This is a genomic window from Paraburkholderia sp. WC7.3g (assembly GCF_050436345.1).
In the GTDB taxonomy this organism is placed as follows: domain Bacteria; phylum Pseudomonadota; class Gammaproteobacteria; order Burkholderiales; family Burkholderiaceae; genus Paraburkholderia; species Paraburkholderia podalyriae.
Genome location: NZ_JBNDMA010000001.1, coordinates 55,903 through 171,245 on the forward strand (window position 1 = coordinate 55,903; position 115,343 = coordinate 171,245).

Here is a 115,343-nt window from a genome sequence, read left to right on the forward strand (position 1 = left end):
ATACACCTTGCCGGCCGTTTCAGCCGGATCGGCCGTTGCATCCGCAGCCCATTCGTGCGAGCACTCGGGGCAGATGTAGACGTTCCCGTCCTGGTAGACGAACTCGGAATTGCATTTCGGGCAGGGAGGTAATGCGCTCATGTGTCATTCCTGGTGCCAGGCATTGGCGTTTGCCGCCTGGTCAATCACGGATGCCGGCAGGCATCGCGCGAGATGAGTAAATCAACGCGTGGTCGAAGCTGGCAGCACGCGCTGCCGACCGGCGCGGCCTGTCTCGATAATTCCAGGCACGGAGAGAGGGAATCCAGATCTTATGCGACGGCAAAGGCCAACCGTCCGGTGAAGTCATAAGAACGGATATGTGTCACGCCACATATCCGTTCTGCGGGAACGTCTTCATGTTTCGCGGCAAATCCCGATTTGCAAATGGTAGTTGCAAAACTCCGCCACTACCTGCCTTAGCCCCATCCCCGTTCTTCCGGATGGCGACTCAGAATGCGACGCCAGAATTTTACACAGAAACTCAGAAAGCGCTGATGTGGAATCATCCAGAGGGAAGGAGCAGTCTGCGCCGACGGGTGGCACCTGGTTCCCCGTCGTGCAGGTTTCGTCATTAACAGTTCAGGCTGTTCACCGTCAGTTTGAAGTCGCGCGCGCGATGTGCCGGCTCGAATTTGGAGTGGCGTTGCACGCTCACGTCGCTACTGGCTGCATCTCGGTTGCGTCGGCAAACGCTGTCCGACCCGCACCGAGCGATTTCGCCCGGTACATTGCGCTATCAGCAGCGCGTATCAATGTTCGGGCATCAAGACCAACGCCTTCGGCGCCTTCCGCCAGCATGCACACTCCAATGCTGGCGGAGACGGCAACCGGATGTCCACCAACGGTCCGCACGCCGCTCAGGATGGCATGAATACCGTCGGCAATTTTTCGCGCGCCTTCCCTACCATTTACGTGGTGGGCAAGGACCACAAACTCATCTCCGCCCAATCGAGCAGGCATGTCACCGCGGCGCATCCGGCTTACCAGAGCCGTGGCAAAACTCCGTAGCAATTCGTCCCCTACTGCATGCCCGTGGGAGTCGTTCACTTCCTTGAAACCGTCCAGGTCGATGAGAAACAAAGCAGTCTGACCGGCTGCGGCGCCTCGAGCGACCCGCGTCCGGGCAATCGCCTGCTCGAGCCGGATGCGATTGCTCAGCCCCGTCAGCGGGTCGGTCGCACCTTGTTTTTCCAGTCGATATACGAGCACCGCCAGGTACAGCGACGTCGCCGCGACGCTGAACGTCACGCCGAGGCCGGCCGTGATGTTTGTCCGCCACCACGGTTGCCAATGCATCAGGCCGACGAGGCCGGCAAGCGCCACCGCACACGACAGTCCGAGCATTCGTCGGCCGTAACGGCAGCCGGCACCAACCAGGAACCAGAAAACGACCCAGAGCAACGGAAGCGCGGCCTGACCACCAACCGCCAGGGCCGTCGTCACCGTTGCCTGATCGATCAGCGTGGTGACGGCTAATCTAAGGTGTGAGCGCGCTGGCACCAGCGTCGCGGTGACGTACGTCATGGCTCCGAACATCACATAAAAAACGACCGTCGCCAGCGTCGCGTAGACACTCTTCGAGTGATAAAAGTAGGTGGCAGCCACGTACGCGAGAAGAACTACAGTTCCAAGTGATATGCGCAGTATCGCCTGTTCCTTCTCGGGGTTCTTCGGAAACGCGCCAAACACCGCCTGGCCGGGCCAAAATTGAGAATCCACCTCGCCCATGCCAACTACCCTCGCTAGAATTCAGGTTTTGCCGTTATTCACATTTGTTCGCTCTGCGCCAATCGCAACGCCGAAACCGCTACGAGCTTGGCCCACGCGATTCAAAGGCTATCGGCATTGCCGCCCTCATTCTTGAACCGCGGCAAGCAGGCCAACTGCTTCCAGTCCCAAACCAATCCGGTGCATGGAATGCAGGCGAGGAGACCAGCCCATATCAGCAATGGCGCAAGCTAAGACGATAGGCTCGTCGCCAACGGACGCGCCGATTGCTCGCGGGTAGATTCGCAAGTTCAGGGATGCCTTTCAAAGTCCCAAGCTTCGTCATCGCCAATTCAAACGCGTTGATTCGCGGCATGAAATTGTCGACGATCTTCGGCCCGTTGTCGACTGGCTGAAAACGGCACGGAAACGGCCCCGTCATAGTCCGACTGACCCGAGATACGTGTTGTCGACCAGCATGCGATCGCCTGCGTCGGGGCAGCAGCGAGGGCTGAGGTAGCAGCCAGCAGAGCCGCCAGCATTGAGAGCGCTTTCGTGTCCAACCTTGACGACAAAACCTATCGGGGCGCCATGACGCGCAGCACCGGATCAACGGAAAGCTTCAAAGGTCATGTGCTCGCCGCTCGGCAGTTTCGCCGCCACACGTGCATCAAAGCGCATTCTTCCCTCGGCGTAGGTTTTCTCGAGGGAACTAGTTTGGATCGACTCGGACAGACCTGAAATCCCCGCTATTCGTTTTCGTCGAAGTATTGAAGAGGCCTTGGCGGGCGGGCCTCCGGCGACCGACCTACGCCAAACCCTACGCCGGATCAAACCGTAAAACTTTGCAAATTAATGTCGCGTTTCGGCAACAGAGCAAAGAAAGGGGGACTCGCCGCTGCAGGACCGGACAAACAATCACTGCGTAAGCGCGTTCGGTCCCACTCCAACACCCACTCGATCGTCAATCGGTGACGGGGACCCTTGTGTATACGGCTTCTCCGGCCGGTCGGGAGTGACGATACCGTCAGCCATACCGAAAAATCCAGTCGGCAGTTTTCAGCTCTGGACAGACCGCAACAGAGAATCCACGCGCACTTTCGTTCAAACATCGCGAACACGGGGCATCCGAATGCCGACTTCTTCAGGAATACCGTCTTCGATACCGTCAGGCACTTTCCAGCGCGATCCTGGCAAAGCTTGAAGAAGCCATGATTCCAACTGCGGCCATGTTACCGGCCGGAAACGATGCAAACCGTGCTGCAACCCCGGCGAGCGCAGCGCAGCGGCCGCTCGACCGGAAGATGCTGCGCAACCACGACTGGCAAGTGTCTCAATCTTCAGCAGGCGCGATCAAACTCATGTCAAGGGCAATTGTGCGTATCGCGAAACCCCGCATCGGGGAGCCCGCGCGATTCTCAGAGCCGATCAGGACACGCTAGCACGCGTCGGGCTGAGTCGGAGTTCGCCTCCATGGCGGGCCGTCGTCCCGGCGCGCTCCACGTCGGCTTTCAAGGTACAACGACCATTCGTCTACTCGCACAGGGAGACTGGAGTTCTTGAGGTTTGTTCGTTCTTGAGGTTTGTTCCATCGGCCTGAGCCGTCATTCGAGCATCGGTGCCGGTCAGACGGGTATGGGGCGCTTTCCTGTCATTCACAGGTCGGTGGTCGCGAATGACTCGTCCCGCGGAAAGCGAATGAGTACTTGCGACCCGTTGCAGACAGTCGCGCGGTCTGCCATCCGAGGGCGGCTAACGGAGTGGTTCGGTCATCCGCCCCGACGATAGTTCGAGCAGCGGCGACATTCAAATTCGGGATTTGACAAGGCGACTAACACTGGGCGACTACGCAGCATCCATCCCGCTATCCGTCTTGGCCTGCGCTGCCGCCGGTGACGTTATGAACTCAAGAAAGGCTTCGACCGCTGCTCGTTTTCGCGACGCCGTGCATAAAGCCGCAGAGAAAGTCGTGACAAATTGGATTTCGTCCGGCAGTGACCCGATCAGTGTCACACCCTCAAGCCCCGAAAGTTCACTGAGCTGCTGGAAACCAATATCGACTTCGCCGCTTGCGATCAGCGATCCGACCGGCACCCCGGGCGACGCTTGCACGAGGCGCGGCTCGTCCTCGCTCGCTGAAACGTCGGCAGAAATGCCCCATCGTTCCAGGACTTTGAGGACGTGCGTGCCGCTAGGTCCGGTCGAATAACCGACCGCGCGTACCTTCAGTACCGAGTCGCGCAACGCCGACTCACTTCCGATATCCGGCGGACTAACGCCCGTCTTCACTGCAATCCCAATTGATGAACGGACGACGTCGACGAGGCTGCCTTTATCGATGCGGCCCTCTTGCGCGAGGCGTTCCATCGCGTCGGACGCGAGCAAGACGATATCGAACGCTTCTCCGTCAACCACACGCTTAGCAGCCGCCACGCCGCCGACCGATTCGAACTTGACGTGTCGGCCCGTTTCATATTCATATTGAGCAACTAGCCGTGCGAGCAACGGCCGCGTCGCCATTGACGATATGCCTTTGAGATCATCCGACATAACGTAAGCCCGCCTTTTCCAGCGGCTCGCGCATCTTGTACATGTCGAGTCCGAGTACGCCACTCGCAAGCTTCGCGCGCTTTTCCTCTTCGAGCGCTTCGCGTGCGGCGGCCTTGTCGAGCACTTGCTGTGCCGATGCGGACGGAACGACTACGACACCATCGTCATCCGCGACGATCACATCGCCCGGCGTGACAATCGCGCCAGCGCACACCACGGGAATGTTCACGGACCCCAGCGTCGCCTTCACCGTGCCTTTCGACGAGATGGCGCGACTCCATACGGGAAAGTTCATCTCTGTCAGCACGCGCACGTCGCGCACGCCGCCGTCGATGATGAGCGCACGCGCGCCGCGCGCCTTGAAGCTTGTCGCGAGCAGATCGCCGAAGAAGCCATCGGTGCTGTCGGTCGTGCATGCCGCCACGACGATATCACCCGGGCGAATCTGCTCGGCCGCTACGTGCAGCATCCAGTTGTCGCCCGGTTGCAGCAGCACGGTCACCACCGTGCCGCTCACTTGCGCGCCGGTGTAGATCGGCCGCATGTACGTCTTCATCAGGCCCACGCGCCCCATTGCTTCATGCACCGTTGCCGAGCCGAGCGCGCCGAGCTTCTGCGCCGCTTCCGCATTCGCGCGTTCGATGTTGCGATACACCACTCCGAGTTCGTACATATCAGCGTCCTTTCGCTTTGAGCGCCGCATCCAGTCGCGGATACACGCGGCGCGCGTTGCCTTCGTAAATCTTATAGCGCGCTTCAGGCTCGATGCTCGCCGCCTCGACATAGCGCTTCGTGTCGTCGAAATATTGACCCGTTTCTGGATCGATGCCACGCACCGCGCCGATCATCTCACTCGCGAAGAGGATGTTGTCGACGGGGATCACGCGCGTCAGCAGATCGATGCCCGGCTGATGATAGACGCAGGTATCGAAGAAGATGTTGTTCAGCAAATGATCCTTCAGCAAGGGTTTTTTCAGCTCTTGCGCGAGTCCGCGGAAACGTCCCCAGTGATACGGCACCGCGCCGCCGCCGTGCGGAATCACGAACTTGAGCGTCGGGAAATCGCGGAAGAGATCGGACGTGAGGCACTGCATGAACGCGGTCGTGTCCGCGTTCAGATAGTGCGCGCCCGTCGTATGAAAACACGCGTTGCAGCTCGTGCTCACGTGGATCATCGCGGGGATGTCGTACTCGACCATCTTTTCGTAGATCGGATACCAGTAACGGTCCGACAGCGGCGGGCTCGTCCAGTGCCCGCCTGACGGATCCGGATTCAGGTTGATCGCGACATTGCCGTATTGCTCCACGCACTTCACGAGTTCAGGAATGCACGTCGAGACATCCACGCCCGGGCTTTGCGGCAGCATAGCCGCGGGCACAAAGCTATCTGGGAACAACTGGCTCACGCGATAGCAGAGTTCGTTGCAGATCGCGGCCCAGGTACTCGACACTTCGAAGTTGCCGATGTGATGCGCCATGAAGCTCGCCCGCGGACTGAACACTGTGAGATCGAGGCCACGCTCGTGCATCAGGCGTAACTGATTGACTTCGATCGATTCGCGCAGTTCGTCGTCGTCAATGTGCAACTCCGATGCCTCCGGCATCTCCGAAGGATTCTTGATGCCGGCGATTTGCCGATTGCGCCACGCTTCGAGCGCCTTTGGCGCGGTCGTGTAGTGGCCGTGTATGTCGATGATCATTGCATGGTTCTCACAGTTGTTCACGCGAAAAATGCCGGCCACTCGGGCCGAAGTCCGAGCGGCCACGCGGCACGAGATTACGGATTGGTACAGGTGAAACTGCTGGCTTGGGACGGATCTCCCGAGCCGTTGTAGCGGGGATAACCCGGGTAGAGGCAAAGCGGCCAGCTTTCGGTGGCGGTGTTCGCAGCCGCGCTGATGTTAGTCAGATTTCCAGGGGCGACACCTTTTTCGACCCAGTTCTCGAATGCAGACATCAGATCCGCGCCTCTGGGGGTGCCGGCGTTCGTCAGACCGACATGAGTCGTTCCCGGGAAGGTATAGAGGCGTACGAAATCATTCACCGTTGCCTGACCCATTGTTTGTACTACACGGAGGTAGTAGGCCTGCGTCTCCGCCGGGGGCACTTCTGATGCACCGCCAGCGTAGATCAGAATCTTTCCACCCTTTTTATGGAACGCGCTCAGATCAGTGACGGAAGAATCAAGAATGCCAGAGACCTGCTGCATTCGAGCTGCGTTCGATTGATCATTCCAGTTCCACGTTCTCGGATCAAGCGACGCATTCTGAGTGAAGATATACCTAGCCGCTTCGTTCCCAAGCGTGTAAACACCAGAGTCAGTGCCTCCGACGTTAGGTTCGGGTGCGGACGGAACTGGTCGACTGCCAAGGAAAGTCGACTCGTAGTACGAGCCATTTCCGATCAACTCAGTTCCCCACGGTTTGCCCTGAATCGACTGAAGACCGTTCGAAAGTGTATAAGGCAGAGTTAGCCCGGCTCTACTGTTGTTCACCGCCGCGATCTGGGCATCAGACAGGCAAGTGTCGCCGGTGTCGGTACCGCCGGGACAACGCAAAGGCGTGATATCGGGCTTACAGGCCGCTTGGTTGGCAATGATGCCGTCCTTGAGGCCGTCTAGTTCGTCGCATGCAGACATGACGAAGTTCCCCAACAACAACACCTTGTTGTTGTCGATCCAGCCGGCGCCATTGTTGGCAAAAAAGCCCTTTGCGTTATTGAGGTGCGAAAGCCATTGGAGCGATAGGTTCTGAACCGGATCGCCTGCAACAACGCCATCGTAGTCGTCGGGATAGCGCTGCGCGACCTCCAGCGCTTCTCGCCCACCTTCCGAGAACCCAATTAAATACGTCTTTGTGGGTTGAGCAGCGTACCGCGCGACGATGATCTGCGTGGCGGCGTCCTTAACCTTCTTCAACGCTGCGTAGCCGAAATCTTGAAGCGCTTCCGATTTCAAGGCAAAGCTCGCGTCGAAAACAGCCCCCTGATGGCCAGAATCGCTTGAATAGGTGGCGTACCCTTTAAACGGGAACGCAGCCGCAGCCGCTGGCGTTGCCCAGTGCGGGCCTGTTACCGGCGTGATCGAACCGTTATAACCTCCGCCGCCGCCTTGAATTGCTTTGCCGTTCCACGAAGTCGGCAAGGTAACGTTGAAGTTGATGTTGTAGCCGTCGGCGGTTGGAGCGATTGAAGCTGCCACGGCGCAGGTCTCGGGCGCCGTGCTTGTCGCAGCGACCACCTTGGCCGAAGAAATCGTTACGCCCGATAACTTGAGTGAGGCAATCTGATCACAAGACATGGGCTGCTGTGCAGCTTGTGGTTTCGTATTGCCTGAGTTGAGGGATCCGCCGCAACCACCGATAGCGAGTGTCCCTAAAACCGTTGCTATTCCGAAAGCCAATGTTGAGCGTCGCATTCCATGTCTCCAGTACGATTTTTTAACATTCAAACGCGGTGGCGAGGACAATTCGCATTTGCAAATCGAGAATCAACTTGTCCTGCTGTTCGACCTTCCAATAATGATTCATAGCGGTCCTCACCCGTCCTGAACCCGTACGATTTAAAATGACTCGTTTTCTAAGGCAGCGTTACCGCCCCGTCCGAAAACGCGACTGTCCGCACAGCCGTGATAACAGTGTCATTGTCTGACGACGAATAACTCTCGACGCATAGGAAATCTTATGTTCTTCCTGTAACCAGCCGTGCCAATTTGCCTTCGGTCTATTTCACGCCGACTCGTTTTCCGACGCGCTCAGCAGCCAGTCTCGCAATGCAGCGTTGACCGCAGCGGGTTGCTCCATGGTTACCATGTGCCCGGCCTCCTCAACGACGCACATCACCGAATTTTCGATCGCCTTATGCATCACCTCATGCCGGGCGACAGGGCTCCATCGATCTTCTCGGCCGCAAAGCAACAGGGTGGGACAGCGAATTTCGGACAGAACCGGTGTCGCGTCAGGCCTCGTCAGTAAAGCGTGAATCTGCGCTTCGAACAGATCAGGGCTACTTCTTTCGATCATGTCCAAAATCGCTTGATACACCGGCGTGTCGAGTGTTTCAGTTCGCACCATTCCCAGCGTCCACTCAATACCCGCGGCTCGCATGCCCTCGCGGGAAGCAATGTCTAGGAGGCGTAATCGCGACGTCTTTTCCTCCTCGCCGGCAGGACCGTTCTGGCGAGCCTGGTATCCCGTGTCGAGTAGCGCCAATCGGGTCACTCGGCTCGGCGCAAGGCGGACCACTTCGAACGCGACGCGCCCTCCCATGGAATGTCCTGCGACCGCGAATCGACCCGGAACGCTGTCAAGGACAAATTGCGCCATGTCGCTTATCGTCCTCAGACTTCCGTAGTTGGGAACAATGCAGTTCGCAATATCCGAAAGCTCATCACACTGGCTGGCCCATACTGCTCGATCGCACAACAACCCCGGCAGAAGCACTAACGGGAAAGACACAAGACGCCTCCTTTTAAACACGGGAATCTATCCCGATGTCGCAAGGCTTAGCTGACCGGCGTGTCAGCTAAGCGACTTCGTAGAAATCAGAACTTCACGTGCAACCCCACGCGACCCAGCCACTGCGTGGCGCTGCTTGAGGCCGCCGTGGGACCGGTGAAGCCCATGATGAGTGCATGAGCACCTTCGTTGGCTCGCTGATAAACGGTCATTGCATAAACGCTCGTCCGTTTCGACAGGAAGTACTCGGCCGTAAATGCGCCTTGGTGGGCGTGATTGTTGTCTACGACGTCGTTTCCCTTCATATATGCGTAGCTGGCGCTTAGCAGGTTGCGGAAATACCTCGCACGGAAGTCATCGCGAAGGATGGTAAAAGCGTTGATCTAGTAAGTTCACCCACTGGCCAGGAGATCATGCGCGGCGCCGACACGTTCACCGAGAGTCTGTTTTCCGTGCGTAAGCTCAACGATTTCGTTCCGAGCTCACATCCGCTGCGCTCGATTCGCGTCATGGCGAACGAGGCGCTGGCGAAGATGGATCGGTTGTTTGCCGGGATGTACGAGGCCGACATCAAGGGAGGCCGGCCGAGCATCGCGCCGGAGAAACTGCTGCGGGCCATGCTGCTTCAGGTGCTGTACAGCATCCGGTCTGAACGCCAGCTCATGGAGCAAACTCAATACAACCTGCTGTTTCGATGGTTTATCGGTCTGTCGATGGACGATTCAGTGTGGGTGCCGACGGTGTTCACGAAGAACCGCGAGCGTTTAATCCGGCACGATGCGGTGGTCGAATTCTTCAACGAAGTGCTGTCCATCGCGCAGAAGCAGAACTGGTTGTCGAACGAGCACTTCAGCGTGGACGGCACGCTGATCCAGGCGTGGGCGGGCCACAAGAGCTTCGTGCGCAAGGATGGCGAGGATGGGGATAACGACGGTGGCAGCGGCGAGAGTGACTTCAAGGGTAGCAAGCGAAGCAACGAAACGCACGAGTCGAAGACCGATCCCGATGCACGGCTTTACCGTAAGGGCAAGACGGCCAGTGAATTGCGTTATATGGGCCACACGCTGACTGACAACCGCCATGGGCTGGTGGTCAACGCCCGTGTGAGCCGGGCTGACGGACATGCAGAACGTGAAGCGGCCAAGGTCATGATCAACGACGCGCGGCAAGTTGCGGACGATGCCGCTGCGCAAATCACGCTGGGGGCGGACAAGGGTTACGACGCACAGGAATTCATCGAAGCTTGCCAGCAGATGAAGGTCACGCCGCACGTGGCGCAGAACACCTCGGGTCGGCGTTCGGCGGTGCCCGATGCGATTGCGCGCAGCGTGGGCTACGCGATATCGCAGCAAAAGCGCAAGCTGATCGAACAAGGTTTTGGGTGGGCGAAGACGGTAGGCCGCATGCGCCAGGTGATGGTGCGCGGGTTGAAGAGAGTCGACCAGATGTTCGTGTTGAACATGGCGGCCTACAACCTCGTGCGCATGCGCTCTCTGGGACAGGTCCGCCCGCAGTAGCCAAAATCGCGGTAATGGGGCGAAAAATGCGCCTCAAGCCGTCGAAAAAGAGCGGAACCGGCGTTGAAATTTCGCAATGCATAAAATCTGTGGCTGTAACCGCTCAGCAAGAGGGACGTTGCTTCTGCTGGGGTGTATTTCCGCAGCCTGTTAGAGCGACGTCTGGTCGTACAAACCATTGCGCACCAGCGGAGCCTTGGTAGACAGAGGCGCGGTTCTCCATATTCTTGACCGTAACGAAGAGGCCGCTGACACGCACGGGACCAAATTGGTAGCGTGCGCCGGCGCCCCAGTTACGAACCCCTACCTGTGGACCAATTGTGCCCGCGGTAACGGGATACTTGACGTAGGTATAGGCTGCGTCTGCTCCAAACGGACCATTGGCGTAGGAGAGCGAGAAGCTCATCGCGTCTCCTGTCCCCATCGAACCGGCCACGTTCCCGAAGCCATACATCGCACCCGCACTCAGCCCGGCGAAGACAGGGCTGTTGTACTTGACCGAGTTAGCGATGCGCCCTGCAGCGCGATACCAATCGAAGTTGCCTGTGGGATTGGACGGCAACGCCAATTTCTGGAATGGGCCTGCACCCTGACCATAGAGGTGTCCCGTGTACACGGCGGGGTCATCGCCTGAGCTGTAGAGAGAATCGCTCATGAAGTCGTATTGATTCCCCAGCGTCAGCGTGCCGAACTGCGGGTTGGTTAGACCGACGTAGGAGTTACGGGAAAAGATACTTTGTCCCGGCAGGAATGAACCGTTGTTTAGCCCGAACTGGTTAAGGAGATAGAAGATCGCCTTCGTTCCCCCACCGAGGTCCTCCTTGCCAGAGAATCCCCATATGTTTGGGCCGTTGATGCCGTCATCCGTCTGCCACGCGCTGTGCCCGCCGTGGTTGCTAACGTATGTGATGCCGGAATCAATCATGCCAAACAACGTGACGCTGCTTTGGGCGTGTGCGTTCACCGCCATGCAACCGGTCACAGATGCCAATGCGGCAACAACGCTCTTCTTAACCATGCCAATGTCTCCAATCTACTTTGTTGTTGTACAGCAACCGTTCTAAGCCGCCTTAGCCACCAGCCCATGCGGATCCAGAACAAACTTCTTAGGCACGCCAGCGTCGAACTCCGAGTAGCCGGCTGGCGCGTCGTCCAGCGAGATCACCTGAACGTTGACGACCTTCGCGATATCAATCCGATCCCACAGGATTGCTTGCATCAGATTGCGGTTGTACTTCATCACCGGCGTCTGGCCAGTGAAGAAGCTATGAGACTTTGCCCACCCAAGCCCGAGCCTGACTGACAGGCTGCCTTTCTGTGCAGCGGCGTCAACAGCGCCCGGATCGTCGGTCACATAAAGGCCAGGGATTCCGATGCCACCGGCGACTTTGGTAACTTCCATTAGCGAATTGAGAACTGTCGCTGGAGCCTCATGCTGCGAGCCATCATGGCCATGACCCCGTGCTTCAAATCCGACGCAATCGATGGCGCAATCGACTTCGGGTTCGCCAAGGAGAGATGCGATTTGTTCGGCAAGCGTTGCATCGAGAGACAAATCAACGGTCTCAAATCCAACGGCGCGAGCATGAGCCAGCCGGACCGGATTGACATCTCCGACGATCGTTACTGCCGCCCCAAGCAACCGAGCAGACGCGGCAGCCGCCATCCCGACCGGGCCGGCGCCAGCGATGTAGACAGTCGAACCAGGGCGTACTCCGGCAGTAACAGCACCGTGATAACCGGTGGGCAAGATGTCCGAGAGGCAGGTCAGATCCCTTATCTTTTCCATCGCCCGATCGCGATCAGGAAACTTGAGCAGATTGAAATCAGCAAACGGAACGAAGACGTATTCCGCCTGACCTCCAATCCATCCGCCCATGTCGACATAACCGTATGCCCCCCCTGGTCGTCCGGGGTTGACAGTCAAACAAACACCCGTGTTTTGTGCCTTGCACATCGGGCAACGGCCACACGCGACGTTGAAGGGAACCGAAACAAGGTCTCCTTTACGCAGCGTTACCACATCCGAGCCAAGCTCAATTACTTCGCCAGTAATTTCATGTCCCAACACGAGTCCCGGAGGCGCAGTGGTGCGCCCGCGAACCATATGCTGATCTGAACCGCAGATGTTCGTCGAGACAACACGCAAAATGACGCCGTGATTCGCTCGTCTTCCCGCAGGGTCGATCATTTCCGGATATGCGATTGACTGCACCTCGACTTTTCCGGGACCGATGTAGACCACACCTCTGTTTCCGCTCACGGCTATCTCCTGTTTGGTCATGAAATCTCTAAGAACCCGAGACGGCTGTCGTCGATGCAAAATCGCTGCCGGCGACACCGGCTACGGTCCCACACCGCGACGAACCCCGCGGCGATCAGCAACAGCTAAAAATGGTTTGATACGATCAATCTTTCCAACTAGAGGTCAATGACAAGCCTGGCCGTTTTGGAACGCGAGCAGCATGGGGTGAACTGGTCGTTCCGCATGTGCTCCCACTCCGTCAGGAAGACATCTCGGTGATCCGGCAACCCGTCGAGAACGCGAGTAACACATGTTCCGCAGACGCCTCGTTCGCATGACGTGGGGACGAGAACGCCATGCTCTATCAGCGCTTCTATCGCTGTCTGATTGGTCCGCACCCGGATCACTTCGCCAGAGCTGGCAAGTTCGATCTCAAATGGCTTGTTCGCTTTCCTATCGTCTTGCACCAGAGATGCTACGGAATCCGTCTCGGACGCGTAGATTTCTACGACGTCGCCTTCGTTCAAGCTGTGAAGGGCTAACGCGCTGCCGATGGAGTTGCCATCACGCAGAACGCCAAGCAGGTCGCGACGCGCTCCGGAACCATTCGTGCCTAGTGAATACATCCGAACGCATTCGCCAAGCACGCGCACATCGATGCTCACGCCCAGGCTGAAAGACGGCAATGTCTCCGAATTCTCCGATTCCAGTTCCAGAACGAAGATCTCAGGCGCCGTCTGGCGCTTCGCGTTTACTCGAACCCTGAACATGTCGACGGCTCCGCAAGTTCACGCATTACCCTTTGCTGATGCTGACGGTTGCAGCAACTGGGCGGGAAGCTTCCGTGAGGCAAACGTCAAGGCTAGAAAGGCCGCACCAGCAACGAAACATGGAGCCGAAGCAACTTTCAGCAGAACCGGCACGCTCATACCCGTAGCCAGAAGCATGGCTCCGCTCATGGTGCCGAAGACGGACCCAAGGCGGCCCCATCCCGCCGTCCAGCCAATACCGGTTGCGCGGACTGCAGTCGGGTACATGAAGCTTGCAAGGATGCTTGATCCGGTTACACAGGCGCCGCAGGATGCGCCTACTGCCGCGATCACAACGCCGGCAAGCACGAGATCGTTCACGACGTTGCCAATAACGATCAGGCATGTCGCAGCAATCACAGCACTAACCACCATGCAGACATACCGGTTGTAGCGGTCCATCAGATAACCCACGATCAAGCTTCCGACAGGTGACCCGATCAGGAAAAGACTGAGCAGCAACGACGTTTCACCCAACGAGTGTTTTGCGCTATGCAGGAGAATTGGCAGCCAGTTGGTCAGAAAATACACGACCATCAGCGTGCCGAAAGACGCCACCCACAGCAGTAAGGTAGAGCCCGCGAGTCCATCCTTGAAAAGGTCGGAAACCACAGCGCGGCTTTCAGCTTCGTTGCGCGCCACGAAGGTCGCCGACGTGAAATTCATTTCGGGAGCAATCTTCCACATGATTCGCCGCACCTTCGCCTGTCCCGTGTGGCGAACGAGAAGAAAGCGAACTGAGTCGGGCACCCTGATCGCAATGACGACGAGCAACAGCAAAGGAAGTACGCCGCCAACAATGAACATGGATGACCATCCATGAACCGGAATCAGTCTGGTGGCGACGAAGCCCGCGATGCCACCGCCCAGCGGGATACCGCAACCAAGCCATGCGAGTTGCGTCGATCGTCTGTCGCGTGGGCACATTTCGGCGATCAGGGCCATAGCGCTCGGTCCAGCGCCGCCAAGACCCAGACCGGCCAGGAAGCGGAGTCCGACAAGTGCGTTGAGTTCATGTACAAGGGCCGACACGAGAGTGAACCCGCCAAAGACGGCAACCGAGGCGATAAGAACCCGCTTGCGGCCAAGTTTGTCAGCCAGCGGTCCGCAGAGGAACGCGCCAACAGTCAGCCCGGCGAGGCCGGCTGTAAATAGAGGCCCTAGTTCCTTGGGAGCGAGGTGTAACATGCCGGCGAGCGATGGGGCGACGTACGCAATCATCACGGCGTCGAAGCCGTCGAGAACGAGAACTGCGACACAGATTGCGATGACACTGAGTTGATAGAAGGACATCTTTCGTCCATCAATAATCGTCTGGACGTCGACGCTCTGCCCGGTCATCTGTTGGTTCAAACTGCCATTCATGATTGTCTCCTATTCGTCCGCAGGGCTCTAACAGGCTGCGGAAATACACCCCAGCAGAAGCAACGTCCCTCTTGCTGAGCGGTTACAGCCACAGATTTTATGCATTGCGAAATTTCAACGCCGGTTCCGCTCTTTTTCGACGGCTTGAGGCGCATTTTTCGCCCCATTACCGCGATTTTGGCTACTGCGGGCGGACCTGTCCCAGAGAGCGCATGCGCACGAGGTTGTAGGCCGCCATGTTCAACACGAACATCTGGTCGACTCTCTTCAACCCGCGCACCATCACCTGGCGCATGCGGCCTACCGTCTTCGCCCACCCAAAACCTTGTTCGATCAGCTTGCGCTTTTGCTGCGATATCGCGTAGCCCACGCTGCGCGCAATCGCATCGGGCACCGCCGAACGCCGACCCGAGGTGTTCTGCGCCACGTGCGGCGTGACCTTCATCTGCTGGCAAGCTTCGATGAATTCCTGTGCGTCGTAACCCTTGTCCGCCCCCAGCGTGATTTGCGCAGCGGCATCGTCCGCAACTTGCCGCGCGTCGTTGATCATGACCTTGGCCGCTTCACGTTCTGCATGTCCGTCAGCCCGGCTCACACGGGCGTTGACCACCAGCCCATGGCGGTTGTCAGTCAGCGTGTGGCCCATATAACGCAATTCACTGGCCGTCTTGCCCTTACGGTAAAGCCGTGCATCGGGATCGGTCTTCGACTCGTGCGTTTCGTTGCTTCGCTTGCTACCCTTGAAGTCACTCTCGCCGCTGCCACCGTCGTTATCCCCATCCTCGCCATCCTTGCGCACGAAGCTCTTGTGGCCCGCCCACGCCTGGATCAGCGTGCCGTCCACGCTGAAGTGCTCGTTCGACAACCAGTTCTGCTTCTGCGCGATGGACAGCACTTCGTTGAAGAATTCGACCACCGCATCGTGCCGGATTAAACGCTCGCGGTTCTTCGTGAACACCGTCGGCACCCACACTGAATCGTCCATCGACAGACCGATAAACCATCGAAACAGCAGGTTGTATTGAGTTTGCTCCATGAGCTGGCGTTCAGACCGGATGCTGTACAGCACCTGAAGCAGCATGGCCCGCAGCAGTTTCTCCGGCGCGATGCTCGGCCGGCCTCCCTTGATGTCGGCCTCGTACATCCCGGCAAACAACCGATCCATCTTCGCCAGCGCCTCGTTCGCCATGACGCGAATCGAGCGCAGCGGATGTGAGCTCGGAACGAAATCGTTGAGCTTACGCACGGAAAACAGACTCTCGGTGAACGTGTCGGCGCCGCGCATGATCTCCTGGCCAGTGGGTGAACTTACTAGATCAACGCTTTTACCATCCTTCGCGATGACTTCCGTGCGAGGTATTTCCGCAACCTGCTAAGTCTAAGAAGTCCTCTAATTTGCGCGGGATCGATTTACTTAAATGAACTTCGTTCTTACGCCGAGGCCGGTACCTTACGGGTCTGAAGGAATTCCTCGAGGGATTCGCCGCGCATCGACGCATAGACCTGCAGATTGCTCACTTTGGTCACGCGGGCGAATTTCTCCAAAACGAAGAAAGTGACGCCGTATCGCACGAGTCCAAGCCAGTCTCGGGCTTTGACCAAGTTCTTCTCTTCCTCGGTCAGCTTCGACTGTGCGAAAGCGCCTTCGATATCTCGCGTCACCAGCTCGCGGAACGTGGGGTCGCGATGCATCCAGAAGAAGCGGTTCAGGCGCAAGGTTTTAACGCTTCGCGACACGTCGAAGACATAGGTGCCTTGCAAATCTTCAATGCCTCTGAGTTGCGGGTTCATTGCACTTCCTTTGCTTTTTCCAGCGTGGTCTGATTCGACGCGTTCGTCTCAGGTTCGTAGACGGTGACAGCCATTGCCGTCGTCGTCGGAAGGTAATAGTTTTGATGTAGGCAACGCACTGAATCGCCAAGCGCTGCCCGCATGGCGAGCCACATAATGACTTCGACGCTTTCGGCGCCGCCTAGGCGAATGAAGTCTGCATGACGCATCGACGCCAGTTTCTTCGGGTCTTCAGCTATGAGACGGAGAAACTCGTGGTCCCATTCCGTGTTGTTGAAGCCGGTGCGTTCGCCGTGGATCTGATGTGAAAGACCACCCGTACCAACGACGACGACCTTCAAATCCTCGGGGTAAGATTCCACTGCTCGCCGCACGGCTTCTCCGAGCTTGAAACAGCGGGTCGGCGTTGGCAGCGGATATTGAAGAACATTCACCTCGATTGGAACAATTGCACCGGGCCAGTCGGGGTCATGCGGCCACATAAGGGACAGGGGCGAATTGCAGCCATGGTCCAACGCCCGATCCTGGAACGTGGCAATATCAAATTCGTCGTTGACGAGACTATCTGCCATGTGTGCCGCCAGTGCGGCGTGACCCTTGATGTTCGGCAGTGGGCGACGACCTGCACCTTCGTCGGCCATCTCGAATTCCGGCGATACACCGAGCGCGAAAGTGGGATAGCAGTCGAAGAAGAAGCTGTTGGCATGGTCGTTGTAGAACATCACCATGACGTCGGGCTTCACTTGCTGCAGCCAATCGGCCACCGGAAGATAGCCCTCAAAAAGGGGACTCCACGCAGGGTCGCTCTGACGCTTCGCGTCGTACGCCGCTCCAATAGTGGGAACATGCGATGTTCCGATACCGCCTACGATTCTTGCCATTACGGTTTCCTTAAGCTTTGTACGCTTGCGCCACTGGTCGCGGACTACGGCGCATGATTTCGTCGGTCACTGAGCAGGCGGTCGCGCATCCTCGGCGCGTCCACCGCATTCGCGCGTACTTGATGGATTCGACGAAGCACGTTGTCTCTCGGTCGCTGCCATGCGCAGAAGAATTTGACGCATCAGCAGGCCTGGCTTGTCCGGCGCGAAGTTCGAGTCGAACTGGGGTTCGACGTCGGAGGTCACGGCTTCAAGGATCCACTCGAGGGCGTCGACGTCTTCCTTGTATGCCTTGTCAGATGCCTCATACAGGAAGGCGTCGGCCTCTTTGTCTTCGAGATTGAAGTTCCGGCTGTTGAACCACCAGTAATGGATGCTTCCGTTCGACTCCGGCGTGAACGCATGCGTGATGTTGAAGCGATACGTGCGCGGTGCGCCGCTAGGGTCATTGTTGTCGACGATGCGCGCGTACGCCGTGTGCAATCCAGGCGATACGAAACGCGCCTCGGAGAAGCGATCTACCGGCCGCCCCATGAGACCCGTCGGCACGCCATATACGCCCGGCGGCGGCGAGTTCAGTAATGCGCGGTCGATTATGACGACATCCCCTTCCACGCGGACTTTAAGTTTGGAGCGTGCGTACTCTGGCGTCCCAATCGCACCCGGATGCAAGAAAGGAAAGTGTGTCTGATCGAGCAGGTTTTCGTGCATCGACACGTAATCCGATCGAAGGTGGAACGTATCGCCAACGCTCTTCCAATCCGGACCGGACAGCCAATGGGTATCGGGAACGAGGCTCTCGTCGGCGCGGTCCGGGTCGCCCATCCAGATCCAGACGAACGGCTTGCGCTCCACGGTTGGGAAGCTCCGGACATGCGCATTGGTTGGGACGATCGGCATGGCCGGCATGTTCACGCAGCGGCCGGACGGGTCGAACTGCATGCCGTGATAACCACACACAAGGACATCGCCTTCAAGTCGGCCTTTAGCAAGAGGAAACGAGCGATGCGGGCAGCGATTGCGTACCGCTACTGTCTCGCCGGCAAGCGTGCGATATAACGCGACGTCCACGCCTAGCAGCCGGCGGCTGAGGATCTCGCGCGAAACCTCATCGCTCGTGGCGGCCACATACCAGCAGTCGCGAACGAGCGGTGTGGTTTGGTCAGCGAAGCCACCAGGCGTGAAGCCGGGAACATCGAACTCGGACGATGCATCAGCGATGCGAATAACGTCATTCTGGGCCATGAAAATCTCCTTCAATTGGTATCAGGCGTCGAGAACGATCTCGCTTCCGGCAGTACGCGATACGCAGATGCACATCTGGTCGCCGGCTGCCTTTTCTTCGTCGCTCAGGTAAAAATCTCGGTGTTGGAGCGGACCATCGCTCGACACGACCCTCAGCGGACACAGACCGCATTCGCCCCTTCGGCAATCCCACAACACCGGCACGTTCGCAGCATTCAGCGCATCGAGGATGCTTGCATCAGCACTTACATGAACGGTCTTGCCGCTGCGTGCCAGACGGACGTCGAATGCGTGCGCATCCCTGTCTCGCGCCACGCCGAACATTTCGCTACGTACGCGCGAAGCGTCCCATCCGATGTCTTTCGCCGTAGCGTGGGTCGCCTGCACCATCGGGCCGGGACCGCAGACATAGACCTGAGTGTCTTCGGGTTGACGCTTGAGCAGCGCAGCAAGGTCGGGATGACCGGCGACATCGCTGTAATGGAAGACTGCCGCTTCGCCGGCGAGAGTCGCGAGTTCGTCGTGGAACGCCATCTGGTCCCGATCACGCCCCGCATAGACGACCTCAAAGGGACGGTTGCGACGTACAAGGCTGCGCGCCATCGAGAAGATGGGGGTAATGCCGATACCCCCCGCGATCAACAGCACATTCTCTGCTCGGCGGTCGAGCGGAAAATTGTTGACCGGCGGCCCGATCTCAAGCCGCGTGCCCGGTTGAAACGTATCGTGAATATGCGCCGAACCGCGCGCATCGCTATCGCGCTGAACGGCAATGCGATACATGTCGCGTGCGTCGTCGTCCTGATGGTCACCGCCAATCAGCGAGTAATGTCGTACGATAAGTCCACGCGTTGGCGATACGGTGTGAACGGCGATATGTGCGCCAGGTGCATACTCAGGCAACGGCTGCCCGTCGACGGACCTGAGCAGATACTCCCGGACGCGATCCGTGAGAGACCGTACGCGCGCGACCTCAACGCTAAAATTCTGTCTTGCCATTTTGCTTACCTCATGCCTGTCCGATGTTTCGGTCCATGCTGGCGCTGTCGCGTCCGGAAAGACGCGTGGTCAAACTCGCCAAAGCACGGCGCACCAGCATTCGAACGAAGAGACCCAACTCTGTAGCCGAAGCTGAGAACAACCTACCGTTTGCATAGTGCCCGCTGGCTTAACGAGGCCACGCTGGGCTCTGGAGCGAACCCGCCCAGACTTCGGCAAATGCCATCATCGAAAAGAGCCGGAGACATCGGCCGTAGAAGCGAAGATGAACAAGCAATCACCTACCCGATCGGCGGCGAAGAGTTGCACCTGTCTCCATATTTTTTCGTGCGATGGCACCTTAGAAGTGATGCTTGACTGTTATTCTATTGATGCTTGTCATGATTGATTGACGCAATTTTGTGGTATCTGTGAACGAATTTCTGCATCAATCGGCGCTCTGGACATGGCTTGAGAGAGAACCGAACGCCGCGACGGGAGACAGACAGTGGACGTGATAACGCACGTACGGACCTTTGCTGCTGTAGTGCAGCATGGAAGTTTTGCGGAAGCGGCGCGGGAGTTGGACATCGCGCCGTCGGTTGTGGCACGGCGCATCGGGCAGTTGGAAACGGAACTGAACGCGCGCCTGTTTGATCGCACCACGCGGAGCGTGGTACTCACCGAGGCTGGCGAGCGATTTCACGTTCGCGCAGCGAGTCTTGTTGGAGAGTTTGACGAACTAATTGCTTCCGTCGAGCGTGACGCAGGAAGTCTTCAAGGGCAATTACGCGTGATGTCACCGACGACCCTGACAATGCGCGAGCTCGCGCCGATTTATTGCGCGTTTCTTCAAGAGCATCCCCACATTACGCTGGAAATCGCACTCGTAGATCATTCCGCGAATCCCGCGGAGAGCGGATTTGACCTGTGCATTAGCGGACGCCTCGCCAGCTACGACGGTGTGGTGGACATCCCGTTAAAGCCGGTCCAGCCGCTGTTATGCGCTTCACCGGACTATCTGGCATCCCACCCTGCGCCCGTACATCCGAGGGATCTATCCAGCCATGACTGCCTTGTCTTTTCCGGTACCGGAACATCTTGGCAATTCCAGTCACAGCGGGGAACAGTTTCCGTAGATGTGCAACCTCGACTGCAAGCGGATGACAATCTCACGCTCCTGTGTGCAGTCCGTAACGGCCTCGGCCTCGCGCTGTTACCTTACTATGTGGTCCGCGAGGTTCTAGCGAGCAAGGAGCTCGTAGAAGTGATGCCCGAATACAAGCCTCAAGAGAACTTCTTCAAAGCCTACGTACCCCGACGTCGGATGAACGTCGCACGAGTAAAAGCATTCATTGACTGGATTACCGTGAAGTGGGCGACCGCCGAGGATTCTCCGGTGAAGATCGCCTAGTTGTTGCCAAGGCGCAGCCGCATGTCATTTGAGCAACACACAAACTGGATCAAACTTTTCGCAAACGGGCGACATGCCCGATTATTTACTGAGCCGGACTCACTATGAACACGACAGAGGCATCACTGAGCCAGATTAACAGATACCTTGTGGAGAACGAATGTCGACAGCTTATCGTTGCTGCTGCCTTTCTGATCGACGGGGGAAAGTACGCTGACTTGAACACGATATTCGCTCCAGCCGCGCAGTTGATGCGACCGAACGGCAGCGCGCTTGAAGGATGCGACGCCATCATCGCGTCATATGCGTCGCGACCGGTTGATCGCCTCACACGTCATCTCATTCTGGGAACGTGGTTCACCTCGATAGCAGAACAAGCTGCTACTTCAACTACGCAGGTTCTGCTCTGGACGGCCAGCACAGCCGACAATCCGGGATCCTTTGGCAGACCAACAACGGGCCCACAGATTGTCGGGCGAATTGAAGATGAATTTTGTCTCACGTCTAACGGCTGGAAGATTTCGAAGCGTAGCGCGTATTTCGAGCTGAATTCAGGCAACGCTTGACGAGGGATGGTCGGGCCGCGGAGACTCGGTGTCGAGCGGGGCTTTCTCGACCTAGCGACTGTTTGAAAAAACACGAAGACAAATGACCGCTGCCGGAGGGGAAGCGGTCCTCTGAACGGCGGCGGCAAGAATGTTGGCAACGTCGGCTAATGGCCGAGAGTACCAGTTCCGTCAACGTTCTACAGAGCTGACGTTGGAGTCGTCAATGGCAGCTTTCCGGCGAGGTGGGTGAACGCGTACTGCCGGCCATGAGCAATGGGATGGACTCCTCCTCACCCGACTAGCTCACGGCGCATGGTTAACGACGTGTTCGACGGGTCAACGAGGAGGAACCCGAGATGGACATTATTCGCGTTGGGATTGATCTCGCAAAAAACGTTTTCGTGCGACCAGCAAGTCGCGTGAGTTTCTGTTTCACATGAGCAGGTATGACTTGATGAAACCGGTTGTTCCATCAACCGTTCCCTACCCGGACATGCGGAGCCGGTAACAGCTTGGTGTGAAGCTCCGGGGACAACGTAGCCGCCGGGTATCCGGTACGCCGAGCCGTGACGCAAGGCGGAATCTGCCAGCACGAAGGCGGAGAGGAGCAAGGGATGAGCGGGTACGACCAACATATGTGAACTTCCGTTTAACGTCGTGATCGTTAACAAGCCAAACGTGCTGACAGGCTTGAACCAAAACGGTACGCGGTGAGGAATGGTCCCTGAATACTGGACCATCATGGACAGAACCACCGCCGGCGAAGCAGAAGGGTCCGCCCCGCTCGGAAATTCATGCGGAACTGGGTAAGCCCATAGTGCTGCCGGCAACGGCAGGCGAACCGCAAGGAACCCTGTCGGCGCTGTGGGTAAAGGAATGCGGAGAAAGCGAACGCCCGGCTGTAATGGACGGGATACGGGCTGAAACATTGCCCGACGCGAAAGCGGGCAGACTTCCGCGCGGTCATTCATGGCGAGAGAACCTTGACCAATCGTTATACGAGGGAAAGCAGATGACGGCGATCGGCGCGAAAGCGACCGGGGCCGGTGCGTCCTCGCGCGCTGCGCAGATGTGGGATCAGGCGAACTGGCCGCACATGGTGGCAGAGGTGAAACGACTTCAGGTGCGTATCGCCAAGGCAACTCGGGAAGGCAGATGGGGCAAGGTGCAAGCATTGCAACGTCTGCTGACCCGCTCGCATAGCGGCAAGATGTTGGCCGTGAAGCGGGTGACGGAGAATCGCGGTAAGAGAACGCCAGGGGTGGACGGCAAGATATGGTCATCCCCGGCGGCCAGGTGGAAAGGAATGTTGTCGCTTCGACATCACGGCTATCGTGCGATGCCGTTGCGGCGTGTCTACATTCCCAAGAGTAACGGCAAGAAGCGTCCGCTGGGAATTCCCTGTATGCGGTGCCGGGCGATGCAGGCGTTATGGAAGCTCGCTCTGGAACCGGTGGCGGAGACACTGGCGGACCCGAATTCCTATGGATTCCGGCCCGAACGCTCGACCGCCGATGCTATCGAACAGTGCTTCAATGTTCTGGCGAAGCGAGCTTCGCCAGAGTGGATTCTGGAAGGTGACATCCGGGGATGTTTCGACAACTTCAGTCCGGACATTTTCAAGGTAGTTGTCGCCTCAAGTTTTAGATTTCAGGCGGCCTTTCGCTCCCGGTTATCGCGCTGTGGAGTGCCTGCCAGGTTGTCGGTTCGATCCGGGTTCAGATGTACAGCACTTACGCGCTGCCAGTTGCGCGTGCGGACTTTCCATCGGAGCGGATTGCGTTGCCTGGCAGTCTCGTAGAGCGCCGCGCGTCGATCCAGAATGTCCTGGTCGAGGTTGGCATGACGCTGCGCCGGCGTCACGAACCGTATCGCGCTGTGACGGTGTTCATGGTTGTACCAGCGCACCAGTGCACCCACCCAGGCGCGCGCGGCGAACAGGGTATCGAACGGCTTGAGTGGGTAAGCAGGCCGGTACTTCAGGGTCTTGAACAGCGACTCGGAATAAGGATTGTCGTTGCTCACGCCCGGGCGACTCAACGACGGCATGACGCCTAACGCCTGAAGCGTGGCGAGCATCGTCGCGCCTTTCATCGGGCCACCGTTATCCGAATGCAGAATCACCTGATCGGGCTGTATCGCTTCGCGTGCGCAAAGGTCCCGGAGGACTTCGCTGGCCAGCGCGCTGCTTTCCTCGGCATAGACCTGCCAGCCGACAATCTTGCGACTGAATACATCCAGAAACAGGTATAGATAAAAATACTGTCCACGGATCGTCGTCGGCAAATATGTGATGTCCCAGGAATACAGCTGGTTCGGCGCATCGGCGCAAACCGAACGGGGTTTGCTGCGAGCGTGGGCTGGCCGTTCGCTGCGCCGGTGGGCGAGTTGCTTCTCGGCCTTCAGTACCCGGTAGAACGTCGATTCGGAGGCGATATAGCGTTGCTGGTCTGCCAGTCGCGGCACGATCTGGCTTGGCGGCAGATGACCGAATTCGGGCGAGTTGGCGACCGCCAGCAACTCGGCGCGTTCGTCGGCAGAAAGCTTGTGGCGCGGTTCATGATGCCGCAACGAGCGCCCGTCCGCCGCGTCAGGTTCGCCGCGTTGCCAGCGCTGAACCGTCCGGGCACTGAGCCCCAGAATGTTGCACGCGCGTGCCTGGCGAGCCCCGGCCAGGGTCGCCTCGCTGATCAGGCCGATCAATGCCTTGCGCTCTTCAGGGGCCGTCATTCGGCCTCGCCCTCGAACAGCGCGCGATAGTTTTTTTGCAGCACCAGTAGCGCCGCAGCTTCAGCCAGCGCCTTCTCCTTGCGGTTCAACTCGCGCTGCAGCTGGACATTGGCCTGCTTCAGATCCCGCACCTCCTGGGCGCTCTCGCGCCGGCTACCACCGAGTCCACCAGCGGCGCAGAAGTCCGCTCGCCACTGTGCGAGATGATGCGCAAACAAGCCGCGCTCGCGACACCAGCCGTTCAACGCTTCGTCGACCAATCCGTGGCTCTCCTGCAAGGCCATCAGCCGTTCTTCCAGCGACCAGTCTTCCGGACGCTTTGCATGTCCGGAGCTCGAGCTCCGGTTCGCGGCGGCTGCACCTCTCATCCATTTCCTCAATGTCAAAACGTTCACGTTCAATTCGTCGGCTACGGCTCCAACCGTTCGGTTGCCGCGCTGTAGCACCTTCGACAGCGCCTGCTCCCTGAACTCGACAGAATACGTTTGTTTCGCCTTCAACTTGCACCTCTGACTTTTCTTGATAAAGAAATTCAGAGGCGACAACTACTATGCCGCCGGGGGAGTCACCCCTGGCTTCTGGAGCACGTACCGATGGATAAGGATGTCCTGCGCAGATGGCTTCAAGCTGGATATATCGATGAGGGAACCCTGTTCGAGACGCAGGCGGGTAGCCCGCAAGGGGGAATCATCTCGCCGGTGATCGCGAACATGGCGTTGGATGGACTTGAGGCAGCAGTTTATGCGAGCGTCGAAGCTCGCGCGTAGCAAGGCCCAACTCAACGTCGTCCGCTATGCCGATGACTTTATTGTGACCGGCGTGTCGAAAGAAGTGCTCGAATTCAAGGTGCTTCCGGCGGTCAGGCAGTTTATGGCCGCTCGAGGTCTGGAGCTCTCGGAAGAGAAGACCCGGATCACGAACATTGCGGACGGTTTCGATTTCCTTGGCCAGAACGTGCGCAAGTACGACGGCAAGCTGCTGATCAAGCCGGCAAAGAAGAGCGTCAAATCACTTCTCGACAAGGTCAGGGAAATCATCAAAGGCAGCGCGAGCGTCACACAGGAGGCGTTGATCCAGAAACTCAACCCGGTTATCCGGGGATGGGCCATGTATCACCGTCACGTCGTGGCGAAAGCGAGCTTCTCATCGATAGACTCGCACATCTGGCAACTGCTCTGGAAGTGGGCAAGACGTCGACATCCCATGAAAGGAGCACGGTGGGTACGGACGAGATACTTCCGGGTCGACGGACACCGGTCCTGGGACTTTGCTACGAAGGGTCTGGCTGATGGGAGCATCAGTGGGTTTCGGCTCTTCCGCGCAATGACGATCCCGATTACGAGACACGTCAAGGTCCGGGGACTGGCTAATCCATTTGATCCGTTGTGGCTCAATTACTTCGCCCGCCGTCACGCTGCAAAACGTTTCGTCAAGTTGTTCGGTGCCACGCCATGGTGCTGAAGAATGGCTTGAGCCGGATGCGGGGTGACTCGCCCGTCCGGTTCTTAGGGGGCGGCGGTGCAGTAATGCACTGCTGCTACCCGACCAGGTGCACGGCGTCGATCGAAGCGAGAAGCCGGTGTGGCGCCGCAAGCTTACCCGTAGGGAATGGCTGGACGTCTTGCAGCGAACCGTTCCTTTGCGCGCCGTGATAGGGATGGAAGCCTGCAGCGGTGCACACCATTGGGCGCGGCGTCTTCAGGTGATCGGATACACGGTCAAGCTGATCGCCCCGCAGTTTGTGAAGCCGTACGTCAAGAGTAACAAAAACGACGCAAACGACGCCGAAGCTATCTGTGAAGCGATGAGTCGGCCAGGCATGCGTTTCGTCGCCGTCAAGACCATCGGGCAGCAGGACGTGCAGGCAGTTCACCGCGTTCGCGCCGGATTGATGGAGCAACGTAACGCAAAGGCAAATCAGATCCGCGGCCTGACCTCCGAGTACGGCATCGTGGCGCCCAGAGAGATTCTCCAGTTGCGACGCGCTGTTCCTGTTTGGCTGGAAGACGTGAACAGCGGTCTGAGCGACCGTTTCCGGCGCCTGCTCACGGGGCTGTGGGAAGATCTGCGTTCCCTGGACGACCGGATCCGCGAACTCGACCGCGAAATTGCCGCAATTGCTACATCCGATCCAGTAGCTAGACGTCTGCAGCAACTACGTGGTGTCGGGCCGATGGTAGCAACCGCGCTAATCGCAACCGTGGGCGATGCCAGACAGTTCGCCAATGGCCGACAGATGGCCGCGTCGCTCGGACTAACGCCCAGGCAAAACAGTTCCGGAGGAAATGAACGGCTGCTAGGAATTAGTAAGAGAGGCGACGCCTACGTGCGCTGCCTGTTAATTCACGGTGCGCGCGCGATGATCCAGATGGCCAGACGACGGACTGATGCACTAAGTCTGTGGGTTATGCGCATAGCGGGAGACCGGCACCCGAATATTGCAGCCGTGGCGCTGGCAAACAAGACGGCTCGAATTGCCTGGGCGATGATCACAAGGGAAACCGACTATCAGCCGGAGCTTGCTGCGCACTGAAACCGAGAGCAACCAGCTGTACCTTCATCCACGATTGCAAAACAAGCCGCACGATGGCCAACAGGTCGAACCGGCGCTGATCAAACCCGCGAAGGACCGAGGCCTCGAGCCCGTAGGAGCGATTGGGAGTCAGCGCGCGAATAGCCCATCAGGGTCCGTTGCCTCGCAGAGGCACATTTGTACGAGACCCCCCGGCGTCACACTAGATGTCGCCTCTGAATTTTCTTAATTTCAAGAGATCAGAGGTGCAAGTTGAAGGTGAAACAAACGTATTCTGTCGAGTTCAGAGAACAGGCGCTGTTGAAGGTCTTACACCGCGGAAGTCGCACCATTGGATCCGTGGCAGATGAATTGAACATGAATGTGATGACCTTGAAGAACTGGATGAAAGGTGCCGCGGCATCAGCTCGGAGTGAGGGCTCCGGGCACGCAAGACGACCGGAGGACTGGTCACTGGAAGAGCGTCTGCTGGCCTTGCAGCAGAGCCATGGGCTACTCGACGAAGCACTGAACGCGTGGTGTCGTGAACGGGGTCTGTTTGCTCATCATCTCGCGCAGCGGCGCGTGGACTTCTGCGCCGTTGGCGCGACCGGGGGCCGGCGTGAGAACGCCAAGGAAGTACGTGAGCTCAAGCACGCGAACACGCAGCTTCAGCGCGAACTGAACCGTAAGGAGAAGGCACTGGCGGAGGCGGCCGCGTTGCTGGTGCTGCAAAAAAAGTATCGTGCGCTGTTCGGGGACGAGGTCGAATGACGCCCCTCGAAGAGCGCAAGGCATTGATCGGTCTGATCAGCGAGGCGAGCACGGGTGGTGCTCGCCAGGCGCGCGCGTGTGAGGTGCTCGGGCTGAGTGCCCGTACCCTTCAGCGCTGGCAGGGCGGCGAGCCTGACGCGGTGGATGGGCGCTCTTTACGGTGCCATGAGCCGCCTCACAAGCTGAGCGCTGCCGAACGTGCCGAGCTGCTGGCGGTCGCAAACTCGGCCGAGTTTGGTCACTTGCCGCCCAGCCAGATCGTTCCACGTCTTGCTGACCAGCAGCGCTACATTGCCTCGGAATCGACGTTCTACCGGGTGCTGCGCGAGGAAAAGCAGCTCGCACACCGGCGCAGCGAGCGGCCGGCCAACACGCGCAGCAAGCCCCGCGCGGTCTGTGCCTACGCGCCGAACCAGCTGTACAGCTGGGACATCACTTACCTGCCAGCGACGATTCGTGGCCAGTATTTCTATCTGTATCTGTTTATGGACGTGTTCAGCCGAAAAATTGTCGGCTGGCAGGTCTATGCCGAAGAGAGCAGCGCCCTCGCCAGCGAGGTCCTCAAGGATCTCTGCGCGCGTGAAGCGATACAGCCCGATCAGGTGATTCTACATTCCGATAACGGCGGGCCGATGAAGGGCGCCACGATGCTGGCCACCTTGCAGGCCCTAGGCGTCATGCCGTCATTGAGTCGCCCAGCCGTGAGCAACGACAATCCGTTCTCGGAGTCGCTGTTCAAAACGCTCAAGTACCGGCCCGCCTACCCGCTGCACGCGTTCGACACCCTGTTCGCCGCGCGTACCTGGGTCGCAGAACTGGTGCGCTGGTACAACCACGAACATCGTCACAGTGCGATCCGTTTCGTGACGCCTGCGCAGCGCCATGTGAACCTTGATCAGGACATCCTGGATCGACGCGCAGTGCTTTATGAAAGCGCACGCCAGCGCAATCCGCTGCGCTGGAAAGGCCCTACGCGCAACTGGGAGCGCATCCGTGCGGTGCATCTGAATCCCGATCGTGCCGACGATCAGGGTGTCATTCCAGAACACCATAACCAGGAGCGAAAAGCAGCCTGAAATTTAATCGTCGAGGCGACATCTACATTGACAACGGCCGGACTTGAACCGGTGGAACACATCATGACCAACCGCATCCGCATGGCCGTGCTCACCATCAATGCCGAAGGCTCGCCCGACCTCTCCCTGACTTTCGTTGAACCCACCGATCTGCAATACAACGAAGGCAAGCACTACGACATGGCCCTCGCCCGCGCCAAAGATGAAGGCTACCGGGCACCGATGATCGCCTTCGAACAAAACGACGCGGCTGCAGACGTGCTCCGCCACGCCGCTGAATTCATGGAGGGTGACACCGACGAGGTATAACCCATGCTGGCAGACGGCGAGCCGTCTGCCCGTATCCAATGGACGCCAGCCCACCATCCGGCCAGCCCGCCTGCGCCCGCGGCCAGCAGCATCACAATCAGTCCGCCGACGACCAGCCCATAGCACGCCCGCACGAGCCGCCGTAGGGCGACGCGCTCGAATGACGTGAGCGTCGTATCGATCCGTTTCTGTTGGTCACGTACGGCGACAGCCGTCGCCCCCACGAGCCGGTTACCGGCAACGCGGGCAATGTGATTCGCCGCCCGCTGCGTGAGTGTAGCCAGCGCCTCATCGTTCAGCGCCGCAAGCGCGGCCCGGTAGCGCGCCTCATGTTCATCGATCATCTGCCCGGCCAGTTCAATCGTGGCCTTGCAGCGCGCGAGCGCGTCACGATGCTGCGTCATCAACGCATCCGTCGCTGCCCGCGCCTCCGTCCGCACGACATCCAGACTGCCCGCGCCTGCCTGCCGGATGCGCTCCGGCATGGCCTCGTAGAGTCGCCCGTAGTGCTCGAGCATGACCAGCACAGACCACAGCGCATCGTTGTCGCGGAGGTTGAGCGCACTCGATACCCGACGCATTCGCAGCACACTGGCATCGTCGGGCAATTCGCCCGCGACGTCGAGAAACAGACAGGCGAGCTCGTCCACCGGCCTGCCCTGCCTGCTATCCATCGACCGTTACCTTGGCGAACATGGCATCGCACAACGAACGCCAACGCAATAGCTCGACCCGTTCACCGATATGCATCGTCTCCGCTGCCTTGCGAATCGACATGCGCTGACTGCGAAGCTCGTCCGCGACCCGATCCGCAAGATCAGGAAAATCCAGTGAGTGACCGCGCGATTCGATGGAACGGCGAAGCTGCGACCCCTGATACAGCGTGAACTTGTCCGCCGGACCGAAGGAGCCATTGCGTACGACGTTCATCACCGCGTCCGGGAACGTCTCGTTGAAAGCGCTCAACAATTCAAGGCTGTCGCGTTGCCGGTTGATCACCCACAGGACAACAAGCCGGCGCCGAAGCTCGCCAAGCGCGCCGGCCAGTGTCGCCCCGAACTGCTCAACACCCGTCTGGCTCCGCGCCGCCGTGTTGACAACGATCGCTGCGTCTCGTTGCTCGTCGCAGAAATTGACAAGGCCGATCCAGCCGTCTGCATCGTCCAGGTTATAGGCAATGCAGCGCATATCATCCTGGACTGCTTTCATCACGTCTGGGTTGGAGGTATCCGTTTCCACAAGCGCCGCATGAATATCCCGCCGTAGCAGATAATCGGCCAGCGCGAGCGCAACAAAACTCTTGCCTACGCCGCCCTTGCTGCCACCAACGAGATAGATGGGGTAAGTCGTCATGTCCATTTGAATCCTCTAAAGGTTCTCGGTGTCAGGCCTGATCTCGAATGAGAACGCGTCACGCATCACCATGCTTCCCGGCCTACTGACAATCTCTCCCGCATGCTGCTTTGGATTTTCTCTGACAGCCTCCGCGCGCGGTACATCGTCCTTGCTTACCTTCTTCGTACGAGGCGATGGCGCGGCATTGTCTCGTGCCGATTCCTTTGCAGACTGTCGAGCTGGTTTGTCTTTCTTCGATGGGTATAACGCGTACTTGACAGAGCCAACGCTAAAATCAACGCCCTTCTTCCGTGCATGTTCAACGATTTCTTCCAGCGTATATCCCTTCTTCCTCACCGCACCGATTACCAGACGCATCTCTTTCATCGCATCGGTAATAGAGACGCGCTGCTCGGCCTCTGGCTTGACCGGCAGTGATTCCAGAGCGCGGACAAGCTCATCCCATTGCGCCCGGGTATAGCTTTTCGCAACTGGCATGGCTCGCTCCGTCGTGCTCTCTTTATCCCATCTTGTTCACTCGGGAAGACCTCGTCAACACCTGTTTTTGGCCGGATTTTTGCTATCGGAACATCATGGAATCAGATGGATCGCGTTGGAATAAAAGAAATATTTTGGACACGTCTGGCACGAGCAACGGACCGGGCCGATGTCCGGAAAGACATAGCGAAGGGATTCCGGGCAAACTTCACGACGGCGCAGGCGCAGAACGATCACAGGCAACGGGCTGAATCGTTCTGGCCATCAGGATTCACACAATGGAACTGCGAGCCGATAGAGACACGATAGTCTCGCAGACTATATCCCTTACTCTACGAACTCCCGATAGCCCTGCCTGCATATCTTTGGGAAAGACCGGCGAGATTTTAGGAGATCAACAGCCGCCCGAAGCTGAATCGACGTTGCCGATTCAGCGCGTGCGATCACCGACTCCAGCCGCGGCCCTCGCAGACATCTGACATTCGGGTAGCGGCAGTGGACCGGATCACTACGCCGAAATCCGCCTGCCCAGTATGCAGACTCGTTCAATCGACATCCCGCACCATGAGATACGGTGTGCGGTCGAGCAAAGGAAGAACAGCGAATTCAGGGGGTGCATCCCGCGGACGCATCTGGCCACCTTACGGAAATTCCCGGCCAACCTCGCTGAAAGCGCTTAGCCGGGAGATAAAAACGGACATTGAAACGAGGTATGGCAGGATAGGCTTGCGCCGGTTTTTGGCGCCATGCGCATTGCCACATCCGTCCACTAACGCCGATGGAATCGGGAGAGACAGTCGAGTTCGTCGCCGGATGCAAACGCGAGTCGATCTCGGCGACGAGCACGTCAACGTATCTTTGCACTGCCAATATGGCGCAGCGTCTCGAGCGAGCCATCCATACGCTAGCTCTGCCCGAACGCACCCACCGCGCACGTTTCTCGCGAAGCCTCACCGATGACGACGGCTATCTGGTATCGCGGAGATAGATCGAACGGAATTAAGCCACTTGCTACCGATCGATCGTCTCAGGCAGTGACCTACCGAGAGCAGTCGCTTGCCTTCCCTCCCGGTTCTTGCCCATGTCCTCGAATATATTGGAAATATGGAAGAGAACGAAGTTATCCGCGTTCTATTCAAAGCTGTTCGCCGCCGAGCCGACCCGAGTGGAAAGCGACTACGCGAACTGGATGCTGGACGATCCGCGCATCAACTTCGCCATTTCCACACGCGGCAGTGCCGCCGGGGTGGACCACCTGGGTTTCCAGGTGGATGACGCCGCTGGACTGGCCGAGCTTAAAGCGCGCGCAGAGGCTGCAGACATGGCATTGCTGGACGATGGCGAGACCACCTGCTGCTACGCTCGTAGCGACAAACACTGGATCACCGATCCGCAAGGCATTGCATGGAAACACTTCCATTCGCTGGGAAACATCCCGGTGTTCAGCGAGGGCAAGCAGAAAGACGTGCCCACCGAAGGCTCCGCGTGCTGCGCGCCGCAAGCGCCGCGTGGAAAGCCGGTCGGCATCGCGGTGAAATCTGGTTCGTCCTGCTGCTGGAGCGTTGCCATGGCCGGCAAGACCACTAACGTCCTGATCCTCTGCACCCACAACTCTGCACGCAGCGTGCTGAGTGAAGGCACGCTCAACCATTGGGCACAACTGCTCGGCAAAGACGTACGCGCTTACAGCGCCGGCAGCGCACCGAGCGGCCACCTCAATCCGTTCGTGCTGGAGGCCCTTGCCAAAGCTGGCATCGACACTGCGGGATATCGCAGCAAGAGCTGGGATGAGTTCGTCGCGCAAGGCGCGCCGCAGATGCGTATCGTCATTACCGTGTGCGACAGCGCAGCGGCGGAGCAGTGTCCTTACTGGCCCGGCAGTCCAGTAAAGGTGCATTGGGGCTACACCGACCCGTCCAACGCGCCGGGCGGCGACGAGAGCAAACGTCAGACCTTCGAACTGACGCGCCAGGCGATCGGCTACCGCATGCTGCACCTTTTGGCGTTGCCCCTCGATACGCTCACCAATACCGAGCTTCAGGCCGAGCTCGAACGCCTTTCGCAGGACTAAGCCATGACCGATCTGCGCAGCCGGCTTACCGCCGAAGCACTGGGAACGGCGTTGCTGCCGGCTATCGTCATCGGCGCGGGCATGATGGCCGAACGTCTGGCGGGAGGAAACGTCGCGGTGGCGCTGCTTGCCAATACGGCGGCCACGGTGGGCGGGCTGTACGTCCTGATCGAGACCCTGGGGCCTGTCAGCGGCGCGCATTTCAATCCCGTGGTCAGCGCCGTGATGACAGTTCGTGGTGAACTGCCTGGTGCCGCGCTGGTCCCGTACATCGTCGCTCAGTTCCGAGGTGGCGGCAAGGCTGGCGCTGGCATTAGCACACGTGGCGCGTGGGGCGCGGTTCCGCGCAAAACAACAGATGTTCGTTAATTATGCTAGCGCCAGCAAATTGAAAGAAAGGTGAAGGGAAAACGTCGCATACCTCAGCATCGACACCCCGCAATCATGACAGGTCAGCAGATCGCAGCGGATAGCGGTGCATACGTCGATCGTCGCCGAATCACGCTTGATATCCTTACAAGATTGCGGCGCACTTGCGCGCGCCCAGAATGCGCCTGGATCTGATCAGCAGACTGCGCCATCGGACTAAAGTCTCATTGTCCTGTCGGAACGTTCGCACCATCATTAGAAGGGGTACAGCGCGCTCAGCGCACCCAACCGAATGCAAGTTGAAGGCCTGGTGCGCCGGACGGACGATGTGACAGGAGACCCTTCCTGACCTGCGCCTTGCGCAGGCGACGGCATCGAAACCGGCCCGGTCGGACATCGAGGCTATTGCGAAGCGCTCGCCCTCCAGACGCGAACCCTCCTGGGGGCCGTCTCGTCATGCAAATTTCACACATGGCGCTCTCTAATAGAAGCCGCGGTAGGTCTTTCGCGTTTCCGAAACGGTTAAAGACCAAGGATCCATCATGGTCTGGCTAGCCGATACCCTGCGACACTATCCTGAGATTGCCCTATTCCTTGCGCTCGGAATCGGCTACTGGGTGGGCGGGAAGAGCTTCAAGGGCTTTAGTCTGGGTGCCGTGACAGCGACCCTGCTGGTGGCGATCGCCATCGGGCAGCTTCACATCACGATTTCGCCCAACGTTAAATCTGTATTCTTTCTGATGTTCCTGTTCGCCGTAGGCTATGGGGTCGGGCCGCAGTTTGTGCGCGGCATTGCCAAGGACGGCGCACCTCAGGCACTGTTTTCCGTCGTTCAATGTGTGCTGTGCCTCGCCGCACCAATCGTTGCCGCGAAACTCGCGGGTTACGACGTCGGATCCGCGGCCGGGCTGCTCGCCGGATCGCAAACCACTTCGGCATCCATGGGTCTGGCCACAGATGCCATCAACCGGCTTGGCCTACCGGCAGACCAGACAAAGGCGCTGCTCGATGCGATGCCGACTGCGTACGCGGTGTCGTATATCTTCGGCACCGTTGGCTCTGCGTTGATCCTCGCCACTCTTGGCCCAAAGCTGCTGGGCATAGATCTGATCGCGTCATGCAAGGAGTATGAGGCGAGCTTGGGCGGCACGCAGGACCTGGGCGGCCCGGGCCAGGCATGGCACCGCTACGAATTGCGCGCCTACCGGCTTCCCGCCGACACCCGGGCTGCCGGCAAGACGGTGAGCCAGGTGGAAGCACTCGAGCCCGAAGGGATGCGCCTGTTCATCGAGCGGGTCCGGCGTGGGACCGTGATTGAAGAGGCGACGCTCGATTTCGTTCTTCAGCCAAATGACGTGGTAGCGGTAGCGGGTCGCCGGCGAGCAACTCATCGCGTTGCTCGGAACGAAGGACAAGGACGTGGGCAGCAGCGGCGACCAGCCTGTTGCAGTTCAGGCAAGAGTCCAGGAAGTGGACGACCCTGAACTGCTCGCCGTACCAGCAGAAGGCGTGGACGTCTATGTGACCAGCAAGGCGGTGGACGGAAAGACGCTGGCCGAGCTTGCCACGTTACGCGCAGCGCGTGGCGTCTACCTGAGAAAGATCAAGCGCGGACCCACCGAAACGCCGATCCCTGTTCTGCCGAACACAAAGTTGTACCGCGGAGACACAGTGACGATTGCCGGGCGCACACAGGACACGACTGCCGCCGCGAAGGCGCTCGGCGTGCTGGACAGGCCAACCAGTGTGACTGACGTGGCCTTCATGAGTCTCGCGATCACGATTGGCGCGCTGGTCGGCACGATTGTTATCAAGGTCGGTGCTGTTACGATCACCTGGTCCACCGCCGGTGGCTCGTTGATAGCTGGCATTGTGTTCGGCTGGCTGCGCGCGATTCATCCCACGTTCGGCCGCATACCGGAACCGACTGTCTGGTTCATGCGCACAGTCGGATTGAATGTGTTCATCGCGGTAGTTGGCATTACGGCGGGCCCCGGATTCGTCACCGGTCTTCAGCACCTGGGTGTCAGCCTGTTCCTGTGGGGCATTTTCGCCACGTCCGTTCCGCTGATTCTCGGCATGTTCATCGCCAAGTATGTGTTCCGCTTCCATCCCGCCATCCTGCTGGGTGTGTGCGCCGGCGCGAGAACCACGACGGCGGCGCTCGGCATGGTCTGTGACGCGGCGAAGAGTCAGATCCCCGGCCTCGGATACACGGTGACCTACGCAGTCAGCAACACGTTCCTGACCATCTGGGGCATGGTGCTCGTGATGATCATGGCCTGACGCGGCCCACAGGGCCGCCGCAACCCCAACTTCGTGGCGACGGGCTGGCGTCCCGGCACGGTCGCGACAACGTGCGGGATCGCCCGCTGGAGGAGTCGCCGAAGGACGTGAAGCGGGAACTGCATACCCGTTACGAGTCGATCAGAACTGAGCCGGACAAGCTGAAGTTTGTCTTCCCGGTCAGAACACCGGTAGCGCTGTCCGACCGCCTCGATCAATTCCCTTCGTGTTGCCATGCTGAGCCGCCTCGTCATAAGTCGCCCCCGCCAGCATTCTGACAGGTAGCAAATTACATGAGGCAACGACCCCGACTCGGTAGCAAATAATTTGAGTCAATGCGCCGGCCGTGCTGCTTGACGTTGTCTACTCGGCTTCATCACGGTCCTGCATACGTGGGGGCAGAATTTGCTACGCCACCTGACCCGAGCGATGTGCACTGACCGGGATCAGCACCATCCACGCGCACGTTGGTCTTCCCCCATGCGGCCAACGCGAACCCGTTCGTGCTTTAGCGTCGTCGCACCATCACAATGCCGCGAAACTCTGGATTCCCTGCCCATTGACGTCCGCATTCCCGCTGCGTTCGCACAACGGGCCCGGACAACCGCCGGGTCCCGGCGTGCGCCAACCGTGCGCCGAGCATCGCAAATCACCGCGACTATCATCCTATGCCCATAGACGCCAGCGCGTGTGGAGCGGTTTAGCATAAACATTTTTTTGATTACCGATCGCGGACTGACCCCGACCTGCCGGTTCACGCGTCAGTTGCCGCGATCGCCAACGGCAATCGCAACCGTACGGCCGCTTTCGGAGCATGCGCGATGCGCCTGCAATCGGTCATCTACGGACATCCGCACTCTCACATGGACGTTCGAATGGCGGCTCTGCCCGGCAAGCAAGCCATTCAATTCGCGAGGACGAACGATGCTTCATCGGCCCTATGGAAAGCTTCGCATAAGGCCGAAGTCGAGTCGTTCGCGGGTTTTCCTCGAAGGGCAGCAACGGATCGCTTTGCGTCGGACGACGCATGGCGCCGATGGCGTCCAACAAGCCACATTCGAGTTTGTCCTGGGGAATCATGAAGCAGCTGCCGTGCTGAGCCAAAGACCGCTGCGTGGATTCGCTTTGTCCACTCCCGCCTTGGCCTCAGACATAGGCCTTAGCGCGGTGAACATCTTCCCGTGCCACGTCACAATCCAGCGGGCTTTATTACCACGAGACCCGGTGACCGCAGACATTTACCCGTTCAACATCCTGCCGCCATCCGCGACGATTTCTGCACCCTCAGTCCAGGGTACCTGGCGCTTTGGCGATAACGAGGTGGCGGTTGCCGGCCGCTTTCGCCTCAAGTCAGCGGACGCCGTTCGCGACGCGCTGCTCTATGGTGTCGGCGTCGGGTATGGCTCGCCGTGGCTTTTCGGGGTCGCGCTGCGAAGCGGGGCTGTGCGGCCGCTTCCCGCGGACCACACGCCGTCGCGCGTTGTTAGCCGCTGACGTTGCGCTTTCGCGACTGGCCAGTGACCACGAGGAAGGCTGCGTACGCGCCAAAGCCGAACAGGCCGGTGCACACGACAATCAGGCTGATTATGTGAAATACGAAGCTCTACGGTAGGGTGCCACGAGCTTCGGCGCCATCAGCTTCACGGTGTGGCCATATTGCTGGAACAGGCGGGCCCAGTGATGGGCGCCGGAACAGGCTTCCATGCCGATGAGGCAAGGCCGCAGCTGGGCGATGAGCAAGATGAGTTGGTCCCGCATGACGCGCGGCCTAACCAGCACAACCTTGCCGGACTCGTCCACTCCGTGAATCGCAAACACGTTCTTGGCCAGATCGATTCCCACGGTGACAACAGGCATGGACTTCCCCTCTTGTTGGTGTCGATGAAGGTTCGAGACTCCATCATGGCACTGTGATACCAATTCGCGGCTTCCACCGCAGCCTTGGGACGGAGGAAGTCCCTTTCATTCGCTGAGTAAGTCCACCGATTGTGCGCCTCAAGCGTTATAGAGCGCACAGGAAACGACAAACGCAAAACACGATGAAGCAACAAACGCTCGCGATGGCCGCAGATCAAGGTGCAGGATTCGAGACCCGACGCAAACGCACGCGTCGCGACGAGTTTCTCGACACGATGAATTCGATCATGCCGTGGGCGGAACTGGGCGCGGTGGTCGAGCCGTTTTACCCGAAACGGGGCAACGGCCGCCCGCCCATTGGCCTGGAGCGCATGCTGCGGATTCACTTTATCCAGCACTGGTTCAATCTGGCCGACTTCGCCTGCGAAGAGGCGCTTTACGACAGCACCAGCCTGCGTCGCTTCGTGGGAATTGATCTGGGCTGCGAAGCCGTGCCCGACGCAACAACGTTGCTCAAATTCCGGCGACTGCTTGAGACGAACAAACTGGGTGAACGACTCTTTGCCGAGGTGGGGCGCGTGCTGCAAGCCAGCGGGATGAAGCTCAGCAGCGGCACCATCGTGGATGCAACGCTCATCTCTGCGCCGAGCTCGACGAAGAATGAGCAGAAGGCGCGCGATCCGGAGATGCATCAGACGCGCAAAGGCCAGCAGTGGTATTTCGGCGCGAAGCTGCATATCGGCGTCGATAGCCAAAGCGGCCTGGCCCATAGTGCGGTGGTCACTGCCGCCAACGTGCACGACAAGGTGCGACACGTGTCGCCGTCTGCCGCGCGTTAAGCGGCATGTAGTAGGCGGAAAAGCTCATTCTTGTCTTGTCACGCGGGGCGTTCGGGAAAAGATCGCCGTGCCGTGACCTGCTGTACGACCAGCAGTTGCCTATCCAGACATGCGTAACCGGTAACGGTTGGGTATGAAGCTCTGGAGACAACGCGTCTCTCGACTGACGGTTCACCCCGGCGACGGGGAAGGAATCGACACTGCCAGCCGCCGTGCGGTGTGGGATGCCAGGCAAGTTCCGCATGCGCAACATAAGTGAACTGTTGATAAACCTCGTTAGCACGAAGGGGCCAAAGCGGCTGTTAGGCCCTGACCAAAAGGTGTGCAGCCGGTTGCTTCCGTCTTGTCAGGGAGTACGTCGTCACAAGGGCTGCCGGGGAAGAGACAGGCGCTAAACGGACAGGCCCGGCGGAATGTTCGGGTCGGCAAGGATGGGAACGTGGTAAGCCCAATTGTCCGCCCACGCCAGCTTTTTGGCGAAGGCAGGTGACTCGCGAGGGAAGCTGTTGGACAAGTGGGTATGAGAACGTGGAAAAAGCGAAGGGTGGTTGGTAATAGGCCACATAGGGGTTCAAAATTTGCCCCGATCTGAAAGGATGCAGACTTCCGCGTGGTGCAGTTGTCGTAGGCCTACATTTGAGATTCCGCGAAGGGCAGCTTGTGAGTAGCCGGACATGTTCCAGGTTCAGCGCCCTTGGCCTCGGTAACGAGGTGGATTCAACGATGTGACGCGTACGAAGGTCGTATGCAGTGCCGGTGCGACCGGCGTCAGTACGACGCTTAATGCTGTGCTCGAGCCGTATGCGGGGAAAGCCCGCACGTACGGTTCTTCGGGGGCCCCACTGCCGACAGGCAGCGGGGCTACCCAATCATCCCCTGCCGCAATTGCTGCACGGGCAGGAGCAACGCGTCTACGGTGATAGCGCCTACGCGAGCCAGAAAGCGCTGATTCGCGGCAAAGCGCCCAAGGCACGCGACTTCACCAATCAGCGCACGCGCCGTGCGGGCGAAGTCGACGAGGTAGCGCGCGGCAAGAATCGCAACAAGTCGAAGATCAGGGCCAGCGTCGAACATGTATTCGCAGTAGTCAAGCGCCTCTGGGGTTTCACCAAAGTGCGCTATCGCGGGCTGGCAAAGAACGCCAACCGTGCTTTTGTAGCGCTGGCCCTCGCCAACGTCTATCTGTCGCGCCGACGATTGATGGCACAGGTGCGCCCCTTGTGGGCGAAAAGCGGGCCAAAGGCCCGTGCAAATGGCCCGAAAGGGCCGAAAACCAGAGGTCAAAGCTCCGCTCACGGTGATCAGACCTCGAATCATTTTGAAATCGAGATTTGCGGCGGCTTGTTCAGCGTTGCCCTAAACGAATGAGAAATGCAGAACGGAGCGACGTACACTGGATGCTCGACCTGGGCGACAAGAGTCATCAGCGTATCGGCGTATCGGTGTATCGGCGCATAGACAGTTGCCCTCTTTGCTTTCCTCGCGCACCGCGGTCCACCCGAGTGCTCATCTTCAGGCAGGGAAACGGTCGCGGACTTCTGTTCGACTGGAGGGGCCATGGCATACGTACAGCGATGGCGGGACCGCGCCGCGCCGTTGCGTCACGGAAGCATGATCGCGCTTCTTGTGCTCTTCGTCATGATGGTGTTCGTGGTCCCGTTCGTCACCGCGTCGACTAGCGTGGCCGGTCGAATTCTGCAGGACGTGCTTCTCTCGCTGATCCTCCTGAACGGACTAATAACCGCGACGGATCGATCCGGAGAGTTCGCGCTGATCTCGCTGGTCGCCCTCGTGGCTCTCGTTGTGGTCTGGGCGGGATGGCTCCTCCCGACAGTCCTCACGCTGGCGATACGTGACGAAGCGACACTCCTTGCACTTGTGCTGCTTGGCATGGTCGTTGGAATGAGAGTGTTCGGCCCGGGCGCGGTGACACGTGACCGGATCGCCGGAGCTGTCGCGCTTTACATATTGGTGGGAGTAGTTTGGGCTGACGCGTATTACCTCGTCAGCCTCTACGTTCCCGGGGCGTTTGCAGGCGCTGTGGAGGGGGCCCGTGCAAGTTGCTTTGCAATTGACTGGATCGAATCGAGCGCCCGCGATATCTCCTCGCGCTCGGCCAGCGTCAACGCCAATCTGGAGCGGCGTCGCTGTGGCGGCCGGATTCCGCCCGTCTCAGCCAGAATCCCTTGTGCCGATGAGTGGTTCCGGTCAAAAAGCTGGGCAAATACGCTGGAGGGATTCGCCCTTCTGCCAGCGCTCCCACATCAGCGCTTTCTGGGTCTCGGTGTAATAAATCCGGCGTCGTTGCTTCATCTGCAACACTCCCACTGCTTGCGCAGCCTCTAGTGTGTTGCATCCACCGGTTGAATCCGCATTATGAAGCGGCCAGTCGGGCAGAGAGGCCGCTCGTCGCCCCGGCGGTAGTCTCGCGCCATGCGCCGCAAACTCATGGAGTGCAATCGCTGGCTGAGGCCTTTGAACACACTCCCTTCGTGCGGATCGCCGAAATGAAGCAGTACGCTGCAACGGACGCTGGACGGCAGACATGTCTGATTCGCATGCAGCGAACGCATTGGATGTTCAGATATCGAGGCGTGTGATCTTGGAACCGGCCAGCGACACATTGAACATCAGCCCTGAGTCAGTCAGGATGAACACTTCGACGGGTGCGGTAACAGTGGACGAGTCGATCGTCCCGTTGGCGCCGACCTTAACGAGCGCCACCGACGCATCGCCGGACACCGACCAGCCGCTGGCGTTGCGAAAGCTGTTGAGCGCGTCCTGCGTCATGAACAGGTAAATGACGGCCTTCGTCTGGACGCCAAGGATTGCGCCAATCGATCCTGACGAGGTGCTGTAGTAACCAACGGTGCTGCCTCCGATACGCAATGCGCCGTCACCGTGCTCGCCGCCGATGCCAATGCCTGCCTGAACCACGTTCGGAAACATCAGCACGCCTTGCGCTTTCGCGACCAGTTCCTTCGAGCCCGACACCTTCGCATACAGCTTGGCCAGTGCGTCGTCGACGCTCGCGTCGATCGCTTGACGTTTCGACGTGTTGACCGCGGCACCGCCCGACGATTCCGAAGTCGTACCGCATCCGGAAAGCACCAGACAGCCTAGGGCCATCGCAACAATACCTTTTAGCAAAATGCCTCTTGTTTGCATTGCGGTTCTCCTTGCACTTGACGAGGAAATGAGCGGACCCGGGACGAGAGCGCTGTATTTTTTATAGCACAGCACTGAGTGGACTACGGTTCCCAATTTTTGGACGTCAGCGCCATATCTACGGCCCCGAACAGATCAAGCTGTTGCTCGAGGGTATTGCCTTCAAGGATGATTTCGCTTGAGCACCTTCTTCAGCACGGTTCGTGCCATGCTCATTTACACCATGGACGGCAAAAATGTTCTTCGCCAGATCGATACCAACTGTCGTAATGTTCATGATGGGCGCTCCCCTCGGTCAGGTGGTTGCTTAGACACTTCCACTTTGGCACATCCATGCCGTTGGAGGTTGCGGCGCACTTGCGCGCGCCCAGAATGCGCCTGGATCTGATCAACAGACTGCGTCATCGGACTAAAGTCTCATTGTCCTGTCGGAACATTCGCACCATCATTAGAAGGGGTACAGCGCGCTCAGCGCGCCCAACTGAATGAAAGTTGAAAGCCTGGTGCGCCGGACGGACGATGTGACAGGAGACCCTTCCTGACCTGCGCCTTGCGCAGGCGACGCCATCGAAACCGGCCCGGTCGGACATCGAGGCTATTGCGAAGCGCTCGCCATCCAGGCGCGAACCCTCCGGAGGGGCGTCTGGTTATGCAAATTTCACACATGGCGCTCTCTAATGAAGCCGCGGTAAGTCTTTCGCGTTTCCGAAACGATCAAAGACAAAGGATCCATCATGGTCTGGCTAGCCGATACCCTGCGACACTATCCTGAGATTGCCCTATTCCTTGCACTCGGAATCGGCTACTGGGTTGGCGGGAAAAGCTTTAAGGGGTTCAGTCTGGGCGCGGTGACAGCGACCCTGCTGGTGGCGATCGCCATCGGGCAGCTTCACATCACAATTTCGCCCAATGTTAAGTCTGTGTTTTTTCTGTTGTTCCTGTTCGCCGTAGGCTACGGGGTTGGGCCGCAGTTCGTGCGTGGCATTGCAAAGGACGGCGCGCCTCAGGCACTATTTTCGGTCGTTCAATGTGTGCTGTCCCTCGCCGCACCAATCGTTGCTGCGAAACTCGCGGGTTACGACGTCGGATCCGCGGCCGGGCTGCTCGCCGGGTCCCAAACCATTTCGGCATCCATGGGTCTGGCCACAGACGCCATCAACCGGCTTGGGCTGCCGCCAGACCAGGCAAAGGCGCTGCTCGATGCGATGCCGACTGCGTACGCGGTGTCGTATATCTTCGGCACGGTTGGCTCTGCGTTGATCCTTTCCGCTCTTGGCCCAAAGCTGCTGGGCATAGATCTGGTCGCGGCATGCAAGGAGTATGAGGCGAGCATGGGCGGCACGCAGGACCTGGGCGGCCCGGGCCAGGCATGGCACCGCTACGAATTGCGCGCCTACAGGCTTCCCGCCGACACTCGGGCTGCCGGCAAGACGGTGAGCCAGGTGGAAGCACTTGAGCCCGAAGGGATGCGCCTGTTCATCGAGCGGGTCCGGCGTGGGACCGTGATTGAAGAGGCGACGCTCGATTTCGTTCTTCAGCCAAATGACGTGGTAGCGGTAGCGGGTCGCCGGGAGCAGCTCATCGCGTTGCTCGGAACGAAGGACAAGGACGTGGGCAGCAGCGGCGACCAGCTTGTTGCAGTTCAGGCAAGAGCCCAGGAAGTGGACGACCCTGAACTGCTCGCCGTACCGGCAGAAGGCGTGGACGTCTATGTGACCAGCAAGGCGGTGGACGGCAAGACCCTGGCGGAACTCGCCTCGTTACCCGCAGCGCGTGGCGTCTACCTGAGAAAGATCAAGCGCGGACCGACGGAAACGGTGATTCCTATTTTGCCAAAAACAACATTGCACCGCGGAGACACGGTGACGATTGTCGGGCGCACGCAGGACACGACTGCCGCTGCGAAGGCGCTCGGCGTGCTGGACAGGCCAACCAGTGTGACTGACGTGGCCTTCATGAGCCTCGCGATCACGATCGGCGCGCTGGTCGGCGCGATTGTCATCAAGGCCGGCACTGTTCCGATCACCTTGTCCACCGCCGGTGGCGCGTTGATCGCTGGCATCGTGTTCGGCTGGCTGCGCGCGATTCATCCCACGTTCGGCCGCATACCGGAACCGACTGTCTGGTTCATGAACTCGGTCGGATTGAATGTGTTCATCGCGGTAGTCGGCATTACGGCGGGCCCCGGATTCGTTGCCGGTCTTCAGCACCTGGGCGTCAGCCTGTTCCTGTGGGGCATTTTCGCCACGTCCGTTCCGCTGATTCTCGGCATGTTCATCGCCAAGTATGTGTTCCGCTTCCATCCCGCCATCCTGCTGGGTGTTTGCGCCGGCGCGAGAACCACGACGGCGGCGCTCGGCATGGTCTGTGACGCGGCGAAGAGTCAGATCCCCGGCCTCGGATACACGGTGACCTACGCGGTCGGCAACACGCTCCTGACCATCTGGGGCATGGTGCTCGTGATGATCATGGCCTGACGCGGCCCACAGGGCCGCCGCAACCCCAACTTCGTGGCGACGGGCTGGCGTCCCGGCACGGTCGCGACAACGTGCGGGATCGCCCGCTGGAGGAGTCGCCGAAGGACGTGAAAAGGGAATTGCATACCCGTTACGAGTCGATCACCACCGAGCCAGACAAGCTAAAGTTTTTCAACCGACAGGTCAGAAGCTCGACAGCAACCAGGTTTGGTAACGGATTTTTTGAACCGTCGTGTGCGTCTTTACAGCGCCATGACGTGCATGCGAAAGACCCATCATTATCTTAAGGAGCTGCACATGGAAACGTCGATCGAGAAGATTACCCCTTATGACGAATTCAATTATCCGATCCCGGAGGCAGAGTTCCCGAAGGCGGGTATGTCGGCGCGCGCAGCGGCGGCCATTGTCATCAGTTCCGAATGGACCGATGCCAATCCGATGCTGAACATGTCGTCGTTCGTCACCACGTGGGCAGAGCCGGAGGCAGCGGAGACGGCAAAGCGCAACATATACAAGAACTACATCGACCACGACATGTATCCGGAGTTGTTTGCGATGGAAACGCGGATGGTGAAGTGGTTGCATGAGCTATGGAACGGTCCGAATGGCGTGGAGCCATACGGCACGGCAACCGTCGGGTCGTCGGAAGCCTGCATGTTGGCGGGTCTCGCGCACAAGTGGAATTGGCGCCAGAAGCGTGAAGCGGACGGCAAGGATGCAAGCAAGCCCAATATGGTGACGGGCGGCAACGTGCAGATCGTGTGGAAGAAGTTCCTGCGGTACTTCGACGTTGAACCGCGCATCGTGCCACTGAAGCCGGGCAACTATCGGCTGACGGCTGAAGAACTCGACAAGTACGTCGATGAGAACACGATCGCAGTAGTCGCTATTGCCGGGCAGACCTTCACCGGCGAGGACGATGACATCCAGGGCATTCACGACTGGCTCGACGGCTACGAGAAGAAAACCGGGATTTCGATTCCAATGCATATCGACGGCGCGTCCGGAGGCTTCGTCAATCCCTTTCTTTATCCTGACTACAAATGGGACTTCCGGTTGCCGCGCGTACAGTCGATCAATGCATCCGGGCACAAGTACGGTCTCGTGCCGCCCGGACTGGGCTGGGTAGTCTTCCGCGAACGCAAGGTTTTCAACGAAGATCTTGTGTTCTACGTGAACTACCTGGGCGGTGAAATGCCAACGGCGACGCTGAACTTCAGCCGCAATGGTTTTCAGATCGCCGTCCAGTACTACATGTTTCTGAGGATGGGATTCGATGGTTACAAGCGAGTCATGGAACATACTCTGAAAAATGCCGTTGAACTGCGAGAAACGCTTGTGCAGAGCGGCTATTTCATGATCATGAACGAGACTCAGCGCATCCCTGTTGTTGCCGTGACGCTCAACAAGAAATTCACCAACTTCAACGAGTTCGACGTATCGAACAAGGTTCGTGAAAAGGGCTGGATCCTCTCGGCATACACGATGCCTCCAAACGCCACGGATGTGACGAGCCTGCGGGTCGTGATCCGGCCGCACATCAACCACACTGTGGCGCAACAGTTGGGGCGCGACATCATTAGCGCATGCAAATACCTCGAAGAGCACGGCGGAAACGCCACGCCACCAAAGCTGCATGCGCACGCGGCAGAAAAGACGACGGCTGCGAAATGTTGATGCGGGTATTCCGGCGGATGAGCAAGGGTGTCACCACCGCTGCCTGCGGAGCTCGTTCTGGATCCACAGAACGGGATCAATTCGGACACGCCCGTTACGGTGACCCCTTCAGTGGTCTATAGGGTGACCGGCAGCAATAGTATGGACAGTTGTTGGCGACAGTGCGTTTTGTGCGTTTCCGTGAATGCGCAACGAACAGCCTGACTGCCTCTGGCACCAGCAGGCTCAGGTTGGGTGATCCAGATCCCGCTGCCGCGAGCGACTTTGGAGCGAAGCATGCCGGTCTTCAGAACAATACGTGTGCTGCGTTTTGTCGTCGTTGCCCTGGCGGCTGTCCCTCTGACGGGCGGGTGTGCCTACTCGCCGTCCATCGGGGTGCTCGGCGCGTACTTTCCCGACTGGCTGTTCTGTATCGTCGCCGGCGTCGTGCTCACGGTCGTCATCAATCTGATTCTCAAGCGCTTGCAGGTCGACCATCTGCTGGGGCCTTCAGCCGTGGTATATCCCTCGCTAGTCACCTTCCTTTCACTCGCTGTGTGGCTGACGCTGTTCCAACATTGAATCTCCTCAGGTGGATGCGATGGCGACGACTGCCAGCAGGACATCGAAGAGAAAGTGGCCGGCCATCATCCTGGTGGTGGTAACGCTATTGCTGCTGCTTTTCGTCGTCCGCCAGCTGGACCGCGCGCCTCGCACCGACGACGCCTATGTCTACGCGGATACGATCGACGTCGTGCCCGAGGTCAACGGGCGCATCGTCGAGCTGGCGGTGCACGACAACCAGGCGGTGAAGCAGGGCGATCTGCTGTTTCGCATCGATCCACGTCCGTACCAGGACGCGCTGGCGCGAGGCCGGGCGTCCCTCGTCGCGCTCGACCGTCAAATCGAGCTGACCCAGCGCACGGTCAATGCGCAGCAGTACAACGCGGCGTCGGTGCGTGCGGCCGTCGAGCGCGCGCGAGCCGCAGCCAGTCAGGCGTCCGATACGCTACACCGCACGGAGCCGCTGCTGTCGCACGGCTATGTGTCGGCGGAGGACGTCGACCTTGCGCGCACCGCACAACGCGCCACGCAGGCCGAACTAAGCGCCGCGCAACTGCAGGCGCAGCAGGCGGCAGCGGCTGTGAGCGGTGTCGATGCGCTGGTCGCGCAACGTGCCGTCGTCATCGCCGAGATCTCGTCTGCGGAGCTGAACCTCGAATATGCGACCGTGCGGGCGCCGTTCGACGGACGCATCGCGTCGTTGAAGACTTCGACGGGGCAGTTTGCGTCTGCGCTCAAGCCTGTCTTCACATTGATCGACACGCGCCACTGGTACGTGGTCGCAAACTTTCGCGAGACGGAGCTCAAGGGCATCCGGACGGGAACGCCCGCCACGGTCTTTCTGATGAGCGATACGGGCCAGCGCTTCCAGGGCAGCGTCGACTCGATCAGCTACGGCGTCGCGCCCGATGAAGGCGGCCCTGGATTGCCCGGCGCATTGCCGCGCATTCAACGCACGATTAACTGGGTCCACGTCTCGCAGCGCTTCCCGGTGAAGATCCGCGTCGACAATCCGAGCCCGGAGCTGTTTCGCGTCGGGACATCGGCGGTGGCTGTGCTGCACCCTGGGCGCGGCCACGACGGCGAAAGCCGCTGAGGAGCGCCCATGGCCGCCGCCGACTACCTGCCCGTCACGCTGCGCGATGCCGACGCTTTCCTCGCGCGCGAGCTTGCGCCTTTTCCCGGGCGTCTCAATGTGATGTTGCGTTGCGTCTTGACGAGCGCAATCGTGATCGTCGCGTCGATGACGCTCGAGGTACCGTCGCTCGCGCTGTCGCTGCTGGTGGTGTTTTACGTCACGCAGTCGAATGTGGTGGTCACGCGGCTGGTCGGCTTGATGCTCATCGGTGGGTCGACGCTCGCGATCGGTCTGTCGATCCTGTTGCTGAAGTTCACGTTCGACTACCCGTTACTGCGCATCGTCGTCGCGAGTCTGCTGTTCTTCGGCAGCGTGTACCTGATACGGGTGCTGAAAATCGGCGCCGTATTCGTCATCGTCGCCATCGTCCTCATCTACGTGCAGAGCTTCGTCGACCAGACCGATCAGGCCGACCTGTTGATCCGGGCGGTGCTGTGGGTCTGGGTCGCCATCAATTATCCGATCGCGCTGACGCTGGTGGTCAATACGCTGCTATTGCCCGTCGAACCGCAGTTGCAGCTCAAGGCGGAAATCCATCGGCAACTGACGGCGTTGGAAGCGCGGCTGACGCAACTGATTGACGGCGGCAGGAACGCCGAGCCGATCACCTTGACGGCGGTCCAGCAAGGCGCGCTGACGCTGCAGAAGCTGCTGCGGTTCACGACGATGCGTGACGCGCGCTATCGCGAGCATCAGACGTTGCTGCTTGCGTGCATCGCGACCGTGTCGCGTCTGTATCGCGGCGCGAGCGAGTTGCCGGATACGTTGGCTGGTGCTTCGGCGGCGCGGCTCAAGATCTTGCGCGAACTGGACGCGAACGTCAGGGCGCTCGACGAGTCGGTGACGTCGGGCGAACCCTATCGCTACGTCGACATGGCAACACCAGAAGAACGCAAGGCAGTCGACACGTTTCCCGCCGCAGCCGCATTGCAGCGCGCGCTGCACGCATTCGCCGAGCTGGATCCGAGCGGCGCCGCACCCGGCAAACCGCCCGCGAGCGAACCGATGGTCGCGCCCGACGCATGGAGCAATCCAGCGTACATGCGCTTTTCGCTGAAGACCCTGCTTGCCGTGCTGGTCTGCTACGTGTTCTACAACGCGGTCGACTGGCAAGGCATTCACACGATCATGCTGACGTGCGTGGCCGTCGCGCTGCCGAGCCTCGGCGCATCGATGCAGCGGGCCTTGCTGCGCGTCGCCGGGGCGGTCATCGGCAGCGCGGTGGCGCTATTCATGGTCGTGTTCGTGATTCCGCACCTCGACGACATTGTCGGCCTGCTGCTGATGACCTTGCCCGTCGTCGCGCTCGCCGCCTGGATATCCGCTGGTTCCGAACGGATCAGCTACGCGGGCGTCCAGCTGATTCTCGCCTTCTCGCTCGCGTTGCTCGAACAGTTCGCGCCGACCAGCAATCTCACTGAAATCCGCGACCGGATCGTTGGCGTCCTGCTGGGTGTCGGCGTGGCGACCTTCGTGCAGATGTCGTTCTGGCGCGAGGGCGAAGGCGACGTGCTGCGGCAAAAACTCGCGACGATGCTGCGCGCCATCGCCAGGCAGTTGCGCGCGCCACAGGCGGGCGTCGAGATACGGGATGAATTGCCCGCTGAGCAGCGCCAGCTGCAGGCATGGGCCACGCTGGCCGACTGCGAGGCGACGTTGTCGCGCGTCGCACTCGAGCCCGGCTGGCAGGAAGGGGAGCCGGCCCAACTGACACTGCGTGCACAAACCGTCCTCGCGCAAGGCCGCGAGATCATGCTCGCCGGCAATGCGCTGAAGAACACGCTGGCGGCACAAGCTGGTTTGGCAAGTCCGCAAATGGACCATGCAGCGCGCGCCGTTCAGGACCAGGCCAGCGCGGAAATCAACCGATACGCGGACGATCTTGCCGCCAATCCGCCTGTCGCCCACGCGCCCGAACGCATCGGCATCGGCATCGCCGCGCAGCCTCTCGAACCCGCCGACGTGCCACTCATCGCCGCAGCGCAAGACCTGTCGCGGCAGGTAGCGGGGCTGCCGGACTGGCGCATCGAGGCACCCGTCACGGCGTCCTCTTCGCAGGCCGTACGAACATGAGCGCGCGATCCGGTCCCCGTGTTGGGTCGTGGCGTCGCTGCGCCCTGTGCATCGCGTGGTCGTTGTGCCTCGGCCTGCCGGGTTGCGCGCTGATCCACAAAAACGGTACGCCGTATGCCGAGATTTCGCCCGGGCAGATCAATCTTGCTGACGACATCCATCTTGCGCGAGAAGGTTGGCCCGCGGCACGCTGGTGGGACCGCTATGGCGATGCGCAGCTCGACGCGCTCATCGAACAGGCGCTCGCCGACGCGCCGACGATGCTGATTGCGCGAACCCGCGTCGCGCAGGCGAAGTCGGACGTCGAGCTTGTCAGAGCGGGGTCGAGCCTTCAGGTGGTGGCGCAGGCGTCGCTGAATCGAGAGCACGTTTCCGCGAACGGCTTTCTCCGCGCGTACTCGATGAACATACCGGCGATAGGGGCGACGGGCCCCTGGTACACCGAGGGCACCGTCGGACTTGGGGCAAGTCTGAACGTCGATATCTGGGGCAAGCAGCGCGCGCAGGTCGCCGCGGCGCTCGGCGTGAGCAATGCGCAGCTTGCCGAGACGTCCGCCGTCGAACTCGAAATCTCGACCGACGTCGCGCAGCTGTACTACGGCATTCAGACGACTTACCAGCTTATCGATTTGCTGAACGAATCGCACGAGGTAGCGGTGTTCTCCGTGGAAACACACAACGCGCGTGCGGTGCGCGGCCTGGAGCCCCAAACCCAGTTCGAGGAAGCCCGTGCGCAGCAACTCGCCATCGAACGGCAGATCGTTTCGGCGCAAGCCCAGATACGGCAGTTTCGCGAATCGTTGCGAGCGTTGGTCGGCGCGGGACCCAACGGCTTGCCTCCGATCGAGCCCGTTGCGTTGCCGCGCCCGCAAGCGGCCATGCCCGCGACGCTTTCTTATGAACTCCTTGCCCGGCGGCCCGATCTTCAGGCGATGCGCTGGTACGTCGAGGCATCGTTCGACCGGATCGATGCAGCGAAAGCGGCGTTCTATCCGAGTTTCGACATCAAGGCATTCTTCGGCTTCAATGCGTTGCACCTCGCCGACCTCTTCACACACGCAAGCAAGCAGATCGAACTGATTCCGGGCCTGTCTTTGCCGATCTTCGATGGCGGCCAGCTCAACGCGAACCTGAGCGGCGCACGTGAGGGCAGCAACCTGTTGATCGAGCAGTACAATCAGGCCGTCCTCAATGCGGTACGCGATGTCGCGCAGACGGGCAGCAGTCTGCAAGCCCTCGATGCGGAGACCGGGTTGCAGCAGCAACGGATCGAATCCGTTGCGTTCGCGCGAGACAGCGTTGAAGCGCACTATCAACGAGGGCTGACCAGCCGCCTGGCGGCGCTCCAGGCGCGGCAGCCTGTGATCGCCGAACAGATGACGCTGCTCACGCTCAACGCTCAGATGCTCGGTCAGGAGATTGCATTGACGAAGGCGCTCGGCGGCGGCTATCGCGCCGATCCGCCCGTCGAACTGAAGCCGCGTTGAACGGCGCGCTGACAGGATTCAGAACTGCTGTGTGCGTAGCGACTCGAATTCCGCGCGGCACACATCTCCAAACTTGGCGAGGATGTCGATCGAGCCATCCTCGAGCATCGCGCGAATCTCGATGAAGGACTTGTCCGGCGCAAGGTAAGTGTCGTCGATCTTGCGTCCGATCACGTCGTCTTCGGCTCTCGCGATAGAACTTGACCACTACGGCGAGTTCGCCTTCGGTCAGCAGGCGCGGCTGGGTCCTGGTTTGTTCCAAGGTTGGCAGCGCCTGCGAAGCCGCACGTCCGCGCCAGTCAACGCAACAAGTTCTTCAGGATCGCCGCTGCGATATCCCGACTCACCAAACCCAGCGCGTGATCGTGGGCGGCGACAAGCGCGTCGTAAGCCTGCCCTTGTGCAGGCACGCGTGCGAGCGTGTGCCCGGCGATCGGAGTAGCCTTCCCTGGAGGCCAGATCGTCCACAGTGCGTCGATAGTCGCCGTGTCCCCCGGTACGGAATCGAATTGCATCACGTCAACGCGAACTCGCCATATCGGCACGCCACCCGAGTCTGCCGCGTATACGCTTACCTGTTCGGAGCCAAGCAGCACCGCCAGATTTCCAGCGATAGTTCGCTGGATATTGCCCTTCAGCGGCTCGGCCCAGCGCTGGAACTCGTTAGGCCACACCTGATTGTCGGCAACGCTTACGACGATTTGCTGCCGGTCAACTAGTTGTGGAATCGTGACCGGGTTCACCACGACATATAACGGCACCGAAGTTCCCATGGTAATGAGTGTCGCGTCCGGCTTCAGCCGGTAGAAGTTAGACGCGGGTGAGCTGCCGCAGCCGCCAAGCGACATTGCAAACAGGACCAGAACGAATGGCACAAGGGCGCGTGTCACGGCTGGGTCTCCTTCTGCTTGCCGCGAATCAACGCTTCCGGATGCTGCTCCAGATAATCGGCAAGCGTCCGGAAGGCCGTCGCTGTGCGCGAAAGTTCCTGTACCGCATCGTTCGCGTTCTGCTGCAGGGCCGAGTCCGGCTGCAGCGCATTGTTGGCCGAGTCAAGCGCCGCGTGGGCCGCGGAGAGTGTGCCGTGCGCCTGCGGGACAACCTCGGTGTCGAGTTGGTCGAGCAGCGTCTTCGCACTCGACAGCGTCTGTTGCGTATTCTTGCCAATCGCTTCAAACGGAATCGTGTTCAGCTTCGCCAGGAGTTCCGTGACGTTGTCCTGAAGCCGCTGCAGGTTACCGGGTATGGTCGGCAGCTCAGGAGGTGATGACGCCCAGTTCACCGTGGCTTTTGGCGCGTTGGGAAAGAATTCGGCGGTCAGGTACAGTTGCCCGGTCAGCAGATTGCCCGTTTTAAGCTGGAGACGCATTCCCTTTGCGATGAGGTGCTCCAGCAGCGCGTGAGGATTGTTGCTCAGGCGGCCGCCGGCGCCAGTGCCCGTGTTGGTCTTATAGTGGGACGCGAAGAGTTCCGGATACAGATTGATTTCCACTGGAATGGTCAACCTCTCCGTCTTGGGATCAAAATTTGTATAGATCGCTGTCACTTCGCCAACCACAATGCCACGGAAGTCGACCGGCGCGCCCACGGTCAATCCACGAATCGATTCCGTGAAGTTCACAACGTACTTTTCGACGACGTGATAGTGCGCCTTCATCGCGTCAGCCCGATCTGGGAACAACGTAAAGGTTGAGTCGCTCGCAGCGACGGCCTCGTCGACCGCGCCCGGCAGCGACTCGAATGCCACGCCGCCGATCATGATCGACACGAGCGACTGCGAGTTCACCTGGATGCCATTCGACCCGACTGTCACGTCGACGCCGCTTGCGTGCCAGAAGCGAGTATCCGCAAGAACGAACCTGTCATACGGCGCGTTGATAAATACGCGCAGCGTCACACCGTGTCCATCAGGATCGAGCTTGTAGCTGGATATCTGTCCGACCTGCAGCCGTCGGAAGAACACCGGCGTGCCGGCATCGAGCGAGCCCATATTCGTGCTTTTCAGGACGAATTCGCGCCCCGGCACATCATTCGTGATCACCGGCGGGACTTCGAGACCGATGAAGTCGCGACGTCCGGTCTTCGATTTGCCTTTGTCCATTTCAATGTAGGAGCCGGACAGAAGCGTGCCGATGCCGGACACTGTCCCGCCGGATATGCGTGGGCGGACGACCCAGAAGCGGGTGTCGTCGACGAGCAGTTTCGTCGCATTTTTGTTGATGTCCGCGGACGCGATGACTCGCGTGCTATCGGGGGTCAACGTTACGGTCTTGATGACCCCGATATCGACGTTCTTGAGCTTGATCTTCGTCTTGCCCGCCTCAATACCGTCAGCGGTTGCGAAGCCAATCGTGATCGTTGGCCCCTTCTCGATAACCGCCTTGACAGCGAGCCACCCTCCGATCAGGACCGCGATGATGGGTACGAGCCACACTACTTGCAGGCGCCAGTGCGACCGCGGCACAGGCTCCGCGTCGGGAAAATCAGGCTTTTTCTCGAGTCCTGACATGATCTTGCTCCACTTCGTCCCATATCAGGCGGGCATCGAACGCCATCGCCGCGAACATCGTCAGCACCACCACTGCGCCAAACGCGATTGCCGCGTTACCGGCCTGGATCGTCGCAAGTGCCTGGAACTGCACGAGCGCGACGAGCATCGTGATCACGTAGATGTCGAGCATCGACCAGCGCCCCACAAACTCGACCATTCGATAGATCCGTGTGCGCTCGACGGCGTGCCAGCGCGAGTGCATCTGCGTCGAGATCGTCAGGTATCCGAGTGCGAGGATCTTGAGCATCGGAACAGCGATGCTGGCGACGAACACGACGATCGCCAGCGGCCAGGATCCGGATGTCCAGAGGTAGACGACGCCAGAGAGGATCGTGTCGTTCTCTGTCCCGAAGAGCGAGTTCGTGTACATCACAGGCAACATGTTGGCTGGGATATACATCACAATCGCGGCAATCAGGAAGGCCCACGTGCGCGACAGGCTTGCTGGCTTGCGCAGGTGCACCGTCGCACCACAGCGAGGGCAGTGGAACGCGTGAGCATTAACGACCTGCGCGCTTGCGAGCAGTCCACAATCGTGACACCGCGCGAGACCGCATCGTGCTGCGGTAACCGCACCTTGCAGTGACGCCCCGTCCAGGCCTGGCTCCGCGCCCGTGTGCTCAACGGCGGTGACGCGCGACCACAGGTTGCGCGAGTCGAAAGCTGATCCGGCCGCCGCCAATACGAACACAAGTAGCCCAAACGACCACAGCGCGGGGCCCACCACCACGCCTGCGATCGCGGACAACTTCACGAGGGCAACCAGCAAACCGAGGATCAGTACTTCGGTCATTCCCCAAGGCTGGCAGAGATGGCACAGCCGGAATATGGCCGGACCGCCCCAAGGTACACGGTCAAACTTGAGTGGTATTAGTAGCCATAGCATGCTCACCGTCTGCAAGATCGGCATCAGGACCGTGGTTGCAAACACCAGTCCCGCAATTGGCCACTTCCCATCGTGGTACAGCGCGCTCACAGCGCCCAGGAGTGTCGTCTCAACGACAGTCCCATTAACCGACAGACCGACAATCGGATACACGTTTGAAATTGCGAAGAGTACAACTGCGGCGATGGACAGCGCGAGTCCGCGATCGAGGCTGTTGGGGAGCTCGCGCCACAGCGGGGCCCGGCAGCGCCGGCATCGCAAACCGCCGCCCTCCGGCACAGCCACCTCCCGCTGCAGGAGATCGCAGTCGTGGCAGGCGATGAGTTTCCCGTGATCCATTCGGTCACCTGTGAAACAGGTTGCGAAACCGCGGCTTGCGGTTGCGACTGTCCGCTCTCCCGCGCCGGCACGGTCATCTGTTCAACCAGGGCCACCCAAACGCCAGATCAGAACCCTTGGGTGCGCATGGTGCGGCAGCGTCAGCGCACCGTCATCCTGGGTGTCTTCGCCCCCCAACTTCCGAACCGGCCATCAGTCCGTACTGATCGAAGATGAGCCCATAACGTTTCCTTCAGTTGCCAACTGTCTGTTGAATACAGTCCCGCACCCATGCCCGTCACGACGACGGTCCACGTGGCTGTCCGGCTCAAGTTTGGTTAGCGGTCTGGTCTATCGCAATGAGACCTTGGTCTCATTGCGATCTCGACGAGAAGCGTGCCTTCAGCGCAGGGCGTGCAATTAAAAAGGACTGAGGCGAGCGTGGCCAACTCCGTCAAAGTGATAGTTCTAGGGTTGATCGCACAGGCTGATCGCCCCAACGAGAACTGAGCCCGTTCATGAGCTGAGCGCAAGCAGGGCTAGCGTAGGCCTTTCTCATCGAGCGAAAGCAGGTTTGCTGCGGCGATTCGCTCCAGTGACCGTGACATGGAAAAGCCTCGCTCCGTGCTTAAGGAAATGACTTTCCGAGCGCCGCTCACGGCTCCTTGCAGATACTGTCGCGGCGCAAATGCTGGCGCAAACCTTTATTCGACAGTTCTTACCTACCGTGGCCGCCGCATTACTCCCTTCAGACTGCTGCACACGTGCGTGGCCTGGCGCACGCCGATACTCCATGGCGAACGACCGTTGTGTCTTGACAGCGGTTCCCCTGGACCGACGAGTGGTTACGATCAAAAAGCTGGGCGAACTGGTTCTGGTCAACTGCTTTGGTCTGTCCAACATGAGCGCGGTGATGAACCGCGTCTCGCTGCTCGAGATGACAGAGTCCGACGTCGATCAGTACTTCAGTCTGCTCTACCGGGTTCTCGCCAACAAGGCATCGGACCGGCCCGTCCCCGTGCCGACGCCGCAGTAAAATGCCGCCGCCGTTAGTCAATTCTCGCGATCGGTGGTCGCCGAGCTTGGCGGCGATCAGACGGACATCGAACGGTTCGTGTTCTACGCATCGAACCCTTCGAAAGTTACGCCATCGGATATGTGCTGGGCGACAAGAGTGACCTTGCACGCGATCATCGCCATGCCGGACCCCGAACGGGATATTGTCCTGCTTCGCACGACGACGCCGGACGGCAGTCACGACGCGCCGCCCGCGCAGCAGTCGGGCACGCCGGACACAGCCAGGCCATTATCCACATCGTCACAGCCAGATAGTGCCGATGCGCGCTAGCGCAGGGAGATTGAAGGTGTCCATCGCGTCGTCAGTCCCGCGCATCTCCGTGGCGCTCAATGGCACGGCGCATCGATTCGTCATCACAAGCGGCTTCACGCCGCCCTACGCGCGTCACTGACGCCGCCGCGATGACCTACATTGCGACGGCGCCCGGCGATATCACGACTACAGCACTTTCCCCTTCTCCAGATTCTTCCCGGTAGCAGCGTTATAGCGCTCGACGTAGTCATCCATCAGCGCTCGCACTGCGCGTCCGATCTTCCGGTAATCCGACTCGTTCAGGTTGGCTAGCGAAATTCGCCCGGAGCGATGCTGAGTTCCAAATCCGAGCCCGGGAAGGACGACGACTCTTGTCTCGCTCGCCAGTCGGAAGAGCAGTTCCGACGGCTTCGTGTTCTGCTCCAGCCACTGGACGAACTCATTGCCATAGGTTCGGCCGCCGAGGAAATGCAGGTCCAGTATCGAGTAGTAATCCACCTGATTCAGGTCATCGTCTTTGAAGGAGATCCCGATCTCCTGGTACAACGCCCGCTTGCGGGCGCGGATGAGCCGCTTGAGGGCTTTCTTGTACGCGTCTGGCGTGTCCATCAGTGAGAACAGCGAGAACAGAACCATCTGTACCTGCTGCGGCGTAGAAAGCCCCGCTGTATGGTTCAGCGCGACCGTGCGGCTGTCCGCCACGAGACGGTCGATGAACTTGAGCTTGTCCGGCTCGGTGGTAATCGACTCATACCGGTGATGCAATTCCTTCTTCGCATCGTTTGGAAGCTGTGCGATTAGCCGGTCGAGCACGTTGTCCTTGTGCGTGACAACGGTGCCGAGCCGCCAGCCCGTGGCGCCGAAATATTTGGAGTACGAGTAGACAAGAATCGTATTCTGCGGTGCGAGAGCGAAGAGCGACACGAAGTCGTCCGCAAACGTCCCATAGACGTCGTCGGTGAGCAATATCAGATCAGGCCGCTCTTTGACGATGTCCGCGATGTACTGGAGGCTTTCATCGCTAAGCTTGACCGACGGCGGATTGCTCGGATTGACGAGGAAAAACGCCTTCACCTTCGGGTCGCGCAGCTTGTCGAGTTCCTGGTTCGAGTACTGCCAATTGTTGGCGACATCGGCGTCCACGTTCACCACTTCGAGCTGGTAGTCGTTGAGCCTGGGTATCTCGATGTAAGGGGTGAAGATAGGCCGCCCCAAAGCAATGGTGTCTCCCGCCTTGATGAGGTGATTCTGCTTCATCGTATTGAAGATATACGTCATCGCTGCCGTCCCGCCCTCGACGGCATAGATGTCGAACTCGCCAATGAACGGATGCTTTCCGATCATCTCGCGACGCAGGTAATGGCCGACGATGACTTCCGATAGTTTCAACATGCGGTCGGGCACGGGGTAGTTCGACGCCAGAATGCCTTCGCACATCTCGTACAGGAAGTCCCCGGCGGGCAGCCCCAGTTGGTCCCGGACATACGAAACGGCACTGGCTAAAAAGTCGATTCCAGCGACCCCCCTGTTCTCACGAAGAAACAATTCGAACCGTTCCGTGAGCCCGTCGCGTTTCGGAAATCCGCCGACTCCTTCGGGCATGTAGGCGAATGAGCGCTCGGATTCACGCATCGCGAACAGACCCAGTTGCCAGAAGCCGTGTCGCGGAATGGTGGCGAGAAAGTTCGGGTTTCCCCTCCCCGCGTTGAGCATCGAAGCATTCGCCGGCCGCTCGACGGCACCGCCGCCGGCTGCCTTGATGAGTTCGTCCTTGAGTTCGAACGGGCTGAGCGAAGCGAGTGCTGCCGCCTCTCCTTTACCTCCGTCATGCTGCTTGTGCGACTTGGACATCGAACACCTCCACGAGCGTATCGATCGATAAACGACGAGCGGCGGCTAGGAAAGAATCATCACAACGACCATGCCCCATATCGTCAAAAGTGTGTTGCCTACTGCATAGGTTGCGGTGTACCCGAGACCTGGAACTTGGCTCTTCGCGGCGTCGCAAATCATCCCGAGCGCCGCGGTGGTCGTTCGCGCGCCGGCGCAGATGCCGAGCAGAATGGCCGGGTCGAATTTGAACAGGTACTTCGCGATGTCCATGCCAAGAATCAACGGAACGGTTGTGCTCAAGATGCCCCATAGAAAAAGACTCACGCCAAGCTGTTGCAAGCCTCTGACAAACCCGGGGCCGGCCGTGATACCGATGACCCCAATGAACACGTTGAGCCCGACGGAATTCATGAACCAGACCGTTGGCTCGGGAATCCGGCCGAACGTCGTGAATGGCTCGATACCAGCCGAACCCAATGCCCGCAATAAGCGCGCCGCCCGATGTCGAGAGCGTCAAAGGTATGGTTCCGGCCCGAATCACGATTGATCCAATCAGCGCGCCCAGCGTAATGGCAAGGCTCACGAAGGCGATGTCAGCCACGCTCGTCGGGCGGTCGAGAACGCCTAAGGTTTTCGCTGCCGCCGTCGTATCCTGCGTACGGCCAACGATCGTTATCGTGTCGCCGCGATGCAGTGTCGTGTTCGGCAGAATAGGAATTTGCGTCTCCGTCGGGCCTCGCCTGATTTTGCGCAGGTAGACGCCGCGAGCGCCCGGCAAATGAGCAAGCTCTTGCAACGTCTTTCCTTCGACCTCTTTGGACGTGATGTACACGTCGACCCCTTCGACCGGAACCGCGAGCAATTCCGGGTCGTCCACTTCGGCGGCGCGTTCGGCGATCAGTGAAACGAGCAGTTCACGCCGGCCACCCACCGCCGCGATATCGTCTGCCTTCAGCTCCATGTCGAGCGTCGCCTCGAGAATCGCGCCGCCCCGGCGGATTCGCTGAATAAAAAGCCGCGCACCGTCCGGAGCGTTGGCTTCCGCGGCAGCGACCGTCATGCCGACGATGGGTGCTCCCGGCGCGATCCGATAGGCGCGAAGCTCGAACTTGTGCCATGCCTGTCCCGCACCTCCGAGTTCTTTTCCGCCGCTCAATCGGGCCTCGTACTCTTTGCAGGCGGCGACAAGATCGATGCGCAGAAGAATCGGACCCAATATCCCCAGAATGACTGCCGAGCCGATCGTGCCGAAGATGTAGGTGACGGCGTACGCCGTGGGCATGGCGTTCAGCAGAGTTTTCGTCTCATCGGGCGGAAGACCGAGACGATTGATCGCATCAGTGGCGAGTCCCATCGACGCCGAGATGGTCTGCGAACCGGCGAATAGTCCCGCTGCGGACCCGAGGTCGTAGCCGGCGATTTTGGCTGCTGCAACGGGGACGACGAGGCAAAGAACGCACTGAATGACCGAGAAGAGTGCCTGCGGTAAACCGTCTTTGGCGATGCCTCGAACAAACTGTGGCCCTACCCCGTAACCAACGGCGAACAGGAACATCAGGAAGAAGACCGATTTGACGTTGGCCGAGATGGTGATGCCGAACTGGCCAATTGCGATGGCGGCCAGCAACGTAGCGGTCACGGCGCCGAGGCCGAACCCTTTGTAGCTTTTGCCGCCGACCCAGTAACCAATACCAAGCGAGAGAAAAACAGCAATTTCCGGATATTGCCGAAGGGTTTGAGCAATCCAGGACATACGGCCTCCTTGTTCCAGACATAACGGCGAGCCGCGCCGCCGATTAGGTCGATATCGTCATTTCAGTGCGTCGCTTTTGCCGGGAATTGCGAACGTAGCGGGCGCATTTACCCTCCATCGTGCCAGGTGAAGAAAAAGCTTGCGCGAACGCCAACCCGCTCTTCACCAGCTCGCTTGCTCAGCGGGTGAATTGCGTATGCAGATGCTTAATTGCTTGCTGAAACGCTTGACTACTTACTCAGCTTAATTGGCTTAATTTGACTTGATTGCACGCTCGTCGCCAGTTGGCGGCGGTAATCGCTATTCGTGAAGTTGATATCGGTATTGCGGGCTTGACGCGTGGTGACTTGTTCCACCTGGGACTGGCTGCCCAATGTTTCGTGAAACAATCAGCGCTCAATATCGCAAATAGTCCGGAAACCCATACGCGTCTGGACTGCTGGATTCGTTGCTATTAGAGGATAGTAGACTCCCTCATCGAAACCTAGGATTAGCGCGTCAAAAAACCGGGGACGTCCCCGCCCGGCTTGCCGGTAGGAAGCGCCGACAAAAGCTGAGCGGCGATCTTCTGCGGCTCCAGCGTATTTAAAACGACATCAAAATGCACCGGGTTATCCCCCGCTGCGCTCCTTGATGGTGCCAGCGGAAGCGCCGGTACACTTTGACCGATGTTGAACGCGATGCCGCAGTCGACGACCTGATCGCTTTAGTCGGAGCGGTGGATGGGGTTCTCCAAATGCAGGCAGAGGCAATGCAGACTATTTCCTCAAAATCAGCAGTCGCAAGTATGCCGCCAACGACACTGCTGCCATTCGCAAGACCTTGCTCGATGCCTATCGCTGGCAATACATCGTTTCCGGCGTCAAGGAGCCGCGCTTTCAACGCGACTTGTTCGGCAAGATCAACGAGGCGCAGAAAGACCGCGTCCTATCGGCACTGGCTCCCCTGATGAACTGAGACCGCTCTGTTGAACGGCGCGGCGGAATGGATTGCAGCGAATCTTTCCGTCGCACCGCCGACATGATTCCGGAGGAGCTCATCGAGTACAACGGTGAAGTGACCAGCTGGCGGCGCGCCGCTGCCCGTCAGCGGTCCGGGGCCGGTCATACGTTCGCGTTCAGTCGTTCCGACGCAGCGTGATCGACGGCAGCCGCGGCGGCAACAGCGCCCGCTGGATCATGCCTGTATTCCCAACTGCGAGACAATCGAGGCAGGCAATCGGGTATTCATCCGCGCACTCACTGACATCAAGCCCGGCGAGGAGCTCTTCATCGACTACGGCCTCGAAGTTGAAGCCGAGATCAGCGAGGACATCCCGGTCCCCGGTATGCATGTCACTGCGGCGCTTCCACCTGCCGTCAGTCCATACTCGGTTACAGTGCGACGTCACTGTAACCGTGGCGTGCTAGCGTGGGAGCACCGTCTACGGACGATCGCTCTTCGGTAAGCGCCCGTGCATGGGACTCGCGATTTTCGGAACGCCGCGCGCCGCCCGGCAACGGGCCGGTGCCGACGCCGAGCACGACCTTTACGGCGGTTTGCAAGCTACAACGGCCGTTGGTCGACTCGCACGGGAAGACCGGAGTTCGGCCTTATGCGAAGCTTTCCATAAGGCAGAGTTGCTTCCATCGGGCATCCGGCCGGTTCCGAGGTGAACTGGCCGTTGGAATGACGACTTTGTGTGTTGCGCGAACGGCAACTCTTGGCCGATCCCGGAAATCGAGCGGCCTCCGGTGATCGTCGGCCGCACCGCCGCGTCGAACTTCCGTAGCCGACCCCAGTCGGCCATAGCAGCTCGCACGCTGGTCGTCCGTTACCGGATGTGGAGGGGCCACGCATACGGGCGAGCCGAACATCGTATTCAACGAGCGGCACGGCCCGGTCACTTCAAGGGTGAGGGGAAGCATTCCTGAATTCCATCCGTGGGGCGGCGGGCGGGTGTCCCGGCGCCAAGCTCGACAACTTCCGGAGTTCAGTCGTCCTGCTGTTCAGCCATTTCTGCCGCCACATGAAGTCCATTGTCCATGGCGGCCCCTTCTGTCGCGTAAGTGATTCCCGGTTCGTGCCGCACTTCTTTGATCGCGTCTCCAGTATGGTCAATATGGACAATCTCAAATGTGTACCCGCCTTCAGCCAGTCGGATCGGTTCAATACGGTAGGTGTGTTTGCCCTTGCTAATCGTTCTTGCCGGCACCGATTTTTCTCCTTTGCGTCATCTTTCACCGCCACCGATATTCCGCGTCTGTGGCTTCTGAACTGTCGCTAATGGCAGGTTAGGCTGCTGCCAGTCCGCCGGCTGACAAGTCCCGCCTCAATCTTCCGACCAGGCGTTTGCACAGCCGCGCAAGGACCATGCCGCGAGAGGGGCTGCGCACTCGCCTTTGACGTGAGCGTTGTCGGCCGCTCACTGCGCATATGGTTTCAAATGGGGCCGGGGTCCAGCGCGGTGGGAATACGGAGTTCCGGGGCCGCTATCGGACTTTGGTCCCATTGGTCTCACCCGCCTGGCCGAGTAGGCTGAAAAATCCGTCGACGATTGGACGGCGACATATCCGCAATACCTCCGGGAGTTCATCATGAAATTTCTTGTGGTTACCACTTCGGCCATTTTCGTTGCAGTGCTTTCGAACCCGTCCGTTTGGGCTCAAGACAATTCCGCAACCAGTGCGCCGGCGGCTGCAGAGCATCCCGACGAAATCGTGAGGATGCACCAACAGGTGGCCGCAGCCAATCGTGTCTATAACAAGCACGTAGCCGCTGCACAAAAAGTTTTCGATGAGAAAAAGGCAGCAGCCAAAAAAGAGCGTGATACTGCCATAGCGGCAGCACATCAGGGTGTGGGCCAATAGGACGACGACGTTCCCGGCACCTCAATGGTTCCTTCGGCAGCAACAGCCAAACGCGACCATGCTATTTGAGCCCACGGACGACGTTACGCTCCCTGCTAAGCAAGTGCAGTCACCGACATAGATCAGGCCGTGTGGTCCGCCGTTGATCGCGATCGGGCAGCCTTCGACAACCAGCCGAAGCCGCCTGTCATCAGTGCGGCGTGATGTCGCCTAGCGCTCGGCCACGAGGACGCGTTGTGGGACAATCCAGTTCGGCAACCACCAGTCTGAAGGGCGAACGCCATGGATTCGTCATACATCAAACTGACAACCCCAATCGTCGACAGCCGGTCAGCGCTGTGGTTCTCCGCGTATGGCTTCGGGTGGGGATACTGCGCCTTCGAACTCAGACCGGAGGTTGTTTGCGAATACCTCGGAGCGGCAGACGACAGCCAGAAGCAGTTGCTGCTCGCGTTTCAGTTGGGAAAGCAAAAGTTAGTGGGAGTTGCGGAACGCAAAATACCTCCATCGAGTGGAGAGCGCATCGAGATTACTGGCCAGGATCTTTAAGCTGCGCTGCAGCAGTGCACACGACCGGCCGGTTCGGTCTAAGCACCCGTCATTCGCGCATGAAGTCGGACTGACCGGACCTGGCCGGCTGCTGCCTGACGTCGAGGGACGGCACGTGACCCACTTCAGCCCTCGACCCATCGCGACGTCAGCGGCAGCTTTCGAAGGCGGATTCAACCGGTGAATGCAATAGTTTGCTGAAATCGTTCGGCGGGCGTCTCGTAGTCCAGCGTCTTTCTTGGACGCTCGTTCAATCGTCTTGCCACAGCGTTGAGTTTGGCCTGCGAATACATTGACATGCACGGAACCGACCATTGATCGGCTTGAGCGGCTCGGTTTGAGCAAGCCGAAACGGCCGCTCTTGGACGCGTGCCGCCGATCGCCATCAGGAGAAGCCGGGCCATCAAGGGTCATTCGCCCACATCGGTGCCCGGACTTTGGAACGTCGGTTACACCCAGGAAGCGGCCATCGGGTTCACGATTGCGAACGTTGCTTCTTGGCCTTTGCGGTTATTCGGGTATGCAGCTTGATGGCCTTTGACGAGCGACCATTCTCGTCAAGAGAAAGTCCGGATTCGATCCACCGACAGGTATCTGCGTCCGCTTTTCCAGATCTTTGATTCCTCCTTTCGACGCGAGCCTTGCGGCAATAATGCCAGGATCGTCGTAAGCGAAAGTTTCTGAGAAGTGATCGGACCAGTGAGACATGCCATGCAGGAAGACAACCCGAAGTACGCGTTGCAGATCGCGGATGCGGTCGCTGAACGCATAGAGAGCCTGATTGTCGACGGTGTATTGAAACCGGGTCAGGCGTTGCCTTCCGAGCGACGCCTGATCGTCAAACTGGGCGTATCGCGGTCCGCGCTGCGAGAAGGGCTGAAGGTGCTGCGGACACGCGGGATTGTCGAAACTGCGCACGGACGCGGGTCGTTCGTTGCGGCTCTTACTACGGCGCGGCTGGGTGGGCGACGCTGCCGATTGGCGGCAACCAGGGCGTCGAGTCTGGCGCGCAGTTCGGCGTCCGACACGGCCCCTTCGGCACTCAGACCCGCCAACTCGCCGGTCAGCGTCTGGTACAGATCGGCCCAGTTAACGATGGTGCTGACGCCATTGACTGCGTGTCGCCAGAGATCTGCCACGCGTCGCTGCAGCATCAGAATCAACTGGTCGGCAGCGGTTAGCAGGCAGTAGCGCAGGAAGCAGGCAACCTCCACCGTACGTGCCGGTTCTTTGATCCTGGCCCCTGCCGACGGTGGTCTGGAGGCCAGCCGTCGGGCGTAGCGGCGCAGGACGAGGTCGGGAAGATCTCCCAGGTGCTAATGAACCTCCAGGCCGTAGAGCAATTCGATGCGTTCGAACACCTCGCTGATCTGCCGTGTTGAGTGCCTGGCGGGTGTCGCCCACAGCCAACTCTGCTGCGTCTGGCCATCAGCACGAGGCTCAGCAATCGCGCGGCGCCAGCGATCAAGCGTCCCCGGCTTAACCACCGCGCGAATCGTTGCGCCGGTCTCGGCCTCGAGTTGCGCAAGCGCGGCGGCGATCAGAGTGCGGATGGCCCGGTCGTGGACGATCAGCAGCCGGTGGTCGTACAACCATTGTCGGGCACGAACGAGCAACTGTTCACGGTCAGCGCATCGGCCTACCTCGTCCCGCAGTTCTCGCACCAGGGCGCGGCGCCGATGCTCGCTCACCCATCCGAATCCAAGGGACTCGCAGGCAACTTGCTAGTGGTCGAACAGGGTGCGGCCGCGGCCATACATCGCGCGCAACGTTGCGAGTTCCGGGGCGTCGATGCCGAGCTCGCCGCTGAGGTGGCGCCATAGCACCGATGGGATGACGAGAAAAGCGTCGAGCAGACGCCCGCTCATGCGCAGGAAGCCGATGTGCAGCGCCAGGCCAAGCTTCAGTCGGTTGCCGCGCCGCGCCGCGATCAGTTCGCGCTCGGCCGGGCTGAAGGTAAAGAAGGCCTGCAACTCGAAGGTGCTGAGCTCGCGCGGCAGCTCCCGCATGCCCAGGTACGTCGTCTGCCAGCCCTGCATCGCGCGCCTCCGTCGGTGGGACGTTCACGATACGCCGCAAAAAAGCGAACAGCAACGTCAACAAAATCAATGGCTTACTACGTGACCCCTGCCCCCCCCGTCGTTACTGGCTTTGCGTACCGTCACTTATTGCACTGATACCACCCCCCGACGAAAAAGAATGCGAGAACCGCACCCTGAAGGCCCGAGTCCAGGACGGGTTCATCATCCATCGTCGCAGAGAGGTCCCGCTGATCGCGCTCGTTTTGCTGGCCGGCTTGGTACAACCACGAGTTATCTTCTCGATTGCTCATTAGCTTCTCCTCTCCAGGCGAGTCTAGGTTGATCAATACCCAGGGTATCAGGCGGGTTTCAATTCACAAACGCATTGCAACACGTTAGCGAACCCTGACGGCTGCGGTTTAGGCATCCACGGAGGTCGATGCTGTATGGACCAGGACCAAAGTCCGATGTCCGCCGTCCCTCGCACGGGCTACGCTGGATGAGCGATACACAATCGTCAGTGTCGACGCGTCCGTACTGTCATGTCTGCCCCCGAGACCACCTTGAACGGGCTCCACGAAACGAGACCCACAATGACCGACGCACCACGCCCCGAAAACAGAAACGAAAGCAGGAACCAGGCGCCTGTCGCCGGATCGCGCGCGGTGTTTTCCCTCGCCCAGTGGCTGCCTGCCTACCGGCCGCACTGGATGGCGCGCGACGCCATTGCCGGCGTGACCGTGGCGGCCGACGGCATTCCGGTGTTGCTTGCCTACGCAACGCTGGCCGGAGGCGACCCGGTGCGGTTCGGCCCCATTTGCGTTTATGGTCCCGCCCGCGGGTCTTCACAGGGAGGAATACAGCATCAGACAGCGAGTGAGCGCGCCTGGCACCAGCCCGATACCGACGCCATCTCAGGCGCATCAGATCAGTTTGCGGGCGAGCCGTGGATCCCGTCGGTCCGGAACTGTCGATGCTCCTGCGTTTCTCGGAGCGGTGCACGACACAGCGTGTTCCGCGTACGTCCAGACCGGCTGCAGAAAAGCTTCATCGTTGCAAAGGAGAGCTCTATGAAGAACATGAAATTTCTGGTCATTGCCGCCTTGGCGGCCATCCCGCCAGCCGCATGGGCACAGCCACAAAGCGTGGAAGTGACGAAAGCGCCGGGCCAGGCCACCATAAAGGGCACCACCCGGGTGACGGCCACCGTGCAGAACATCGATCCCGCGACGAGAACCGTGCTGCTGAAACCCCAGAACGGCAAGATCGTCGAAGTGCAGGTTGGGGAAGAGGCGCGCAACTTCGACCAGCTCAAGGTGGGCGACGTCGTCACGGCCGTTTACCGGCAATCGCTCACCCTGAGCCTCCAGAAAAACGTCGGCGCAACAGCCTCAACCGAAGAGCAGCCGATCATGGAGCGCGCACCCGAGGGTGGTAAGCCCGGCGGCACCGTGGGTCGGCAAGTAACGATCGTCGCCGACGTCGTCGCGGTCAACCCCAATAGCAGGACCGTCACGTTGAAAGGCCCCAAGGGCAACACGGTAGACCTGAAGGTCGAAGATCCTGCGCAGTTCGCCAACATCAAAAAGGGTGATCAGGTGCAGGCGGTGTACACCGAAGCGCTCGCCATTTCCGTAGAGCCAGCCGTCAAGAAGTAGCGACCCTCGCCAGCCGCCACGTTCGCGCGCGGCGGCTGGCTTGAAGGTTCGGCATGCATCCGGTCTCCGATGCGGGTGTTGCGTGGTCGCTTCAGCCGCAAGACACCCGCTTCAGGCGATCACGACCGCGTTGCGGCCGGCCCGCTTTGCGCCATACATCGCCGAGTCGGCTCGAACGATGACCGCTGCCAACGATTCGCCCTTGGTGCTTGTTGCGACGCCAGTTGACAGCGTTACTCCGTGCAGCTGCATTCCCTCAGCAGCCATGCGTATCCGCTCCGCAACACGCGTTCCGTCTTCCGGCTTTGTCCCGGGGAGAAGCACGACGAACTCATCGCCACCCCACCGACACGCGAGGTCCCATCCACGGATACTGCCCTTGATCGCGTCAGCGACGCCTTCCAAGGACGAGGTCCCCGGTGTGATGTCCGAGCGTGTCGTTCACGCTCTTGAACCGATCGCAGTCGATGGCCCAGCAGTGTGTTGAACCACCCGTCCTGGAAACGTCCATACTCGGACTCGAAGGCGGTGCGTCGCATAAGTCCGGTGAGCTTGTCATTACGGGCATCTTCGTAGAGCACGCCGACCATGCTGTTGAGCGCATTCAGGGAGAAGGCGTTGCACGCGTCGGACCTTGCTATCTCTTCCACCAGAACATGCGCGTGCGTGGCCGCGTCCGCATATTGCATGTTGTGCCGGACAATGCCGTCGATGACACCAACGCTGATCGCGTCACCGACCCCGAGAAGGTTTTTTCTCTCGTCGAGAGCGGGTGGCTGGATCCTGATATGTCCGCCGTCGCGCAGATAATCCACGGCACCGCGCTCGCCGCGCGTGACAAACAGAGTCGCGTTGGCGATGCCGACGCCGCTGTTTCGTGGGGCCCGGGCTTGCGCTGGGGGATCGTGGGGCCGAGTCTTCTGTATCACCTCGGCGGCGGTCAGGGTGGTATCGAGCATTTCTTCGATCAGTTCACCGGTCCACTGACGGCCTGGTGGCATGTGCTCGGAACGCCAGAACTCACTCCGGACGTGCGTGCGACCATCATTAAAGGCGTACATGAAGAGGCCCAGTCGCGCTCGCAGCAGGAACTCGCGACTTATCGCGATGAGGTTCTGATGGGGCTGCTTCGGCTGCGAGATAAGGAGTGATGCCGTCGTCGAAAACACCAGCGGTCGCGACCTTCTGCTCTCGTACAAGGGCGGCAGCATCACCGTAACCGTGCCGGCCAATGTGCCGGTCGTAACCTTCGCGCCGGCAACGTGCGCTGACCTGACGCCGGGCTCGGATCAGAAGCCACAAATTGCGCCGCCGGTATTTCTTTTCTTGCCGTTGATGCCAGGCGAAGCAGCAATTGCGAGTGCGCAAAAACCGATGGGGTGCTCCAAACTCAATCACGAATGACCTGGATGCGTCCTGCCTTGACTGCTGCTTTCAAAACCGTCCAGTCTGCCTCATTCTGTTCCGCATAAGCGAGCCCGAATCGCTCGATGGCCTCGTCGAATGCACTCGACTTTCCAACATATCCGCTGAGCAACGCGGGGTCCCCCGCTTTCGCCATCGAATGGGCGAGCACGTGAGCGCAGGAAACCGCATATTCGCCGAGATCTTCAACGTCGAAACTGGTGAAGTCGAACGCGCCCTTCATGTCGCGCAATTGCCGCACGTAGAAGTCATTGCCCGTGTGGTGCAGCTTCGACCATCCGAGAAAAATGTCGCTGGCCGATTGCAGCAGACGCTGCCCGTTCACCACACGCTGACCGTGATTGGAATAACGACTCGGCGGCAGGTAATCCTCCAGTACGGAAGCCCGCGCCTCCTTGAGTTGAAGGAACAGTGGACACTGTCCGTCGGCCATGAAAAGCGCCTCGTAGCAGCGCGTCCCCACCGACCCAATACCCACCACGCGAATGGCGACATCCACCAGTTCATAGCGATCGAACAATGCGCGCCTGTCATCGGGGAGGGTCAAACGGTAGTCGGCGAAGAAATGCCGGACCAGCGCATCGTACTGCGCATGATCGCGTGGGCTCGCCAGTGGGACGTGATACACGAGCGGCGGAACGTCCTTGATGCGCAGCTTGCCATTGACAAGCTCGGTTACATGAGTCGTCACGGAACGCGACGACTGCTGCCGCGCCTTGTCGATGACGGCCAGTTCTTTTCTTCTTTCCTCCGTCGAATCGGCAATGGCCAACATGCTCGCGGCCTTGAACTGGTAGTACCAGACGTCGAGCGTGTCCATCCGGCTGAACTCGGCGATCCGTTGCCGGAACGTCTCGCATAGCCGGCGCACCACGCCGCGCTGATCACGCGTCGCAAGTCCGCGTTCACGCCCGGCAATCACGAACGATGTGGCCAGTCTGCGCATATCCCAGTCAAATGGGCCGGGCAGTGTTTCGTCGAAGTCGTTGGGTCCGAAAAGAATGCGCCGCTCCGGGCTCGCAAACAGTCCGAAATTGGCCAGATGCGCATCGCCGCCCAGTTGCACGATCAGGTTGGAATGCGGCAGTTTCGACAGGTCGTATGCCATCAGCGGCGCGGCGCCGCGATAGAAGGCGAATGGATTCGCGACCATACGTCCGTAGCGAATGGGTATCAGCTCAGTCACCCGGCCCACGTTGGACGCGTCGAGCAATGCGATGGGATCGCGATTGTCGATCTTGCAGTCCGCCAGCTTCGCGCGCGGCACCTTTCTGCGTGCCGCCTTGCCCTGCTCGATGCGAGACGTCAACGAGCCACGCCCCGCAAACAGCGTGGACGGGTCTTCCTGCGCCGCCAAGGTCATCGGATCGGCGGGTTCCGTAGCATGTTCCTTGCGCTTCGCGGCAGCGGATTCGGGCACGTGTCACTCCCATTCTCAGTTCATCGTCAAAGCGGCGTGGCTTCATTCCGGTTTGGCGTTTGGCGAAGGCCCGGGTGCAGATGGCGAAAGATCGCTCAGAGCGTCAATCGCGGCATCGACCGTCGCAAAGATCTCGCGATGGGCGCCTTGCGCACGCAGTGCCTTATACCGCTCGATCTCCCGCCGCACACCCGTCGGAAGCGCAACAGCTGCGACACCCACACCACGCCGGTCGAGCTCCGTACCCAACTGGATCAACGTCTTGCCCGCCGTGTAGTCGATATTGTTGATCTCCGACGAGTCGATCACCACCCAGCGCAACGGCGGACTCGCCTCGTTGACGAGTTTCAGCACTTCTTCAGTGAAGCGGCCGGCGTTCGCATAGAACAGGTCCGCTTCGAACCGGTAGACGACGATGCCGGGCGCGGCGAGCACATTCGGCGCGACAGGATGCGTGACCCAACGGCCGGCGGGGCTGCGCGTCAACACACGCGTTCGCAGCCGGTAGCTATGCCGCGCATGCGCGATCAACGATAGGACGACGGCAGCGAGAATCCCGTGCATCACATCGACAAACACGACCACGCCGGCCGTGAGTAACGCGACGACGAATTCGTCCTTCTGCATGCGATAGAGTTCGACCATGCCTTTCACGTCGATCAGCTTCACGCCGATCATGAAGACGATGGCCGACAGCACGGCGGCAGGCAGAAAACTGAGCGGCCTGGTAAGGAACAGCAGCACCAGCAGCACGATGACGGCCGTCGTCAGATGGGTGACCTGGGTGCGGCCACCCGCATCGTCGACCATCTCGGTCTTGGTCGGACTGCCGTTCACGACGAAGGTACCCGTAAATGCAGCCGCTGCGTTCGCGGCCGCGAGGCCGATGATGTCGGCATTGTCGTCGCCCTTCTCGTTGTAGCGGTTGGCGTACGCGCGCGCGGTCGCTGCACTCTGCGCGATGATGACGATGAAGCACGAGGCGGCCGTCGCCAGCACCTGGTTGAACTCGCTTATATGCAGCGGCGGCAGGAACAGCGACGGAAGTCCGCCTGGCACTTCTCCGATAACCGCAATGCCGTGCCCGGCGAAACTGAACACCGCGCTGGCCACGATGGAGCCGATCACGGCGATCAGCGCACCCGGCGCGCGCGGCGCCAGACGCTTGCAACCGACGATCACCGCGAGAACAACAAAGGAAAGCACTGTGGTCGGATAATTCGCCTCGGCGACGCGCTGAAACACGGTCACCATCTGCATGACCGGGCCATGCCCTTGCTTCGCGAGCCCGATCAGCCCGGCGAATTCGCCCGCCGCGACCTGCACCCCCACGCCTGTCAGGAAGCCGATCAGTGCGCTGCGGGAAAGGAAGTCGGCCAGAAAGCCCAGACGAAAGACGCGCGCAATCACGAGCATCACGGCAACCGTCAGGGCCACTGTGCTTGTGAGGGCCACATATTCCTTGCTGCCTAATGCTGCGATGGCCGTCAGCGTACCCGCGAGGATGGCAGCTGTCGCGGAGTCTGCCGCGACAACCAGTTGACGCGACGCACCAAAGATCGCAAATGCGATCAGCGGAAGCAAGATCGTGTAGAGGCCAGTGACGGTGGGCGTGCCGGAAATCTTCGTGTACCCCATCACCTCCGGGATGCCCAAGGCCGCCAGTGTGATCCCGGCAATGATGTCGTGCGGCAGTTGTGCGGGATTGACGGGCAGAAGCCCCTGCAGGAAGGGCATGCGATGCAGATGAGACTGCGTGGAATCCGCTGGTTTCATGGCGCTTCCTCCATCCGGGTTGTGAGCTTGCCGACCAGCGCATTCGCCACGATCTCATCGACGATAACCACGCCGGATGCCCCCGCGCTCTCGAACAGCCCCTTTCTCAAGGGATTTTCGCCAGGCACTACAATCGTAAGCGAGGCATTCAGCGTATGCGCCAGCAAGGTGATCGCCAGATTGTTATTGCTGTCCGGCGTCGTCACGACCAGCGCTTTGGCGCTATCCAGCCGCGCCCCCTTGAGCACGTCGTCGAACACGCCCGGCGAACCGAGCACAACCATATGGCCGCGATCCGCAGCCCGGTCGGCCTGATCCCGATCGCCCACGAGGATGAGCACGGTCTGTCCGGCTTCGCGCAAACGGTTTGCGACCAGTTCACCCAGCGAATGGAATCCAACCACTACGACATGATTGGCGAGATGTGCGAGCTTGCCTTCCATGACCCTGTTCTCCCGATAAGCCATTACATCGTCGCCCGATAGCATGCCCGTGAGCCTTGACACCGCGAATCCGCCGATCAGCAGCGTCGCGAACATGGCCAGCAGCATGAAGATCTTCTGCGACTGATTAAAGTCGGTAAAGTCACCGAGTGTCGAGACGAGATTGACCCCATCCCAGAGGGCCGCGAACACTTTGTCAGGAAAAGAGGCATTGGACTGATCGAGCAAGACCAGCCCGGTGGCGGCGCCGCCCAGCAGCAGTACGAGCAGGCCGACGGTATGGCGCGCGCGGCGGTGCCATTCGCGAATACGGATGCCTCCAAGACGCGGCTCATCGACACGGAAGATCCACACGGTTACCTCGTATAGTTAGTCTGATCGAGACAACAGCGAACCCAACGCCAGACAGACACGCTCGTCTTTTTTGCGCCAGTAGTCAATAGTCAAGAGCCCCAGGATTCACCGTGCCTGTAAGAGCAAAGCGTCACCCTTTGTCTCACAGACGCAGCAGGCCCGAAACGCAATAAAAGAGAGAAACCCGATCCTGAACTCGTCAAGCTGGCAGACAGCCTGCTGGCGAATTACCAGCAGCCGGAAGACCTGATAGGCGAGAACGGCCTGCTCAAGCAGCTTACCAAGATGCTGGTGGAGCGTGCGTTAGAGACGGAGATGTCCGAGCACCTGGACCATGGCAAGAGCGAAGCGGTGACCAATGCCACGGGCAACACCCGTAATGGTCATAGCGCCAAGACGCTGCAGGGGGAGTTTGGCGAGTTGCCGCTCAACATCCCGCGCGACCGTCAGGGGGCGTTCGAGCCGAAGCTGGTGGAGCGCCATCCGACGCGCTGGACGGGCTTCGACGACAAGATCATTTCGCTGTATGCGCGTGGCCTGAGCGTGCGCTATATCCAGGGGCACCTGGAAGAAATGTACGGCACGGAGGTCTCGCCGACGCTGATCTCGGCGGTCACTGACGCCGTCAGTGATGAGGTGAAGGTCTGGCAGGCCCGTGCGCTCGACGCGCTCTATCCGATTGTCTATCTCGACTGCGTTCACGTCAAAGTGCGCGACAGCGGCGCGGTGCGGACCAAGGCGGTGTACCTGGCCATCGGCGTGAACATGGCCGGCCACAAGGAAGTCCTGGGCCTGTGGATCGCCCAGACCGAGGGGGCCAAGTTCTGGCTGCAGGTGGTCACTGAGCTGAAGACGCGCGGCGTGCAGGACATCTTTATCGCCTGCGTCGACGGGCTTAAAGGCTTTCCTGAAGCCATCGAAGCGGTCTACCCAAAAGCGGCCGTGCAACTGTGCATCGTGCATATGGTGATATGGTGCGCAACAGTCTGAACTTCGTGCCGTGGAAAATGCAGCAGGAAGTCGCCGCCGACCTGAAGACGATCTACACTTCATCGACCCTCGAACCGGCCGAACAGATGCTGGGCGCCTTCGAGGCCAGGTGGGACAAGGACTATCCGTCCATCGGACAGAGCTGGCGACGCAACTGGGCACGTGTGATTCCGTTCTTCGATTACCCGCCGGAGATCAGGAAGGTGATTTACGCCCGGAGGAAGTCCCCTTGGGGGACACCACGAATGCCATAGAATCGATCAACATGAGCCTGCGCAAGGTGATCAAGACCCGCAGCTCGTTCCCAACCGATGAGGCCGTCACCAAGCTGTTTTACCTGGCCCTGAACAACATCAGCAAGAAGTGGACGATGCCGATCCGCGACTGGAAGGCTGCACTGAACCGCTTCACGATCCAGTTCGAAGAGCGGCTGGTGCCGGGTTAAACCTCAACCCGTTTACACAAAATTCCGGACACCCCCATCGGAGCCTGATCGATGTTTCGATTTGAGCCGCGATCCATCTTGCAGTGTCCTCTTCGACCCATAAGCTGCAACCGCATCCGCTCATAGAGGTTCCCTCGGGCAGGTATCGATAGGCCGCGCCAGTATCCAACACGCATCTCTGGTTTTCCTAAGCGAACGAACTGCTGCTCCGCCGACCCACATTTGGACGGCTAGCAGCCCCCAAGCCGTCAGAAATGGGACTGCCTTACCGATAAACAGGTTGTCGCTGGCACAGTTCGCGCATTGATATACGAGCCTCAAGCTCGTGAGCAACGAACGCGGCCGGCCCCTCAACGCTACCCAAAATTCCACTCCGTTCCCGCGAGAGCCGGTCGTCGTGTGGGGGCAAACGTGGGGGCAAAATTGGCCCCAAACGAAAGAGGCTCTCAGAGCCGAAGCCATGAGAGCCTTATATCTATTGGTCGGGGCGAGAGGATTTGAACCTCGTTGAGGCCTTGCTTGGTAAGGCTTTGCGAGGAAGTTGTGTTAAACCGGGTTAAAACGGCGCCACAACCTTTACGAATTTTCTTTCGTATTCTTTACAATACAGACACAGGCGCGCCACGGGCTCGCCTCAAGGCCCTCGTCACACGCTCCTTTGTGCTCGTCCTCCCGCGTTGCGGGGCCTTTAAGATTCGGTTTTTTTCGTACGCCAGGCGTCCGGAACCGACCCTTTATAGATAGTCCGTCCCGCTTTGATCGATACTGGTGGGACTGGCAGCGAGCTGCCAATGCAGGCGGAACATGCACCCGTGGACTACGAATAAGTCGACCCAAACGCTGGACGATTGCCGAGTTAGCTTCGAGTCCACGGGTGCGCTTGCGCTCGATAACGAATACTCAGGGTTCGCCGTCGCACCGGCTCACTATATTGCCTTCGCTGAACGCAAGCATGCATGTCCCTACCGGGGAATCTATCACTTGCTGAGGTTCACATGGCACCGCTATCGAACCAGCAATTCAAGGCTTTCGTCGGCATCGACTGGGCCGATACCAAACATGACATCTGCCTGCAGCAGGCTGGCGACGACAGGCGCGAGTTCGACTGCATCCCTCACCAGGTTACACGCATTGATGAATGGGCAAAGGCGTTATATCAGCGCTTTGGTGGTCCCATCGCGATCGCGCTTGAGCTGGCCAGAGGGCCGATCGTCTCTGTGTTGCAGAAACATGCGTTCGTCACACTGTTCCCGATCAACCCCGCAATGCTCGCGCAGTACCGCGAGGCGTTCGAGCCGAGCCGGGCCAAGGACGATCCTACCGATGCCGAACTGGCACTCGACCTGCTGCTGCGCCATCCGGAGCGGTTTGCCCCGCTCCGGCCGTAGAGCGCCGGCATGCGTTCCGTGCTGAGCCTGATCGAACAGCGTCGTGAAACTGGTTGGCGACAAGACCCGGTTCACTAACCGGCTAACCAGCGCACTCAAGCAGTATTACCCTCAAGCCCTGGAATGGTTCGAGGACATCGACACGGTGCTGTTTTGTGATTTCCTGACCCGCTGGCCAACTCTGCCAGCAATCAGGCGCGCGAACAGAAAGACCCTTGAAACGTTCTTCCATGCGCACAACTGTCGCCGGGCCAGACTGATCGAGGGACGTCTGGAATCGATCCGTTGCGCTGTGTCGCTGACTGGCGATCCCGGTATCGTTGCACCTCACCGGTTGCTCGCGCTGACGTTGATGGCGCAACTGCGCACAGCGCTCGCTGCGATCGACGTGTTCGATAAGGAAATCGCGGCAGTCACACGAACGCTGCCCGACTTCGACCTGTTTGACAGCTTGCCCGGCGCAGGTCCGGCATCTGACGCCTCGTCTGCTGGCTGCATTCGGCGAGCAACGTGACCGCTTCAGGGGCGCTGATGAACTGCCGAAGTACTCCGGCATCGCGCCGGTCACCGAACGCAGCGGCAAGAAGTGCTGGGTGCACTGGCGCTGGCAGTGCCCGACATTCCTGCGCCAGACCTTCGTTGAATGGGCGGACCAGACCATCAACAAATCGTTCTGGGCGGGCGCCTATTATCGGCAACAGCGTGCGAAGGGCAGTTCGTATCAGGCCGCCGTCAGGGCGTTGGCGTTCAAGTGGACACGGATCCTCTACCGCTGCTGGCAGACCGGAACACGGTACGACGAGAGCGTCTACCTCAACGCCCTCAGGAAGCGTGGTTCGTCACTCCTCCAGCACCTCGGGCTTCCGGGTAACCCTTTCCGGTCGACGGTTACGCAGCTCGTTCCGGGTCGGGGGGCTTCGATTTGACGTGATGTCGCGAGTTGTCCACGGCCGGCCAGCGGGTCGCGTGCTACGACCATGACGCTGGCCGGCGGTGGGCAACTCGCCGGGCCAGCAACGTGCAGGTCAACCCGGGAGGGCTTCGGAAGAACAGGCTCCCGTTCAAAAAAACTTGACGGACCACCTCAGGGCGTGACTCAGTCATACGATGCCAATAAACCTCTACGGCCGCTCGGAAGGGACTACGGTCGTTGGCAAGTGTGCACGGATCGTTTCGGCCTTGAAACGGGCGCCCGGGATCGCCTCGCGGCGATCCGTCATCGGTTCGACTGGCTCGTCACCGGCCAGATCGTGCAGCCCGATCCGGCAGCCTGGTGCGCAGCCCCGGTCGCCACGACATCAACCCGGCGAGGCGAACCGATTCTAGCGTTTGACGATGGCGGAGCGCGGTCTATCGCCGATGCACACGACGATCCTGCGCTCTGTGAATCGCTACACGCCGGAGCGATCCTGCAAAGTATTTTTGCTGCCGCTGGCATGATCGACAATAATGGGTGGGGGGTATGTCACGGCAGTGCTTGAACGCGATCAATCCATGGAGAACATATCATGCTCAAACGTCTGATATTGATGCTCACGGTCCTACTGATGTTGCCTATTTCTGCTGCTCGGGCCGACGAATATACGGACACCCTCAACCTATTCAAGAACGCGGGAGAAAGCGGCAGTCTTCTGCATAGTGCCTATGGTTATGCTGTGTTTCCGAAGATTGGCAAGGGAGGGGTCGGTATAGGCGGTGCCCATGGGAAGGGTCGCGTCTATGAGAAAGGGAAACGTATCGGCGATACATCGATGACTCAGGTCACTGTGGGCTTGCAACTTGGCGGCCAAGTGTACAGTGAACTCATTTTGTTCGAGGATGAACGAGCCCTCAAAGAATTCACCAATGGTAACTTTGAATTCGGCGCAGATGCCAACGCGATCGCGATCACTGCGGCGGCTGGCGCGCAGGCAGGCACGACGGGCACGTCTACTAACGTAAGTGGCGGCAAGAAAGATGCCAAAACGACAGGCGCCTATCGAAAAGGCATAGCTGTGTTTACAGTGGCCAAGGGTGGGCTGATGTACGAGGCAAGCGTTGGCGGCCAGAAGTTCTCTTACACGCCTCGTTGATTTTCGCCGAGTGTTAAAGGTAGGCCATTGAAAGGCCGAAACTTGCGCGAAAGAGACGCATGAGTGTCCGCCGAAGCGAAAGCATGAAAGGCTGCAACTGGCCGGCTGCTGCCTGACGTCGAGGGGCGGCACGCGTTAAGGATTAATCGACGCCTGCCCTCATTCACATGGCTGCGCGCGTGCTGCGGCGCGTGCGGGCAGGCGTCGATTAAGCCTCGAGGGAGGAAACCGCGGAGTGGTCCGTGGAGGTCGGAAGCTTGCATGGCTATGGCGATTGATAGCCCGGCATCCTCAGCCGTGCCCGGGCAAGATGGTCAAAACGTGAGGCTGGACTGGCCTAGGCACCTGGACGATGGGGTCCATTTGCGCGATGGCGAGCGTGAAGTGGATGTGCCTGAGACGCCATGAGGCGCCATGCGCAAACGTCCGCTCGTAGGCCGCGTTGCCGCAAAGCCGACGTTGGTCTGGTAAGCACAGAACCGTAGCGTTCATGTTGCGCCCCGCGACATTGGTGGTGCCCGAATGGGTGCAGTGCGCGCGATGATATCGATGATGATCATCGGGGCACCGCAGTGCCGGCATATGAAGGTAGGTTGGGCCTGGATGACGGAGTCGTCGGATGGCGGGTCGAACCGCGGCGCGACGTGCAGCAGGTCGCGCACCTTCGCGAGATTCGCGCGGCGCACCGGATTGGCGAGCAGTCCGTAAAGGCGGATGCGGTGGAAGCCTGCGGGCAGCACATGAGGCAGAAACGGCGCATGAACTCGCTGGCCTGCAGCGTCATGGTCTTGTAGCGTGTGCGCCCCGTCGCACGGTAATCCTTCCAGCGGAACGTCACGCCGCGCTCATCAAGGGCGAGCAGACGCTGGTTGGAGATGGCCACGCGGTGCGTGTAGCGCGACAGGTAGGCGAGCACCGCTTCAGGTCCCGCAAAGGGGCGCTTGGCGTACACAAACCACTCGCAGGTCCGCAGCGGTGCCAGCCACTGCGCAAAGGCGGCGCGATCGGCGAGCGCCGCATACTCGCCAAAGAACTGCAGCTGGCCGCGCCGGTGGGTATCGGTGAGCGCTTCAAGGAAGCGACGCCGGAACAGGCGCGAGAGCACGCGCACCGGCAGGAAGAAGCCGGGACGGCAGGCAATCCAGCGCCCGCCGTCGGACGACAGCCCCCGCCAGGGACGATGCCGTGTACGTGCGGATGATGCGTGAGCGCCGAGCCCCAGGTGTGCAGCACGAGCGTGGCACCTATCTGGGCTCCGAGGTGGCGGGGATTGGCGGCGATCGTGCGCAGCGTGTCGGCAGCGATGTCGAACAGCAGCCCATAGATGACGGTCTTGTTGTACCAGGCGATCGCGCTGATGGCGGCGGGTAGCGTGAAGACGACGTGGTAGTACTCGACGGGCAACGTCACCTTTATGACTTGCGCACGACTTCGCCGTCGCGGGACAGAAGCGTGGCCGCGACGATATCGTCGGAGAGACCAATGTCCAGCGCGCCTTTCCCCGAGCTGAAGAGTCTGTTCGCCGTCGCGGCGTGCGGAGCCACCCGGGACGGAATAGCGTCCTGTGGGATCCAACATTTTTGCGTATACAAGTCAAGTGCGCATATACGCCATAAATCGACTATCTTTTTGATTTTAAATCAAACACTTGAACTTCACATTCGAGTCCTCTCCTGAGCCCAGCGGCAAAGGTCTCGTACGACGGCCATGGATAAGCGGATCGCGCTCGGCTAGTTCGAGGTCGAGCAAACCATGCTGCGATGGCACGACACTGGTCGGCAGATGAGGCGCTGTTCATCGCGTCAAGAGTATCGTGAGGACGACCGCCTGGATCGCACCGCCGTCTCAGTTCCGGCCAAGAACCGCTTTTCCTTCAGGTTCGATGCGAAGTTAGCGATTTTTGGACACGGATCGGACACGGGGTGGGTGGGTGCCATGCAACGCTTTCGCGGGAAACCGCGAGAGTCCCGCCCCTGCGCTCCCCCGAAAGACGCTTCAATGCTTATCTGCTCTCAGGTTCGCCCGGCAGCATTCGAAAGCGCTTGCGAGGCTGAGGCGACGAGCCATGGGTGATTCCTGCCCGTCGCAAGGTTGGCGGACCCGCGTGCCCGCGCAGCGTTTCGGCGCAGATCGGCGACCCCCATCTGTCCCATCCCCGGCGAGTGCCATCTACAAAACAAACGACGAATTTGCGCTCACGCCCTTGGCTTGGCAGCCGGCAACCGGACGTGTCACGATTTACGACGCATATCGTCAACATTTTCGAGCAACCTGCCTCTTCTTAGCACCTGAATTTTCTGGCGGCAGGAGCTTAGCGACTGGGCGTGTGTCAGCCCAGTACTGAACCTCACGTGCGAGCCACCCTATCCTCCGCCCCGATAGCAACCGTGGCTCTGGAAACGTTTTCTCGCGAACCAGTTGCTGTACGGTCGACGGTGACAGAGAGAGGGCCTGAGCCACTTCTTTCAGAGAGAGACAGATTTTCATGGCGGCTTAGCCTTCGTCGGTTTCCGTTGGATCTTGACTACCGTCAATAGGACCGAACTGACGATGTGCGGCGATTCATCTTTGCGCTTGGTGTACTTCAAAACTTAATACGCGGCGTTAGGTGTAGCAAACGCACCGGAGAAACAAAAATGCCATTTTCCCGCCCAATTGCCAAATGAGGCGCTTCCCGAGACTACCGGGAAATACCATACGCTACACGACGCCAGGTCGAAAACTGCTTAACGCTCGTTTCCTGGCGTTGATCCTTCTTATTTCGATGTTCAACGGCGCTTCACTTTCGTCGGGCTGCGTTGGAAGAACGAAGGCTCGCGCTGTTCACCGCATTTCCAGACTGATCGCCAGCCCATACCCGTTGATAGCGGTTTGTGAAATTGTTCGATCGGAATCCACGAGAGGTGCACGGCGGCCGCAGGAAGGACTCGAGCCGTTGAAGCGCCCGCCGCGACGTCGCATATTTACTCGCGCAACATCGTCTAACCACCAGCAAGCAATTTTGCCCTGCGTCGAAGACCGGCATAGAGACCGTGTTACTTCCTTGGAGGATATGTCGCCGCGATCTCTTCCAAGCGATGCGACAGTTTCGTGAGCCACTCGCGCCGCTCTCTATCGTAGGTATGCCGGTTATAGATACCGATGATTCCAGGCTGGACATGACCGAGGACGGCCTCGGCGATTTCGTTCGGACAACCAAGTGTTGCAAGCAGTGTGCGGGTCGTGCGTCGAAGATCGTGGGCGGACCAATGCGTCACGGGTAGTCGCGGGCGATCATGGTTCGGTGCGATTTTGCAGTACGGCTGATGATAGTAGACGCCGTGCTGGACCACGGTCTGGCCCATCGTCTTCCCACGCGCCGAAGGAAACAGAACCGTCCCCTTTGCCTGATCGAGCCGTCGCCGCACAATTACTTCGGCGCGGCCCACGAGCGGCACTCGCAGATCCGTTGCTTTCTCGTTATTAAGGCCCTTTGTCTTTTGTTTGGGAATCGTCCACCAAAGACCATCGCTTTCGTCGGCGATCTCGGTGCTCTCCATAGCGACAATCTCGCCCCCTCTTGTGCCAGTCCACAGGTAGAGCGTCAATGCATCGGCGACAGTCAAGCTGAAATTCGGCAGCCATCGCATCAATGTGCTCAGTTCCTCTACCGAGAGCACCCTCTTTTGTGTCCCGGTATATTGGCCCTCGACCTTGCGCCCTTTGCTCTTCAGTCGCCCTCTTAGAACTTCCTTCCACCAGTTAGCGGTGTTTTCAGGAAGACGACCAGCATCGAGCGCGTAGTGCCAGGCACCGCCAAGCTCCATGCGAAGGCGAGCTGCGAGCACTGGAGTCGACCGATATGATTCGAGCAGATCGAAAGCCGCGGCGCGCGTGATGGTAGCCGCAGGCTTATCCGCGATAGGCCCTAACATCGCTTTGAAGATACGTGCGACCTCGACTGCACCTTTGGTCTTCCGGTTGACTTCTACATGCCCCCGCAGATAGTCGCGGCACAGTTGTTCGACGGTGTAATTGTTCGGTGATGGACGAGTAGCCTCTGCTTCCGTCATTCGACGCAGTGCGGAAAGCTCGGCGCCCGAGTCTCTCTCGACGCGGCTCTTCTCCCACGCGGCGATGGCTCCGGCAAACGACATTGCTGGCCATTCACCGAGCTTCACTTGCCGCATGCGGCTATCGACCGGTGACTTGTAGCGATACGTCCACGATTTCCGGCTCGTAGACGCTTGCAAGCGCAGTCCGGGAAATCCATCAAAGGTCATGTGATCGCCGCTCGGCAGTGTGGCTGCGGCACGTGCATCGAAGCGCATTCTTCCCTCGGCGTAGGTTTTTCTGAGGGAAGAATATCCGGCGTAGGTTTCCTTGGCAACGCCGAAAAAAACCTACGCCGACGTTGCAAGTTTAGACATACGGAGACAAGCGTCGATGTGCCGACTGGCGCCGCCAATAGGAGTTCTTTCTGTTTTATTTTCAACCACTTGCGGACTACTTTGGCTCTCCTTGGGAGACCGCAGACAGATCCCGGCTTCGCGCTATTCGTTCTCGTCGAAGTAATGCCCGAACTTCAGCTGCTTCGTACGGATATACCGCTCGTTCTCCTCGCGCATCGGAATCGCCAGCGCGACTCGCTCGCACACCGGAATACCGTGCTTCGACAGCGTGTCGAACTTCTCCGGATTGTTGCTCATCAGCCGCACCGACGTGACCTTCAGCGTGCGCAGAATGCCCGCGGCCGAATCGTATTCGCGCGAATCGTCGGGCAGACCGAGATCGAGGTTGGCTTCGACGGTATCGCGCCCCTGCTCCTGCAGCGCATACGCGCGGATCTTGTTCGACAGGCCGATGCCGCGTCCTTCGTGGCCGCGCAGATACAGCAACACGCCGCAACCCTCGGCCGCGATATAACGCAGCGCGAGATCGAGCTGCTCGCCGCAGTCGCAGCGATAGGAGCCGAGCACGTCGCCCGTCAGACACTCCGAATGCAGGCGCGTCAGCACGGACGACTGGTTGGCGACCTCACCCATCACGAGCGCGAGATGTTCGGCGCCGCTGTCGACCACGCGAAACACATAGGAAGTGAACGTGCCGTAGCGCGTGGGCAGCGTGGCGGTGGCGTCGAGCACGACGCATTCGCCGGTGACGGCGCCGTCCGCTGCGGGCGATGAATCCTGAGACGTGAGCATGGCGTTGAACAATGGTGCTGGCATGAACCCGGGCGAGCCGGGGATAAGGTGTGGACTGCGAGTTTACCGCTAATCGGCATGCCGCACGCGGATGCCCCTTCGCGGCCACGGGACGCTGCCCCCGCAACCAGCCCCCGCAAGCACACACACGACACCAGCACGACACACGGAACACGGGACACGACAGCAACCGCGCGAAACGCGCCAATCCAGCGCGCATCGTCCGGCGTGCCCCAGGTATTCCCGGTGTACCGCGGGCGCAGGTCGCGCCTATACTTGAACCGCCTGTCCCTCACGACAGCGCGCCACTTCGGCGTGCTGCACTGCGAAACGGAGCCGCTCCATGACAAGCGTTGCACAGCTTCTTAAAACGAAACCGAACCCCTCCGAGGTCTACACGATCGGCGCCGACGATTCCGTCTACGAGGCGATCCGGTTGATGGCCGAGAAAGGCATCGGCGCGCTGGTGGTGACCGACGGCGATAGCATCGCCGGCATCGTCACGGAGCGCGACTACGCGCGCAAGATAGTGCTGATGGACCGGTCGTCGAAGGCGACGCCGGTGCGCGACATCATGAGCAAGGCGGTGCGCTTCGTTCGCCCCGACCAGACGACCGAAGACTGCATGGCGCTGATGACCGAGCGGCGCATGCGTCACCTGCCGGTCATCGACAACGAGCGGCTGATCGGCATGGTGTCGATCGGAGACCTCGTGAAGGACATCATCGCGGAACAGCAGTTCACGATCCAGCAACTCGAGTTCTACATTCACGGCGAACGCATTCACGGCGAACGGCCCTGAGATGGAGCGCGGCGTTCGCTGATCGACAGCGTATCGATCGTCGTTGCGGGAGCGGATGCAAAAAAAGCCCAAACCTCGAAAAGCTTGGGCCAAGCTACCTTGCGGCAGCGGAGGTTCCTTCGGAAAGAGGAACGCAACGCGCGCACGGAAGACACGCTCGCGGACGCATCGGTGCGGCACGCTCGATTGAAAACAGTACCAGGTGAGAAACGCTGTGTGCGCCGTCAAAAGAAGCGCACACAGCGTCGTGGTGCCTGCTTGGTTACCGAAATTAGTTACCGAAATAGACGCTCTTCGCGCCGCTCATCGGCTGCGTCATGCTGCCCGCTTGCGACGACCCGCTCATCGGCGCACCGTAACCGCTCGTGTCAGCGGTCGGGCGGGTTTGCGCGACAGCCGGATTTTGCGCTTGCACGCGCTGTTCGGCGGCCTGGATGTCGGCTGGATAATTCGGGTCGCTCGATGTCGCCGGGTTGTAGCCCGCGTGCTCCACTTGGATCAGTTCGCTGCGGACTTCCGCGCGGGTAACCGGCTGCTGGCTCGACTGCGCGAACGACATGACCGGCGCGGCGAGAACGGCTGCAATAGCAACTGCCTTGATCAGCGATTTCATGATGACTTCCCTCCAATGTGGTTTTATCTGCACCGCGGACACCGTGGGGTGCACCGCATAAGTTCAGTCTAGTCACCGCATCGCCAAGGGAAAACCCTTAATTGCGAGATAGAAAATTGTTTCATTCGCAATAATGACGGGGAACATCGTCGAACGCGTCGGTTAGCATGATTTTCCCGTAACAATTGTCGGGATCGTAACCTTTGCGTCTGATGTTTCCAAAATACGTGTGGGCTAAGAAAAATCCGCTCCATGCCCGCGGAGACGTCTGAATTGACGTACGCGCGTGGCCGCTGTCATGCGCCCGAATGCGGAATCGTCAGTAGCTTGCGCGGTCCGCTGACGAACGAGCTGCCCGGCTCGAAAAATCGCAACGGCCGGTGCATCTCCCGCGACAGACCAATGCGCGTCGTCACGCCGATCGGTGCGTCGCCGGTCTCGATCACGCCGATCCATAGCCCCTGTCCCGTACACAGATCGCGGCCGTCGAACGCCTGCCCGATGCCGAACGCCACCGTCAGCCGGCCGGGTCCGCGCGCGAGATCGCGCAGCGGCACGCCGGGACGGCGCGCTTCGATCAGCGGGAGTCCTTCGAGCGGTTCGATCGCGCGCAGCAGGATGCCGGCGCCGACCTCCTCCGCTTCCGATGACATGTTCAGCATGTACGAGACCCCGTAGGTCAGCCGCACATACGCATGACCGCGCGCGAGGAACATCGACCCGTTGTACGGACGGCGTCCCGTGAACGCATGGCTCGTCGAATCGCCGAGCGGATAGGCCTCGGTCTCGACGATGCGTCCGCTGAGGCGTCCTTCGGGCAGATCGTGCACGAGGTATTCGCGGCGCAACGGTCAGCCGCACATACGCATGACCGCGCGCGAGGAACATCGACCCGTTGTACGGACGGCGTCCCGTGAACGCATGGCTCGTCGAATCGCCGAGCGGATAGGCCTCGGTCTCGACGATGCGTCCGCTGAGGCGTCCTTCGGGCAGATCGTGCACGAGGTATTTGCCGACCATGAAGCGCGCGAGCTCGACCGTGTCGACCGGCAGATCGTCGCGGCGCAACGGGCGGATGGGAAGAGGCTCGTTTCGCATGCGCTGGTTTCCTGAAATCGATCCTGAAAAGGCAGATCGGCAGATTCGTTGTGCCGAAGCCTCATTTTCTCCGCCATCGAAGTTAACATGGCACTAATTGTTGTATCGTGTGCTTCCGGCCGGTCACACGGCCGTTTGCATGTTTCGGCCGCAAGCGTTCGCACGACTGCTGTAACCGTTCAATTCGCATTGCATCCCGCTGTACCCGCTGGTGAAAAAATGCCCCATCCGGGGATCGATGTTCCTACGACAACAGGAGATGGTTGAATGAAAGCATTCTCGGCAATCAAGATGATCGGCGGCGCGCTGGTCGTTCTCGCTTCCCTCAATGCGTACGCGCAGAGCAGCGAGGCGGCCACGTCCGCAGCGCCGGCGGCAACGACGCCGAGCGCCAAGCAGACCCGCGCGGCCAACCGCGCGTTGCAGCGCAAAGTCCGCGCCGCGCTCGCGCGTACGAAGGGCGTGACCGTCGGCAACATCACCGTGCGCGCACGCGACGGCGCCGTCACGCTGGAAGGCTCTGTGCCGGAACAAGCCCAGATCGAACTCGCGACGAACGCTGCTCAGGGCGTGGCAGGCGTGACGTCGGTGAAGAGCGCACTGACGATCCGCGCGATCGGCCAGTAAGCGGGTCGAACAGCTGAAGAAGTTGCGGTAAAAGCAGCAAGCTGGCGTCGACGACGAAACCCTCGCCCGACGCCAGTTCCCTCACCGGTCCCACCCTCCGCCGTCGCCCTCCGCCCTTATCATTTAATGGCTTAACGCCTGTCGTTAAGACATTACTTCAACCGGCACGCGCACCGAAAGGAAGCCCGCATGACTTCACCCGCGACTGTCTTGCCCCGCTGGACCGTCGGCGCGCCGATCCTTAGCTGGATCGTGCTCGGGGCCGCCTACGCAATCCCAGGCAACGCACTGCTGCTCGCGCTGGTCGGCGTGTCGCTATGCGCGGCCGTGTTCGCCGCCGTCCATCATGCCGAAGTGGTCGCGCATCGCGTCGGCGAGCCGTTCGGCACGCTGGTTCTCGCGGTCGCCGTCACGGTGATCGAGGTGGCTCTGATTGTCTCGGTGATGCTGACGTCCGGGCCCGAGAAAGCCGGCCTCGCGCGCGATACGGTTTTCGCGGCGGTGATGATCGTCTGCAACGGGCTCGTCGGGCTGTGTCTGCTGGTTGGCGGCATCCGCCATCGGGAACAGGACTTTCAGAGCCGCGGCGCGGCGGCCGCGCTGGCGGTGCTCGCGTCGCTGTCGGTGCTGACGCTCGTGATGCCGAATTTCACGACCACCAGCCCCGGGCCGGTCCTGTCGGCGTCGCAGCTCGCGTTTGCCGGTGTGTCGTCGTTGGTGTTGTACTGCGTGTTCGTGTTCGTGCAGACGGTGCGCCATCGCGACTACTTCCTCGCCGGCGTGCCCGACGAAGACGTCCATGCGGAGCCACCGGGCGCGCGCCTCGCAGCCGTCAGCGGCGTGCTGCTGCTCGTGAGCCTCGTCGCGGTCGTGCTGCTCGCGAAAGTGCTGTCGCCCGTGGTCGAATCCGCGGTGCTGAGCGCGGGCGCGCCGCCGGCGGTGGTCGGGATCGTGATTGCGTCGCTCGTGCTGTTGCCGGAAGCGTTTGCGGCGCTGCGCGCGGCGCGCGCCGATCGTCTGCAGACCAGCCTGAACCTCGCGCTCGGCTCGTCGCTGGCGAGTATCGGCCTGACCATTCCCACCGTCGCCGGCGTGTTCCTGTACATCGGTCAGCCCATCGTGCTCGGCATCGACGGCAAGGACATGGTGCTGCTCGCACTCACACTGGTGGTCGCGACGCTGACGCTCAGCACCGGACGCACGACGATTCTGCAAGGCGCGGTGCATCTATCGCTGTTCGCGGCCTATCTGTTTCTGTCGTTCGCGCCGTGATGCGATGCCGTATCCGGCGCAGGCGGACGCCGCCTCAGTCTTCCCAATGCTCGGCGATCCAGTCGCGGAACAGATTCAGCTTCTGCTGTTGCGCGACCGCGTCCGGATACACGAAGTAATAACGCCAGCCGGTCTTCAGCACGGTATCGAACGGCCGCACGAGGCGCCGGGCGGCGACGTCCTCGTCGATCAGCGCGAGATCGCTGATCGCGACGCCGAAGCCCTGCGCGGCGGCGTTGGTCGCCATGTCGAGCGTATCGAAGCTCGGGCCGAGTTCCGCGTCGATCGTGGCGGCGCCCGCCGCATCGGTTTCCGCGATTTTTGCGAGCCACATCCTCCAGTCGCGATGATCGCGCGTCGGATGCAGCAGCGTGTGGCGCGCGAGATCGGCGACCTGCGCGAGCGGCTTGTCCTTTAGCAGCTCGGGCGTGCAGACCGGCGTCAGACGTTCCTCGAACAGCGACACCGCCTGCACGTCCGCACCGGGCGACGAACCATAGATGATCGCCGCGTCGAACGGCTCGCTCTGGAAATCGACGTCGTGCTGCCAGGTGGTCGTGATCTGCACGTGCAGATCGGGATAGTCGGACTGGAAGCGCATGATCTTCGGCAGCATCCAACGCATCACGCAGGTCGGCACCTTGAGCGCGAGATCGGTGCGCTGCCTCGTCAAGCGCAGCGACATTTCCTCGATCCGCGCGAAGCTCTCCTTGACCGCCGGCAGCAGCATTTCGCCCTCGGCGGTCAGCGTCAGCCCCTTTGCGTGCCGCTTGAACAGCGGAAACTTGTAGTACTCCTCGAGCGCGATGATCTGCCGACTGACCGCGCCTTGCGTCAGGCAAAGGTGATCGGCGGCACGCGTGAAGCTGCGATGGCGCGCGACGGTTTCGAAGATCTGCAGCGCGTTCAGCGGCGGTAGGCGTCGCATCGGATGTCCAGGATCAGAAAAAATCATTGCGTGGCTGGAGCAGCGCCCGCCGCCGCCCTGCAGTCAACCCCACAGCATACGCGATCGGCCCCGCGCGCACGAGCCGGTGCGTGGGCAAACCCGCATGCGTTCGGCTCATGGCGCGCGTGGCAAGGTGCGCGCCTGGCGAACGTCGCACCGCGGTAGTGCGAAAAGCCTTCAGCAACCGCACCAGAACCGAGCTTTCCTCATACCTCGGCGCACGCCGGGATTCCTCAGCCAGATATGGACGTTAACCCGCATACGCCATCGCCCGTAGCTTCCGGCCGCGTCGCCAAACCGCTTGCCGCTGGGTTCGCGGGCGGCAAGCCATGAGCGTACGTCATGCCATCCATGCGCATATTTCGATTGTTGGGTGATTTTGGCAAACCTACAGTGCATCCACTCGCGGTATATCCGGCAGCGGTCACGGCGAATCATGGGCAACGGGCGTTCAACACAGGAGACCGTCATGCAGCAGATCAAACGAGGTAGAAGGCAGGCCATCAAGACAATCGGTACGGCGCTCGCGGCATCCGCACTGCCGATGCCGTTCCTCAATCTGCGCGCACAGGAGCACAACTTCAGCGGCAAGACGCTGCGCATCCTGACGTGGTCGGACGATACCGGCACGGCCGCGCTGCGCAACATCGCCGCGACATTCACCGCGAAGACCGGCGCGAAGGTCATCGCCGACCGCGCCGACGGCACCTCCGGCATGGTCGCCAAAGTCAAGGCGAGCGGCGATCGCCCGACCTACGACGTGATCACGCTCGCGGGCGTCGGCGCATCCGGCCTCGCCGACGCGGGCCTGCTGATGAAGCCCGACCTCGACCGCCTGCCGAATCTCAAGGAAGTCGCGCCGCCATACCGCACCGGCGCGAACGGCTTCGGCGTCGGCTATCTGCTGTGGTCCGACGGCCTCATCTACAACACCGCGACAGTCAAGACCCCGCCTTCGTCGTACGAGGCGCTGTGGGATCCGAAATACGCCGGCCGCGTATTCCTGCCGCCGCCCGAGTGGGCCGAAGCGGTCGATCTCGCGATCATCGCAGCGAAAATGAACGGCGGCTCGCAGCAGAACATCGAGCCCGGCTTCAAGAAGCTCGCGCAGCTGAAAGACCACGTGATGACGCTCGGCGAGAACCCGAACCAGGTGGCCGACCTGTTCCGCACCGGTTCGCTCGATATCGGCGGCATCTACTCGCCGGCGTTTTTCCCGGACCAGATCCGCAAGCCCGAGTACAAGATGGGTGTGACCTACGGCATGAAGGAAGGCTTCGCGACGCAACTGATGTTCACGGTGATCCCGAAAGCGCATCCGGGCGACACCGACCTGATCCACGCGTTCATCAATCATTCGCTCGATGCCGGCGTGCAAGGCCGCATGGCCGCCGACGTGCTGAACGGCCCGGTCAATTCGAAAGCGATGATTCCGGCCGAAAGCCGCGCGTTCGTGCCGAGCCCGCAACAGATCGCCGAAAAAGCCGTGCTGCATGACGACAAGGCGCTCGCCGTCGTGCAGCCGGCGTGGATCAAGCGCTACACCGAAATCTTCTCGGCGTAACCACGATGCTCGCGCGCTTCTCGCGGCGTGCCGCGATGATGCCGGACGAAGCGGCGCCGGGCCCGACGCCCGGCGCCACCGCTTCCGCCTTTGTTGCAACTGCCGTGACCGACCCCGCTGCTGGCGCAACGATGCTCGCGAGAGCCCGGCCCTGGCTGCTGCTCGCGCCGATCCTGCTGTTTCTGGCCATACTCGGCGCGGCCGCGCTGGTCGTGCTGCGAATGAGCTTCGGCACGTCCGGCAACGAATGGCGCAGCTTCACGCTGCAGAACTATGCGGACCTGCTCGACGGCTACTTCCTTAAGTCGTTGTGGCTGACGCTGCGACTCGCGTTCCAGAGCATGCTGTGCGCGGTCGTGCTCGCGATTCCGGTCGCGCTCGCGATGGCGCGCACGACATCGCGGCTCGCGCGGCGGCTGCTGCTCGCGGGTGTGCTGCTGCCGCTGCTCGTCAATCTGCTGCTGCAAGGCTATGGCTGGCTCGTGATTCTCGGCCCGGCCGGTCTGCTCAATCACGCGCTGCTCGCGAGCGGACTGGTCGAGCGTCCGGTGATGTGGCTGTATCGCGAGCATGGTGTACTGCTCGGGCTGATCCAGACCGCGTTTCCGCTCGCCGTGCTGCCGCTTTCCAGCGCGATGCGCGCGGTGTCGATCTCGTACGAGGAAGCCGCCGCGACTCTGGGCGCGACGCGCTGGCAAACGCTGCGTCACGTGCTGCTGCCGCTCGCGATGCCCGGCCTCGTGTCGGGCGCGCTGCTGGTGTTCGCCTACAACGCCAGCGCCTTCGCGGTGCCGCTGCTGCTCGGCGGCCGGCGCGTGCCGATGCTCGCGGTGCTGGTGCACGATCAGGTCGCGCCGCTGTTGAACTGGCCGGCCGCGTCCGCTTCCGGCGTCGTGCTGATGATCGCGACGCTCGCCGTGATGGCGCTGTCGCAACGACTCGTGCGCCGCACCCAACGTCTGACCAGGGAGCCTCACGCATGAGCACGCCGCTGCCGACCTCGCGCCTGCCGCGCACCGAACCTGGTTCGCCACGCTTGCCGCGGCTGCCCCAGACGATGCCCGGCCAGCTCGGCCGCGCGACCGCGCTCGTCGCGGGCGTGGTGCTGTTTGTCGCCGCGCTGCCGATCCTGACGATGATCGCGATGTCGTTCAGCGCGGCCGACACGCTCGAATTCCCGCCGCATGCGTACAGCCTGCACTGGTATCGCGCGGCGTGGCACAGCTTCGTGTCACCGGACGCGACCGATACGCTGTCGATGGGCGCCGCGCTGACCACGAGCCTCGTCGTCGCGTTAGCGACGATGCTGATCGCGACGCTGGTCTCCGTGCCCGCCGCGTACGCGCTGTCGCGCTACCGTTTTCGCGGCAAGCCGGTGGTCGAGCAACTGGTCGCGCTGCCGCTCGTCTATCCGCTGGTGATGCTCGGCCTGTCGCTGCTGCTGGTGTTCAACGTGCTGCCGGTCGAGCTTGGCGTCGGCCGGCTTATCATCGCGCACGTGATTCTGGCGCTGCCGTTCACGGTGAAGAACTGCGCGGCGTCGGTCGCGTCGATCGGCCCCGAGTTCGAGGAAGCGGCGCTCGTGATGGGTGCGAGCCCCGGACGCGCGCTGATCGACGTGGTGTTGCCGCTGATGCGCCCCGGCATTCTCGCCGGCATGCTGTTCGCGTTCATCGTGTCGTTCAACGAATTCACGGTGACATTCTTTCTGTACGGCATCGACACGATGACGCTTCCCGTCTGGCTCTATAGCCGTACGGTGTCGTCGCTCGATCCGACCGTGTTCTGTTTCGCCGTGGTTATCGTCGCGATCGACTTCGCGCTGATCTGGCTGCTCGAAAAGCTGATCGGCGACGAAGGCGTCGCACTGTGAACCCGCCACCCTGCTGGAGCCTGCGATGACCCATCTGACCTTGCAAGCCGTCACGCGGCGCTTCGGCGCCGTGCATGCCGTCGACGACGTCGATCTGAGCGTGCCCGACGGCAAGCTGGTGTGCTTTCTCGGCCCGTCCGGCTGCGGTAAGACCACGCTGCTGCGGATGATCGCCGGGCTCGAAACGCCGAGCTCGGGGAGCATCCATTTCGCCGGCCGCGACATCACGCGGCTGCCGGCCAACCGCCGGGACTTCGGCATGGTGTTCCAGTCGCTCGCGCTGTTCCCGCATATGACGGTCGCGCAGAACGTCGCGTATCCGCTGAAGCTGCGCAAGGTCGCGAAAGACCGGCAAGCGCGCCGCGTCGCCGAACTGCTCGAACTGATCCAACTGCCGCACATGGCGAACCGGCCAGTCACGCAACTGTCGGGCGGCCAGCGCCAACGCGTCGCGATCGCGCGCGCGATCGCTTCGGAGCCGCAACTGCTGTTGCTCGACGAACCGCTGTCCGCGCTCGACGCGAAGCTACGCGAAGCGATGCAGGTCGAAATCCGCCTGCTGCAGCAACGCCTCGGCATCACGACGATCATGGTCACGCACGACCAGCGCGAAGCGATGACGATGGCCGACGAAATCGTCGTGATGGAGAAAGGCCGCATCGCGCAGGTCGGCAAACCGCTCGACATTTATCGCGATCCGGTCAGCGAGTTCGTCGCCGACTTCATCGGCCTCGGCAACATCCTGCCGGTGCGATACGACGGCGCGGGCCTCGTGAGCCTGCCGGGCGGACGGCGCATCGCGGTGACGCCGAACCCGGGCACGCCGCTCGCCGATGCGCGACAACCGGCTGCGGCCGGCGACGCGATCCGCCTGTTGATCCGGCCCGAGGACGTCTGCGTGAAGGCGGCCACGGAAGCACCGAACCCGAACCGGCTGCCCGGCACGGTCACGTTCATTCGCGATGTCGGCGCGTCGCTCGAAGCGACGATCGATTGCGTTGGCTTCACGCTGACCGCCGCGACCACGCCGCGCGAAACGCCCGGGCTCGCGCTCGGCATGGCGGTGCTCGCCGAGTTGCCGCCGCACGCGTGCAGATTGATCGCCGCGCGCGCCGCCTGATACCCGAATCCATCACACACATTTGCTTCAATCACTACCGTATTACGACAGAGGAACAAACCATGAACCAGCGCCCCGCTCTCCAACCGACCCGCCGCGTGTTCGCGACGCTCGCCACGACGCTCGCGATGGCCGCACTCGGCGCGCTTGCCGCGCTGCCGTCGGCCGCGCATGCCGACGCGCTCGACGACATCGCGAAGTCCGGCACCGTGCGCATCGGCGTGTTCGAGGACTATCCGCCGTTCGGCTCGATCGGTCCGGACATGAAGCCGGTCGGCTACGACATCGACGTCGCCGATCTGATCGGCAAGGCGCTCAATGCGAAGGTGGACCTGGTGCCGGTCACCGGCGACAATCGCATGGCTTTCCTCGCCGACCACAAGGCCGACATGCTGCTGTCGGTCGGCCAGACGCCCGAGCGCGAAAAAGTGATCGATTTCTCGCAGCCCTATGCGCCGTACTACCTCGCGGTGTTCGGCCCGAAGTCGCTGCAGGTGAAGACGGCCGCCGACCTCGCCGGCAAGTCGATCTCGGTCGCGCGCGGCACGCTCGAAGACCTGAGCGTGACGAAGATCGCGCCGCCGTCGGCGAACATCAAACGTTTCGACGATCCGAACGGCGCTATTTCGGCGTTTCTTTCTGGTCAGGTACAGTTGATGGTGGTCGGCAACGACGTCGGCGCGACGATTCTCGCGCGGCATCCGGCGAACGATCCGGAGCAGAAGTTCGCGCTGTTCAGTTCGCCCGATCACGTCGGTCTGAACAAGAACGAGCCGCGCCTGAAGGCGAAGGTCGACGAAACGATTGCCAAGGCCCGCAAGGACGGCACGATGAACGCGATTTCGCAGAAGTGGCTGCGCGCGCCGCTGCCGGCCGATCTTTGAACTCTGTGGCGTGGTTTCCTGAAGTCCGCGCCCCCACCTGATCCTACGATGGGCACGAGGCCATGACTTACGCATTCGATTTCAGCGGCTTCGGCCTTTACGCAGGGATGCTCGCGCGCGGCGCCGCCGTGACACTCGGGCTCACCGCCGTGTCGACACTGGCGGGCGGGCTCGTCGGTATCGCCGGCGCGAGCATTGCGGCGGCCGGACCGAAGTGGGCGCGCTGGCTGGTCGCGAGCTACGTCGAGCTGATCCGCAACACGCCGTTTCTGGTGCAGCTGTTCTTCGTCTTTTTCGGCCTGCCGAGCCTCGGCATTCATATCGACGAGATCCAGGCCGCGATTCTCGCGATGACCGTCAATCTCGGCGCGTACGCGACCGAGATCGTGCGCGCCGGCATCGATTCGATTTCGCGCGGCCAGGTACAGGCCGCGCAGGCGCTCGGCCTGCATGGGCGCCAGGTGTTCCGCCACGTCGTGCTGCCGCAGGCGCTCGCCAACGTGTTTCCCGCGCTGCTCGGCCAGGTGCTGATCGTGATGCTCGGCTCGGCCGTCGTGTCGCAGATCTCGGTGCCCGACCTGACCTATGCGGCGAACTTCATCCAGTCGCGCAACTTCCGCTCGTTCGAGAGCTACGTAATCATTACGGCGGCCTATCTGCTGATGTCGATCGTGTTGCGGCAGTTGTTGAACCGCTTCGGCCGTAGGCTGTTCGCGGGCCGCGCGGCACGTGGCCTCAGCAGCGGTAGCAACAGCAGTAGCGGCAACCACGGCTTGCCGCGCAACTGGCGCAGCCGCCTGATGTGGCGCGGCGCGCGCACCCTGCCGACGGAGCGTTGATCATGGTCGAATTCACGCTATGGGATATCGCCCGCAATCTGCTGCTCGCCGCGCGCTGGACCGTGCTGCTGTCGCTGATCGCGTTCGTCGGCGGCGGGATAGTCGGGCTCGTGCTGCTCGCGATGCGCGTGTCGCCGATTACCTGGCTGCGGCGCATCGTCGTGCTGTACGTGGAAGTGTTTCAGGGCACGCCGCTGCTGATGCAGCTCTTTCTCGCTTTCTTCGGCTTGCCGCTCATCGGCATCGACGTGTCGCCGTGGGCCGCCGCGGCCGTCACGCTGACGCTCTATACGAGCGCGTATCTGGTCGACATCTGGCGCGGCTGCGTCGAAGCGGTGCCGCGCGGTCAGTGGGCCGCGGGCGCGAGCCTCGGCATGACGTTCGGCCAGCAGCTGCGCTATATCGTGTGGCCGCAGGCACTGAAGATCGCGGTCGCACCGACCGTCGGATTTCTCGTGCAGGTGGTGAAGAGCACCGCGCTCGCGTCGATCATCGGTTTCATCGAACTGACGAAGACCGGCACGATGATCACCAATGCCGCGTTCCGGCCGTTTCCGATCTACGGCATGGTCGCGCTGATTTACTTCGCGATGTGTTTTCCGCTGACCTGGTATGCGCGCGTGCTCGAAAAGCGGCAGAAGGTTGGGCAGCATCGGTGAAGTGAGGGGAAGTGAGCTTGCCACCGCCTGCAAGTGAACGCCTTGTGCGCAATGTGATGCGTGGACGAGCGCTTCAACCAAGTCCGAATGTGGTCCTCAGGCTTGCATCGACCGGACCAGCAGGCATGAAACGGCGCAACTTGCTCAGCAACGATGCCTGTCCGGCTGGCGTGCGGCGCATACGCCAGGCGCCAAGCGCCGCTTCGACAATCGTGTTTGCCACGCCATCGGGCTCGGGGGCGCTTTTGACACTGTTCACGACTGCGCTCGTCGCAAGGGCACGCTCGCGGTCATAGTCGGCGATTTTCGAACCCGCCTGGGGCGCATTGATGTCGAGATTGGTCCTGGTAAAAGTCGGTTCGACCAGCGATGCGCGTATGCCGAACTGGCGCACCTCATGATCCAGGGTTTCGGTCAGCCCTTCCACGGCATGCTTGGACGCCGAATAGAGTCCCATGTAGGGCGCAGGGAGAAACCCGAGCACCGAACTGACATTGACGATCCTTCCACCGCGTTGCACCCGCATATGGGGGAGGACAGCCTGTGTGGTGCGCAGAATGCTGAATACATTGGTATCGAACAGAGACGAGGCCTCGGCGGCCGACGTTTCCTCGACCGCGCCAATCATGCTCGTTCCTGCATTGTTGACAAGCACGTCGATTCGCGTCGCGCGATCGATGACGAACTGGATTCCAGCCAGGACCGAAGCATCGTTGCGAACATCCATCTCGAGCAGCTCGACTCCCGTGATAGGCGCCGCTTTTGCGATGCTGCGCACGGTGCCAAATACGCGGCACCCCCGCCCGGCAAACTTCTCGGCGGCGGCGCGTCCGATACCCGATGACACGCCGGTAACAACGACAACAGTGGAATTCGACATGAACAGCTCCCTTCAGGTGGAATTGATGGTGTTTCTTTAACTGCGCGTGTCGAGCGCTTCCTGCAGCGTTTGCCCGGAAGGCTGCGCCTGCTGATGCCGATCTTTGCGCGAGCCAGCGGTACTGTCGGGTCGAATCTTGAACCAGATCGAATACATGGCCGGCAGGAACACCAGGGTCAAAATCGTCCCGGCGAACGTGCCGCCGATCAGCGTGTAGGCGAGGGTTCCCCAGAACACCGAGTGGGTCAGCGGAATGAAAGCGAGGATCGCCGCCATGGCGGTGAGGATCACCGGGCGGGCACGCTGCACAGTGGCTTCGACGACCGCGTGGAATGGATCCAGGCCCGCGTGTTCGTTCTGATGGATCTGCCCGATCAGGATCAGCGTGTTGCGCATCAGGATGCCCGACAGCGCAATGAGGCCAACCAGCGCATTGATGCCGAACGGCTGCCGGAACAGGATCAACGTTGGCACCACCCCGATCAAGCCCAGCGGGCTGGTCAGGAACACCATCACCATCGCGGAGATCGAGCGCACCTGGAAGATGATGATGATGAGCGTAACCGCCAGCATGATCGGGAAGAGCGGCAACATGGCGTTCGTCGCTTTGGCCGATTCCTCGATGGAGCCCGCCTCTTCGATACGGTAGCCGGTCGGAAGCTTGGCGATGATCGGTTGAAGCTGCTTCGTGATCGCCGTCGATACGTCCGGCGGCTGCAAGTTGTCGGCGATGTCGCCACGTACCGTGATCGTCGGCACGCGGTCGCGCCAGCGCATAACCGGTTCCTCCATGCGCACGTCGACCTTGCCCACCTGCGACAGCGGGACGCGTTGCCCGCCCGCGCCAGCCAGCGTGAAGTCGCCGATCCGGGCCGGATCGAGCCGGATGTCGCCGGCCGAACGCGCCATGACCTGCACGGTTCGGATGTCCTCACGCACGGCGGTGACAGGCACCCCGCTGAGCAGGAATTGCAGCTGTTGCGCCACGGCACTGGAAGTCAACCCCACCGCTTGCAAGCGATCCTGCTGCAACGTGAAGTGCAGCGTGGGCGTGCGCGTCCCCCAGTCAGCGTTGACCGTGCGCATCATCGGACTGACATCCATCGCCTGCTCGACTTCTCCCGCAATACCGCGCAGCTTGTCCGGGTCCGGGCCAGAGATACGGTAGGCGACCGGGTACGGCGAATACGGACCGAACACGAGTTGCGTGACCCGCACGCGCGCCTCGGAGGCGAGACCGTTGGCGACTGCCTGACGCAGTCGCTGCTTCAATGCGTCGCGCTCATCCTGGCTGTCCGTGCGCACTACGATCTTCGCGAACGACGGATCGGGCAGTTCCGGTCCCATCGCCAGGTAAAAGCGCGGCGCACCTTGCCCGACGTAAGCGGTGACGATCCTGGCTTCCTTCTGTCTGGCGAGCCAGGCTTCCACCTTCTGCGTGGCGGCGCTGGTTTGGGAGATGGACGTGCCATAGGGCATCTGCACCTCGACCAGCACTTCAGGACGGTCGGAGATCGGGAAGAATTGTTTCTTGACCACGCCCATGCCGACGATGGCCAGGACGAAGAGGCCGACGACCGAACCGGCGACCAGCCACTTGCGCGCGATGACGCGCGTGAGCAGTTGACGGAAGCGGTTGTAGCGCGGCGTGTCGTAGATCGCTTCGTGGCCGCCTTCGACCTTTTTGAAATCGGGGAGCATCTTTACACCCAGGTAGGGCGTGAAGACCACCGCGACGACCCACGATGCGATCAGCGCAATGCCGACGATCCAGAACATGTTGCTGGTGTATTCGCCGGCCGTGGAGCGCGCGAAGCCATTGGGCATGAAGCCGACGGCCGTCACCAGCGTGCCCGCCAGCATCGGCGCGGCCGTATGGCTCCACGCATAGGCAGAGGCGGCCACGCGGCTGTAGCCCTCCTCCATCTTCACCACCATCATTTCGATGGCGATGATCGCGTCGTCCACCAGCAGGCCGAGCGCGAGGATCAGCGATCCGAGCGTGATGCGGTCGAAGTTCTTGCCGGTTGCGGCCATCACGACGAACACGACCGCGAGTGTCAGCGGTACGGCCGCGGCAACGACGAGGCCCACGCGCCAGCCCATGCTGACGAAACTCACCAGCATGACCACCAGCAGCGCGACAAAAAACTTCACCATGAACTCGTCGACCGCCGAATGAATGTTGACGGCCTGATCGGTGACTTTGGTCAGGCTCATGCCCAACGGCAGCCCGGCGTTGACCGCGCCGACTTCGCTGTCCAGCGCCTTGCCGAGCTCGAGCCCGTTCCAACCATCGCGCATGACGATGCCCAGCAGCAGTGCCGGTTCGCCGTTGTTGCGGATCATGAACGTCGCCGGATCTTCATAACCGCGCGTGACGGTGGCGATGTCCGACAGCTTCAGCGTGCGGCCCTGCGCCACGACTGGCGTGTCGCGGATCTTCTGCAAGTTGTCGAAGGCACCGTCCAGGCGAATGAATAGCTCCGGACCTTTGGTCTCCACGGAGCCGGCCGGCGTCAGCGCGTTCTGACCGTTGAGTGCGGCGAACACATCCTGCGGGCTCACGCCCAGCGTTGCCAGGCGGTCATGTGAGAGCTCGACATAGATCCGCTCCGCCTGCTCACCGATGATGTTGACCTTCTTCACGCCCGGCACGTGCAGCAGCCGTTGGCGCAGCGTCTCGGCATCGCGAACCAGCAGGCGCTGCGGTTCACCCTTCGCCTTCAGGGCGAACAGCGCGAAGGTGACATCCGCGTATTCGTCGTTGACCATCGGTCCGATCACGCCGGATGGAAGATTGCCTGCCTCATCGCTGATTTTTTTCCGGGCCTGGTAGAACTGTTCCTGCACTTCCGACGGCGGGGTGCTGTCGAGCAATGTCAAGGTCGTGAAGGCGAGGCCTGGTCGTGTGTAGGTCTCGGTCCGGTCGTACCAGCGCAGCTCCTGCATGCGCTTCTCGATCTTCTCGGCGACCTGATCGTGCATTTCCTGCGCGGTGGCTCCGGGCCACGCGGTGATGATAGTCATCACCTTGACCGTGAAGGCGGGGTCTTCCGCCCGGCCCAGCTTGAAGAACGAAACGAGCCCCGCCAGCGAGATCAGGCAGATCAGGAACAGGGTGACGGAGCGCTCGCGCACAGCGAGCGCCGACAGGTTGAAACGGCCTTCGCTCACGGACGGACTCCCTCGGTCGACATCGCGACGGCTTGACCTGTCACCCGGACCCGCTCGCCTTCGCGCAGCAGCTGCGCGCCGAGCGCGACGATCCGGTCGCCTTGCCTGATCTCACCGGCGACGCGGGCACTATCGTCGTCCAGATGTTCGACGGTAACCGGCCGCCAGGAAACCTTTGCCGGTTCGCCGTTAATGACCCACACCCCGGGTCCCTTGCCCCCGTCCAGCAGTGCACCAATCGGCACCTGCAAACCACCCAGCACCGCGGAACGCGCGTCCGGAATCTGGATCGTGACCGTGGCGCCCAACGGCGCATTAGCCAGTTCTCCCTGCAGCACATACCGCGCTTCAAAGGTCCGGGTATGAGAATCCGCAGCGTCGGAGAGCTGGCGCAGCGTGGCCGGTACGCTCACGCCGCTGTTGCCGAACAGCGTGGCTTGCGCGACCGAACCGACGGCGGGGCGCAGGGTTTCCGGTAGCTGGACAACGGCCTCGCGAGGCCCGGCGTGCGCCAGGCGCACCACGGGCTGGCCGGCGCTGACGACCTGGCCCGGTTCGGCCAGCGTTTCCATCACGACGCCATCGCCGTCCGCCAGCAGTTCGGCATAGCCGGTCGCGTTGCGCGCAACGTCGGCGTCAGCCACGGCCGCGCTGAGCTGCGCTTTGGCGGCATCGGCCGCCGCCTTGATCTGGTCATAGGCCGATGCCGATATCGCGCCGGTGCCGCGCAGGTCGCGATAGCGCTCCTCATCCTGCGCGGTCTGCTGCGCGCGTGCTCGCGCGGCGGTGACCGCGTCCTGCCGGGCCTGCGCGGCAAGCTTCAGATCGATGGGGTCGATGCGCATCAGCGGCTGACCGCGCTTGACAGTTTGTCCGGCATCCACCAGCCGCTCGAGCACCTTGCCGGAGACGCGAAATCCCAGGTCGCTCTGCACGCGCGCGGCGACGGTTCCGGTAAACGAACGGGACGCGGGGATCGCCGCCTGAGCGATGGCGGTGCGCACCAGGGGCGCCTCGGTGCGTGGATCGGACGGTGCTTTTGCGCCGCAGGCGGCTAGCGCAAGTGGCAGTGCACAGACGACTGTAGAGGTAGCAAGGCGACGTCGGAGCATGAAAGACCCATTGACGGTGTGATCGGGACTTTCATTATGGTTATAGTGACTAAATTAGTCAATAGTCACACGTGGTTGTCGTGTCACGGCGACAGGCTGCGGAGTACCAGACTGGAGAGCTGCGCGGGCGCGAGCTCGGTGGTATCGAGGTTGTACTGCAGTAGCAAGGGGTTGAGGTAGGGGCGCATAACCAGATAGATCGCCATGGCGGTTTCGTCCAGTGGCGTCTTGCGTTCGAAGTCTCCGCTTTGCCGGCCTTCCTGCAGAACATCCCGCAGCAGGTTCTGCACGCGCGCTTCGTAGGCCTGCACCGCCTGCCAGTTTTCCGTGGCTGCCGAAGCGGCGATGTCGTAGAGCTTACGGTCCTGGAAAAACAGCCGAAGACTCGCTTCCGTAGAGACCCTGAACATCCGCCGCAGCTTTTCCGGCGGCAGCACCGCCTCCGCGACAGCAGTTCGGACGTCGCTTTCGATCTCGTGCAGGCAGTTCGCGCAGATCATCTCGCCGATCGCCTGCTTCGACTCGAAAAACTTGTAGATGTAGGCCTTCGAAAAGCCGATGGCCTTCGCGAGGTCGGAGACGGTCGTCTTTTCATAGCCGTATCGGCTGAAGTGCTCGGTGGCCGCGGCAACGATCTGATCCCGTACCTCGTGATCGGCGGGGCCGCGTGCCGGGACGGGGAGAGTAGTAGCTTTTTTCATGGGTATAGCATACAGGAATGGACAACCAGTGACTATTTGGTATTATGGTCACGCCCCCCGGAACCTTGCGAAGACGCCCATGCTACCCAAACACATCCTTGCCGCGGTCATTGTCGCCAGCCTGTTGGCAGGCTGCGCTGTAGGCCCCGATTATGTCCGGCCCAATGTAGCCATGCCGGACCAGTTCCAGGGCCAGGCCGCGGTGGACCACCGGCATGCGGCGGCCAGTGCCGACCTGGTCACGTGGTGGACGGGTTTCGGTGATCCGCAACTCACACGGCTCGTCTCGCTCGCGCTGGAACAGAACCTGGACCTCGCGCAGGCCGCCGCTCGCGTGTCGCAGGCGCGCGCGGGACTTGGCGCGGCGAATGCCGCGCTGCTGCCGTCCGGCAATGTCAGCGGCCAGGCGGCGCGAGTCTACCAGTCGGTTGAAACCCCGTTGGGGCGAGTCCTGAATTCGACGCCCGGTTTCGATCGCTACGGCAATGATTACGAGGCTGATTTCAACGCGAGCTGGGAACTGGACGTGTTCGGAGGCCTGCGCCGCGGGCGCGAAGCGGCGCTTGCCGAATACCAGGCTTCGGAAGCCGGCGCGGTGGCCACGCGCCTGGCAGTGGCGGCGCAGACTGCCGATATTTACATCACGATTCGTGGATTGCAGGCCCGTCTGAAGGTTGCCCGGCGGCAGGTGCAGACGCAGCAGGATCTGCTGTCGACCATCAAGCTCCTGTATGACAAAGGATTGGCGGCCGACCTTCAGGTGAGCCAGGCTGAAGGTGCGCTGGCCCAGGTACAGGCATCCATCCCGGTCCTCGAGGCGGGTCTGGATGCGGCCATGAACGCGCTGGACGTGATGCTGGGTTCGCAGCCCGGCACGCATCGGGCGGAACTGGTCGACGCTGGCGACATCCCGGTTGCCCCGCAGATCGCGGACACCGGATCGCCGGGAGAGTTGCTCAGGCGCCGGCCCGACCTGATCGTGGCCGAGCGTCGCCTGGCTGCGTCGAACGCGCGCATCGGCGTCGCGATCGCAGAGTATTACCCCAAGGTGTCGCTCAGCGGACTGATCGGCAGCGCCACCTCGGTGGCCAGCGGCAACCTGTTCAGTAGCGGCGCCAGTCAGGCCGCTGGCGTGCTGGGCCTGCGCTGGCGTCTGTTCGACTTCGGCCGCATCAACGCGCAGATCGGCCAGGCCAAGGGCCAGCAGGCCGAGATGCTCGCCGCGTACCGGCTGGCAGCGCTGCATGCGACCGAAGATGTCGAGAACGCTTTCTCGGCACTGGTCAAGCGCGAGGAACAGACTGCGGTGCTCGACCAGGGAGTGAACTCGCTCGGCCGGGCGCGAGCCGCCTCGTTCGCGGCCTATCAGAAGGGTGTCGTCAGCCTGATTGAAGTGTTGCAGGCCGACGAGAACCTGCTGCGAGCCTCGGATGAGCGTGTGCAGGCGCAAACGGAATCGGCACGCGCGGCGATTGCTGCCTTCAAGGCGCTCGGTGGCGGTTGGCAACCGAGCGAATCCGAGGCGGTCGCCATCAAATAGCAACCGTACACAGCCGTAACGCCTAACCCGGAACGTGAAACCTGGCCATCGTTCCTTGCTTGATGAGGGCTTCGCCGCATGCCATCCGAACGAATGACGCGAGCAGAAAGCCGCGAGCAGACCCGGCGGCGCTTGCTCGACGCAGCGGCGTCGTGCATCGCCGAGAAAGGGTTTGCTGCGACCAGCGTGGAGGACATCGCCGCCAAGGCCGGCTATACCCGCGGCGCGTTTTACTCGAACTTCAGCAGCAAAAACGATCTATCCGTCGAACTGCTCCGTCTCGATCACCAGAAGATGCAAGAAAACTTGCAGAAGTTGCTAGACGCCGCTCCGTCCATCGAAAACCTGCAAGTACAACTAGCCTCGGTGTACGCGCAGTGCTATCGCGACGACAACCACTACATCATCTGGGCTGAGGCGCGCTTGCACGCCATGCGTGACGTGAAATTCCGGCAATGTGTGAACGCCCTATGCATGGAAAAGCGCGACATGATTGCGTACTTCATCGAGCAGTTCTGCAAGCGCCTTGACATACAGTTGCCAAGCCCTTTCGCCGACCACGCGCTCGCCGCTATCGCATTGATCGACGGCATCCTTTACTTCAACAAGACGATGCCCAATGAGTTGTCGAACGCTTCGGCCCAAGCGATTTTGAGCAACGTTTTTACAAAGATGTTCTGCAATGCGCCAGTCCTGACTGAAACATAGTTTGATCTTGCGCCTCTTCCACAGATACACCGACCAGCCGATCACCGCGCCGCCCGGGTCGACTGTCGCAGCTTCGCGACCTCCGCCACGCCGAGCGCCGGCGCGCCGTTGTTCCAGCCCGCGCGCACGAAGCTCAGTACGTCGGCGATCTGTTGATCGTCGAGCACCGCCGCGAAGCCGGGCATCGGGAACGGCGACGGCATGCCGTTGATCACCAGATCGCCGGTGCCGTTCAGCGTCACATTGATCAGCGACGACGCATCCTTCGCAAGCACGTTCGGATTGCCGGCGAGCGGCGCGAGCATCGGCGCGAAGCCGCGTCCGTCGACGCCGTGGCAATGCATGCAATACGCGGTATAGACGCGCGCGCCGGCATCGTGCGCGGGGCGATCGAGCGACACCTTCGTCGCCTGCGGATCGTACGTGTAGGGCGCCGCACCGTTGCCGCTGGCCGGCGGCAACGACTTCAGATACGTCGAAATCGCCGCGACGTCCTGATCGTTCATGGCTTGCGTGCTGTTGTTGATCACGCCCGTCATCGAGCCGAACGCCGAAGCGTGGCGATTCGCGCCGGTCTTCAGGAACGTGCGCAGATCCTCGTCGCTCCAGCGGCCAAGCCCGGTGTTGTGCTCGCCGGTCAGGTTCGACGCGAACCAGCCGTCGAGCAGCGCGCCGCTCAGGAACGCACTGCCGCTTTCGTCGAGCGCGCTTTCCTGGAACGCGACGCCGCGCGGCGTGTGGCACGACCCGCAATGCCCGAGCCCTTGCACCAGATACGCGCCGCGATTCCACGCGACGTCCTTGCCCGGCTTGTCGCGGTACGCGCCCTTCTCCAGAAACGCCATGTTCCAGAACTTCAGCGGCCAGCGCATGTTCAACGGCCATTTGATATCGGACTCGCGATTCGCCTGCTGCACGGGTGCGACGCCGTGCATGAAGAACGCGTACAGCGCCTTCGCGTCGTCGTCGCTGACCTTCGCATAGGACGGATACGGCATCGCCGGATACAGGTTGTGGCCGTCTTTCGCGACACCCTCGCGCAGTGCCCGCGCGAAGTCCGCTTCGGTGTAGCCGCCGATACCGGTCTGCGCGTCCGGCGTGATGTTGGTCACGTAGATGCGGCCCATCGGCGTGCTCATCGGCAAGCCGCCGGCGAACGGCTTGCCCTTCGGCGCCGTGTGACAGGCAGCGCAATCGCCGAGTTGAGCGAGATAGGCGCCGCGTTGCACGAGCGCCTGGTCGGCGGCGGAGCGGGTTGCCGGAGTTGCCGCCCCGGCAGGCACCTGCGCGAGAAACGGCAATGCCACGCACAACACCGCGCCAAGACCCTTCAGCGTGTTTTTCATGTCGGGCTCCTTGCGCGTTACGCGCTGTGCAGTTGACGGCCAACCGGCAACTGCCGCAGCCGCTTGCCGGTGGCCGCATAAATCGCGTTGGTCAGCGCGGGCGCGAGCGCCGCGGTGCCAGGCTCGCCGATGCCGCCGGGCGCCTCGCCGCTCTTCACGAGATGCACGTCGATTGGCGGCGTCTGGTCGATGCGCAGCATCCGATAGTCGGTGAAGTTGCTCTGCTCGACGCGGCCGTTGTTGATCGTGATCTCGCTATAAAGCGCCGCTGTGATGCCGAAGATGATGCCGCCCTGCACCTGCGCCTCGATCGTGTTCGGATTGACGGCCATCCCGCAATCGACCGCGCAATTGACGCGCTTGACTGTCACCTCGCCCTGCTCGACCGCGACCTCGACGACGATCGCGAAGAAGCTGCCGAACGCGTGCATCACCGAAATGCCGCGCCCTTGCCCCTGCGGCAGCGCGCCGCCCCAGTTGCCGGCTTGCGCTGCGAGATTGAGCACGTTCAGCGCGCGCGGTGATTTGCCGAGCAGGTTGCGCCGGTACTGCACCGGATCGATCTTCGCGTGCGCGGCCAGTTCGTCGATGAAGCTCTCGACGACGAACGTGCCGCGCGTCGGCCCGACGCCGCGCCAGAACGCGGTGGGCACCGCGTGCGGTTCCACGCGTACGTAGTCGATCAGTTGGTTGGGCAGGTCGTACGGCAGATCGGCGGCGACTTCCACGGCGTCCGGATCGAGTCCATTCCTGAACGCGGGCGGCGCGAAGCGCGCGATGATCGACGAACCGGCAATGCGGTGCTGCCACGCGATCGGTTTGCCGTTCGCGTCGAGCCCGGCCGAGATCGTGTCGTAGTAGTACGGCCGGTACATGTCGTGCTGGATGTCTTCTTCGCGTGTCCACAGCACCTTGACTGGCGTCGACACCTGTTTGCCGACCTTCACGGCCTGCGTGACCATGTCGGTTTCGAGCCGCCGCCCGAAGCCGCCGCCGAGCAGATGGTTGTGCACGATGATCTTGTCGGCAGGCAAGCCTGTAACCGCGGCCGCCGCATCGACGACGCGCGTCGGCACCTGCGAGCCGAGCCAGATTTCGCACGCGTCGCCGCGCACGTGAACCGTGGCGTTGACCGGCTCCATCGTCGCGTGCGCGAGGAACGGCTGCTGGTAGATCGTGTCGACACGCGACTTCGCGTCGCCGAACGCGCGGCCGACATCGCCGTCCTTGCGCGCCACCGCGCCGCCGTGCTGCGAGGCCGCCGCGAGATCGTCGACGATGCGCTTCATCGACACCTGCGCGCCCGCGCCTTCGTTCCACTTGATGTCGAGCGCCTGCAGGCCGCGCTTCGCGGCCCACGTGTGAGCGCCAATCACCGCGACCGCGTTGTCGAGCCTGATGACTTCGCGCACGCCGGGGATCGTCTTCGCATGCGTATCGTCGACGCTCGCGAGCGTGCCGCCGAACACGGGACAGTTCGCGATCGCCGCGTAGACCATGTCGGGCAAGCGCACGTCGAGGCCGAACTGCGCGGTGCCGTCGACTTTTTCCGGCGAATCGAGACGCCTGGCCGGCGTGCCGATCAGCTTGAAATCCTGCGGGTCTTTCAACCGCACGTTCTGCGGCGCGGGCAGCGCGGAGGCGGCCTGCGCGAGCTGGCCATAGCTCGCGCTGCGATTGCTGGCCGCGTGAATCACCTCGCCGGCCTGCGCATGGCAACTGGCCGGATCGACCTGCCACTGCTGCGCGGCCGCGTTGATCAGCATCACGCGCGCAGTCGCGCCGGCGTGGCGCATCGGCTCCCACGCGAAGCGGATCGACGTCGAGCCGCCGGTCAACTGGCCGCCGAGCAGCGGGTCCTTGAAGAGCGTTTCGTTCGGCGGCGCGTGATCGAGCGTGACCGCGTCGAGCGGCACTTCGAGTTCTTCGGCGATCAGCATCGGGATCGACGTATAGACGCCCTGTCCCATCTCGACCTTCGGTATCACCAGCGTGACCTTGCCAACAGTGTCGATCTGGATGAACGCGTTCGGCGCGAACACGCCGCTTTGCGGCGCCTCGTTCGCATCGCCGCCGATCACGCTGCTGCCCGCCTTCCGATCCTGGCTCGCGGCCGGCACGCTGAAGCCCAGCAGCAGACCGCCGCCGGCCGCGGCGCCGACCGTCACGCCGAATTTGAGGAAGCTGCGCCGCGAGATGCCGCGCGCAGGCCGCGTGTCGAGGTCCGACGGCTGCGCGCCGTTCTGTGCATCGAGCAATCCCTGCGACATGTCAGGCCCCCTTCGCGGCATGCTTGATCGCCGCACGCACGCGGTGGTAAGTCCCGCAACGGCAGATGTTGCCAGCCATCGCGGCGTCGATGTCGGCGTCGCTCGGGTTGGGATTGCGCGCGAGCAGCGACGCCGCCGACATCACTTGCCCGGACTGACAGTAGCCGCATTGCACGACGTCGAGTTCACGCCAGGCCTGCTGCACTTTGTGGCCCGTGGCCGTGGCGCCGACCGCTTCGATCGTGACGATCTTGCGGTCGCCGACCGCCGCCGCCGGGAACACGCACGAGCGCACCGCGACGCCGTCGAGATGCACGGTGCATGCGCCGCACTGCGCGATGCCGCAGCCGAACTTGGTGCCGGTCAGCCCGACGAGATCACGCAGCACCCACAGCAGGGGCATGTCGGGCGGGGCATCGACGGAATGAGTCTCGCCGTTGATATTGAACGTGGTCATGAGCGGCTCCGGTGGGGGCGTTGTTGTGGTCGCGCGGTTTAGATCGCGACGTCGCACCAGACCGCGAACACCTGCCGGTTTTGTTCGGCATGTCGCGCTAATACGCAGTGAAAAGCGGCCTGTGATCGAGCGGGTGTCGCCAGAAAGCCGGCCGATTGTAGTCGGGTCGAAAGAAGTTCGCTTTGAAGGGGCCAGGCGGTACATGTCGCGCTGTGCGCGCTGGATCGCATGTGTCGGCGGGACCGATGCGTTACCATCAACGGATTGATCCGTTAGCGTGATCGCGCGACCCGCTGCATCGCACCGCGCGGCGTTGCGATGCACGATTCCGCCGAGTCACCTCAGCCGCAGGAGCCGCCGATGAACGACCCGCAATGCACTCAATTTCTCACGGACATTCGCCGACCGTTGCTTGCGCTGCACAAGGCGATTCTCGATCACGAACGCGCCGCGTACGAAAAGGAGTTCGGCCCGGTGACGCCGGCGGCCTTCTTGCAAGTGCTGATCAACGGTTCGGGGTTTCGCTGGCTGGCGCCGCTATCGACGGTGATCGCGAGCGTCGACGAAATTCTCGACGACACGGAAGCCGATGCCGGCGACCGTCTCGCGACCGCCGAGGCCGTGGTCGGCCTGTTCTCGCCCGATCAACCCAATAACGGCTTCCTGCCGCGTTATCTGCCGCTGTTGCAGGCCGATCCGGCGATCCTGCATTATCACGGCGAGGTTTCGCGGTTGCTGCGCGGTGTGCAAATCACCTGACGGCGGTTCGCCCGGAGCACGGCGGCGGCGTCTGCGCTGGCTGCCGGCTCCTGTATTTCCTCACCGTTGATAAACGGCTGCGGATCGAGGCCGCATCGTGGATGGTCGGTACTCTTTCGCAGATTCGGCGGACTGCTGCCGCGTGACGGTACTTTCGCAACGATTTGACGACCGCCACAATGCGCGGTCGATCAAACTACCTGGCTTTGCTGACTAAATTCAAGGTGAGCTTTTGCGGGACCGCCGAAGCTCAGCCGCGCCCCTGCGGTAGATAAGGCAGCGGATCGACCGGCTTGCCGTCGCGCCGCACTTCGAAGCCGACCGACACACGCGAGTTGTTCTCGTCGCCCATCTCGGCGATCTGCTGTCCCTTGCGGACGACGTCGCCCATCTTGACCAGCAGCTTGCGGTTATGCGAGTACGCGGTCAGAAAGTCCTTGTTGTGCTGCACGATGATCAGGCTGCCGTAGCTGTTCAGTCCCGTGCCCGCGTACATCACCTTGCCGTCGGCTGCGGCTCGCACCGGATCACCCGCTTTGCCGCCGATCTCGATGCCGCGCGTTTCGCCCGGCTGGAACGCTTCGACGACGCTGCCGGCGGCAGGCCACGCAAGCGTCACGCTGCTCGCATGCCGGCGGGTTTCCTGCGTGACTTCGCGGACTTCGGTGGCGTTCGGAGCCGGCGCGGCGGACTGCGTCGAGGCTTGTGCCGAGGTTTGCACTGACGTTTGCACTGACGTTTGTGAAGCAGTCTGCGTTGTGGATTGCGCCGCGGCCTTCGCGGCGGCCGCCGCATTGGCTGCCTTCACCGCGCGCACCGTCTCCGGCGACGCGACGTGCAGCACCTGCCCCGGCTTCAGCCGCGCCGACGCCTTCAGCCCATTCCACGCCTGCAGCTGCTTGACGCCGATGTGATGATGCTGCGCGACCCGCGCGAGCGTGTCGCCACGCCTGACGCGATAGACGAGCGGCGGCGATTTTTTCAGCGGCGTGTTATCGCTGGCACCGATCGACAGCGGTGCGGCTGCCGTCTGATCGCTAGAGGCGGTTCCCGCCGTATTCGTCGCCAGCACGCCGGACGCCGTGGCGGCACTGCTTGCCAAACCATTCTGCCCATCCGGCTGCCCGAGGTTCGCACATCCGCTGACGGCCAGCGCAACCCATGCGCCGGCCAGACTGGCCAATATCGTTCTGTCGAAACGCTTTGTCATCTTGCTCGACTCCTGCTGCATAGATAAGCAAGCCGGAATGCCGCGATGCCGCGGGCAAGGCGCGCGATCTTCGGCCGCGCGGCCTTCCCGACGACATGGCGAAGCCGCGTCGTAACGCACTCATCCCGTGCCTGTCTGCCAATCAAATTTCTCGGGGATTCTAAAGTGTCGTTTAATAAAAACGCCCGGCCCCACACACTCTGATACAGACGTTACGAGCCGTATTTCCGCGTTACGACGGCCCGAGTTCTGGACGCCGACGACGCACACATCGCCGCCTGCCTGCGGCGCGCGCTCACACTTGTTGACATTCGACTTATCGGCAGGCGCGGGTCGAACTTGAATGGCCGGGCGTCGCGGCGGAGAGCGCAAAAAAATCAGCCTTCGAAATCCGAAGGCTGACTTTTTGCGTTGACGGGCGCCGAACTAGAACCTATGCCGGATCGCCGCGCGCACGACGACCTGCTTCGACGTCGACGACGGCGACTGCGTGCCGGGGATGAATGCGTAATCGAGGATCGACAGCGTCGAATCGCCGGTGACCTGTTGATAGGCACCCTGCAGATAGACGTCGGTACGCTTGGACAGGTTGTAGTCCGCCATCAGGCCGAACGTATGGATGCGCGGCTTCACGCCGCCGTTCGATGCCTCGTAGGTTTCCATCGTGTACACGTACTGCGCGCCGACGAACAGCACCGGCGAGATCTGATACTTGCCGTTGATCTCGAAGTTCTGATACTTGAGCGAGTTCAGCAGCACGCCCGGTGGCGTAACGGGCACGAGCGGCACCAGCGGCTCGATACCGAGATAACCGTTTGCGGTCGGCTCCAGATAGTTCGAGTTGCTATAGACGAAGCCCGCTGTCGCGGGTCCGAACGTATAGGTAATGCCGCCGCCGAACACGCGCAGGCGCGTCGCGACGAAGCCGGCGTCGTTCGTGGTGATCGCGCCGTTCGAACCGTTGCCCGGATTGTCGGCCTGCAGATAGGCCGCGGCGACCAGCAGCCCGCCGTACGTGTACTGCCCGCCGAAGCTGTAGGCGCGATTGTTGGCGAAGCTCGTGTCGTTGCTGAAGCTGTAGGTGCCGCCGAACTGGAAGCCCGAGATCGCCGGACTCGTGTACTTGACCGTGTTGTCGAGGCGGAACGTGTTGTCGGTGTTGTCGTTGTCGTAGGGATGCGAGAACAACGCGCCGGCCCAACTGCCGTTGGCCGTGGTCTGCGCCAGATAATCGACGACCGAATCGTATTGTCGGCCGAACGTCAGCGTGCCGTACGACTGCGAGCCGAGTCCGACGAAAGCCTGCCGGCCGAACAGGCGGCCGCCCTGGCCGAGCCGCCCGGAATTCAGATCGAAACCGCCCTCGAGCTGGAAGATCGCCTTCAGGCCGCCGCCGAGATCTTCGGAACCCTTCAGGCCCCAGCGGCTGCCCTGCGCAAGACCGCTCGCGAGTTCATAAACATGGCCGCGGCCGACATTGTTCGTATAGTTGATGCCTTCGTCGATCACGCCATACAGCGTGACGCTAGTCTGCGCGGCGGCAGGTGGAGCACAAACTGTACACGCAGCAATGCAGACAGCCAGCGCGAACACTTGCTTGTTCATGACGATCTCCCTGCACCGCTCTTTCCGGAAATCCTCACACGACATCGTCTGTCCGTCCATGAGAGGATGTGCCGATCGTCGAGAATGTTGCTAATTCTCCACTGCGCGTCGCTTCCTCTTTTTTCGTGACGCCGCTTCAGGTAAGCGACAGCCGCTGCTGTTGATCTCGCTGCGTCATTGCCACGAAAAGAAATATAATCCTGCGCCATTGCTGCGATGCAACGGAACTTGACGCCGCAGCGAAGGTCATCATGACAGCCCGTTGACGACTGCCTCGCGAAGGCGGCCCGAAGCGACCTCGAAGCGGACCAGGCGACACCAGCATTGGACGCCTCCCCGCCGCAGTATCAATCCCATATTAAAAAGCCCTGTGAGACGCCCGCCGCGCTGGATCAGCGCGCCGTCGCACGGGGCTGCTTTTTTGACGCAAACAATGACCAGGTCCTCCTCCCGTCTGATCGAACTCGACTTTTTTCGCGGACTGGTTCTGCTGATCATCGTCGTCGATCACATCGGCGGCAGCATTCTGTCGCGCATGACGCTGCATGCGTACGCGCTGTGCGACGCCGCCGAAGTGTTCGTATTCCTCGGCGGCTTCGCTACCGCCACGGCCTATGCGGCGCTCGCCGAGCGACGCAATGAGACGATCGCGCGCAGTCGCTTCCTGCGCCGCTCGTTCGAGATCTATCGCGCGTTTCTTGTCACCGCCGGGCTGATGCTGCTGGTCAGCGCGGTGCTCACCGCCTTCAGCATCGACGGGCCGAATCTCGCCACGACCGATCTGGACGACCTGATCGACACGCCGCTTGCGGCGCTGCGCGACATCATGCTGCTGCGCCGCCAGCCGTACCTCGCGTCGGTGCTGCCGATGTACGCGTTCTTCGCGCTGCTGGTGCCCACGATCCTGCCGCACGCGCGCAGCAAGCCGTGGCTGCTGCTCGCCGGCAGCGTCGCGCTGTGGGCCGGCGCGCCGGCGATCGGCAAGTACCTGCCCGCCGCGCCCGACATGCAGTGGGACTTCAACCCGTTCGCATGGCAGCTGATGTTCGTGCTCGGCGTGCTCGCGCGCTGCCAGCCGGTTTATCAGCGGATCAGCGCGCACCGCTTCGGCTGGCTCGTGAGCGTGCTGGCGTTCGCGGTGGTCGTGGGCGCCGCGTACTACAAGCTCGTTGTGCCGCATGCGCCGCTGGCCGCGAGCCTCAAGCAAAACCTGTCCTACCTGCGCGCGGGCAACTTCGTCGCGATCGCGTGGCTCGTCGCGAATCTGATCGAGCTCGGCTGGGCGAAGAAGGTCGCGCGCCGGCTGCCGTGGATCGGCTTGATCGGGCGTCAGGGCTTGCTGTGCTTCATTGCCGGCGCGGTGATTTCGCTGGTGGTCGACTCGGTGCTCTACGCGGCGACCGACGGTTACCTGAACTATCCGCTCGGGCTGCTCGCCGATGCCGCCGCGGTCGGCGCGCTGTTCGCGGTCGCGCTGGGCGCGGAGCCGCTGAAGCGGTTGATCGGGCGGTTCGTTGCCGGGCGGCTGCGGACGTCGGGCTGAACGAAACGCGCCGTCTGTCGCCCTGCCCGTTCCTTTTCAGACAGGGCGCCATTGCTGATAGCATGACGGCCGCGCGCGAATCCCGCGCCAGCCGGCCTTCCACACTGACATGCGTCGATTCCTCTGTTTCGTCCTCGCACTGCTTGCCGTCGACGCGCCCGCGTTCGCAAGCACGGTCGCGAGCCACAGCTTCCACTCCGATGCGCTCGGCCGCGACTGGAACTACACGATCTATCTGCCGGGCGGCTATCGCGCGGACGGTCCGCGCCTGCCGGTGCTTTACCTGCTGCACGGTAATAACGGCGACGCCAACGACTGGCTCACGCAAGGTCATCTGCAGAGCGCCGCGGACACGCTGATCGAGCGCAAGGAGATTCCGGCCGTCGTCATCGTGATGCCGCAAGGCGGCACGGACTGGTACGTCGATCGCAAGGAAAAGATGGAGAGCGCGTTCTTCGACGATCTGCTGCCCGAAATCGAAACGCGCTACGCGGTCGCGACGCAGCGAGGGGGCCGGATGATCGGCGGTGTGTCGATGGGCGGTTTCGGCGCGTTGCGCTACGCGCTCACTCAGCCCGAGATGTTTTGCGGCGCGCTGCTGCTCAGTCCCGCGATCTATGCGAACGAGCCGCCGCGTGGGTCGGCGGCGCGGCGGGTCGGCGTATTCGGCGAGCACCAGTTCGATCCGCGCGTGTGGCACGAACTCAATTATCCGGCGCAATGGGACCGCTACATGAGCCGGCCATACCGCCTGCCGATGTTCATCGCTTCCGGCGACGACGACCTCGACATCCAGGCCGACGCATCACTGCTGTACACGCATCTGCGGCTCGCGGGCAATCCCGCGGCGCTGCGGATCATCGACGGCGGCCACACGTGGGACGTATGGAGCGCGCTGTTGCCCGCCGCGCTCAAATACACGCTCGGCTGCGTGAAGCCGCCCGCGCAGGAGCATCCGTCGAATCAGCGGCCTTGAGCCGGGGCGGCACGGCACCGCGCGCGCAACACCATCCTGCCCCGCGCCCATCGACGCCCGCGTTACCCGACGAGATCGGTCCACAACACCATCAGCACCGTCATCAACGCGGGGCCGATGAAAATCCCGAGCAGCCCGAACGTCTGCGCACCGCCGAGAATGCCGAACAGCACGAGCAGGAACGGCAGACGGGTCGAGTTGCCGATCAGCACCGGCCGCACGAAGTGCTCGGCGACGAACACGACGATCACGCCGAATACCAGCAGCCCGGCCGCCGCGGCCATCGAGCCCTGCACGAGCAGCCACAGGGCCGCGAGACCGAACACGATCGGCGCGCAGAACGGCAGCATCGCGGCGATCGCGGTGACGAAGCCGAGCAGCGCCGCGTGCGGCACGCCGGTCACAAAATAGGCGACGCCAAGCAGCAGGCCTTCGCCGACGCCGACCACGATCAACCCGGACACCGTGCCGCGCACCGCGGTCCCCATGTGCGCGACGAGGTCCGCGCCGCTATCGCCGAAACCGCGTCGCGCGGCCTTCAGCAGCGAGCCGGATAACCGCGGCCCCGCCTGAAAAATCACGAACAGCGTGACCAGCATGAACGCGAACACCATTGCCGCGTGCGCGGCGCGCGCGCCGAAATGTCGGCCGAGCGTCATCACCGTGTCGCTGTGCAGGCCCTTCATCGCGGCCGAGTCGCGCAGCGGCTGAGCGAGATTGGCCTGCCACCACGTCGTGATCTGCTGCACGCCGAACGGCAGACGGTTGATGAAGTCCGGCAGCGCGATGCCGTTATCCTGCACGCTGCGGAACCAGTCGTTCAGGTCGTGCGCCTCGCGCAGCGCCTGCGCGAGGCCGAGCCCGACCGGCAGCAGCACGAGCACGGCGATCACCAGCGTGAAGACCGTCGCGAGCAAGGTCGTGCGCCCCTTGAACCAGCGACTGCCCGCCGCCTTGTGCAAGAGCGGCCACAGCGCAATCGCGACGACCGCGGCCCACGCCACCACCACGATGAAATCGCGCACCACCCACAATGCGAGCAGCACGAGCCCGATATAGAGCACGACCGCTGCGGCCTTCTGCCTTTTCAAGTGCTCAGTGGCGACGGACGACGCTTCGGGAGAGTTGGGAGGGACTGCGGGAGGGCGTGGAATCATGTGAACTCTTGTGTTTTTAAACGGTATGCGCGTGAGCCGACCTGAAAAACTCGAACCCGGTACACTGACGCCTCGGTTTCGCCGGCCGACAATCACATACATCTTAAAGGAAGCGTTGCCGGCCCTTTCCAGGCGGCTCCCCTTGTCGCGCCATGGGCAACACAGCGTTGCAAAAAAGCGTTCATTGTTAAGAACTCACATAAAAAGGGCTGCAACGTCCGTCATTTCAGCTAACCGCGAATGTCAAGCCTGATTGTTGCTATATGCGGAACAGTGTTTCAACGGGGGCACAATGGCTCTTCGGCGCGCGCGGGACTAAATTCGGCACTCCACAATACGGAGCCGATGATGACCCTGGAGTCCATCCCCCTCGACGGTAGCAATGGCGTACGCATCGAAATTCTCGAGAGCTCCGAAACGACGCTGGTCATCCGCTGGGTCGAGCCGGGGCGCTGCCATTATGGCGAGCAGCGCTGGCGCCGCCGCTCGGCGCATTCGTCCGGCACCTGCGCGGTGTCGCGCCGCAAGATCCGGCGCGGTGACGCGGTGTTCAAGCCGGCTGAGCGCCCGGCGCCGTCGAATGCGTCCGCAATGATCTGTGCGGAAATCCTCGAACCGCTGCTCGAAGCGGCCTAGCGCAAGCAGCGTTCCCACCTCTGCAAGCGGACCGCGCTGGTTTTGCCCCCGTTGACCCCAAGCTCGACCTGCCTACTGCCCAAGTGCCCTTAACGCCTGCGTGCCCGGTCGCCGCGGCATCGCACGACGCGCCACGCCGCAGGCCCCGCTCCCGGTTGCCGCCCCGCGTCTCGTGCGTTAAGGTGGGACTCGTTGCGCCCGCTCGAGCGCCGGCTCGCTATCCGGCGCCGGCGGCGCGCCTTCCACCACCGCGCCGCGCCCGCCGCGACGCCGTTTGAGGGCCGATCATGGCAGAAGACACGCCGCAGACCCGCGCGGCCACCGCCGTTTCCACGCCTCCCGCTTCCTCCGCTCCTCCCGCTTCGCTGATCCCGCCGCAGCAGTTCTCGCTCGACGTGCTGCTCGAAAAATATGCGAAAGGCGACGAGCAATCGGCCGACGATGTGTACCGCCGCGTCGCGCGCGGCGTCGCCGAGGCCGAGCCGCCCGAGTTGCGCGCGTCGGTCGAATCTCAGTTCATCGACAACCTGCGCCACGGCGCGCTCGGCGCGGGCCGCATCATGAGCGCGGCGGGCAGCGGCATCGCCGCGACGCTGATCAACTGCTTTGTGCAGCCGGTCGGCGATTCGATCCAGGACGTCGACGACCAGGGCTTGCCGGGCATCTACGTGGCCCTGCTGCAGGCGGCCGAAACGATGCGCCGCGGCGGCGGCGTCGGCTACAACTTCTCCGCGATCCGGCCGAAGGGCGCGCGGGTTCACACCACCAGTTCGGCCGCCTCGGGTCCGTGCAGCTACATGGACGTGTTCGACGCGTCGTGCCGTACCGTCGAAAGCGCGGGCTCGCGGCGCGGCGCGCAGATGGCGGTGCTCGACTGCAACCACCCCGACCTGCTCGAATTCATCGAAGCCAAGCATTCGAAGGGGCGCTGGAACAACTTCAACGTGTCGGTCGGCG

The 115,343-nt window shown here is 61.1% G+C and carries 89 protein-coding genes and 19 pseudogenes (2 of these 108 only partly in view); 51 read left to right on the forward strand and 57 right to left on the reverse strand.

The genetic code is table 11. The features are described from left to right. The 7 genes from OKW43_RS00320 to OKW43_RS00350 form a co-directional block, all read right to left on the reverse strand. Positions 1-141 carry the 5' end (the start) of a zinc ribbon domain-containing protein YjdM gene (locus OKW43_RS00320; RefSeq protein WP_187637591.1) on the reverse strand. 204 nt of this gene lie to the left of the window's left edge, so only the first 141 of its 345 coding nucleotides appear in the window; it begins with the start codon at positions 139-141; the stop codon falls past the left edge of the window. A 552-nt stretch (positions 142-693) separates the two neighbouring features. Next, the gene (locus OKW43_RS00325; protein WP_429444482.1) at positions 694-1,770 is read right to left on the reverse strand and encodes a diguanylate cyclase domain-containing protein; all 1,077 of its coding nucleotides are present in this window, start codon (positions 1,768-1,770) and stop codon (positions 694-696) included. A gap of 1,824 nt (positions 1,771-3,594) precedes the next feature. Further along, positions 3,595-4,299 (reverse strand): substrate-binding domain-containing protein, encoded by a 705-nt coding sequence (locus OKW43_RS00330; RefSeq protein WP_429444484.1) that lies wholly within the window; start codon positions 4,297-4,299, stop codon positions 3,595-3,597. Next, positions 4,289-4,972: a 4-carboxy-4-hydroxy-2-oxoadipate aldolase/oxaloacetate decarboxylase gene (gene ligK, locus OKW43_RS00335; RefSeq protein WP_429444486.1), complete on the reverse strand. Its 684-nt coding sequence runs from the start codon at positions 4,970-4,972 to the stop codon at positions 4,289-4,291. Before ligK ends, OKW43_RS00330 begins: the two co-directional genes overlap by 11 nt. Before the next feature lies 1 nt (position 4,973). Further along, the gene (locus OKW43_RS00340) at positions 4,974-5,999 is read right to left on the reverse strand and encodes an amidohydrolase family protein (protein WP_429444488.1); all 1,026 of its coding nucleotides are present in this window, start codon (positions 5,997-5,999) and stop codon (positions 4,974-4,976) included. Positions 6,000-6,076: 77 nt separating this feature from the next. Further along, entirely contained in the window at positions 6,077-7,714 is a 1,638-nt protein-coding gene (locus tag OKW43_RS00345; RefSeq protein WP_429444490.1) for a tannase/feruloyl esterase family alpha/beta hydrolase, read from the reverse strand. 310 nt (positions 7,715-8,024) lie between these two features. After that, complete coding sequence (locus OKW43_RS00350) at positions 8,025-8,753, reverse strand: alpha/beta fold hydrolase (protein ID WP_429444492.1); 729 nt, start codon at positions 8,751-8,753, stop codon at positions 8,025-8,027. Between the two features lie 413 nt (positions 8,754-9,166). Here OKW43_RS00350 and OKW43_RS00355 point away from each other — a divergent pair, with 413 nt between their 5' ends. Beyond that, positions 9,167-10,270 carry an IS5 family transposase gene (locus OKW43_RS00355; RefSeq protein WP_429444494.1) on the forward strand — a complete coding sequence of 368 codons (1,104 nt, stop codon included), beginning with the start codon at positions 9,167-9,169 and terminating at the stop codon, positions 10,268-10,270. A 103-nt stretch (positions 10,271-10,373) separates the two neighbouring features. Here OKW43_RS00355 and OKW43_RS00360 read toward each other — a convergent pair whose 3' ends face one another. From OKW43_RS00360 to OKW43_RS00400, 9 genes are all read right to left on the reverse strand, one after another. Then, complete coding sequence (locus OKW43_RS00360; protein ID WP_429444496.1) at positions 10,374-11,288, reverse strand: porin; 915 nt, start codon at positions 11,286-11,288, stop codon at positions 10,374-10,376. A 42-nt stretch (positions 11,289-11,330) separates the two neighbouring features. Then, a complete protein-coding gene (gene fdhA / locus OKW43_RS00365; protein ID WP_429447273.1) occupies positions 11,331-12,533 on the reverse strand; it encodes a formaldehyde dehydrogenase, glutathione-independent in 1,203 nt (400 codons plus the stop codon). 158 nt (positions 12,534-12,691) lie between these two features. Continuing rightward, positions 12,692-13,285, reverse strand: coding sequence for a flavin reductase family protein (locus tag OKW43_RS00370; RefSeq protein WP_429444498.1), 594 nt, complete (start codon positions 13,283-13,285; stop codon positions 12,692-12,694). A gap of 18 nt (positions 13,286-13,303) precedes the next feature. Then, complete coding sequence (locus OKW43_RS00375; protein ID WP_429444500.1) at positions 13,304-14,689, reverse strand: MFS transporter; 1,386 nt, start codon at positions 14,687-14,689, stop codon at positions 13,304-13,306. A 181-nt stretch (positions 14,690-14,870) separates the two neighbouring features. Continuing rightward, positions 14,871-15,974, reverse strand: a complete 1,104-nt coding sequence (locus tag OKW43_RS00380) for an IS5 family transposase (RefSeq protein ID WP_429444494.1) — start codon at positions 15,972-15,974, stop codon at positions 14,871-14,873. A 146-nt stretch (positions 15,975-16,120) separates the two neighbouring features. After that, positions 16,121-16,480, reverse strand: coding sequence for a protocatechuate 3,4-dioxygenase (locus tag OKW43_RS00385; RefSeq protein ID WP_429444502.1), 360 nt, complete (start codon positions 16,478-16,480; stop codon positions 16,121-16,123). Continuing rightward, positions 16,477-17,361 (reverse strand): gallate dioxygenase, encoded by an 885-nt coding sequence (locus OKW43_RS00390; protein WP_429444504.1) that lies wholly within the window; start codon positions 17,359-17,361, stop codon positions 16,477-16,479. The genes OKW43_RS00385 and OKW43_RS00390 overlap by 4 nt, the downstream gene beginning before the upstream one ends. Positions 17,362-17,427: 66 nt before the next feature. Continuing rightward, entirely contained in the window at positions 17,428-18,606 is a 1,179-nt protein-coding gene (locus tag OKW43_RS00395; RefSeq protein WP_429444506.1) for a Rieske 2Fe-2S domain-containing protein, read from the reverse strand. A 21-nt stretch (positions 18,607-18,627) separates the two neighbouring features. Next, positions 18,628-19,605, reverse strand: coding sequence for a PDR/VanB family oxidoreductase (locus tag OKW43_RS00400; RefSeq protein WP_429444508.1), 978 nt, complete (start codon positions 19,603-19,605; stop codon positions 18,628-18,630). 487 nt (positions 19,606-20,092) lie between these two features. Between OKW43_RS00400 and OKW43_RS00405 the strand changes: the two genes are divergently transcribed. The 3 genes and pseudogenes from OKW43_RS00405 to OKW43_RS00415 form a co-directional block, all read left to right on the forward strand. Next, complete coding sequence (locus OKW43_RS00405; RefSeq protein WP_429444510.1) at positions 20,093-20,998, forward strand: LysR family transcriptional regulator; 906 nt, start codon at positions 20,093-20,095, stop codon at positions 20,996-20,998. 104 nt (positions 20,999-21,102) lie between these two features. After that, positions 21,103-21,564, forward strand: a complete 462-nt coding sequence (locus OKW43_RS00410; RefSeq protein ID WP_429444512.1) for a nuclear transport factor 2 family protein — start codon at positions 21,103-21,105, stop codon at positions 21,562-21,564. A gap of 1,051 nt (positions 21,565-22,615) precedes the next feature. Next, positions 22,616-23,149 (forward strand): annotated as a pseudogene (locus OKW43_RS00415) (reverse transcriptase N-terminal domain-containing protein); the annotation flags it as partial. Between the two features lie 47 nt (positions 23,150-23,196). Here OKW43_RS00415 and OKW43_RS00420 read toward each other — a convergent pair. Then, positions 23,197-24,776, reverse strand: a protein-coding gene (locus tag OKW43_RS00420) for an IS3 family transposase (RefSeq protein WP_429444514.1) whose coding sequence is annotated in 2 segments (ribosomal slippage) — positions 23,197-24,305 and positions 24,305-24,776 — 1,581 coding nt in all. Because the reading frame shifts where the segments join, the coding sequence is not laid out codon by codon here. 93 nt (positions 24,777-24,869) lie between these two features. Between OKW43_RS00420 and OKW43_RS00425 the strand changes: the two genes are divergently transcribed. From OKW43_RS00425 to OKW43_RS00445, 5 genes are all read left to right on the forward strand, one after another. Beyond that, complete coding sequence (locus tag OKW43_RS00425; RefSeq protein ID WP_429444516.1) at positions 24,870-25,043, forward strand: hypothetical protein; 174 nt, start codon at positions 24,870-24,872, stop codon at positions 25,041-25,043. Then, a complete protein-coding gene (locus OKW43_RS00430; protein ID WP_429444518.1) occupies positions 25,018-25,737 on the forward strand; it encodes a group II intron maturase-specific domain-containing protein in 720 nt (239 codons plus the stop codon). The genes OKW43_RS00425 and OKW43_RS00430 overlap by 26 nt, the downstream gene beginning before the upstream one ends. Positions 25,738-25,807: 70 nt before the next feature. Next, complete coding sequence (locus OKW43_RS00435; RefSeq protein WP_429447275.1) at positions 25,808-26,809, forward strand: IS110 family transposase; 1,002 nt, start codon at positions 25,808-25,810, stop codon at positions 26,807-26,809. Between the two features lie 258 nt (positions 26,810-27,067). Beyond that, a protein-coding gene (locus OKW43_RS00440; protein WP_429447277.1) for an IS3 family transposase occupies positions 27,068-28,638 on the forward strand; the annotation gives its coding sequence in 2 pieces (ribosomal slippage) (positions 27,068-27,548 and positions 27,548-28,638; 1,572 coding nt in all). A gap of 63 nt (positions 28,639-28,701) precedes the next feature. Continuing rightward, positions 28,702-28,947: a hypothetical protein gene (locus tag OKW43_RS00445; protein WP_429444520.1), complete on the forward strand. Its 246-nt coding sequence runs from the start codon at positions 28,702-28,704 to the stop codon at positions 28,945-28,947. On the opposite strand, the gene OKW43_RS00450 is transcribed toward OKW43_RS00445, so the two are convergent. The 3 genes from OKW43_RS00450 to OKW43_RS00460 are packed head-to-tail and all read right to left on the reverse strand — an operon-like array spanning position 28,848 to position 30,780. Continuing rightward, entirely contained in the window at positions 28,848-29,621 is a 774-nt protein-coding gene (locus tag OKW43_RS00450; RefSeq protein WP_429444522.1) for a hypothetical protein, read from the reverse strand. The two genes, OKW43_RS00445 and OKW43_RS00450, sit on opposite strands and share 100 nt — an antisense overlap. After that, positions 29,614-30,306, reverse strand: coding sequence for a protein mobD (locus OKW43_RS00455; RefSeq protein WP_429444524.1), 693 nt, complete (start codon positions 30,304-30,306; stop codon positions 29,614-29,616). The genes OKW43_RS00450 and OKW43_RS00455 overlap by 8 nt, the downstream gene beginning before the upstream one ends. Before the next feature lie 9 nt (positions 30,307-30,315). Next, complete coding sequence (locus OKW43_RS00460; RefSeq protein WP_429444526.1) at positions 30,316-30,780, reverse strand: hypothetical protein; 465 nt, start codon at positions 30,778-30,780, stop codon at positions 30,316-30,318. Between the two features lie 1,081 nt (positions 30,781-31,861). On the opposite strand from OKW43_RS00460, the pseudogene OKW43_RS00465 reads away from it, so the two are divergent. The 5 genes and pseudogenes from OKW43_RS00465 to OKW43_RS00485 form a co-directional block, all read left to right on the forward strand. Continuing rightward, positions 31,862-32,335: pseudogene (locus tag OKW43_RS00465) on the forward strand (ArsI/CadI family heavy metal resistance metalloenzyme); the annotation flags it as partial. A gap of 12 nt (positions 32,336-32,347) precedes the next feature. Beyond that, on the forward strand, positions 32,348-32,851 hold the full coding sequence (locus tag OKW43_RS00470; protein ID WP_429447279.1) for an arsenate reductase ArsC: 504 nt from the start codon (positions 32,348-32,350) through the stop codon (positions 32,849-32,851). A 3-nt stretch (positions 32,852-32,854) separates the two neighbouring features. Then, positions 32,855-33,184 (forward strand): annotated as a pseudogene (locus OKW43_RS00475) (aquaporin); the annotation flags it as partial. A 578-nt stretch (positions 33,185-33,762) separates the two neighbouring features. Beyond that, positions 33,763-35,506 (forward strand): annotated as a pseudogene (gene aspT, locus OKW43_RS00480) (aspartate-alanine antiporter). A 1,224-nt stretch (positions 35,507-36,730) separates the two neighbouring features. After that, complete coding sequence (locus OKW43_RS00485; RefSeq protein WP_429444528.1) at positions 36,731-37,000, forward strand: hypothetical protein; 270 nt, start codon at positions 36,731-36,733, stop codon at positions 36,998-37,000. A 111-nt stretch (positions 37,001-37,111) separates the two neighbouring features. Here OKW43_RS00485 and OKW43_RS00490 read toward each other — a convergent pair. Next, a pseudogene (locus OKW43_RS00490) lies at positions 37,112-37,363 on the reverse strand (IS110 family transposase); the annotation flags it as partial. A gap of 182 nt (positions 37,364-37,545) precedes the next feature. Here OKW43_RS00490 and OKW43_RS00495 point away from each other — a divergent pair. After that, positions 37,546-38,169 (forward strand): annotated as a pseudogene (locus tag OKW43_RS00495) (IS5 family transposase); the annotation flags it as partial. A gap of 903 nt (positions 38,170-39,072) precedes the next feature. Further along, positions 39,073-39,420: pseudogene (locus OKW43_RS00500) on the forward strand (transposase); the annotation flags it as partial. Positions 39,421-40,241: 821 nt separating this feature from the next. On the opposite strand, the pseudogene OKW43_RS00505 reads toward OKW43_RS00500, so the two are convergent. The 3 genes and pseudogenes from OKW43_RS00505 to OKW43_RS00515 form a co-directional block, all read right to left on the reverse strand. Next, positions 40,242-40,515, reverse strand: a pseudogene (locus OKW43_RS00505) (IS30 family transposase); the annotation flags it as partial. 267 nt (positions 40,516-40,782) lie between these two features. Further along, positions 40,783-41,370 carry a BPSL1445 family SYLF domain-containing lipoprotein gene (locus tag OKW43_RS00510; protein ID WP_429444529.1) on the reverse strand — a complete coding sequence of 196 codons (588 nt, stop codon included), beginning with the start codon at positions 41,368-41,370 and terminating at the stop codon, positions 40,783-40,785. 171 nt (positions 41,371-41,541) lie between these two features. After that, positions 41,542-41,647 (reverse strand): annotated as a pseudogene (locus OKW43_RS00515) (IS110 family transposase); the annotation flags it as partial. A 457-nt stretch (positions 41,648-42,104) separates the two neighbouring features. On the opposite strand from OKW43_RS00515, the gene aspT (OKW43_RS00520) reads away from it, so the two are divergent. The 7 genes and pseudogenes from aspT (OKW43_RS00520) to OKW43_RS00550 all read left to right on the forward strand — a co-directional run bounded on the left by aspT (OKW43_RS00520) (position 42,105) and on the right by OKW43_RS00550 (position 50,765). Continuing rightward, positions 42,105-43,847, forward strand: coding sequence for an aspartate-alanine antiporter (aspT, locus tag OKW43_RS00520; protein ID WP_429444531.1), 1,743 nt, complete (start codon positions 42,105-42,107; stop codon positions 43,845-43,847). Positions 43,848-43,877: 30 nt separating this feature from the next. Then, positions 43,878-44,041: pseudogene (locus OKW43_RS00525) on the forward strand (bifunctional aspartate transaminase/aspartate 4-decarboxylase); the annotation flags it as partial. A gap of 103 nt (positions 44,042-44,144) precedes the next feature. Beyond that, positions 44,145-45,524 (forward strand): glutamate decarboxylase, encoded by a 1,380-nt coding sequence (locus OKW43_RS00530; protein WP_187639172.1) that lies wholly within the window; start codon positions 44,145-44,147, stop codon positions 45,522-45,524. A 276-nt stretch (positions 45,525-45,800) separates the two neighbouring features. Beyond that, positions 45,801-46,085 carry a YtcA family lipoprotein gene (locus OKW43_RS00535; protein ID WP_187639171.1) on the forward strand — a complete coding sequence of 95 codons (285 nt, stop codon included), beginning with the start codon at positions 45,801-45,803 and terminating at the stop codon, positions 46,083-46,085. Positions 46,086-46,104: 19 nt separating this feature from the next. Next, complete coding sequence (gene mdtN / locus OKW43_RS00540; RefSeq protein ID WP_429444534.1) at positions 46,105-47,163, forward strand: multidrug transporter subunit MdtN; 1,059 nt, start codon at positions 46,105-46,107, stop codon at positions 47,161-47,163. Between the two features lie 9 nt (positions 47,164-47,172). Next, positions 47,173-49,278 carry an FUSC family protein gene (locus OKW43_RS00545; RefSeq protein ID WP_429444536.1) on the forward strand — a complete coding sequence of 702 codons (2,106 nt, stop codon included), beginning with the start codon at positions 47,173-47,175 and terminating at the stop codon, positions 49,276-49,278. Then, on the forward strand, positions 49,275-50,765 hold the full coding sequence (locus OKW43_RS00550) for an MdtP family multidrug efflux transporter outer membrane subunit (protein ID WP_429444538.1): 1,491 nt from the start codon (positions 49,275-49,277) through the stop codon (positions 50,763-50,765). The genes OKW43_RS00545 and OKW43_RS00550 overlap by 4 nt, the downstream gene beginning before the upstream one ends. Before the next feature lie 18 nt (positions 50,766-50,783). On the opposite strand, the gene OKW43_RS00555 is transcribed toward OKW43_RS00550, so the two are convergent. From OKW43_RS00555 to OKW43_RS00570, 4 genes are all read right to left on the reverse strand, one after another. Further along, entirely contained in the window at positions 50,784-50,939 is a 156-nt protein-coding gene (locus tag OKW43_RS00555; RefSeq protein ID WP_429444540.1) for a hypothetical protein, read from the reverse strand. Between the two features lie 125 nt (positions 50,940-51,064). Then, positions 51,065-51,655, reverse strand: coding sequence for a PqiC family protein (locus OKW43_RS00560; protein WP_312893002.1), 591 nt, complete (start codon positions 51,653-51,655; stop codon positions 51,065-51,067). Further along, a complete protein-coding gene (locus tag OKW43_RS00565; RefSeq protein WP_187639166.1) occupies positions 51,652-53,274 on the reverse strand; it encodes an intermembrane transport protein PqiB in 1,623 nt (540 codons plus the stop codon). Before OKW43_RS00565 ends, OKW43_RS00560 begins: the two co-directional genes overlap by 4 nt. Next, positions 53,249-54,541, reverse strand: coding sequence for a paraquat-inducible protein A (locus OKW43_RS00570; protein WP_187639165.1), 1,293 nt, complete (start codon positions 54,539-54,541; stop codon positions 53,249-53,251). Before OKW43_RS00570 ends, OKW43_RS00565 begins: the two co-directional genes overlap by 26 nt. 820 nt (positions 54,542-55,361) lie before the next feature. On the opposite strand from OKW43_RS00570, the gene OKW43_RS00575 reads away from it, so the two are divergent. Beyond that, positions 55,362-55,556: a hypothetical protein gene (locus tag OKW43_RS00575; RefSeq protein ID WP_429444543.1), complete on the forward strand. Its 195-nt coding sequence runs from the start codon at positions 55,362-55,364 to the stop codon at positions 55,554-55,556. Between the two features lie 480 nt (positions 55,557-56,036). Here the strand turns inward: OKW43_RS00575 and OKW43_RS00580 are convergent, their stop codons facing one another. After that, positions 56,037-57,701, reverse strand: coding sequence for a bifunctional aspartate transaminase/aspartate 4-decarboxylase (locus OKW43_RS00580; protein WP_429444545.1), 1,665 nt, complete (start codon positions 57,699-57,701; stop codon positions 56,037-56,039). Between the two features lie 45 nt (positions 57,702-57,746). Beyond that, positions 57,747-59,373 (reverse strand): annotated as a pseudogene (aspT, locus tag OKW43_RS00585) (aspartate-alanine antiporter). An 885-nt stretch (positions 59,374-60,258) separates the two neighbouring features. Here aspT (OKW43_RS00585) and OKW43_RS00590 point away from each other — a divergent pair. Then, positions 60,259-60,393, forward strand: coding sequence for a hypothetical protein (locus OKW43_RS00590; protein ID WP_429444547.1), 135 nt, complete (start codon positions 60,259-60,261; stop codon positions 60,391-60,393). A 27-nt stretch (positions 60,394-60,420) separates the two neighbouring features. After that, positions 60,421-60,831, forward strand: a pseudogene (locus OKW43_RS00595) (SET domain-containing protein). A gap of 577 nt (positions 60,832-61,408) precedes the next feature. Here OKW43_RS00595 and OKW43_RS00600 read toward each other — a convergent pair. Continuing rightward, the gene (locus OKW43_RS00600) at positions 61,409-61,630 is read right to left on the reverse strand and encodes a hypothetical protein (protein WP_429444549.1); all 222 of its coding nucleotides are present in this window, start codon (positions 61,628-61,630) and stop codon (positions 61,409-61,411) included. Between the two features lie 382 nt (positions 61,631-62,012). On the opposite strand from OKW43_RS00600, the gene OKW43_RS00605 reads away from it, so the two are divergent. Next, the gene (locus OKW43_RS00605) at positions 62,013-62,285 is read left to right on the forward strand and encodes a hypothetical protein (protein WP_429444551.1); all 273 of its coding nucleotides are present in this window, start codon (positions 62,013-62,015) and stop codon (positions 62,283-62,285) included. 282 nt (positions 62,286-62,567) lie between these two features. Further along, positions 62,568-62,834 (forward strand): hypothetical protein, encoded by a 267-nt coding sequence (locus OKW43_RS00610; RefSeq protein ID WP_429292881.1) that lies wholly within the window; start codon positions 62,568-62,570, stop codon positions 62,832-62,834. Positions 62,835-63,007: 173 nt separating this feature from the next. Here the strand turns inward: OKW43_RS00610 and OKW43_RS00615 are convergent. Then, positions 63,008-63,133: pseudogene (locus tag OKW43_RS00615) on the reverse strand (IS30 family transposase); the annotation flags it as partial. Between the two features lie 412 nt (positions 63,134-63,545). On the opposite strand from OKW43_RS00615, the pseudogene OKW43_RS00620 reads away from it, so the two are divergent. After that, positions 63,546-63,782: pseudogene (locus OKW43_RS00620) on the forward strand (GntR family transcriptional regulator); the annotation flags it as partial. A 2-nt stretch (positions 63,783-63,784) separates the two neighbouring features. Here the strand turns inward: OKW43_RS00620 and OKW43_RS00625 are convergent. Both OKW43_RS00625 and OKW43_RS00630 read right to left on the reverse strand, forming a co-directional pair. After that, a pseudogene (locus tag OKW43_RS00625) lies at positions 63,785-64,873 on the reverse strand (DUF4158 domain-containing protein); the annotation flags it as partial. Positions 64,874-64,995: 122 nt separating this feature from the next. Continuing rightward, positions 64,996-65,166 carry a hypothetical protein gene (locus OKW43_RS00630; RefSeq protein ID WP_429444553.1) on the reverse strand — a complete coding sequence of 57 codons (171 nt, stop codon included), beginning with the start codon at positions 65,164-65,166 and terminating at the stop codon, positions 64,996-64,998. A gap of 759 nt (positions 65,167-65,925) precedes the next feature. Between OKW43_RS00630 and OKW43_RS00635 the strand changes: the two genes are divergently transcribed. Next, positions 65,926-66,513 (forward strand): hypothetical protein, encoded by a 588-nt coding sequence (locus OKW43_RS00635; RefSeq protein ID WP_429447281.1) that lies wholly within the window; start codon positions 65,926-65,928, stop codon positions 66,511-66,513. A gap of 111 nt (positions 66,514-66,624) precedes the next feature. On the opposite strand, the gene OKW43_RS00640 is transcribed toward OKW43_RS00635, so the two are convergent. Next, entirely contained in the window at positions 66,625-66,918 is a 294-nt protein-coding gene (locus OKW43_RS00640; protein WP_429444555.1) for a diguanylate cyclase, read from the reverse strand. Then, positions 66,902-67,117, reverse strand: coding sequence for a diguanylate cyclase domain-containing protein (locus OKW43_RS00645; RefSeq protein WP_429444557.1), 216 nt, complete (start codon positions 67,115-67,117; stop codon positions 66,902-66,904). Before OKW43_RS00645 ends, OKW43_RS00640 begins: the two co-directional genes overlap by 17 nt. A gap of 52 nt (positions 67,118-67,169) precedes the next feature. Here OKW43_RS00645 and OKW43_RS00650 point away from each other — a divergent pair, with 52 nt between their 5' ends. Beyond that, entirely contained in the window at positions 67,170-67,664 is a 495-nt protein-coding gene (locus tag OKW43_RS00650) for a hypothetical protein (protein WP_429444559.1), read from the forward strand. 239 nt (positions 67,665-67,903) lie between these two features. Here OKW43_RS00650 and OKW43_RS00655 read toward each other — a convergent pair whose 3' ends face one another. From OKW43_RS00655 to OKW43_RS00665, 3 genes are read right to left on the reverse strand one after another with little or no spacing between them, the layout of a single operon-like run. Beyond that, complete coding sequence (locus tag OKW43_RS00655; RefSeq protein ID WP_429444561.1) at positions 67,904-69,358, reverse strand: DUF2252 domain-containing protein; 1,455 nt, start codon at positions 69,356-69,358, stop codon at positions 67,904-67,906. Positions 69,359-69,400: 42 nt separating this feature from the next. Then, positions 69,401-71,134, reverse strand: coding sequence for a SulP family inorganic anion transporter (locus tag OKW43_RS00660; RefSeq protein ID WP_429444563.1), 1,734 nt, complete (start codon positions 71,132-71,134; stop codon positions 69,401-69,403). Then, on the reverse strand, positions 71,131-71,931 hold the full coding sequence (locus OKW43_RS00665) for an NAD(P)-binding protein (RefSeq protein ID WP_187639378.1): 801 nt from the start codon (positions 71,929-71,931) through the stop codon (positions 71,131-71,133). The genes OKW43_RS00660 and OKW43_RS00665 overlap by 4 nt, the downstream gene beginning before the upstream one ends. A 204-nt stretch (positions 71,932-72,135) precedes the next feature. On the opposite strand from OKW43_RS00665, the pseudogene OKW43_RS00670 reads away from it, so the two are divergent. The 3 genes and pseudogenes from OKW43_RS00670 to OKW43_RS00680 all read left to right on the forward strand — a co-directional run bounded on the left by OKW43_RS00670 (position 72,136) and on the right by OKW43_RS00680 (position 76,826). Continuing rightward, positions 72,136-73,366: pseudogene (locus OKW43_RS00670) on the forward strand (IS256 family transposase). Positions 73,367-74,361: 995 nt separating this feature from the next. Continuing rightward, positions 74,362-75,680, forward strand: a pseudogene (locus tag OKW43_RS00675) (IS110 family transposase). Between the two features lie 582 nt (positions 75,681-76,262). Further along, the gene (locus OKW43_RS00680) at positions 76,263-76,826 is read left to right on the forward strand and encodes a YSC84-related protein (protein ID WP_187639377.1); all 564 of its coding nucleotides are present in this window, start codon (positions 76,263-76,265) and stop codon (positions 76,824-76,826) included. Positions 76,827-77,314: 488 nt separating this feature from the next. Here the strand turns inward: OKW43_RS00680 and OKW43_RS00685 are convergent. The 4 genes and pseudogenes from OKW43_RS00685 to ribA all read right to left on the reverse strand — a co-directional run. Beyond that, positions 77,315-78,230: pseudogene (locus OKW43_RS00685) on the reverse strand (IS91 family transposase); the annotation flags it as partial. 849 nt (positions 78,231-79,079) lie between these two features. Then, positions 79,080-79,313: a helix-turn-helix transcriptional regulator gene (locus OKW43_RS00690; RefSeq protein WP_018420897.1), complete on the reverse strand. Its 234-nt coding sequence runs from the start codon at positions 79,311-79,313 to the stop codon at positions 79,080-79,082. A gap of 548 nt (positions 79,314-79,861) precedes the next feature. After that, positions 79,862-81,136, reverse strand: a complete 1,275-nt coding sequence (locus OKW43_RS00695) for a tyrosine-type recombinase/integrase (RefSeq protein ID WP_429444566.1) — start codon at positions 81,134-81,136, stop codon at positions 79,862-79,864. A gap of 222 nt (positions 81,137-81,358) precedes the next feature. Next, the gene (gene ribA, locus OKW43_RS00700; protein WP_187637864.1) at positions 81,359-82,009 is read right to left on the reverse strand and encodes a GTP cyclohydrolase II; all 651 of its coding nucleotides are present in this window, start codon (positions 82,007-82,009) and stop codon (positions 81,359-81,361) included. A gap of 343 nt (positions 82,010-82,352) precedes the next feature. Between ribA and OKW43_RS00705 the strand changes: the two genes are divergently transcribed. Beyond that, positions 82,353-82,811, forward strand: coding sequence for a CBS domain-containing protein (locus OKW43_RS00705; RefSeq protein ID WP_187637827.1), 459 nt, complete (start codon positions 82,353-82,355; stop codon positions 82,809-82,811). A gap of 271 nt (positions 82,812-83,082) precedes the next feature. On the opposite strand, the gene OKW43_RS00710 is transcribed toward OKW43_RS00705, so the two are convergent. From OKW43_RS00710 to OKW43_RS00720, 3 genes and pseudogenes are all read right to left on the reverse strand, one after another. Continuing rightward, positions 83,083-83,424, reverse strand: coding sequence for a DUF4148 domain-containing protein (locus OKW43_RS00710; RefSeq protein WP_429444569.1), 342 nt, complete (start codon positions 83,422-83,424; stop codon positions 83,083-83,085). Between the two features lie 296 nt (positions 83,425-83,720). Then, entirely contained in the window at positions 83,721-84,272 is a 552-nt protein-coding gene (locus OKW43_RS00715) for a DNA-3-methyladenine glycosylase (protein ID WP_429444571.1), read from the reverse strand. Between the two features lie 64 nt (positions 84,273-84,336). Continuing rightward, a pseudogene (locus tag OKW43_RS00720) lies at positions 84,337-84,522 on the reverse strand (DNA-3-methyladenine glycosylase); the annotation flags it as partial. 267 nt (positions 84,523-84,789) lie between these two features. Between OKW43_RS00720 and OKW43_RS00725 the strand changes: the two are divergent. Both OKW43_RS00725 and OKW43_RS00730 read left to right on the forward strand, forming a co-directional pair. Beyond that, positions 84,790-85,149, forward strand: a complete 360-nt coding sequence (locus tag OKW43_RS00725; protein ID WP_429444573.1) for a BON domain-containing protein — start codon at positions 84,790-84,792, stop codon at positions 85,147-85,149. A 189-nt stretch (positions 85,150-85,338) separates the two neighbouring features. Continuing rightward, the gene (locus OKW43_RS00730) at positions 85,339-86,421 is read left to right on the forward strand and encodes a calcium:proton antiporter (RefSeq protein WP_429444575.1); all 1,083 of its coding nucleotides are present in this window, start codon (positions 85,339-85,341) and stop codon (positions 86,419-86,421) included. Positions 86,422-86,455: 34 nt separating this feature from the next. Here the strand turns inward: OKW43_RS00730 and OKW43_RS00735 are convergent, their stop codons facing one another. After that, positions 86,456-87,349 carry a LysR substrate-binding domain-containing protein gene (locus tag OKW43_RS00735; RefSeq protein ID WP_187637832.1) on the reverse strand — a complete coding sequence of 298 codons (894 nt, stop codon included), beginning with the start codon at positions 87,347-87,349 and terminating at the stop codon, positions 86,456-86,458. A gap of 490 nt (positions 87,350-87,839) precedes the next feature. On the opposite strand from OKW43_RS00735, the gene OKW43_RS00740 reads away from it, so the two are divergent. The 7 genes from OKW43_RS00740 (at position 87,840) to OKW43_RS00770 (ending at position 94,309) form a co-directional block, all read left to right on the forward strand. Next, complete coding sequence (locus OKW43_RS00740; protein ID WP_187637833.1) at positions 87,840-88,934, forward strand: ABC transporter substrate-binding protein; 1,095 nt, start codon at positions 87,840-87,842, stop codon at positions 88,932-88,934. 5 nt (positions 88,935-88,939) lie between these two features. Beyond that, a complete protein-coding gene (locus tag OKW43_RS00745) occupies positions 88,940-89,917 on the forward strand; it encodes an ABC transporter permease (RefSeq protein WP_429447283.1) in 978 nt (325 codons plus the stop codon). Beyond that, positions 89,914-90,807, forward strand: a complete 894-nt coding sequence (locus OKW43_RS00750) for an ABC transporter permease (protein WP_429444578.1) — start codon at positions 89,914-89,916, stop codon at positions 90,805-90,807. The genes OKW43_RS00745 and OKW43_RS00750 overlap by 4 nt, the downstream gene beginning before the upstream one ends. Positions 90,808-90,832: 25 nt before the next feature. Beyond that, positions 90,833-91,927 carry an ABC transporter ATP-binding protein gene (locus OKW43_RS00755; RefSeq protein WP_187637835.1) on the forward strand — a complete coding sequence of 365 codons (1,095 nt, stop codon included), beginning with the start codon at positions 90,833-90,835 and terminating at the stop codon, positions 91,925-91,927. A gap of 62 nt (positions 91,928-91,989) precedes the next feature. Beyond that, positions 91,990-92,811, forward strand: a complete 822-nt coding sequence (locus tag OKW43_RS00760) for a transporter substrate-binding domain-containing protein (RefSeq protein ID WP_187637836.1) — start codon at positions 91,990-91,992, stop codon at positions 92,809-92,811. Positions 92,812-92,873: 62 nt separating this feature from the next. Further along, on the forward strand, positions 92,874-93,650 hold the full coding sequence (locus tag OKW43_RS00765) for an amino acid ABC transporter permease (protein WP_187637837.1): 777 nt from the start codon (positions 92,874-92,876) through the stop codon (positions 93,648-93,650). Positions 93,651-93,652: 2 nt separating this feature from the next. Then, the gene (locus OKW43_RS00770) at positions 93,653-94,309 is read left to right on the forward strand and encodes an amino acid ABC transporter permease (protein WP_187637838.1); all 657 of its coding nucleotides are present in this window, start codon (positions 93,653-93,655) and stop codon (positions 94,307-94,309) included. A gap of 73 nt (positions 94,310-94,382) precedes the next feature. On the opposite strand, the gene OKW43_RS00775 is transcribed toward OKW43_RS00770, so the two are convergent. From OKW43_RS00775 to OKW43_RS00790, 4 genes are all read right to left on the reverse strand, one after another. Further along, a complete protein-coding gene (locus OKW43_RS00775; protein WP_187637839.1) occupies positions 94,383-95,189 on the reverse strand; it encodes an oxidoreductase in 807 nt (268 codons plus the stop codon). Positions 95,190-95,225: 36 nt separating this feature from the next. Next, positions 95,226-98,366 carry an efflux RND transporter permease subunit gene (locus OKW43_RS00780; protein WP_187637840.1) on the reverse strand — a complete coding sequence of 1,047 codons (3,141 nt, stop codon included), beginning with the start codon at positions 98,364-98,366 and terminating at the stop codon, positions 95,226-95,228. Then, positions 98,363-99,478 (reverse strand): efflux RND transporter periplasmic adaptor subunit, encoded by a 1,116-nt coding sequence (locus tag OKW43_RS00785; RefSeq protein ID WP_429444582.1) that lies wholly within the window; start codon positions 99,476-99,478, stop codon positions 98,363-98,365. The genes OKW43_RS00780 and OKW43_RS00785 overlap by 4 nt, the downstream gene beginning before the upstream one ends. An 83-nt stretch (positions 99,479-99,561) precedes the next feature. Then, entirely contained in the window at positions 99,562-100,179 is a 618-nt protein-coding gene (locus tag OKW43_RS00790; RefSeq protein ID WP_429444584.1) for a TetR/AcrR family transcriptional regulator, read from the reverse strand. A gap of 79 nt (positions 100,180-100,258) precedes the next feature. Here OKW43_RS00790 and OKW43_RS00795 point away from each other — a divergent pair, with 79 nt between their 5' ends. Next, positions 100,259-101,719, forward strand: coding sequence for an efflux transporter outer membrane subunit (locus OKW43_RS00795; RefSeq protein ID WP_429444586.1), 1,461 nt, complete (start codon positions 100,259-100,261; stop codon positions 101,717-101,719). Positions 101,720-101,797: 78 nt separating this feature from the next. Beyond that, a complete protein-coding gene (locus OKW43_RS00800) occupies positions 101,798-102,427 on the forward strand; it encodes a TetR/AcrR family transcriptional regulator (RefSeq protein ID WP_246530304.1) in 630 nt (209 codons plus the stop codon). A 41-nt stretch (positions 102,428-102,468) separates the two neighbouring features. Here OKW43_RS00800 and OKW43_RS00805 read toward each other — a convergent pair whose 3' ends face one another. From OKW43_RS00805 to OKW43_RS00815, 3 genes are read right to left on the reverse strand one after another with little or no spacing between them, the layout of a single operon-like run. Beyond that, positions 102,469-103,773, reverse strand: a complete 1,305-nt coding sequence (locus tag OKW43_RS00805) for a c-type cytochrome (RefSeq protein ID WP_187637844.1) — start codon at positions 103,771-103,773, stop codon at positions 102,469-102,471. A gap of 17 nt (positions 103,774-103,790) precedes the next feature. Next, positions 103,791-106,043, reverse strand: a complete 2,253-nt coding sequence (locus OKW43_RS00810) for a molybdopterin cofactor-binding domain-containing protein (RefSeq protein ID WP_429444589.1) — start codon at positions 106,041-106,043, stop codon at positions 103,791-103,793. A gap of 1 nt (position 106,044) precedes the next feature. Next, complete coding sequence (locus OKW43_RS00815) at positions 106,045-106,500, reverse strand: (2Fe-2S)-binding protein (protein WP_429444591.1); 456 nt, start codon at positions 106,498-106,500, stop codon at positions 106,045-106,047. 360 nt (positions 106,501-106,860) lie between these two features. Here OKW43_RS00815 and OKW43_RS00820 point away from each other — a divergent pair, with 360 nt between their 5' ends. After that, the gene (locus OKW43_RS00820) at positions 106,861-107,259 is read left to right on the forward strand and encodes a hypothetical protein (RefSeq protein ID WP_429444593.1); all 399 of its coding nucleotides are present in this window, start codon (positions 106,861-106,863) and stop codon (positions 107,257-107,259) included. A 250-nt stretch (positions 107,260-107,509) separates the two neighbouring features. Here the strand turns inward: OKW43_RS00820 and OKW43_RS00825 are convergent, their stop codons facing one another. Both OKW43_RS00825 and OKW43_RS00830 read right to left on the reverse strand, forming a co-directional pair. Then, complete coding sequence (locus OKW43_RS00825; protein ID WP_429444595.1) at positions 107,510-108,469, reverse strand: peptidoglycan DD-metalloendopeptidase family protein; 960 nt, start codon at positions 108,467-108,469, stop codon at positions 107,510-107,512. A 426-nt stretch (positions 108,470-108,895) separates the two neighbouring features. Next, entirely contained in the window at positions 108,896-110,074 is a 1,179-nt protein-coding gene (locus OKW43_RS00830) for a porin (protein WP_429444597.1), read from the reverse strand. 433 nt (positions 110,075-110,507) lie between these two features. Between OKW43_RS00830 and OKW43_RS00835 the strand changes: the two genes are divergently transcribed. Then, on the forward strand, positions 110,508-111,617 hold the full coding sequence (locus OKW43_RS00835; RefSeq protein ID WP_187637850.1) for an OpgC domain-containing protein: 1,110 nt from the start codon (positions 110,508-110,510) through the stop codon (positions 111,615-111,617). Positions 111,618-111,726: 109 nt separating this feature from the next. Further along, positions 111,727-112,593 (forward strand): alpha/beta hydrolase, encoded by an 867-nt coding sequence (locus OKW43_RS00840; protein WP_187637851.1) that lies wholly within the window; start codon positions 111,727-111,729, stop codon positions 112,591-112,593. 62 nt (positions 112,594-112,655) lie between these two features. Here OKW43_RS00840 and OKW43_RS00845 read toward each other — a convergent pair whose 3' ends face one another. After that, positions 112,656-113,750 (reverse strand): AI-2E family transporter, encoded by a 1,095-nt coding sequence (locus OKW43_RS00845; RefSeq protein WP_429444600.1) that lies wholly within the window; start codon positions 113,748-113,750, stop codon positions 112,656-112,658. Positions 113,751-114,098: 348 nt separating this feature from the next. On the opposite strand from OKW43_RS00845, the gene OKW43_RS00850 reads away from it, so the two are divergent. Both OKW43_RS00850 and OKW43_RS00855 read left to right on the forward strand, forming a co-directional pair. Next, positions 114,099-114,386: a DUF3331 domain-containing protein gene (locus tag OKW43_RS00850; protein WP_187637853.1), complete on the forward strand. Its 288-nt coding sequence runs from the start codon at positions 114,099-114,101 to the stop codon at positions 114,384-114,386. A gap of 287 nt (positions 114,387-114,673) precedes the next feature. Further along, positions 114,674-115,343, forward strand: partial view of an adenosylcobalamin-dependent ribonucleoside-diphosphate reductase gene (locus OKW43_RS00855; RefSeq protein ID WP_429444602.1) — the 5' portion only. 1,916 nt of this gene lie beyond the right edge of the window; only the first 670 of its 2,586 coding nucleotides appear in the window; its start codon is at positions 114,674-114,676; its stop codon lies beyond the right edge, outside the window.

Coding starts and splice junctions, on each gene's coding strand:
- OKW43_RS00325 (WP_429444482.1), bottom strand. CDS start 1,770: ATGGGCGAGGTGGATTCTCAATTTTGGCCCGGCCAGGCGGTGTTTGGC.
- OKW43_RS00330 (WP_429444484.1), bottom strand. CDS start 4,299: ATGTCGGATGATCTCAAAGGCATATCGTCAATGGCGACGCGGCCGTTG.
- ligK (WP_429444486.1), bottom strand. CDS start 4,972: ATGTACGAACTCGGAGTGGTGTATCGCAACATCGAACGCGCGAATGCG.
- OKW43_RS00340 (WP_429444488.1), bottom strand. CDS start 5,999: ATGATCATCGACATACACGGCCACTACACGACCGCGCCAAAGGCGCTC.
- OKW43_RS00345 (WP_429444490.1), bottom strand. CDS start 7,714: ATGCGACGCTCAACATTGGCTTTCGGAATAGCAACGGTTTTAGGGACA.
- OKW43_RS00355 (WP_429444494.1), top strand. CDS start 9,167: ATGCGCGGCGCCGACACGTTCACCGAGAGTCTGTTTTCCGTGCGTAAG.
- OKW43_RS00360 (WP_429444496.1), bottom strand. CDS start 11,288: ATGGTTAAGAAGAGCGTTGTTGCCGCATTGGCATCTGTGACCGGTTGC.
- OKW43_RS00370 (WP_429444498.1), bottom strand. CDS start 13,285: ATGTTCAGGGTTCGAGTAAACGCGAAGCGCCAGACGGCGCCTGAGATC.
- OKW43_RS00375 (WP_429444500.1), bottom strand. CDS start 14,689: ATGAATGGCAGTTTGAACCAACAGATGACCGGGCAGAGCGTCGACGTC.
- OKW43_RS00380 (WP_429444494.1), bottom strand. CDS start 15,974: ATGCGCGGCGCCGACACGTTCACCGAGAGTCTGTTTTCCGTGCGTAAG.
- OKW43_RS00385 (WP_429444502.1), bottom strand. CDS start 16,480: ATGAACCCGCAACTCAGAGGCATTGAAGATTTGCAAGGCACCTATGTC.
- OKW43_RS00390 (WP_429444504.1), bottom strand. CDS start 17,361: ATGGCAAGAATCGTAGGCGGTATCGGAACATCGCATGTTCCCACTATT.
- OKW43_RS00395 (WP_429444506.1), bottom strand. CDS start 18,606: ATGGCCCAGAATGACGTTATTCGCATCGCTGATGCATCGTCCGAGTTC.
- OKW43_RS00400 (WP_429444508.1), bottom strand. CDS start 19,605: ATGGCAAGACAGAATTTTAGCGTTGAGGTCGCGCGCGTACGGTCTCTC.
- OKW43_RS00410 (WP_429444512.1), top strand. CDS start 21,103: ATGAACACGACAGAGGCATCACTGAGCCAGATTAACAGATACCTTGTG.
- OKW43_RS00425 (WP_429444516.1), top strand. CDS start 24,870: ATGGATAAGGATGTCCTGCGCAGATGGCTTCAAGCTGGATATATCGAT.
- OKW43_RS00430 (WP_429444518.1), top strand. CDS start 25,018: ATGCGAGCGTCGAAGCTCGCGCGTAGCAAGGCCCAACTCAACGTCGTC.
- OKW43_RS00445 (WP_429444520.1), top strand. CDS start 28,702: ATGACCAACCGCATCCGCATGGCCGTGCTCACCATCAATGCCGAAGGC.
- OKW43_RS00450 (WP_429444522.1), bottom strand. CDS start 29,621: ATGGATAGCAGGCAGGGCAGGCCGGTGGACGAGCTCGCCTGTCTGTTT.
- OKW43_RS00455 (WP_429444524.1), bottom strand. CDS start 30,306: ATGGACATGACGACTTACCCCATCTATCTCGTTGGTGGCAGCAAGGGC.
- OKW43_RS00460 (WP_429444526.1), bottom strand. CDS start 30,780: ATGCCAGTTGCGAAAAGCTATACCCGGGCGCAATGGGATGAGCTTGTC.
- OKW43_RS00470 (WP_429447279.1), top strand. CDS start 32,348: ATGGCCGGCAAGACCACTAACGTCCTGATCCTCTGCACCCACAACTCT.
- OKW43_RS00510 (WP_429444529.1), bottom strand. CDS start 41,370: ATGCAAACAAGAGGCATTTTGCTAAAAGGTATTGTTGCGATGGCCCTA.
- aspT (WP_429444531.1), top strand. CDS start 42,105: ATGGTCTGGCTAGCCGATACCCTGCGACACTATCCTGAGATTGCCCTA.
- OKW43_RS00530 (WP_187639172.1), top strand. CDS start 44,145: ATGGAAACGTCGATCGAGAAGATTACCCCTTATGACGAATTCAATTAT.
- OKW43_RS00535 (WP_187639171.1), top strand. CDS start 45,801: ATGCCGGTCTTCAGAACAATACGTGTGCTGCGTTTTGTCGTCGTTGCC.
- mdtN (WP_429444534.1), top strand. CDS start 46,105: ATGGCGACGACTGCCAGCAGGACATCGAAGAGAAAGTGGCCGGCCATC.
- OKW43_RS00545 (WP_429444536.1), top strand. CDS start 47,173: ATGGCCGCCGCCGACTACCTGCCCGTCACGCTGCGCGATGCCGACGCT.
- OKW43_RS00550 (WP_429444538.1), top strand. CDS start 49,275: ATGAGCGCGCGATCCGGTCCCCGTGTTGGGTCGTGGCGTCGCTGCGCC.
- OKW43_RS00565 (WP_187639166.1), bottom strand. CDS start 53,274: ATGTCAGGACTCGAGAAAAAGCCTGATTTTCCCGACGCGGAGCCTGTG.
- OKW43_RS00570 (WP_187639165.1), bottom strand. CDS start 54,541: ATGGATCACGGGAAACTCATCGCCTGCCACGACTGCGATCTCCTGCAG.
- OKW43_RS00580 (WP_429444545.1), bottom strand. CDS start 57,701: ATGTCCAAGTCGCACAAGCAGCATGACGGAGGTAAAGGAGAGGCGGCA.
- OKW43_RS00605 (WP_429444551.1), top strand. CDS start 62,013: ATGAAATTTCTTGTGGTTACCACTTCGGCCATTTTCGTTGCAGTGCTT.
- OKW43_RS00610 (WP_429292881.1), top strand. CDS start 62,568: ATGGATTCGTCATACATCAAACTGACAACCCCAATCGTCGACAGCCGG.
- OKW43_RS00630 (WP_429444553.1), bottom strand. CDS start 65,166: ATGAGCAATCGAGAAGATAACTCGTGGTTGTACCAAGCCGGCCAGCAA.
- OKW43_RS00635 (WP_429447281.1), top strand. CDS start 65,926: ATGAAGAACATGAAATTTCTGGTCATTGCCGCCTTGGCGGCCATCCCG.
- OKW43_RS00645 (WP_429444557.1), bottom strand. CDS start 67,117: ATGCGCTCAACAGCATGGTCGGCGTGCTCTACGAAGATGCCCGTAATG.
- OKW43_RS00650 (WP_429444559.1), top strand. CDS start 67,170: ATGCGCGTGCGTGGCCGCGTCCGCATATTGCATGTTGTGCCGGACAAT.
- OKW43_RS00660 (WP_429444563.1), bottom strand. CDS start 71,134: ATGAAACCAGCGGATTCCACGCAGTCTCATCTGCATCGCATGCCCTTC.
- OKW43_RS00680 (WP_187639377.1), top strand. CDS start 76,263: ATGCTCAAACGTCTGATATTGATGCTCACGGTCCTACTGATGTTGCCT.
- OKW43_RS00690 (WP_018420897.1), bottom strand. CDS start 79,313: ATGAAAATCTGTCTCTCTCTGAAAGAAGTGGCTCAGGCCCTCTCTCTG.
- OKW43_RS00695 (WP_429444566.1), bottom strand. CDS start 81,136: ATGCGCTTCGATGCACGTGCCGCAGCCACACTGCCGAGCGGCGATCAC.
- ribA (WP_187637864.1), bottom strand. CDS start 82,009: ATGCTCACGTCTCAGGATTCATCGCCCGCAGCGGACGGCGCCGTCACC.
- OKW43_RS00705 (WP_187637827.1), top strand. CDS start 82,353: ATGACAAGCGTTGCACAGCTTCTTAAAACGAAACCGAACCCCTCCGAG.
- OKW43_RS00710 (WP_429444569.1), bottom strand. CDS start 83,424: ATGAAATCGCTGATCAAGGCAGTTGCTATTGCAGCCGTTCTCGCCGCG.
- OKW43_RS00725 (WP_429444573.1), top strand. CDS start 84,790: ATGAAAGCATTCTCGGCAATCAAGATGATCGGCGGCGCGCTGGTCGTT.
- OKW43_RS00730 (WP_429444575.1), top strand. CDS start 85,339: ATGACTTCACCCGCGACTGTCTTGCCCCGCTGGACCGTCGGCGCGCCG.
- OKW43_RS00735 (WP_187637832.1), bottom strand. CDS start 87,349: ATGCGACGCCTACCGCCGCTGAACGCGCTGCAGATCTTCGAAACCGTC.
- OKW43_RS00740 (WP_187637833.1), top strand. CDS start 87,840: ATGCAGCAGATCAAACGAGGTAGAAGGCAGGCCATCAAGACAATCGGT.
- OKW43_RS00745 (WP_429447283.1), top strand. CDS start 88,940: ATGCTCGCGCGCTTCTCGCGGCGTGCCGCGATGATGCCGGACGAAGCG.
- OKW43_RS00750 (WP_429444578.1), top strand. CDS start 89,914: ATGAGCACGCCGCTGCCGACCTCGCGCCTGCCGCGCACCGAACCTGGT.
- OKW43_RS00755 (WP_187637835.1), top strand. CDS start 90,833: ATGACCCATCTGACCTTGCAAGCCGTCACGCGGCGCTTCGGCGCCGTG.
- OKW43_RS00760 (WP_187637836.1), top strand. CDS start 91,990: ATGAACCAGCGCCCCGCTCTCCAACCGACCCGCCGCGTGTTCGCGACG.
- OKW43_RS00765 (WP_187637837.1), top strand. CDS start 92,874: ATGACTTACGCATTCGATTTCAGCGGCTTCGGCCTTTACGCAGGGATG.
- OKW43_RS00770 (WP_187637838.1), top strand. CDS start 93,653: ATGGTCGAATTCACGCTATGGGATATCGCCCGCAATCTGCTGCTCGCC.
- OKW43_RS00775 (WP_187637839.1), bottom strand. CDS start 95,189: ATGTCGAATTCCACTGTTGTCGTTGTTACCGGCGTGTCATCGGGTATC.
- OKW43_RS00785 (WP_429444582.1), bottom strand. CDS start 99,478: ATGCTCCGACGTCGCCTTGCTACCTCTACAGTCGTCTGTGCACTGCCA.
- OKW43_RS00790 (WP_429444584.1), bottom strand. CDS start 100,179: ATGAAAAAAGCTACTACTCTCCCCGTCCCGGCACGCGGCCCCGCCGAT.
- OKW43_RS00795 (WP_429444586.1), top strand. CDS start 100,259: ATGCTACCCAAACACATCCTTGCCGCGGTCATTGTCGCCAGCCTGTTG.
- OKW43_RS00800 (WP_246530304.1), top strand. CDS start 101,798: ATGCCATCCGAACGAATGACGCGAGCAGAAAGCCGCGAGCAGACCCGG.
- OKW43_RS00805 (WP_187637844.1), bottom strand. CDS start 103,773: ATGAAAAACACGCTGAAGGGTCTTGGCGCGGTGTTGTGCGTGGCATTG.
- OKW43_RS00810 (WP_429444589.1), bottom strand. CDS start 106,043: ATGTCGCAGGGATTGCTCGATGCACAGAACGGCGCGCAGCCGTCGGAC.
- OKW43_RS00815 (WP_429444591.1), bottom strand. CDS start 106,500: ATGACCACGTTCAATATCAACGGCGAGACTCATTCCGTCGATGCCCCG.
- OKW43_RS00820 (WP_429444593.1), top strand. CDS start 106,861: ATGAACGACCCGCAATGCACTCAATTTCTCACGGACATTCGCCGACCG.
- OKW43_RS00825 (WP_429444595.1), bottom strand. CDS start 108,469: ATGACAAAGCGTTTCGACAGAACGATATTGGCCAGTCTGGCCGGCGCA.
- OKW43_RS00830 (WP_429444597.1), bottom strand. CDS start 110,074: ATGAACAAGCAAGTGTTCGCGCTGGCTGTCTGCATTGCTGCGTGTACA.
- OKW43_RS00835 (WP_187637850.1), top strand. CDS start 110,508: ATGACCAGGTCCTCCTCCCGTCTGATCGAACTCGACTTTTTTCGCGGA.
- OKW43_RS00840 (WP_187637851.1), top strand. CDS start 111,727: ATGCGTCGATTCCTCTGTTTCGTCCTCGCACTGCTTGCCGTCGACGCG.
- OKW43_RS00845 (WP_429444600.1), bottom strand. CDS start 113,750: ATGATTCCACGCCCTCCCGCAGTCCCTCCCAACTCTCCCGAAGCGTCG.
- OKW43_RS00850 (WP_187637853.1), top strand. CDS start 114,099: ATGACCCTGGAGTCCATCCCCCTCGACGGTAGCAATGGCGTACGCATC.